93 protein-coding genes and 1 tRNA gene (1 of these 94 running past the window's edge) are annotated in these 96,977 nt (G+C 75.1%); 56 read left to right on the top strand and 38 right to left on the bottom strand.

Annotated features, from left to right (window positions below):
• Together PHY01_RS18790 and PHY01_RS18795 are read left to right on the top strand one after the other, a co-directional pair.
• Positions 1 to 921, top strand: partial view of an FAD-binding oxidoreductase gene (locus PHY01_RS18790; RefSeq protein ID WP_141280320.1) — the 3' portion only. Its footprint begins 453 nt before the window's first position; 921 of the gene's 1,374 nt are visible here — the last part of the coding sequence; the start codon falls outside the window, past its left edge; the stop codon is at positions 919 to 921.
• 57 nt (positions 922 to 978) lie between these two features.
• The gene (locus tag PHY01_RS18795) at positions 979 to 1,458 is read left to right on the top strand and encodes an FxsA family protein (RefSeq protein WP_141280321.1); all 480 of its coding nucleotides are present in this window, start codon (positions 979 to 981) and stop codon (positions 1,456 to 1,458) included.
• Here the strand turns inward: PHY01_RS18795 and PHY01_RS18800 are convergent.
• Positions 1,455 to 1,799, bottom strand: a complete 345-nt coding sequence (locus PHY01_RS18800) for a hypothetical protein (protein ID WP_141280322.1) — start codon at positions 1,797 to 1,799, stop codon at positions 1,455 to 1,457. The genes PHY01_RS18795 and PHY01_RS18800 overlap by 4 nt on opposite strands.
• 85 nt (positions 1,800 to 1,884) lie before the next feature.
• Positions 1,885 to 2,496 (bottom strand): SIMPL domain-containing protein, encoded by a 612-nt coding sequence (locus tag PHY01_RS18805; RefSeq protein ID WP_141280323.1) that lies wholly within the window; start codon positions 2,494 to 2,496, stop codon positions 1,885 to 1,887.
• Between the two features lie 97 nt (positions 2,497 to 2,593).
• Here PHY01_RS18805 and PHY01_RS18810 point away from each other — a divergent pair, with 97 nt between their 5' ends.
• The 5 genes from PHY01_RS18810 (at position 2,594) to PHY01_RS18830 (ending at position 8,797) form a co-directional block, all read left to right on the top strand.
• Positions 2,594 to 3,430: a DUF1206 domain-containing protein gene (locus PHY01_RS18810; RefSeq protein ID WP_170183878.1), complete on the top strand. Its 837-nt coding sequence runs from the start codon at positions 2,594 to 2,596 to the stop codon at positions 3,428 to 3,430.
• 122 nt (positions 3,431 to 3,552) lie between these two features.
• Positions 3,553 to 4,743 carry an ATP-binding protein gene (locus tag PHY01_RS18815; RefSeq protein ID WP_141280325.1) on the top strand — a complete coding sequence of 397 codons (1,191 nt, stop codon included), beginning with the start codon at positions 3,553 to 3,555 and terminating at the stop codon, positions 4,741 to 4,743.
• Between the two features lie 218 nt (positions 4,744 to 4,961).
• On the top strand, positions 4,962 to 5,255 hold the full coding sequence (locus PHY01_RS18820) for a GroES family chaperonin (RefSeq protein WP_141280412.1): 294 nt from the start codon (positions 4,962 to 4,964) through the stop codon (positions 5,253 to 5,255).
• Between the two features lie 180 nt (positions 5,256 to 5,435).
• Positions 5,436 to 8,294, top strand: a complete 2,859-nt coding sequence (locus PHY01_RS18825; protein WP_141280326.1) for a VanW family protein — start codon at positions 5,436 to 5,438, stop codon at positions 8,292 to 8,294.
• 77 nt (positions 8,295 to 8,371) lie between these two features.
• Complete coding sequence (locus PHY01_RS18830; protein ID WP_141280327.1) at positions 8,372 to 8,797, top strand: CBS domain-containing protein; 426 nt, start codon at positions 8,372 to 8,374, stop codon at positions 8,795 to 8,797.
• A gap of 60 nt (positions 8,798 to 8,857) precedes the next feature.
• On the opposite strand, the gene PHY01_RS18835 is transcribed toward PHY01_RS18830, so the two are convergent.
• Positions 8,858 to 10,690 (bottom strand): acyl-CoA dehydrogenase, encoded by a 1,833-nt coding sequence (locus PHY01_RS18835; protein ID WP_141280328.1) that lies wholly within the window; start codon positions 10,688 to 10,690, stop codon positions 8,858 to 8,860.
• A gap of 221 nt (positions 10,691 to 10,911) precedes the next feature.
• Between PHY01_RS18835 and PHY01_RS18840 the strand changes: the two genes are divergently transcribed.
• Together PHY01_RS18840 and PHY01_RS18845 are read left to right on the top strand one after the other, a co-directional pair.
• The gene (locus tag PHY01_RS18840; RefSeq protein WP_170183879.1) at positions 10,912 to 11,883 is read left to right on the top strand and encodes a peptidoglycan recognition protein family protein; all 972 of its coding nucleotides are present in this window, start codon (positions 10,912 to 10,914) and stop codon (positions 11,881 to 11,883) included.
• Between the two features lie 248 nt (positions 11,884 to 12,131).
• On the top strand, positions 12,132 to 14,627 hold the full coding sequence (locus PHY01_RS18845; protein WP_141280330.1) for a helix-turn-helix transcriptional regulator: 2,496 nt from the start codon (positions 12,132 to 12,134) through the stop codon (positions 14,625 to 14,627).
• A 93-nt stretch (positions 14,628 to 14,720) separates the two neighbouring features.
• Here PHY01_RS18845 and PHY01_RS18850 read toward each other — a convergent pair whose 3' ends face one another.
• The 3 genes from PHY01_RS18850 to PHY01_RS18860 form a co-directional block, all read right to left on the bottom strand.
• On the bottom strand, positions 14,721 to 16,190 hold the full coding sequence (locus PHY01_RS18850) for a dynamin family protein (RefSeq protein WP_141280331.1): 1,470 nt from the start codon (positions 16,188 to 16,190) through the stop codon (positions 14,721 to 14,723).
• Positions 16,187 to 17,995 carry a dynamin family protein gene (locus tag PHY01_RS18855; protein WP_141280332.1) on the bottom strand — a complete coding sequence of 603 codons (1,809 nt, stop codon included), beginning with the start codon at positions 17,993 to 17,995 and terminating at the stop codon, positions 16,187 to 16,189. Before PHY01_RS18855 ends, PHY01_RS18850 begins: the two co-directional genes overlap by 4 nt.
• Positions 17,996 to 18,102: 107 nt before the next feature.
• The gene (locus tag PHY01_RS18860; protein WP_141280333.1) at positions 18,103 to 18,885 is read right to left on the bottom strand and encodes a hypothetical protein; all 783 of its coding nucleotides are present in this window, start codon (positions 18,883 to 18,885) and stop codon (positions 18,103 to 18,105) included.
• 261 nt (positions 18,886 to 19,146) lie between these two features.
• Between PHY01_RS18860 and PHY01_RS18865 the strand changes: the two genes are divergently transcribed.
• The 4 genes from PHY01_RS18865 to PHY01_RS18880 all read left to right on the top strand — a co-directional run bounded on the left by PHY01_RS18865 (position 19,147) and on the right by PHY01_RS18880 (position 22,877).
• Positions 19,147 to 21,198, top strand: a complete 2,052-nt coding sequence (locus tag PHY01_RS18865) for an Hsp70 family protein (RefSeq protein WP_141280334.1) — start codon at positions 19,147 to 19,149, stop codon at positions 21,196 to 21,198.
• 117 nt (positions 21,199 to 21,315) lie between these two features.
• Positions 21,316 to 21,564: a hypothetical protein gene (locus PHY01_RS18870; protein ID WP_141280335.1), complete on the top strand. Its 249-nt coding sequence runs from the start codon at positions 21,316 to 21,318 to the stop codon at positions 21,562 to 21,564.
• The gene (locus PHY01_RS18875) at positions 21,561 to 22,013 is read left to right on the top strand and encodes a GNAT family N-acetyltransferase (protein WP_141280336.1); all 453 of its coding nucleotides are present in this window, start codon (positions 21,561 to 21,563) and stop codon (positions 22,011 to 22,013) included. The genes PHY01_RS18870 and PHY01_RS18875 overlap by 4 nt, the downstream gene beginning before the upstream one ends.
• 42 nt (positions 22,014 to 22,055) lie before the next feature.
• Complete coding sequence (locus tag PHY01_RS18880; protein ID WP_141280337.1) at positions 22,056 to 22,877, top strand: hypothetical protein; 822 nt, start codon at positions 22,056 to 22,058, stop codon at positions 22,875 to 22,877.
• 70 nt (positions 22,878 to 22,947) lie between these two features.
• Here PHY01_RS18880 and PHY01_RS18885 read toward each other — a convergent pair whose 3' ends face one another.
• Entirely contained in the window at positions 22,948 to 23,511 is a 564-nt protein-coding gene (locus PHY01_RS18885) for a GNAT family N-acetyltransferase (protein WP_246086002.1), read from the bottom strand.
• Positions 23,512 to 23,545: 34 nt separating this feature from the next.
• Between PHY01_RS18885 and PHY01_RS18890 the strand changes: the two genes are divergently transcribed.
• Positions 23,546 to 24,130 (top strand): TetR/AcrR family transcriptional regulator, encoded by a 585-nt coding sequence (locus PHY01_RS18890; protein ID WP_141280338.1) that lies wholly within the window; start codon positions 23,546 to 23,548, stop codon positions 24,128 to 24,130.
• Here PHY01_RS18890 and PHY01_RS18895 read toward each other — a convergent pair.
• Both PHY01_RS18895 and PHY01_RS18900 read right to left on the bottom strand, forming a co-directional pair.
• The gene (locus PHY01_RS18895; RefSeq protein ID WP_141280339.1) at positions 24,120 to 25,085 is read right to left on the bottom strand and encodes an ABC transporter substrate-binding protein; all 966 of its coding nucleotides are present in this window, start codon (positions 25,083 to 25,085) and stop codon (positions 24,120 to 24,122) included. The genes PHY01_RS18890 and PHY01_RS18895 overlap by 11 nt on opposite strands.
• Before the next feature lie 288 nt (positions 25,086 to 25,373).
• Positions 25,374 to 25,447 (bottom strand) — tRNA-Gly (locus tag PHY01_RS18900).
• 186 nt (positions 25,448 to 25,633) lie between these two features.
• Here PHY01_RS18900 and PHY01_RS18905 point away from each other — a divergent pair.
• Together PHY01_RS18905 and dcd are read left to right on the top strand one after the other, a co-directional pair.
• Positions 25,634 to 26,806, top strand: a complete 1,173-nt coding sequence (locus PHY01_RS18905; protein ID WP_141280340.1) for a UDP-N-acetylglucosamine 2-epimerase — start codon at positions 25,634 to 25,636, stop codon at positions 26,804 to 26,806.
• Positions 26,807 to 26,828: 22 nt separating this feature from the next.
• Positions 26,829 to 27,410, top strand: a complete 582-nt coding sequence (gene dcd / locus PHY01_RS18910) for a dCTP deaminase (RefSeq protein WP_141280341.1) — start codon at positions 26,829 to 26,831, stop codon at positions 27,408 to 27,410.
• A gap of 3 nt (positions 27,411 to 27,413) precedes the next feature.
• On the opposite strand, the gene PHY01_RS18915 is transcribed toward dcd, so the two are convergent.
• Entirely contained in the window at positions 27,414 to 28,193 is a 780-nt protein-coding gene (locus PHY01_RS18915) for an ABC transporter permease (RefSeq protein ID WP_141280342.1), read from the bottom strand.
• Positions 28,190 to 29,137 (bottom strand): ABC transporter ATP-binding protein, encoded by a 948-nt coding sequence (locus PHY01_RS18920; RefSeq protein ID WP_141280343.1) that lies wholly within the window; start codon positions 29,135 to 29,137, stop codon positions 28,190 to 28,192. Before PHY01_RS18920 ends, PHY01_RS18915 begins: the two co-directional genes overlap by 4 nt.
• 137 nt (positions 29,138 to 29,274) lie before the next feature.
• Between PHY01_RS18920 and PHY01_RS18925 the strand changes: the two genes are divergently transcribed.
• Genes PHY01_RS18925 through PHY01_RS18935 form a run of 3 tightly spaced genes read left to right on the top strand, consistent with a single transcriptional unit; the run spans position 29,275 to position 31,499 of the window.
• A complete protein-coding gene (locus tag PHY01_RS18925) occupies positions 29,275 to 29,973 on the top strand; it encodes a hypothetical protein (RefSeq protein WP_141280344.1) in 699 nt (232 codons plus the stop codon).
• Entirely contained in the window at positions 29,970 to 30,581 is a 612-nt protein-coding gene (locus tag PHY01_RS18930; protein ID WP_141280345.1) for a response regulator transcription factor, read from the top strand. Before PHY01_RS18925 ends, PHY01_RS18930 begins: the two co-directional genes overlap by 4 nt.
• 36 nt (positions 30,582 to 30,617) lie before the next feature.
• Positions 30,618 to 31,499: a cytochrome d ubiquinol oxidase subunit II gene (locus PHY01_RS18935; protein ID WP_141280346.1), complete on the top strand. Its 882-nt coding sequence runs from the start codon at positions 30,618 to 30,620 to the stop codon at positions 31,497 to 31,499.
• A 126-nt stretch (positions 31,500 to 31,625) separates the two neighbouring features.
• On the opposite strand, the gene PHY01_RS18940 is transcribed toward PHY01_RS18935, so the two are convergent.
• On the bottom strand, positions 31,626 to 33,950 hold the full coding sequence (locus tag PHY01_RS18940) for a heterodisulfide reductase-related iron-sulfur binding cluster (RefSeq protein WP_141280347.1): 2,325 nt from the start codon (positions 33,948 to 33,950) through the stop codon (positions 31,626 to 31,628).
• 452 nt (positions 33,951 to 34,402) lie between these two features.
• Here PHY01_RS18940 and PHY01_RS18945 point away from each other — a divergent pair, with 452 nt between their 5' ends.
• From PHY01_RS18945 to PHY01_RS18970, 6 genes are read left to right on the top strand one after another with little or no spacing between them, the layout of a single operon-like run.
• Positions 34,403 to 34,663 (top strand): hypothetical protein, encoded by a 261-nt coding sequence (locus PHY01_RS18945; protein ID WP_141280348.1) that lies wholly within the window; start codon positions 34,403 to 34,405, stop codon positions 34,661 to 34,663.
• A gap of 5 nt (positions 34,664 to 34,668) precedes the next feature.
• Positions 34,669 to 35,070, top strand: coding sequence for a hypothetical protein (locus tag PHY01_RS18950; RefSeq protein ID WP_141280349.1), 402 nt, complete (start codon positions 34,669 to 34,671; stop codon positions 35,068 to 35,070).
• Complete coding sequence (locus PHY01_RS18955; protein WP_141280350.1) at positions 35,057 to 38,011, top strand: ATP-binding protein; 2,955 nt, start codon at positions 35,057 to 35,059, stop codon at positions 38,009 to 38,011. The genes PHY01_RS18950 and PHY01_RS18955 overlap by 14 nt, the downstream gene beginning before the upstream one ends.
• Positions 38,008 to 39,918 (top strand): hypothetical protein, encoded by a 1,911-nt coding sequence (locus PHY01_RS18960; RefSeq protein WP_141280351.1) that lies wholly within the window; start codon positions 38,008 to 38,010, stop codon positions 39,916 to 39,918. Before PHY01_RS18955 ends, PHY01_RS18960 begins: the two co-directional genes overlap by 4 nt.
• Entirely contained in the window at positions 39,908 to 40,516 is a 609-nt protein-coding gene (locus tag PHY01_RS18965) for a hypothetical protein (protein ID WP_141280352.1), read from the top strand. The genes PHY01_RS18960 and PHY01_RS18965 overlap by 11 nt, the downstream gene beginning before the upstream one ends.
• A 1-nt stretch (position 40,517) precedes the next feature.
• Positions 40,518 to 41,531 carry a C40 family peptidase gene (locus PHY01_RS18970; RefSeq protein ID WP_246086003.1) on the top strand — a complete coding sequence of 338 codons (1,014 nt, stop codon included), beginning with the start codon at positions 40,518 to 40,520 and terminating at the stop codon, positions 41,529 to 41,531.
• Here PHY01_RS18970 and PHY01_RS18975 read toward each other — a convergent pair.
• On the bottom strand, positions 41,528 to 41,812 hold the full coding sequence (locus tag PHY01_RS18975; protein WP_141280353.1) for a hypothetical protein: 285 nt from the start codon (positions 41,810 to 41,812) through the stop codon (positions 41,528 to 41,530). The two genes, PHY01_RS18970 and PHY01_RS18975, sit on opposite strands and share 4 nt — an antisense overlap.
• Before the next feature lie 53 nt (positions 41,813 to 41,865).
• Positions 41,866 to 44,637: an ATP-binding protein gene (locus PHY01_RS18980; protein WP_141280354.1), complete on the bottom strand. Its 2,772-nt coding sequence runs from the start codon at positions 44,635 to 44,637 to the stop codon at positions 41,866 to 41,868.
• Between the two features lie 88 nt (positions 44,638 to 44,725).
• Between PHY01_RS18980 and PHY01_RS18985 the strand changes: the two genes are divergently transcribed.
• From PHY01_RS18985 to PHY01_RS19005, 5 genes are all read left to right on the top strand, one after another.
• Positions 44,726 to 45,154, top strand: a complete 429-nt coding sequence (locus tag PHY01_RS18985) for a hypothetical protein (protein ID WP_141280355.1) — start codon at positions 44,726 to 44,728, stop codon at positions 45,152 to 45,154.
• Positions 45,155 to 45,378: 224 nt separating this feature from the next.
• Positions 45,379 to 47,238 (top strand): molecular chaperone DnaK, encoded by a 1,860-nt coding sequence (dnaK, locus tag PHY01_RS18990; protein WP_141280356.1) that lies wholly within the window; start codon positions 45,379 to 45,381, stop codon positions 47,236 to 47,238.
• Positions 47,235 to 47,915, top strand: a complete 681-nt coding sequence (grpE, locus tag PHY01_RS18995; RefSeq protein ID WP_141280357.1) for a nucleotide exchange factor GrpE — start codon at positions 47,235 to 47,237, stop codon at positions 47,913 to 47,915. Before dnaK ends, grpE begins: the two co-directional genes overlap by 4 nt.
• 18 nt (positions 47,916 to 47,933) lie before the next feature.
• Positions 47,934 to 49,115 carry a molecular chaperone DnaJ gene (dnaJ, locus tag PHY01_RS19000; RefSeq protein WP_141280358.1) on the top strand — a complete coding sequence of 394 codons (1,182 nt, stop codon included), beginning with the start codon at positions 47,934 to 47,936 and terminating at the stop codon, positions 49,113 to 49,115.
• Positions 49,112 to 49,546, top strand: a complete 435-nt coding sequence (locus tag PHY01_RS19005; RefSeq protein ID WP_141280359.1) for a heat shock protein transcriptional repressor HspR — start codon at positions 49,112 to 49,114, stop codon at positions 49,544 to 49,546. Before dnaJ ends, PHY01_RS19005 begins: the two co-directional genes overlap by 4 nt.
• 54 nt (positions 49,547 to 49,600) lie before the next feature.
• On the opposite strand, the gene PHY01_RS19010 is transcribed toward PHY01_RS19005, so the two are convergent.
• Positions 49,601 to 50,773 carry a globin domain-containing protein gene (locus PHY01_RS19010; protein ID WP_141280360.1) on the bottom strand — a complete coding sequence of 391 codons (1,173 nt, stop codon included), beginning with the start codon at positions 50,771 to 50,773 and terminating at the stop codon, positions 49,601 to 49,603.
• A 157-nt stretch (positions 50,774 to 50,930) separates the two neighbouring features.
• On the opposite strand from PHY01_RS19010, the gene PHY01_RS19015 reads away from it, so the two are divergent.
• The gene (locus tag PHY01_RS19015; RefSeq protein ID WP_246086004.1) at positions 50,931 to 51,599 is read left to right on the top strand and encodes a pyridoxamine 5'-phosphate oxidase family protein; all 669 of its coding nucleotides are present in this window, start codon (positions 50,931 to 50,933) and stop codon (positions 51,597 to 51,599) included.
• Here PHY01_RS19015 and PHY01_RS19020 read toward each other — a convergent pair whose 3' ends face one another.
• Together PHY01_RS19020 and PHY01_RS19025 are read right to left on the bottom strand one after the other, a co-directional pair.
• Positions 51,600 to 52,718: a tetratricopeptide repeat protein gene (locus PHY01_RS19020; RefSeq protein ID WP_141280361.1), complete on the bottom strand. Its 1,119-nt coding sequence runs from the start codon at positions 52,716 to 52,718 to the stop codon at positions 51,600 to 51,602.
• Positions 52,622 to 53,800, bottom strand: a complete 1,179-nt coding sequence (locus PHY01_RS19025; RefSeq protein WP_141280362.1) for an ATP-binding protein — start codon at positions 53,798 to 53,800, stop codon at positions 52,622 to 52,624. The genes PHY01_RS19020 and PHY01_RS19025 overlap by 97 nt, the downstream gene beginning before the upstream one ends.
• A 53-nt stretch (positions 53,801 to 53,853) precedes the next feature.
• Here PHY01_RS19025 and PHY01_RS19030 point away from each other — a divergent pair, with 53 nt between their 5' ends.
• On the top strand, positions 53,854 to 54,900 hold the full coding sequence (locus PHY01_RS19030) for an NAD(P)H-dependent flavin oxidoreductase (protein ID WP_141280363.1): 1,047 nt from the start codon (positions 53,854 to 53,856) through the stop codon (positions 54,898 to 54,900).
• Here PHY01_RS19030 and PHY01_RS19035 read toward each other — a convergent pair.
• Positions 54,889 to 55,299, bottom strand: coding sequence for a type II toxin-antitoxin system VapC family toxin (locus PHY01_RS19035; protein ID WP_141280364.1), 411 nt, complete (start codon positions 55,297 to 55,299; stop codon positions 54,889 to 54,891). The two genes, PHY01_RS19030 and PHY01_RS19035, sit on opposite strands and share 12 nt — an antisense overlap.
• Positions 55,296 to 55,529: an AbrB/MazE/SpoVT family DNA-binding domain-containing protein gene (locus PHY01_RS19040; RefSeq protein ID WP_141280365.1), complete on the bottom strand. Its 234-nt coding sequence runs from the start codon at positions 55,527 to 55,529 to the stop codon at positions 55,296 to 55,298. Before PHY01_RS19040 ends, PHY01_RS19035 begins: the two co-directional genes overlap by 4 nt.
• Before the next feature lie 132 nt (positions 55,530 to 55,661).
• Here PHY01_RS19040 and clpB point away from each other — a divergent pair, with 132 nt between their 5' ends.
• The 7 genes from clpB (at position 55,662) to PHY01_RS19075 (ending at position 64,456) form a co-directional block, all read left to right on the top strand.
• Positions 55,662 to 58,262: an ATP-dependent chaperone ClpB gene (clpB, locus tag PHY01_RS19045; RefSeq protein WP_141280366.1), complete on the top strand. Its 2,601-nt coding sequence runs from the start codon at positions 55,662 to 55,664 to the stop codon at positions 58,260 to 58,262.
• Positions 58,263 to 58,491: 229 nt separating this feature from the next.
• Entirely contained in the window at positions 58,492 to 59,148 is a 657-nt protein-coding gene (locus PHY01_RS19050) for a TtfA family protein (protein WP_141280367.1), read from the top strand.
• Entirely contained in the window at positions 59,149 to 59,910 is a 762-nt protein-coding gene (locus PHY01_RS19055) for an SDR family NAD(P)-dependent oxidoreductase (protein ID WP_141280368.1), read from the top strand. It begins immediately after the preceding gene.
• Entirely contained in the window at positions 59,907 to 60,473 is a 567-nt protein-coding gene (gene pyrE, locus PHY01_RS19060) for an orotate phosphoribosyltransferase (RefSeq protein ID WP_141280369.1), read from the top strand. Before PHY01_RS19055 ends, pyrE begins: the two co-directional genes overlap by 4 nt.
• Before the next feature lie 166 nt (positions 60,474 to 60,639).
• Positions 60,640 to 61,251: a hypothetical protein gene (locus PHY01_RS19065; protein ID WP_141280370.1), complete on the top strand. Its 612-nt coding sequence runs from the start codon at positions 60,640 to 60,642 to the stop codon at positions 61,249 to 61,251.
• A complete protein-coding gene (locus tag PHY01_RS19070) occupies positions 61,248 to 63,629 on the top strand; it encodes an ATP-dependent metallopeptidase FtsH/Yme1/Tma family protein (RefSeq protein WP_141280371.1) in 2,382 nt (793 codons plus the stop codon). The genes PHY01_RS19065 and PHY01_RS19070 overlap by 4 nt, the downstream gene beginning before the upstream one ends.
• A 221-nt stretch (positions 63,630 to 63,850) precedes the next feature.
• Positions 63,851 to 64,456: a TrmH family RNA methyltransferase gene (locus PHY01_RS19075; protein ID WP_246086013.1), complete on the top strand. Its 606-nt coding sequence runs from the start codon at positions 63,851 to 63,853 to the stop codon at positions 64,454 to 64,456.
• Positions 64,457 to 64,481: 25 nt separating this feature from the next.
• Here PHY01_RS19075 and PHY01_RS19080 read toward each other — a convergent pair whose 3' ends face one another.
• Positions 64,482 to 64,910, bottom strand: a complete 429-nt coding sequence (locus PHY01_RS19080) for a DUF4262 domain-containing protein (RefSeq protein WP_141280373.1) — start codon at positions 64,908 to 64,910, stop codon at positions 64,482 to 64,484.
• A gap of 46 nt (positions 64,911 to 64,956) precedes the next feature.
• Between PHY01_RS19080 and PHY01_RS19085 the strand changes: the two genes are divergently transcribed.
• Positions 64,957 to 65,385: an NUDIX domain-containing protein gene (locus PHY01_RS19085; protein ID WP_246086006.1), complete on the top strand. Its 429-nt coding sequence runs from the start codon at positions 64,957 to 64,959 to the stop codon at positions 65,383 to 65,385.
• Here PHY01_RS19085 and PHY01_RS19090 read toward each other — a convergent pair.
• Genes PHY01_RS19090 through PHY01_RS19105 form a run of 4 tightly spaced genes read right to left on the bottom strand, consistent with a single transcriptional unit; the run spans position 65,376 to position 67,350 of the window.
• On the bottom strand, positions 65,376 to 65,801 hold the full coding sequence (locus PHY01_RS19090; protein WP_218030225.1) for a VOC family protein: 426 nt from the start codon (positions 65,799 to 65,801) through the stop codon (positions 65,376 to 65,378). The two genes, PHY01_RS19085 and PHY01_RS19090, sit on opposite strands and share 10 nt — an antisense overlap.
• Positions 65,802 to 65,846: 45 nt before the next feature.
• Positions 65,847 to 66,497 (bottom strand): DedA family protein, encoded by a 651-nt coding sequence (locus PHY01_RS19095; protein WP_141280417.1) that lies wholly within the window; start codon positions 66,495 to 66,497, stop codon positions 65,847 to 65,849.
• Between the two features lie 56 nt (positions 66,498 to 66,553).
• On the bottom strand, positions 66,554 to 66,772 hold the full coding sequence (locus PHY01_RS19100) for a hypothetical protein (protein ID WP_141280375.1): 219 nt from the start codon (positions 66,770 to 66,772) through the stop codon (positions 66,554 to 66,556).
• A complete protein-coding gene (locus PHY01_RS19105) occupies positions 66,769 to 67,350 on the bottom strand; it encodes an RNA polymerase sigma factor (protein ID WP_246086007.1) in 582 nt (193 codons plus the stop codon). The genes PHY01_RS19100 and PHY01_RS19105 overlap by 4 nt, the downstream gene beginning before the upstream one ends.
• Before the next feature lie 71 nt (positions 67,351 to 67,421).
• Here PHY01_RS19105 and fbaA point away from each other — a divergent pair, with 71 nt between their 5' ends.
• Genes fbaA through PHY01_RS19125 form a run of 4 tightly spaced genes read left to right on the top strand, consistent with a single transcriptional unit; the run spans position 67,422 to position 71,194 of the window.
• The gene (gene fbaA, locus PHY01_RS19110) at positions 67,422 to 68,453 is read left to right on the top strand and encodes a class II fructose-bisphosphate aldolase (RefSeq protein ID WP_141280376.1); all 1,032 of its coding nucleotides are present in this window, start codon (positions 67,422 to 67,424) and stop codon (positions 68,451 to 68,453) included.
• A gap of 22 nt (positions 68,454 to 68,475) precedes the next feature.
• Positions 68,476 to 68,889 carry a DUF3151 domain-containing protein gene (locus tag PHY01_RS19115; RefSeq protein ID WP_141280377.1) on the top strand — a complete coding sequence of 138 codons (414 nt, stop codon included), beginning with the start codon at positions 68,476 to 68,478 and terminating at the stop codon, positions 68,887 to 68,889.
• A gap of 3 nt (positions 68,890 to 68,892) precedes the next feature.
• Positions 68,893 to 69,972, top strand: coding sequence for an FUSC family protein (locus PHY01_RS19120; protein WP_218030226.1), 1,080 nt, complete (start codon positions 68,893 to 68,895; stop codon positions 69,970 to 69,972).
• Between the two features lie 16 nt (positions 69,973 to 69,988).
• The gene (locus tag PHY01_RS19125; RefSeq protein WP_141280378.1) at positions 69,989 to 71,194 is read left to right on the top strand and encodes a DUF6986 family protein; all 1,206 of its coding nucleotides are present in this window, start codon (positions 69,989 to 69,991) and stop codon (positions 71,192 to 71,194) included.
• A gap of 9 nt (positions 71,195 to 71,203) precedes the next feature.
• Here the strand turns inward: PHY01_RS19125 and pucL are convergent, their stop codons facing one another.
• Positions 71,204 to 72,097 (bottom strand): factor-independent urate hydroxylase, encoded by an 894-nt coding sequence (pucL, locus tag PHY01_RS19130; RefSeq protein WP_141280379.1) that lies wholly within the window; start codon positions 72,095 to 72,097, stop codon positions 71,204 to 71,206.
• A 62-nt stretch (positions 72,098 to 72,159) separates the two neighbouring features.
• On the opposite strand from pucL, the gene uraD reads away from it, so the two are divergent.
• The 5 genes from uraD to PHY01_RS19155 are packed head-to-tail and all read left to right on the top strand — an operon-like array spanning position 72,160 to position 76,774.
• Positions 72,160 to 72,651, top strand: a complete 492-nt coding sequence (uraD, locus tag PHY01_RS19135) for a 2-oxo-4-hydroxy-4-carboxy-5-ureidoimidazoline decarboxylase (protein ID WP_141280380.1) — start codon at positions 72,160 to 72,162, stop codon at positions 72,649 to 72,651.
• Complete coding sequence (gene uraH / locus PHY01_RS19140) at positions 72,648 to 72,968, top strand: hydroxyisourate hydrolase (protein WP_141280381.1); 321 nt, start codon at positions 72,648 to 72,650, stop codon at positions 72,966 to 72,968. The genes uraD and uraH overlap by 4 nt, the downstream gene beginning before the upstream one ends.
• Before the next feature lies 1 nt (position 72,969).
• Positions 72,970 to 73,437 (top strand): nucleoside deaminase, encoded by a 468-nt coding sequence (locus tag PHY01_RS19145; protein ID WP_141280382.1) that lies wholly within the window; start codon positions 72,970 to 72,972, stop codon positions 73,435 to 73,437.
• Complete coding sequence (locus PHY01_RS19150) at positions 73,437 to 74,210, top strand: FAD binding domain-containing protein (protein WP_141280383.1); 774 nt, start codon at positions 73,437 to 73,439, stop codon at positions 74,208 to 74,210. Before PHY01_RS19145 ends, PHY01_RS19150 begins: the two co-directional genes overlap by 1 nt.
• Positions 74,207 to 76,774: a molybdopterin-dependent oxidoreductase gene (locus PHY01_RS19155; protein ID WP_141280384.1), complete on the top strand. Its 2,568-nt coding sequence runs from the start codon at positions 74,207 to 74,209 to the stop codon at positions 76,772 to 76,774. Before PHY01_RS19150 ends, PHY01_RS19155 begins: the two co-directional genes overlap by 4 nt.
• Here the strand turns inward: PHY01_RS19155 and alc are convergent.
• Complete coding sequence (alc, locus tag PHY01_RS19160) at positions 76,758 to 77,804, bottom strand: allantoicase (RefSeq protein ID WP_141280385.1); 1,047 nt, start codon at positions 77,802 to 77,804, stop codon at positions 76,758 to 76,760. The two genes, PHY01_RS19155 and alc, sit on opposite strands and share 17 nt — an antisense overlap.
• Complete coding sequence (gene allB, locus PHY01_RS19165) at positions 77,801 to 79,120, bottom strand: allantoinase AllB (RefSeq protein WP_141280386.1); 1,320 nt, start codon at positions 79,118 to 79,120, stop codon at positions 77,801 to 77,803. Before allB ends, alc begins: the two co-directional genes overlap by 4 nt.
• Positions 79,121 to 79,269: 149 nt before the next feature.
• On the opposite strand from allB, the gene PHY01_RS19170 reads away from it, so the two are divergent.
• Positions 79,270 to 79,482: a hypothetical protein gene (locus tag PHY01_RS19170; protein ID WP_141280387.1), complete on the top strand. Its 213-nt coding sequence runs from the start codon at positions 79,270 to 79,272 to the stop codon at positions 79,480 to 79,482.
• Here PHY01_RS19170 and PHY01_RS19175 read toward each other — a convergent pair.
• Positions 79,457 to 81,025 carry an ABC-F family ATP-binding cassette domain-containing protein gene (locus PHY01_RS19175; RefSeq protein ID WP_218030227.1) on the bottom strand — a complete coding sequence of 523 codons (1,569 nt, stop codon included), beginning with the start codon at positions 81,023 to 81,025 and terminating at the stop codon, positions 79,457 to 79,459. The two genes, PHY01_RS19170 and PHY01_RS19175, sit on opposite strands and share 26 nt — an antisense overlap.
• A gap of 212 nt (positions 81,026 to 81,237) precedes the next feature.
• On the opposite strand from PHY01_RS19175, the gene PHY01_RS19180 reads away from it, so the two are divergent.
• Entirely contained in the window at positions 81,238 to 81,903 is a 666-nt protein-coding gene (locus PHY01_RS19180; protein WP_170183880.1) for a lysophospholipid acyltransferase family protein, read from the top strand.
• Here the strand turns inward: PHY01_RS19180 and PHY01_RS19185 are convergent.
• Both PHY01_RS19185 and PHY01_RS19190 read right to left on the bottom strand, forming a co-directional pair.
• Positions 81,900 to 82,091, bottom strand: coding sequence for a hypothetical protein (locus PHY01_RS19185; RefSeq protein WP_141280390.1), 192 nt, complete (start codon positions 82,089 to 82,091; stop codon positions 81,900 to 81,902). The two genes, PHY01_RS19180 and PHY01_RS19185, sit on opposite strands and share 4 nt — an antisense overlap.
• Before the next feature lie 1,118 nt (positions 82,092 to 83,209).
• Positions 83,210 to 83,926, bottom strand: a complete 717-nt coding sequence (locus PHY01_RS19190) for a hypothetical protein (protein ID WP_246086008.1) — start codon at positions 83,924 to 83,926, stop codon at positions 83,210 to 83,212.
• A gap of 51 nt (positions 83,927 to 83,977) precedes the next feature.
• On the opposite strand from PHY01_RS19190, the gene PHY01_RS19195 reads away from it, so the two are divergent.
• Positions 83,978 to 85,258, top strand: coding sequence for an adenylosuccinate synthase (locus tag PHY01_RS19195; RefSeq protein WP_141280391.1), 1,281 nt, complete (start codon positions 83,978 to 83,980; stop codon positions 85,256 to 85,258).
• A gap of 5 nt (positions 85,259 to 85,263) precedes the next feature.
• On the opposite strand, the gene PHY01_RS19200 is transcribed toward PHY01_RS19195, so the two are convergent.
• From PHY01_RS19200 to nth, 4 genes are all read right to left on the bottom strand, one after another.
• Positions 85,264 to 86,457, bottom strand: a complete 1,194-nt coding sequence (locus tag PHY01_RS19200) for a MarP family serine protease (RefSeq protein WP_141280392.1) — start codon at positions 86,455 to 86,457, stop codon at positions 85,264 to 85,266.
• A 10-nt stretch (positions 86,458 to 86,467) separates the two neighbouring features.
• Complete coding sequence (locus tag PHY01_RS19205; RefSeq protein ID WP_141280393.1) at positions 86,468 to 87,142, bottom strand: NUDIX hydrolase; 675 nt, start codon at positions 87,140 to 87,142, stop codon at positions 86,468 to 86,470.
• Positions 87,139 to 87,783 (bottom strand): TlpA family protein disulfide reductase, encoded by a 645-nt coding sequence (locus tag PHY01_RS19210; RefSeq protein WP_246086009.1) that lies wholly within the window; start codon positions 87,781 to 87,783, stop codon positions 87,139 to 87,141. Before PHY01_RS19210 ends, PHY01_RS19205 begins: the two co-directional genes overlap by 4 nt.
• 100 nt (positions 87,784 to 87,883) lie before the next feature.
• Positions 87,884 to 88,660 carry an endonuclease III gene (nth, locus tag PHY01_RS19215; protein ID WP_141280421.1) on the bottom strand — a complete coding sequence of 259 codons (777 nt, stop codon included), beginning with the start codon at positions 88,658 to 88,660 and terminating at the stop codon, positions 87,884 to 87,886.
• A gap of 251 nt (positions 88,661 to 88,911) precedes the next feature.
• Here nth and PHY01_RS19220 point away from each other — a divergent pair, with 251 nt between their 5' ends.
• From PHY01_RS19220 to PHY01_RS19230, 3 genes are all read left to right on the top strand, one after another.
• Positions 88,912 to 89,163, top strand: coding sequence for a hypothetical protein (locus PHY01_RS19220; protein ID WP_141280395.1), 252 nt, complete (start codon positions 88,912 to 88,914; stop codon positions 89,161 to 89,163).
• A 168-nt stretch (positions 89,164 to 89,331) separates the two neighbouring features.
• Positions 89,332 to 90,006 (top strand): Crp/Fnr family transcriptional regulator, encoded by a 675-nt coding sequence (locus PHY01_RS19225; RefSeq protein WP_141280396.1) that lies wholly within the window; start codon positions 89,332 to 89,334, stop codon positions 90,004 to 90,006.
• A 103-nt stretch (positions 90,007 to 90,109) separates the two neighbouring features.
• Positions 90,110 to 91,348: an MFS transporter gene (locus PHY01_RS19230; protein WP_141280397.1), complete on the top strand. Its 1,239-nt coding sequence runs from the start codon at positions 90,110 to 90,112 to the stop codon at positions 91,346 to 91,348.
• 115 nt (positions 91,349 to 91,463) lie between these two features.
• On the opposite strand, the gene PHY01_RS19235 is transcribed toward PHY01_RS19230, so the two are convergent.
• The gene (locus PHY01_RS19235) at positions 91,464 to 92,249 is read right to left on the bottom strand and encodes an MBL fold metallo-hydrolase (RefSeq protein ID WP_141280398.1); all 786 of its coding nucleotides are present in this window, start codon (positions 92,247 to 92,249) and stop codon (positions 91,464 to 91,466) included.
• Positions 92,246 to 93,058 (bottom strand): NUDIX hydrolase, encoded by an 813-nt coding sequence (locus PHY01_RS19240; RefSeq protein ID WP_141280399.1) that lies wholly within the window; start codon positions 93,056 to 93,058, stop codon positions 92,246 to 92,248. The genes PHY01_RS19235 and PHY01_RS19240 overlap by 4 nt, the downstream gene beginning before the upstream one ends.
• 27 nt (positions 93,059 to 93,085) lie before the next feature.
• Here PHY01_RS19240 and PHY01_RS19245 point away from each other — a divergent pair, with 27 nt between their 5' ends.
• Positions 93,086 to 93,973, top strand: a complete 888-nt coding sequence (locus tag PHY01_RS19245) for a Gfo/Idh/MocA family protein (RefSeq protein WP_141280422.1) — start codon at positions 93,086 to 93,088, stop codon at positions 93,971 to 93,973.
• Positions 93,974 to 93,983: 10 nt separating this feature from the next.
• On the opposite strand, the gene PHY01_RS19250 is transcribed toward PHY01_RS19245, so the two are convergent.
• Both PHY01_RS19250 and PHY01_RS26635 read right to left on the bottom strand, forming a co-directional pair.
• Positions 93,984 to 96,416: a hypothetical protein gene (locus PHY01_RS19250; protein ID WP_141280400.1), complete on the bottom strand. Its 2,433-nt coding sequence runs from the start codon at positions 96,414 to 96,416 to the stop codon at positions 93,984 to 93,986.
• 28 nt (positions 96,417 to 96,444) lie between these two features.
• Positions 96,445 to 96,977, bottom strand: a 533-nt coding sequence (locus tag PHY01_RS26635) for a hypothetical protein (protein ID WP_170183882.1), incomplete at its 5' end; no start/stop codon positions are given.

Here is a 96,977-nt window from a genome sequence, read left to right on the forward strand (position 1 = left end):
CGTTACGGCTTCGCCGCCGACCACGTCCGGGCCGTCGAGCTGGTGACGGCCGCGGGCGGGATCCGCCGGGTCGGCGCCACGAGCGACCCCGAGCTGTTCTGGGCGCTGCGTGGCGGCAAGGGCAACTTCGGGATCGTCACGGCGATGGAGTTCGACCTGATGCCCGTCGCGCGCCTGTACGGCGGCGGGATCTTCTTCCCCGGCGACGCGGCCGCGGAGCTGCTGCACACCTACCGCACCTGGGTCGACACGCTGCCAGAGGAGACGACGACCTCGATCGCACTGCTGCGCCTGCCCCCGCTGCCGGAGCTGCCCGAGCCGTTGCGCGGGCGGTTCGTGGTGCACCTGCGGTTCGCCCACCTCGGGTCGGCCGACGAGGGCGCGGCGCTGCTGGCGCCGATGCGCGCCGCGGCGCCCGCCGTCATGGACCTGGTCGCCGAGATGCCCTACGCGGCCGTCGACTCCATCCACATGGACCCCACCGACCCCATGCCGACGTGGGAGCGCGGCACCACGCTGCGCGAGCTGCCCGCCGCGGCCGTCGACGAGCTGCTGGCGATCGCGGGCCCGGACGTCGAGGTCCCGCTGATCATGGTCGAGCTGCGCCACCTGGGCGGCGCCGTCGGGCGGCCGGCGCGGGTGCCCGACGCGGTGGCCGGGCGCGGGGCGGCGTTCACGCTGTTCGCGCTGGGCCCGATGGCCGGGCCGCTGGCCGAGACGATGCCCGCGATCACGCAGTCGGTGGTGGACCGGATGGCGCCGTGGGCCGCCCGCGGCGCGCTGCTGAACTTCCTGGGTGCCGCGGGGCCCGACCGCGTCGCCCGGCTGTGGGACGACACCGACCGCGCGCGGCTGCTGGCGGTCAAGGAGCGGCTGGACCCGACCGGTGTGTTCCGGCACGGCCACGCACTCCCGATGTGACACCAGTTCGTGACACGTCTGCGGGAGCACGGACGGCACCTCGCGCGTTGGAGAGGTATGCCGTTCGTGCTCCTGTACCTCGTCGTCGAGATCGTCGCGCTCGTCGCGCTGGGCTCGGTGATCGGTCTGGGCTGGACCCTGCTGGTCCTGCTGGCCGGTTCCCTGCTCGGGCTGTGGCTCGCCCGCCGGGAGGGGGTGCGCGCCGCGCAGGCACTGGCCGAGGCGGTCAACAACCGGCGGGTGGCGCACGCGGAGATCACCGACGGGCTGCTGGTGGCGGCGGGCGGGGTGCTGCTGTTCGTCCCGGGGCTGGTCACCGACCTGGCCGGGCTGCTGCTGGTGCTGCCGCCCACCCGCGCGCTGGTGCGCCGCAGGCTGGTGCGGGCGGCCGAGCAGCGCTCGCCCGGCCTGAAGACCGCCCGGATCCGGTCCGAGGGCCCGATCGTCGACGGCACGGTCGTCGACGAGCCGGCCGCGCCGGGCACGCCGGTGATCGAGGGCGAGATCGTCGACCCCCGGGACCGCAGGGCCGGCTAGGAGCCCTCGGTGACGCGCCCGCTCCAGACGGGCTCGACCCGCGCCCAGCCCGCGGCCCAGCGGGCGCTCTCCCACTCGTCGATGCGGCGGCGCCCGGCGGTGCCCGCACAGGCCACGAGCGTCCAGCCCACGAGCAGGGTGCCCAGCGCCGCGAGCGAGCCGTCACCGATGGCGCCGCCACCGGTGACCGACGGGCCGACGATCTCCTGCAGCTCCGGGGTGACGGGGGCGGCGGCGCGCGCGACGACCTGCGACTGCACCAGGTGTCCGACGACGACGGCCGCCAGCACGACCCCGACGGCCAGTGCCAGCTGCGCCCAGCAGAGGGCGCGGCGGACCACGGCGGTGGGTCGTCGAAGGGGGTGCTCCACGCACTGTCTGTCGACGCCGACCGCGCAGTGTTACGCCCGGGGTCACCCGATCGGGTCAGGCCGAGGTCGCCCAGGTGGTCGTGCACTGCACCGTGACCCGGACGGGCTCGGGCTCCAGCCCCAGGTCGCGCACGTCGGGCGCCGCCTCGGCGCGGGCCGCCGCCATCCGGTAGGCGACCGGCCCCCCGTGGTGCTCCGGCGCCTCGGACAGCCTCAGCAACCCGCCCAGGCCGACGCCGAGGGCCGCCGCGTAGCCCTCCGCCCGGTCGCGGGCGTCGGCGACGGCGCGGCGCTGGGCCTCCCGGCGGGCCGCGGCGGGATCGGCGAGCACCCAGCGCGGCCCGTCGAGGCTGGTCGGCTCGGCCCCGATCAGCGCGGAGAGCACCCGCTCCAGCGCGCCGACGTCGGTGACGACCAGCCGGAGGTCCTCGGTGGCCCGGCACCCGACCACGCGGTCGCGGCGCCACTCGTTGTGCACCCACAGCCTGCGGTGCGCCACGGTGAGGCCCTCGGCCTCCAGCGCGGGACCGGCGGCGGCGAGCCGGGCGCCCAGTGCCGTCACCGCGGCGGAGCGGGTCCGCCCCGTCGCCGTGAAGCCGACGTCGAGCTCGGCACGGTCGCCCGGCTGCTCGAACCAGCCGCTGCCCTCGGTGACGATCTCGGTCATCGCGCCAGCCAACCAGATCGGGCTCTCTGCCGGAATCTGTCCCGCGCGCTAGACGACCGGATACTCCGCGATGGACGGCGGGCGCGAGAATGTGGGGGTGACCGGCCCGCTCGTCCGCCTGCGCCGCCTCGTCCGCAGCGGCCCGTCCGACGCGCCCGGCCCGCTGGTCGACGCGCTGGGCCGGGTCGGGCTCGTCGGCTACGGGCTGGTGCACCTGCTCGTCGCCTGGCTCGCCCTGCAGGTCGCGTTCGGCGTGCCCGACGCGCCGGCCGACCCGGACGGCGCGATCGGCACCGTCGCCCGGACCCCGGGCGGGTTCGCGACCCTCGCGCTGGCGGCCGTCGGGCTGGCGGCCTTCGCGGTCTGGCAGCTCAGCGCCGCGGCTCTCGGGTTCCGCTGGGTGCACGGGGGCGAGCGGTTCCGCAAGCGGGTGGGCGCGGTCGCCAAGGCGATCGCGACCGGCGGGCTCGCGCTCGTCGTCGTCGACTACCTGCTCGGGGTCCGCCGCCCGGGCGGCGACACCGCCGTCCGCACCCTCGCCGCCACCGCGCTGGGCCTGCCCTACGGACGCCTGCTGCTCGGGGCCGCCGCGGTGGGCGTCCTGGCGCTCGCCGTCGCGATGACCTACACGGGCGTGCGCCGCACCTTCCTCGGCGACCTCGACCTGCGTGGCGTCGGGCCCGTCGCGCGGGCCGTCGTCGTGTGGCTGGGGGTGGCCGGACACCTGTCCCGGGCGCTCGCGCTCGGCATGATCGGCGTGCTCGCCGGCTCCGCGGCGCTCTCGGCCGACCCCGGGCGCGCCGGCGGCCTCGACGCGGCGCTGCGCGCACTCGGCTCGTCGGCGGCGGGGGCGGGCCTGCTGGTCACGGTCGCGGCCGGGATCGCCGCCTTCGGCCTGTTCTGCCTGGCCGACGCCGCGACCCGCCGGGCGTAGCCGTCCCTACGGCATTCTCAGCCGGATCGTAGAAAGCCGGATACGCACCGATCGACGACACGCCATCGCGTTCGATAGCGACGTCTACGGTTCCGGCAAGATCCGCGGATACCGTCCGATCCGTGGATCCCGTGCGCAACCCCTTCGCCCCCGGCGCCGGCCAGCGCCCGCCCGAGCTCGCCGGCCGCGACCGCGAGCTCGACGCGTTCGAGATCGTGCTGGAGCGTGTCGCCCGCGGGCGCCCGGAGCGCAGCCTGGTGCTCACCGGGCTGCGCGGCGTCGGCAAGACGGTGCTGCTGGGGGAGCTGCGGTCGATGGCCGTCCGCGCCGGCTGGGGGGCCGGGAAGATCGAGGCCCGGCCCGACGCCGACCTGCGCCGCCCGCTGTCGGCCGCGCTGCACCGCGCCATCCGCGACCTCGCCGTCCGCCATCCCGACGGCGAGCGCGTCGCCGAGGTGCTCGGCGTCCTCAAGGCGTTCGCGCTGCGCTCGGCGCCGGCCGACGCCAAGCTGCGCGACCGCTGGCAGCCCGGGATCGACGTGCCGGTGCGCACCGGGAAGGCCGACTCCGGTGACATCGAGATCGATCTCGTGGAGCTGTTCACCGAGGTCGCGACGCTGGCCGCCGACCTGGAGACCGGCGTCGCCATCCTCATCGACGAGATGCAGGACCTGCGCCCCGACGACGTGTCGGCCCTGTGCGCGGCCTGCCACGAGCTGTCCCAGTCACGGTCGCCGCTGGTGGTGGTGGGCGCCGGGCTGCCGCACCTGCCCGCGGTGCTCTCGGCGTCGAAGTCCTACTCCGAGCGCCTGTTCCGCTACGCCCGGATCGGCCAGCTCGACCGTGCCGACGCCGACTTCGCCCTCCTCGCCCCCGCCGAGCGCGAGGACGCCACCTTCGACGTCGACGCCCTCGACACCCTCTACGAGCGCTCGGGCGGCTACCCCTACTTCGTGCAGGCCTACGGCAAGGCCGCCTGGGACGCCGCACCACGCACCCCGATCAGCGCCGCCGACGTCAAGATGGCCGCCCCGGAGGCCGAGGCCGAGCTCGCCGTCGGCTTCTTCGGGTCGCGCTTCGAGCGCGCCACCCCGGCCGAGCGCGAGTACCTGCGGGCGATGGCCGAGCTCACCGACGGTCGTGACGAGCCCGTCGGCACCTCGGGGATCGCCGAGCACCTGGAGCGCCGCGCGTCGTCGCTGTCACCGGCCCGCGACAGCCTGCTCAAGAAGGGGCTCGTGTTCTCCGCGCAGCGCGGCCAGATCGCGTTCACCGTGCCGCACTTCGGCCGCTACCTGCTCGCCCAGGCCTGACCTGGTTCGCCCGAACGAGTGAAAAGGAGCGGTCACGGACCGCAGCGCTAACGGTTCGGGCCCGGGGGCCGATTCCCAGTACAGCCTCGCGGTGCTGTCGGACCCCCGACCTGACAGCACCGCGGGGCTTTCCTCGTGCCGGGCCCCTGCGGGCGCCCGTCGGGCCGGGGACCGGGGCCCGTAGCATCTGGCCGGTGCAGGACAGGCTCGAGATCCAGATGCTGCACGACCGTGTGATGGTGCGCGACACCGAGGGCACCGGGGAACGCCGCAGCAACGCGGGAATCGTCATCCCGGCAACCGCAACGGTCGCCAGACGTCTGGTCTGGGGGGAGGTGTTCGGTATCGGACACCACGTCCGCACCGTCACGGTGGGGGACCGCGTGCTGTTCGCGCGGGACGACCAGTTCGAGGTGGAGGTTCAGGGCACCACGTACCTCGTCATGCGGGAACGTGAGCTGCACGCCGTCGCCACCGAGCGGACGGAGCACGGCACCGGCCTGTACCTGTAGGCCGGGCGACGGCGGTGACGATCGGAGCCAGGGGGCCCGGTCGCGTGTTTTGAGGGGAAGTCGGACCACATGCCCGAGCGGCAGTCCTCGCCCGGCGAGGCCACGACGCGTCCCGAGACGGACGGGTCGACCAACGGCAGCTCCACCCATGGGGACCCTTCCCCCGGGAACGGGATGCCGGTGAACGGGGAGGCCGCGGGCGGCACCCCCGCGGAGGCCCCCGACGGCGCGGCCGCGCCCGTCGCCGAGCAGGTGGCCGACCAGGTCGCCGCGGAGCCCGAGGCCGTCGACCCCGCCCCCGCGGGCCCCGGCGACGACGTCCCCGACGGCGGTGAGCCGGTGATGACCGCGGACCGCGCGGTCGACATCGCCCAGGACCCGGCGCCCGCCCCGGTCGAGCGCAGGTCGCTGTTCGACCCCCACACCCCGACGGGGGACGGGCCGTCGATGAGCCCGGCCGCCGGAGCCACAGCGGCCGGAGCTGCCGGAGCCTCGGCCGCGGCACGGCCACCGGCCGGCCCGTCGCCCACCGCCGGGCCGCCCTCCTCCCGACCGGTTCCTGCCGGACCGCCCGCCGCGGGTGCCTCTCCGACGCAGCCCCCGGCCGGTCGGGCCCCCGCCACCGACCCGGGCGCCGACGCCGCGGAGGCCGCGTCCCCGACGGCGGCGCCGAAGGACACCGATGCCGCCTCGGCGGTGGACGCCACCACCACCGCCGTGCCCGCGGCGTCGCCCCGCCCCCGGCCGCGCCCGGCACCGGCATCGGCCGACCCCGCCCGCACCCCGGACGCACCCGCGGAGGAGGGCCCGACCCGGCCGACGCCCCAGTCCGGTTCGCCCCAGTCCGGTTCGCCCCAGTCCGGTTCGCCGCAGTCCGGAGCACCCCAGTCAGGATCACCCCACCTCGGGAAGCCGCAGCTCGGGAAGCCGGCTCCGGCCACCCCCACCGCGACCCCGGCACCCGCGTCGCCCGGACCCGCGGCTGCGGGCTCCGCGGCTGCGGCCTCGGCGGCTGCGGCCACCGCCGCAGCGGCCTCCGCGCCCACGCCGCCGGGACCCGGCACCGCCCGGCCGGCGACCGACCGGTTCGGGACGGACGCGCCGACCGTCGCCGTTCCCGCGGCCGCCGGCAGCCCCACCGCCGGCACGGCGCCGACCGACGTCCCGGCCGACACCGACAGCGAACCGACCGTCAGCACTCCGACCTGGGACTCCGAGGCCACGCAGGTGATTCCGCTCAACAAGGGGGGCACCGCCACCACGGTGTCCCCGGCGACCGGACCGGCCGACCCGCCCACCGAGCGCATCCCCGTGGCCGCCGGCGCGGGCGCCCCGCCGAACCGGTCCGCGGGCGGCGAGCCGCCGAAGGCCGGACGGTCGCGGCGCCCTCTGCTGATCGGCGCGGCCGTCGTCGCGCTGCTGGCGATCCTCTACGTCGGCGACCTGCTGCTCAGCTCCGGCTCCGTGCCCCGTGGCGTCACCGTCGCGGGGGTCGCGGTCGGCGGGATGAGCCTCGTCGACGCCGAGCAGGAGCTCCGTACCGAGATCGAGCCGCGCACCACGGTGCCGGTGGAGGTCACGGCGGGCGAGGTCAGCACGCAGATCGACCCGACCACCGCGGGCCTGGCCGTCGACTGGGCCGGCACGCTCGACCGCGCGGGTGAGCAGCCGCTCAACCCGATCACCCGGATCACGTCGTTCTTCACCACCCGCGAACTCGGCGTGGCCACCACCGTCGACCGCGCCGCCGTCGACGGGGCGCTGGGCGAGCTCGGCCCGATCGTCGACAAGCTCCCGACCGAGGGCACCGTGCGGTTCGAGGGCGTCACGCCGATCGCCGTCGACCCGGTGCCCGGCCAGCAGCTCGACCAGCCCGCGGCCGTCGAGGTGCTGGCGCGCGACTGGGCGTCGGGCCGGCCGGTGGCGCTGCCGCTGATCGTGCTCCCCGCGCTCACCACCCCCGAGGACGTCGCGGCCGCGATCGAGGAGGTGGCCGGCCCCGCCGTGTCCGCCCCCGTCACCGTGGTCGGCGAGAACGACACCGAGGGCGTGCTGGAGCCCGCCGTCATCGCCGAGGCGCTGACGTTCGAGCCCGGTGAGGCGGGCGGCCTGGAGCCGGTGCTCAACCCCACCGTCATCACCGACGCCCTCGACGACCAGCTCGCCGGCTCGGAGCGCGAGGCCGTCGACGCGAGCCTGGACTTCTCCACGAACCCGGCCACCGTCGTCCCGTCGCAGGACGGGCGTGGCGTCGACTACGACGCCACGCTGGACGACCTGCTGGCGGTGCTCACCGGCACCGGCCCGCGGGAGATCACCGCCGTCTACGACGACCAGCCGGCCGAGGTCACGACCGCGGAGCTGGAGTCTCTCGGCTCCGCGGGTGTGATCAGCGAGTTCGAGACGGGTGGGTTCGCGGCGGACTCCGGGCAGAACATCCGCCGGGCGGCCGAGCTGATCAACGGGATGGTCGTCGCCCCGGGGGAGACGTTCAGCCTCGACGCCGCCACCGGCCCCCGCACCGCCGCCAACGGCTACGTCGAGGCCGGCATCATCGACAACGGTCAGCCCGCACGAGGCATCGCCGGCGGCGTGTCGCAGGTGTCCACGACGCTGTTCAACGCGGCGTACTTCGCCGGACTCACCGACATCGAGCACCGCGCCCACAGCTTCTACATCAGCCGGTACCCACCGGGCCGCGAGGCCACCATCGCCGACGGCGCCATCGACATGCGCTTCCGCAACGACACCCCCACCGCCGTGCTGATCCAGACGGTGTGGACACCGTCGTCGGTGACCGTCCGGTTGCTCGGCACCAAGTACTACGAGGTGGAGTCGCTGACCGGGCCGCGCACCGATCCCACCAGCCCCAACACCGTCAACGTCCCGGCGGGCGAACAGTGCAACCCCAGCCAGGGCGCGCCCGGGTTCACGATCACCGACACCCGGCGCCTCACCGACGTCCGCACGGGTGAGGTGCGCACCGACCCGACCAGGACCACCCGGTACAACCCGTCGCCGCGGGTCGTCTGCGGATAGCCCGTCCGTGGCCGGGGTCTTCCGTGACCCCGGCCACCTTCGTACCCTCGGGGTTCCCACTACAGATCGGGGACGCCATGCGCATTTCGGACGTACTGCGGGGCAAGGGCAACGAGGTGGTGACCGTCGCCCCCAGCGCCACGGTCGCGGAGCTGCTCGGGCTGCTCGCCGAGCGCAACGTGGGCGCGCTGCCTGTCGTCGCGGACGGGGAGCTGGTCGGGATCGTCTCCGAGCGGGACGTCGTGCGACGGCTGCACGCGGGCGGCGCGGCCGTCCTGGAGGCCCGGGTCGCCGACCTCATGACCTCCTCGGTCACCACCTGCTCCCCCGACGACGACGCCGCCGCCCTCGCGGGCGTCATGACCCAGGGCCGGTTCCGGCACCTGCCGGTGGTCGTCGACGGCAAGCTCGCCGGGATCGTCAGCATCGGCGACCTGGTGAAGACCCGGATCGACATGCTCGAGCAGGAGCGCGAGCAGCTGCAGAGCTACATCGCGAGCTGACCGGACACGTGAACGGCCCGTTCGCCCGATCCGGTTGGGCGAACGGGCCGTTCACGCAGCTCAGAACGCGGCTTCGGGCAGATCCATCAGGCTGTTGTCGGCCTGCTCCAGGACCGCCCGCTCGCTGGTGAGCAGCGGGAGCCGGGTCTTGGCGAAGAACCGCGCGACGCCGACCTTGCCCTCGTAGAAGGCCTGGTCCTTGGCGCTCACCTCGCCGCCCAGCGCGGTCAGCGCCACGTCCGCCTGGCGCAGCAGCAGCCAGCCGACGAGCAGGTCGCCGACGGCCATCAGCAGCCGGACGCTGTGCTGGCCGACCTTGTAGATGCTCGACGGGTCCTGCGCGCTCGCCATCAGGTAGCCGGTGAGGGCGCCGAGCATGCCCTGGACGTCGGCCAGCGCGGTGGCCAGGAGCGTGCGCTCCTCCTTCAGGCGGCCGTTGCCCGACTCCGCGTCGAGGAACGCCTGGATCTCCCCGGTGACGTGGCCGAGCGCCTGGCCGTTGTCGCGGACGATCTTGCGGAACAGGAAGTCGAGCGACTGGATCGCCGTGGTGCCCTCGTAGAGGGAGTCGATCTTGGCGTCGCGGATGTACTGCTCGATGGGGTAGTCCTGCAGGTAGCCCGAGCCGCCGAGCACCTGCAGCGCCTGCGGGAGCTGCTCGGTGGCCCGCTCCGAGCCCACGCCCTTGACGATCGGCAGCAGCAGGTCGTTGACGCGTTCCGCCAGCGAGACGTCCTGCCCCGCGGCCTTCCCGAGGCGGATCTCGTCCTGGTACGTCGCCGTGTAGAGGTACACCGCCCGCAGGCCCTCGGCGTAGGCCTTGTTCGTCATCAGCAGGCGACGGACGTCGGGGTGGTGGGTGATGGTGACGCGCGGGGCGGTCTTGTCGAGCATCTGCGGCAGGTCGGCGCCCTGCACGCGCTCCTTGGCGTACTCCAGCGCGGCGAGGTAGCCGGCCGAGAGCGTGCCGATGGCCTTCGTGCCGACCATCATCCGCGCGTGCTCGATGACCTCGAACATCTGCGCGATGCCGTCGTGCACCTCCCCGAGCAGCCATCCGACGGCCGGGGTGCCGTGCTGGCCGAACGTCAGCTCGCAGGTGGTGGAGGCCTTGAGACCCATCTTGTGCTCGACGCCGGTGACGAAGGCGCCGTTGCGCTCGCCGGGCTCACCGGTGGCCGGGTCGAAGTGGAACTTGGGCACCAGGAACAGCGACAGGCCCTTGGTGCCCGCCTTCGCGCCCTCGGGACGGGCCAGCACCAGGTGCATGATGTTCTCGGCCATGTCGTGCTCGGCCGAGGTGATGAAGCGCTTGACGCCGTCGATGTGCCAGGTGCCGTCGGCCTGCTGGACGGCCTTCGTGCGGCCCGCGCCGACGTCGGAGCCCGCGTCGGGCTCGGTGAGCACCATCGTGGCGCCCCAGGCTCGGTCGATCATCAGCTCGGCCCAGTGCTGCTGCTCGGGCGTGCCGTTGCGGTGCACCACCGAGGCGAAGTTGGGGCCGGCCATGTACATGAAGGCGGCCGGGTTGGAACCCAGGATCAGCTCGGCCGCGGCCCACTGGACCGTCGGCGGGATGCCGTAGCCGCCCAGCTCGACCGGCAGGCCCAGGCGCCACCACTCGCCGTCCCAGAGGACCTTGTAGGAGTCCTTGAACGACTGCGGCAGCGTGACGGTGTGCGTGGCCGGGTCGAAGACGGGCGGGTTGCGGTCGGCGTCGGCGAAGGGCTCGGCCAGCGGCCCGGTGGCGACGGCGTTCAGCTCCTTGAGCGTGTCGCGTGCGGTCTGCAGATCGACGCCGTCGAACGGCCCGCTGCCGAGGCGGTCCTGGACTCCGAACACCTCGAAGAGGTTGAACTCGAGGTCGCGCAGGTTGCTCCTGAAGTGGCCCATGGCCCGTTCTCCTTCTACCCGTCGGTAACCCCAGCGTATTACTCATCGGTAACTACGACAAGGGGTGGGTACCACCCGGCGATGCCCACCGGCCGGGCGATCACACCTTGGTGTCCGGTCGTTGTGCACGGTGCGTAGGGGAAGCAAGGTTCTCGTGGGTCGGATGATGCACGGGGGGAGTAACAGTGGGTGCAGTAGGCATCACGCGTCGTAGCCTTCTCGTGGGCGGTGGTGTCCTGCTCGCCACCGCGGCACTCCCCGGCATCGCGCATGCCGCCCCGGCGCCGGCGATCGTCGACTGCGCGGCGTGGGGGGCGCGCCCGAACAGCCGGGTCGTCAACGTCGTCACCCGGCGCCCGGTGAAGATCCTGGTGCACCACACGGCGACCCCGAACGTCGACGACCTGTCCCGCAGGGCCGCCGACGACCTCGCCCGCGGCATCCAGAACTTCCACATGGACCGCCGCGGCTGGCTCGACTCCGGCCAGCACTTCACGATCTCGCGCGGCGGGTTCGTGCTGGAGGGGCGCCACCGCAGCCTGGAGGCGCTGCGCAGCGGCCGCAAGCAGGTGGAGGGGGCGCACTGCACCGGGCAGAACCTGGTGTCGATCGGCATCGAGAACGAGGGCACCTACACCGACACCGGACCCACCGGCGTGCTGTGGGACCGGCTGCGCGAGATGTGCGCCCACGTCTGCAGCCAGTACGGCATCGCCCCGACCGAGATCTACGGCCACCGCGACTTCAAGGACACCCTGTGCCCCGGCGACGTCCTCTACGGGATGCTGCCGCGGCTGCGCGGCGAGGTCGGCGGCATGCTCGGGCAGCGGCTGGAGGGGTCGTCGGTGCGGGCGGCGTCCTGGCCGGTGCTCCGCGAGGACGACCGCGGACCGGTGGTCCGCGCGGCGCAGATCCTGCTCCGCGGGGCCGGGCGGACCGAGGTGAGCGTCGACGGCGAGTTCGGCGCGGCGATGGCCGAGTCCGTGCGGGTGTTCCAGGCCGAGCACGCCACCGAGGAGGTCAACGGGATCATCGGCGGCGAGTCCTGGCCGCTGCTGACCCCTCCGGTGCGGTCCGGCGACCGCGGGGCGGCGGCCGAGGCCGTCGAGGCACTGGCCGTCACCAGCTCCACCCGCCCCCCGTCCGACATCGGCCCGGTGCAGTGGCAGCAGCTGCTGACCGCCGCCCGCTGACCCCCACCCCGCGAGTCCCCCGTTCTCCGTCCGCGAGTCCCCGTTTCTCCGTCGGCGAGTCCCCGCTCCTCCGCTCCGGCCCCCGCTCAGGGAGACGCCGCACCCGCCGTCCCCGTCGCCCGGGGTCCGCCGGCTCGTCGCAGCGGGCGCCGAACACCCGTCCGGGACCGGACGGCGCCGCAGCCCGCGACCGGGCCGGCGCTACGCTCGCCACCGCCCGGCCGGACCGTGCGGAGGGGGAGAACGTGGTGGACGCTGCGACGCTCGTCGACGGTGCACGCACCGCCCTGCGCGAGGTCGAGGACGCCCCGGACGCCGCCCGCCGGATCGACGTCGTCGGTCCCGGCGGCTACGGCAAGACGGTCCTGCTCTCCGCCGTCGCCGCCGCCTACACCGCCGCGGGTGTCCCGGTGCGCCGCGACGTCCCCGCCCCCGGTGAGCCGCTCGACCCGGCGGGCGCGCTCGTCGTCGACGACGCCCACCTGCTGCCCGAGGACCGGCTCCGGCACCTCACCGAGCTCGCCGCGGCCGACGGCGGCCGCATCGTCGTGGCCCACCGGCCGCACCCGGAGTCACGGGCGATGGCCGCGCTGGGCGCCGAGCTGTCGCGGCACGGACGGCCGGTGATGCTGGGCGTGCTCGACCGCGCCGGGGTGGCCGCCCGCGCCGAGGCGCTGCTCGGCGGGCGTCCCACCGCGGACGCCGTCGACTCGGTGCTGCGCCGCACGGCCGGCATCCCCGCGCTCGTCGACACGCTGCTGCGGGCCCACAGCGCCGCCGACGCCAGCGTGCTCGCCCAGCTCGGGTACGCGCTGGAGGACCTGACGCCCGGCGTGCGCGACCTGCTGCTCGCCCGCGCCGTCGGCGCCCCGTCCGACGCCGAGGTGCTGGTGCCGCTGCTCGACCTGCCCGGCGCCGAGGCCGTCGACGCGCTCGTGGTCGCCGCGTGGTCGGAGGGCCGGCTGCTCGCCGACGGGGGCGCGGTCCCGCTCGTCTCGGCCGCGGTGCTGGCGCGCACCCCACCCGCCACCGCGATCGACATGCGGCGCACGCTGGCGGAGATCGAGCTGGGCCGCGGCGGTGACGTGCTCGACGCCGCCCGCGGGCTGCTGCGCGCCGGGGCGACGGGGCGGCGGGTGGCCGCGGTGTTCGCCGCGGCGGGCGACCAGGTCGTGCGGGCCGGGACCGGTGACGCCGACGAGTTCTACGACGCCGCCATCCGGGCCGGCTCGGCGCCGCTGCTGCTGGCCCCCCGCCGGGCCGAGGCCGCCGTCATCGCCGGCGACCTGGACACCGCGCTCGACCACGCCGACCTCGTCCTCGACAACGTCGACGGCGTCGGGGACGCCGACGCCTGCCGCGCCGGGGCGGTCGCCGCCGCGGTGCTCGCCCGCCGGGGCAACCTCGCGCGCAGCGCCGACCTCTACCGCTGGACCACGTCCCTGGGCGGCTCGTCCGCGCTCGCGGTGCCCGCCCTCGTCGGCATCGGGGCGCTCGACGAGGCCCGCGCGGCGCTGGCCGGCCCCGCCGCGGTCGGCCGCAGGCCACCGACCCTGCGGTCGGGCGCCGAGGAGCTGACCGCGCAGGGCGTGCTGGAGTCGGTGACGGGGGCGCCGACCGGGGCGATGTCGAAGCTGGTGCGCGCGGCCGGGCTGCTGGAGCCGCCGAACCGGGCCGCGCTGCTCTCCGACACCCCGGCCGCGCTGGCCGCGCTGGTCGCCGTGCAGTGCGGTGAGCTGGCCGTCGCCCAGTCGGTGCTGGAGCGCGCGACGACCGCGGGCCTCGGCGGGTGCGGTGCCGCCGTGCGTCACCGGCTGCTGCTGGGGTGGATCGCGATGTACCGCGGTGCGCACGCCACCGCGCGCGCCGCGCTGGACGTCGGCCGCGCGCTCGAACCCCGCGACGAGCTGCTCGCCGCGGCGCTGGAGGTGGCGCTGGCCCGGCGGGCGGGCGACCCCGCCGCCCTGATGACGGGCTGGGCCCGCGCCCGGGAGGCGATCGTCCAGCACCCCGTCGACCTGTTCGTGCTGCAGCCGCTCTCGGAGCTGCGCGTCGCCGCGGCCCGGCTGCGCGAGCAGAGCTGGGTGGCCCCGCACCTCGACGAGGCCGCCGCCCTGCTGGGCCGGCTGGGCAACCCGCTGCTGTGGGCGGCGCCGCTGCACTGGGCCGGGGTGCACGCAGCGATGTTCGCCGACACCCCGGACGCCGCGGCGCCCGACGTCGCCGCGCTGGAGGCCGGGTCGTCGACCAGCCGCTACGCCGCCGCGATGGCCGTCGGCGCGCGGCAGTGGCTGCTGGTGCTGCGCGGCGAGGTCGACCCGGACGCCGTCGAGGCCGCGGCCCGCGGTCTGCACGCCGTCGGGCTGTCGTGGGACGGCGGGCGCCTGGCCGGTCAGGCGGCGATCCGCACGCGTGACAAGAAGGGCATGGCCTCGCTGCTGGGCACCGCGCGGGCCCTGCACGTGGTCGAGCAGGTGGTGGCCGAGCAGCCGTCCGCCCCCGCGGCCCCGTCCCCCGCCCCCGCCGCCTCCGCCTCCGCCTCCGCCTCGGACGACGTGCTCAGCGAGCGTGAGCGGGAGGTGGCCGCTCTGGTGCTGGACGGGCTCACCTACAAGCAGATCGGCGAGCAGCTGTTCATCTCGGCCAAGACCGTCGAGCACCACGTCGCGCGGATGCGCCAGCGGCTCGGCTCCGGCAGCCGGGGCGAGCTGTTCGCGCACCTGCGCTCCATCGTGCGCACCTGACCCCGCGAGTCCCCCGGATTCCGCGCGCGAGTCCCCGGAACCGGCGGGCGGGAATCAGGGGACTCGCGGGCGGGAAACGGGGGACTCGCGGGGTCAGCGGGGGAGGGCGGCGAGCAGGCCTTCGCAGGTGCGGACCAGCGTGCGGGCGGTGCCGACCTGGGACCGGTCGGACAGCGGGCTCTCCGCCCGGCGCTGCCACCCGCCCAGCGCCTCGAGGACGGCGGCGCGCAGCTCGGCGGGGTCGGCGGACGGGTCGAGGCCCAGCCGGGCGGCCGGGGTGCCGCCGTCGCCGCCGAGCAGGCGTTCGGCCTCGGCCTTGACGTCCTGGGGCAATTTGACGACCCGCGTCCGCAGCGCGGTGAGCAGGCGCAGCTCGGTGAACTCGTGCGCGCCCGCGGTGATCCGCTCGACCTCGCGGGCCAGCGGCACGGACGCCGGGATCGGCTCGCGGGCCAGCACCAGCTCCAGCGCCAGCAGCGCGGAACGGGACTTGAGCAGGTCGCGGCGCTCGGTGAACTGGGTGGTGAGCACGGTGCGCAGCTCGTCGAGGCCGCTGCGCTTGACCAGCTCCGCCGACAGCGCGCCCGGGTCGTCGATCCCGCGGCGGATCAGCGTGATCCCGAGGCGGACGCCGAACAGCCCGTAGCGGTCGAGCAGCGCGGCGCGGGTCTCCGGGTCGAGCGGGGCCGTCTCCGAGGCCCGGACGAACCGGTCGGCCGAGAGCAGCAGCGGCTCGGTGTCGGCGGCCTGCGCCGTCGCGAGCGTGGACAGCGCGGTGAACTCGGCCTGGCGCATCGTCCGCCCGCTCTGGGCGAGCAGCCCGGCCACGGCGACGACGGTCTGGCACAGCGAGCGCAGCTTCTCGTCGCGGCGGTAGCGACCGGCGATCTGGCGGGCCGACGCCATCGCGTCGAGCCGCCCGACGCCGATCTCGTCGGCCCGCGACAGGATCGCCACCGTGTTGACCGGGGCGGCCTTGGCCACGCCCTGGTCGTGGAACGACTCCAGGAACCGCACGTCGGAGACGTGCAGGTGGCGCATCAGGTACAGCACGGCGTCGGCCGGGGCCGGGGCGTCCTCGGGGACGAGGAACGCGCCCGCCCGCGCGGACGTGTCGGCCGACATGGACGCGATACCGGGCGTGTCGATCAGCGACGTGGCGCGCAGGCTCTGCGACGGCCAGTCGACGACGAGCCGGTCGACGCGCTCCGCGGGCGTGCCGCCGAGGTCGATGGTGAGCGCGCCGTCGCGGCGGCGCACCGTCAGCGGCCGGGGCGGTCCGTCGCGCGGGATCATCAGCACCTTCGGGCTGGGCCCGTCCTGGTACCAGGTGACGACGCGGGTGCACTCGCCCGCGTCGGTGGGGGCGATCTCCTCGCCGACGAGCGCGTTGAGCAGCGTCGACTTGCCCGCCTTGACCTTGCCCGCGATCGCCACCCGCAGCGGCTCGTCGAACCGGGCGAGGTGCTGGCGCAGCCAGGCGGTGGCCTGCGGGCTGTCGCGGTAGGCGTCGACGGCGTCACGCAGCACCCCGCGCACGGCGATGCCCAGCCCCGGTGTCACACCAGCACCTTGCGGGCGCCCGGGACGAGCGCGCGGGCGCGTTCCTCCAGCTTGGCGATGCGGTCGAGCTCGGCCTCCAGGTCGCGGATCCGGGCCCGGCGGACGTTCTCGTCGCCGCTGACGGCCTTCTGCGCCGCCTTCACCGAGCTGTCGACGGAGGTCTGCAGCTCCTCGGCCAACGAGGTGAAGTGGTCGCGCAGCTGGCGCTGCACCTGGCGGAGCATGTCGCGGGAGTCCTTGCCGACCTGGAAGGTCACCTCGTCGAGGTGCTTGCGGACCGCGGTCTTGGCGTCGGACTTGCGGCGGGCGAGCTGGCGGGCCTGCTCCTCGCGCACCGTCTTCGCCCCGAACAGCAGCCCGGCCCCGATCGAGAGCGGGTTGAGCATCGCGAAGCCGGCCAGCGTGGTGGCCAGCCCGATCATCAGCATGCCGCCGTAGCCGCCGCGCGCCCCGACGTAGAGCTTCTGGCCGATGCTCAGCCGCTCCTGCTCGGGGCGTTCCAGCCGGTCGACGTGGCCGCCGACCTCGCCGGTGCGCCCGGTCCGCAGCGCGGGCAGCACGGCGTCGCCCTCGGCCGCGAAGTGCTCGGCGACCTGCGTGGCCAGCCACTCCGCCCGCTGCCCGGCCCACACGAAGTTGGCCGAGGTGGCGGTGGCGACCTGGCCTTCGAGCCACTCGCCGAACTGGTCCCAGATGTCGGCGGGGTCGGCCGCGTCGAGCAGCCCGTCGGCCTCGCGGCCGATCACCCGCAGCCGGTCACGCAGGTCGTGCTCGATGTCGGCGCTGAGGTCCTGCACGCCGTCGCTGAGCGTGTGCTGCCAGCGCGCGGAGCGGTCCTTGAGCGCGGCGGCGCGCCCGCGCGCGATCTCCAGGTCCGACACCAGCGCGGCGGCGTGCTGCGGGTTCTGCTGCGCGGCCAGCTCCGCGCGCATGGTGGCGCCCATCTGATCGGCGACGGCGAGCACGTCCTGGCTGGTGGAGCGGCGGTCCAGGTCGTCGGCGCGGGCCAGTACCTCGCTGCGCAGGAAGGTGACCAGCGCGGCGAACCCGGACTCCGTGTTGAGCTCGGCGTCCTCGCTGCGCACCGCCTCCAGCCGCAGCACCGACGACACGGGGAACAGGTCGGCGGTGATCCCGGCCGCGGCGAGGTGGCCGCGGTCGAGGTCGGTGATGCGCCGCCAGTGCGGGTAGAGGTCGGTCTTGGTGATCACCCCGGCGACGTTGGGGCACAGCCGCATCGCCGTGGCCAGGAAGTCGAGCTCCGGGGCGGTGTACTCCTGCGAGGCGTCGGAGACGAGCAGCACGGCGTCGGCGGTGGGGAGGGTGGCCATCGTGGCGGCGCCGTGGGCCGAGCCCAGCCCGCCGACGCCGGGGGTGTCGACGAGCACCAGCCCGTCCTTGAGCAGGTTGCGCGGCAGCCCGACCTCGGCGCGGGAGAGCCCCTGGCGGTTGCCCGGGTTGCCTGCCTCGGAGACGTAGTCGGCGAGCTTGGCCACCGGCACGTCGCTGCGCCGGCGCTGCTCGCCCTCCCAGACCAGGGTGACCGAGGGCTGCTCGGCGTAGAGGACGGCCGTGGGGACCGCGGTGGCCAGGTCGTCGTCGACGGGGCAGACGGGGGCGTTGATCAGCGCGTTGACGAGCTGGCTCTTGCCCTGCTTGAACTCACCGACGATCAGCACCCGCACGTTCGGGTCCTCGAGGCGGTGGCGGGTGTGCCCCAGCCGCACCGCCAGGTCGGGGCGCTCGTAGGCGTGCGCCGCCCTCAGCGCGAGGTCGACCAGCTCCATCGCCGCGGGTACCGCCACCGACGCATCCCTCCCCTGACTCCGGCGCCACCATACGACGAAGCCGCCGCCACTCCCGGGTGTCCCCGGGGGTGGCGGCGGCGCCGCGTCGTGCGATGTCGCTCAGATCAGAGCTCGACCTCGTTGTCGGCGATCGTGGTGTTGCCCGAGTCCTCGACGTCGAACGAGTCCTCGATCTCGGTGTTGGCCTGGAACGAGTCGTCCACGTCGATGTCGACGCTGTTGTCCACGTTGTTCGTGGTCGTCGTGGTCGTGGTCGTGGTGGTGTCGTTGTCCTGGTCGTTGTCCTGGCTGTTGTCGTCCTGCGAGCCGGACGCGTTGCTGCCGTTGTTGGCGAACGCACCACCGTCGTCGACGTTCACGCCGCCGGCCACCGAACCGGCCCCGAACGCGCCGTCGCCGACCTGGTTGCCGTTGCCGATGATGTTGTCGTCACCGGTGACGATGTTGCTGTCCTCGATGTCGTCGCCGGCCGCCACCGCGCCGTCGCCGGAGGCGGAGACGATGTCGTTGTCGAAGGTGACGTCGCCGTCGGCGATGACCGTGCCGTTGAAGGACTGGTCGTTGTAGACGTCGTTGTCCTCGTTGGTGATGTACGTGTCGCCGTAGTTGTTCACGATCTCGGTGAGGTGCTTGACGACGGCGTCGTGGTCGCTCTCGCCACCCTGCGGGACGGTGTTCTGGAACGAGCCGCCCAGGTCGACGTCGCCGCGACCGTTGCTCTCGGTGAACGCGACGAGCGCGTCGTCGAAGTCGGCGCAGGACAGGTCGTCGAGGCCGTTGTCGGCCAAGTAGTCCGACGGGTTGGCCAGGAAGGCCTGCCGCTCCTCCTCGCTGCCGAACAGGTTGTTCAGGAACTCCATCAGGGTGGCGCTGAGGCTGGTGCTCATGATGACTCCAGGGTGTGTGGGAGAGCTGGGGTGCCGGCTGGTCCGGCGTTGAGGAGAACGTTAGGGATCGGGGGGTCCCGGGCCATCGGGGAACGGACACAGTCCGCTCCGGGGGACGGGTGGGGGATCGCCCCCGGGGGCGTTAGGGGGTTGGGGGATGCGTCCCCGATCGGGTCGTGGTCGAGGATGGGGGCTAACGCGTGGGCGCTTCTCTCCGATGGCGAGGAGAAGGCGCGCCATCGGGGGCACGAGGGGACGGCCATGGGATACCAGCTCGGGATCGACCTGGGGACGACGTACACGTCCGCAGCGGTGTGCCGGTCCGACGACCGGCGCTGGGTGGAGCCCGAGGTCGTCACGCTCGGCACCCGCGGGGCCACCGTCCCGTCGGTGCTGTTCCTCGCGCCCGACGGCTCCGTCGTCGTCGGTGACGCCGCGGAGCGCCGCGCGCTGACCGACCCCGACCGCGTGGTGCGCGAGTTCAAGCGCCGCATCGGCGACTCCACCCCGATCGTCGTCGCCGGCCGCGCCTGGGCCCCCGAGGAGCTGTCGGCGCGGCTGGTCCGCTGGGTCGTCGACCAGGTCGCCGAGCGCGAGGGCGGTCCCGCCACCCGCATCGCCGTCACCCATCCCGCGTCGTGGGGCCCGCACAAGCGCGACCTGCTGGCCGGCGCGCTGGCCGCGCAGGGCGTCTCGGTCACCTACCTCGCCGAGCCCCAGGCCGCGGCGCTGCACTACTCCTCCGCCGAGCGCGTGGAGCCCGGCTCCACGATCGCCGTCTACGACCTGGGCGGCGGCACGTTCGACGCCGCCGTCGTGCGCAAGGCCGACCCAGCCCGGGCGGGCTCCGGCACCGCCGGGTTCGGGCTGCTCGGGCGCCCCGAGGGCCTGGAGCGCCTGGGCGGCATCGACTTCGACGAGGCCGTGTTCGAGCACCTCCGCGACGGCCTGCCCGACGTCTTCGCCGGCCTCGACGCCACCGACCCGGCCACCCTGTCGGCCGTCGCGCGGGTGCGCCGCGACTGCACCGAGGCCAAGGAGGCGCTGAGCAGCGACACCGAGGTGTCGATCCCGGTGCTGCTGCCGGGCTCGCGCGGGTCGGTCCGGCTGCACCGCAGCGAGTTCGAGTCGCTGATCCGCCCCCAGGTGGAGGAGACCGTCTCCGCGCTGCGCAGCGCCGTCCGCTCGGCCGGGCTCACCCCCGAGCAGCTCACCGCGGTGCTGCTGGTCGGCGGGTCCTCGCGGATCCCGCTGGTCGCGCAACTGGTGTCCGAGCAGCTCGGGCGGCCGGTCGCCGTCGACACCGACCCGAAGAACGCCATCGCGAAGGGCGCCGCGCTCGCGGTCTCCCCCAAGCCGACGGCGTCGTGGCCGGGGGTGTCGATCCCCGTCGTCGCCGGGGCTGCCGCGGCCGGGGCTGCCGCGGCCGGGGCTGCCGCGGCCGGGGCTGCTGCGGCCGCCGCGGACGAGGGCGTCACCTCGCGCGTCTCGGCCCCCACACCCCCGCCGCCGCGCCCGGCGCGCGGCGCGGCGGTGCCGGTCCAGGGAGCGGCCGCCCCCCATCCCGCGGCCCCCCACCCCGCGGCCCAGTCCTACCCCGCGCAGTCGCTGCCCGTGCAGCCCTACACCCCGCCCCGCGGCGGGCCCACGCACGAGCCGGCCACGGCCCTGCTCGCCGGCCAGGGCGGGCCGCCGCCGCGCCCGCGCGCGGAGCCGCCGACCCGGTACGACCGCGCGTACGACGACGGCGCGTACGACGACCGCGGCTACGACGACTACGACGACTACGACGAGCCGCGGCGCCGCCCGATCGGCCTGCTCATCGGCGTCGGGGGCCTGGCCGCCGTCGCGCTGCTGATCGTGGCGGTGGTGCTGTGGCCCCGCGGCGACGGCGGCGTGTCCGGCATCCCGTCGATCGGCAACGCCGGCGACACCGCCGCTCCCACCAGCGAGGTCGTCGAGCCCACCACGCAGGCGCCGGTCGCGCCCGGGACGGGGACCGGTTCCGGTTCCGGTTCCGGTTCGTCGGGGGGCGGGAGCGGCTCCGGTGGCGCCATCGGCGGTGGTGGCGGCGGTGGCGGGGGCGGGGGCGTCACCTCAGCGCCGGTGGTCGAGCCGACCGTCGTCGAGCCGACGGTGGACCCGTCGCCCGAGGTGACCGAGCCCTCGGTCGTCGTCCCGCCGGCGGTGGATCCCGGGCCCCCGCAGGGGCAGGGACCGGACCCCACGACCCCCGAGGGCAGCGGCACCCCGCCCGTCGCCGGCGAGACCCCGACCGCCGGGGCGTCGCCGTCATCGGACCCCGTGGTCTGACGAAACTCCTCCGCCCGAGCGGCGGAGGCCGGAGTCGGGACCGGTGCGGAGGGGAGCCCCGCACCGGTTCCGGTCTCGTGCACGAACCGGATGCAGGAAAGTGGAGTGGGACCAGTGGTGAGGGTGGGCGCGGCGATCGTCGCGATGGAGGTGGCGGCGCTGGTTCTGGCGACGTCGGCGTTCGGGATGGTGGCGCTGGTCGTCGGTACCCCGGTGCTGCTGGCCACGGTGCTGGTGCTGGTCACGCTGTGGGCGACGCGCGGCCCGCGGCGCCGGCTGCAGGAGCGCCGCGCCGCGCTGTTCGACGAGGACGGCCCGGAGCGCGGCGGGCTGATGAGCGGCTTCTTCGAGGTGCCCGCGCGGTGACGCCCACGGTGCGGCCGGCGCGCGCGGGAGAGGCCGCGCTGCTGGCCGCGCTGGGCGTCCGCTCGAAGGCCCACTGGGGCTACCCGGCGGCGTACCTCGCCCGGTTCGCCCGGACCCGGGGCCTCGACGAACAGGTCCTCGCGACCAACGAGGTCTGGGTCGTCGAGCGGGACGGGGTGGTGTGCGCCTTCTGCACGCTGCTGCACCGCGCCGACCGGGTCGTCCTCGACGACCTGTGGGTCGACCCGCCGGAGATCGGCCGCGGCACAGGGCGGCTGCTGTTCGAGCACGCCCGCGCGCGGGCCGTCGCGGCCGGTGTGCGCGTCCTGGAGTGGGACGCCGACCCGCACGCCGTCGGCTTCTACGCGCACATGGGCGCCACGGTCGTCGGGTGGGCCGACGGCCTCGACGGCCGCCTGCCCGTCATGCGCGTGACGCTGGACGGGTGACGTCGCGGCCCCGCCGAACTGCCGCCGCGGCCCGTCCGGGGCATGCTGGCGCCCGTGCTGATCGGGGTGGGAGCGGCGCTCGTCGCGATGGTCCTGAACAGCCTGGGCGCCCTGTTGCAGGCGGACGGCGCGCTGCGCGCCAGCCGGACCCGCCCGGTCGCCGTCCAGCCGCGGTACCTGCTGGGACTGGGTGCCGACGCCGTGGCGTGGCTGTTCAGCGTCGTCGCCCTGCGGTTCCTGCCGGTCTTCGCCGTGCAGGCCGTGCTGGGCGGCACCATCGCGCTGACGGCGCTGGCCGGGGAGCGCCTGTTCGGCACGGTGCTGCGCCGCGTCGACCGGTTCGCCGTGCTCGGCTGCCTGGTGGGGCTGGTGCTCGTGGCGTCCTCGGCGGGGCAGTCACGGCCGCCGATGCGCTCGCCGGTCGTCGACGTGGTGCTGCTGGTGTCGGTGCTGCTGCTGTCGGTCGCCGTGCTCGTGCTGCGCCGCGGGCGCCTGGCCTGGCCGCTGGCCGTCGTCGCCGGGCTCGGGTTCGGCGGGTCGACGCTGGCGGTGCGCGCCGCTCACGTGCAGGGCGGGCTGGACCCGTCGCAGCTGCTCTCCGAGCCGGCGAGCTACCTGGTGCTGGGGTTCTTCCTCGTCGGCCTGCTGGGGTACTCCGCGGCGCTGTCGCGGGGCACGGTCTCCACGATGACGGCGCTGCTCACCGTCACCGAGGTCGTCGTCCCCGGCCTGGTCGGGATCTGGCTGCTCGGCGACCCGGTCCGGCCCGGCTGGGAGCCGGTGCTCGCGGCGGGGCTGACGATCGCGGTCGTCGGCGTGGTGGTGCTCGCCCGCTCGCCCCACGAGCGGCCGCGGCGCCGCTGAGCGATGGCGCGGATCGCGGGTGCGACGCCCGCGCCCCACGACGGCCACGGCGTGGAGGAGGCCCGGCGGATCACCGCTCCCGCCGCGCCGCGAGCCACTCGTCCCGGGTGATCGCGTACTCGACGTCGCCGTGCTCGGTGCCGGGCACGGGGTCGTCGTAGTGCGGGTGGGTGCTCCGGACGTGGCGCATCCCGATCTTCTCCAGGACCCGCCGGGACCCGGTGTGGATCGTCATCGTGTCGGCGACGACGGTGTGGATCGGCAGCTCGGAGAACCCGCGGTCCAGCAGCGCCCGCGCCCCCTCGGTGGCCAGCCCGCGGCCCCACGCGGCCCGGTGCAGCCGGTAGCCCACCTCGATCACGCCCGGCTGCGGGTCCCGGCGCGGGGCACGGAACAGGAACCACCCGAGGAACGCCCCGCCGTCGCGCCCGATCGCCGCGCGGTAGCCGAAGCCGTCGCCGCGCTCGTCGAGGGAGCGGAAGTAGGGCAGGACCTCGTCTCGCACGTGCTCGGGGGTCTCGTCGCAGCGGCCGAGGTAGCGCATGACGGCCGGGTCGTTGTGCAGCGCGACCAGCTCGTCGACGTCGGCGGGGCCGAACCGGCGCAGGACCATGCGGTCGGTCTCGATGTCCACCGGCCCATCCTGCGCCCGCCGGTACGGTCGTGGGGTGCTGAGCCTCGACCGCGTCCTGGACGCGACGATCGCGATCGGGCTCGACCGGTTCAGCGTGGCCGCGGTGGCGCGCGAGCTCTGCGTCACCGACATGGCGATCTACCGCTACGTCCGCAGCCGCGACGACCTCTACACCCGCGCCGCCGCCCGCGTCCACGCGTCGTTCCCCCCGCCCCGGCCCGTGCCGGGCTGGAAGGCCCACCTGGCGGAGGTGGCCGAGAACGCCTGGCTGCTCGCCCACCGGCACCCCGGGGTGCAGCGCTACCTGCTCGACGGGCCCTACCACCCCGAGACCCTCGCCGTGTTCGACGCGGGCATCGCCCGGCTGCGCGAGCTGCACCCGGCCTTCGGTCCGGAGGAGGCCTACGTGCTGCTCAGCCGGGTCACCTCCGTGGCGCTGGCCGGCGCGGACAACGCGCTCAGCCGGCGCTACCAGGACGACGTCGACCGTCCCGGCGAGCTCTTCGGCTGGACCGTCCGCGCGCTCGTCGACGGGATGGAGGGGCTGCTCCTGCGCGGTGACCTGCCCGCGAACCGGGCGGCCCTGTCGCTGGGGCCGGAGAGCGCCCTCAGTCCGTAGCCGCACGCAGGAAGGGCAGCAGCCGGTCGACGCCGTGGGGGATGGAGAGCACCGACGGCGCCGAGAGCGCGAGATCGGGGAGGACGTGCGCCCGGCCGTCGCGGACCGCCGCCAGGCCTGCCAGCCCGGGCACGGTCCCCCACGCCTCCTCGCCCGTCGAGTCGATCGGGTAGACCAGCAGCACGTCGGCGTCGATCTGCGGGAGCAGCTCGGCCGACAGCGCGGTCTGCACGTCCTCCGGGGGCAGCGCCGCGACGAACGGGGTGTCGGTGAAACCGAGCTCCCGCATCGTGGTGACGACCGTGGTCTCCCGGCCGCCCACGTAGGCCTCTCCGCCGACCAGGTCGAGGTAGGTCAGTGTGCGTCCGGCGAACGCGGGGTTCTCCCCGGCCACCCGCTGCAGGTACGCCTCGGTGTCGGAGACCAGACGGGCTCCGTCGGCGGGGCGTCCGAGCGCCTGCGCGATCAGCTGGGTCGCGTCCTGCCACCGCGGGGCGTACGGCTGCGCCCCCACCGGCAGCGCGATCGTCGGTGCGATCCGCGACAGCGTGTCGTGCTCCTCCTGCTCGCCGCTCGACCCGACGTTGAGGATCAGGTCCGGTGCCGTCGCGGCGATCGCCTCGTAGTTGAGCTCCCGCCCGCCGGTGACGGCCGGGGCGGCGTCGCCCAGCGCCGCCTCCGCCCACGGGCCGACCCCCCGTTCGAAGCCGTAACGGCTGTGGATCCCGACGGGCACCACACCCAACGCGAGTGCGACGTCCGCGTCGGACGGTCCGAGCGTCACGACCCGGGCCGGCTCCCGCTCGACCGTGGTCGAACCGAGGGAGTGCTCGACCGTGACGGGGAACGTGGCGGAGGCCGGAGCGGGCCCGGCCGGACCGGGCTCCGGGGCCGGCGCGCCGCACCCGGCCAGGGCCATCAGGACGGCCGTCGCTCCGACGACAAGAGACCTCATGAGGTGAGCCTAAACAAATGTATGGGTGCCAAACAAGCCGTTCGTCGCCGACCGCCCCGGGCTCGGCACGACGGGACTCCAGGACCTGACCGGAGCGCGGACGGGCTCACCGAGCACGTCGAACGGCAGCGCCGACCGGTGGCCACGGTCGACGAGGACCCCGTGACGGAGCGTTCCGCGCGCTCTTCCCGATGGGCCGAGCGCACGTCGTGGGCACGCGGCGGGACTCGATCACGGGACGACGAAGGCCCAGGCGCGGCGCATGCCGTCTGACCTGGGCCTTCGTGGTGGAGCGGATGACGGGAATCGAACCCGCGTATTCAGCTTGGGAAGCTGATGTTCTACCATTGAACTACATCCGCAGTGCGTGATTGTCAGCCTATCAGCTCACTGTGGGTAAGCGTAGTCACTCATCGGATACCACCATACGAGTGGTATCAGGCCGTGACGACCCACGGGCCGGGATCCGCTCTCGACGGGCCGTGCCGCCCCGGTTCACACTGGCGGGGCCCGTAAGGCCAGCTCCCCCGGCCGAGAAGGACCAGAGCATGACCCAGATCGATCCACCCCTGGGCTCGCTCCCGGTGCAGGACCACGACCACGACGTCCTCCTGATCGCCGGCAGCCGCCCCGAGGTCGCACGCCTGGCCCCCGTCGCCACCGCGTTCAACGACGCCGACCGCATCCGTGCCCTCACCGTCGCCACGGGGATCGACCCGATGGGGGTGCACGAGGCCTTCGAGGCCCTCGGCGTGCCGGCCGACGTCACGCTGCTGCTGAGGGAGCCGCCCGGCACGCATCCGGCGGCGGTCGGCGCCATGCTCATGACCCGGATCGACGAGCTGCTCGTCGACCTCGACCCGTCCGCGGTGATGGTCTACGGCGGCGGGATGACGGCGGCGATGGCCGCCCAGGTGGCGTTCTGGCGCCAGATCCCGGTCGTCCACCTGCAGGCCGGGGTGGCCAGCGACGACCTGCTGTGCCCCTTCCCGCAGGAGGCCAACCGGCGCATCATCGGCCAGCTCGCCTCGCTGTTCCTCACCACCGGCGGTGCGGCGCTGGGCAGCCCGATCGGGCCCAACGCGATCCCCGTCGGCGACACGATGGCCGCCAACCCGCAGCCGGCCGACCTGCGCTTCGCGCGCCTGGTCCGCCGCGTGCGCGCGGGCGAGTCCAAGCTCGTGCTGGTCGGGCTCGACCGCCCCGACTCCCTCGGCGTCCTCGCCGGGCTGCCCGACCTGCTGGAACGCGAGAGCGACGTCGAGATCGTCGTCTACGGCGGACTCGCGGCGCACGGGGCGGCGGCGCCGCTGGCCCAGCACGACCGGGCGATCGCGGTGCGCGCGCTCCCGCTGGCCGAGCTGGTCGGCCTCATCGCCGCGGCGACCGTCCTGGTCTCCGACGATCCCGAGCTGGTCACCGACGCCCCCGGGCTGGGCACCCCCGCGGTGCTGGTCGATGGCCCGCACGTCGCCCAGCCGGGCGACTCGATACGGAGCATCCTGAGCCCGCGGGTGATGACCACGGTGCGCCAGGTGCTGGCCGTGTCGCCCGCGCAGCGCGTCGAGCCCTCCGACGGGCGGGAGGCGGTACGCGTCGAGCAGGCCGTCGCCTGGATGTTCGGGCTCACGCCGTCCCCGGTGCTCGCCGAGCCGGTGGTGCCGGAGCAGAAGCCCGCCGCCGCGCAGACCGCCGACGAGCCGACGGCCACCGAGGCCTGAGCCCCTCAGTAGGCTGCCCCCCGTGCTGCTGTCCGACGGTGACCTGCTGAAGGAACTCGACGGCGGACGGCTGGTCCTCGATCCGTGGGACCCCGCGATGCTCCAGCCCTCCAGCATCGACGTCCGGCTCGACCGGTTCTTCCGCGTGTTCCAGAACTCGCGCTACACCCACATCGACCCGGCACAGCAGCAGGACGAGCTGACCTCCGCCGTCGAGCCCGACGGCGACGACCCGTTCGTGCTGCACCCGGGCGAGTTCGTGCTCGGCTCCACCTTCGAGTCCGTCGCCCTGCCCGACGACCTGGCGGGCCGGCTGGAGGGCAAGTCGAGCCTCGGCCGGCTCGGCCTGCTCACCCACTCGACGGCCGGCTTCATCGACCCCGGCTTCTCCGGCCACATCACGCTGGAGCTGTCCAACGTCGCCAACCTGCCGATCACGCTGTGGCCGGGGATGAAGATCGGGCAGCTGTGCCTGTTCCGGCTGTCCAGCCCGGCCCTGCGCCCGTACGGCAGCGACGGCGTCGGCTCCCGCTACCAGGGGCAGCGCGGGCCGACGCCGTCGCGCGCCCACCTGAACTTCCACCGCGTGGAGACGCAGCGCTGAACCTCAGTGCCTCGGGTCCCAGCGGAACCGGCGCTGCGCCAGCAGCGTGAACACCGCCGTCCAGACCACCAGGCTGAGGACGCCGGGCAGGGCCGCGGGCAGGCCCAGCAGCCCGGGTGCCCACGTGCCACCGGTGAACGCGAGCTGGGTGAGCAGCCCGATCGGGGCGCCGGGCACCAGCACGAGCGCCTGCCACCACGAGTCGACCGCGACGACCGGCACCACGAACGCCGCGGCGAACATGACGAAGAACAGCGGCAGCGTGGTGATCTGCGCCCGCTCCGGCGACGGCGTCACGATGGTCGTGACGAACCCGGCGGTGACGCACACCGCGAGCCCGCCGACGACGGCCAACGCGAGCGGTACGACGTCGACCGGGAACGGCGCCCCGAGCAGGGAGTTGATGACGGCGTAGAGCGCCAGGTGCACGACCGCGATCGCGACGGCGGGCCCGGTGGTCGCGACCAGCACCCCGGCGTCGGACAGGCTGCTGGTGCGCATCCGCTTGAGCACCCGCGTCTGGCGCCGCGCCACGACCGTCTGGGTGATGGTGATGTAGACGCCCATCGTGAACGTCAGCACGAGCTGCAGCGCGGCGATCGTCGCCCAGATCCCCGGCCCGCCCACGGCGCCCTGGTTGAAGGTGAAGGCGAAGAACCCGCCGAACGCGATCGGCAGGAACAGCGACGAGATGGCGGCGGTGCGGTTGCGCAGCAGCAGCCGCACCTCGGCGGCGCCGAGTGCGAGGACGCGCGAGGCGGGGCTCGCGGTGGCGGTGGTCATGACTGCTCCGATCCGGTGCGGACGCCGTGGTAGATGTCGGCGAGCGACGCCGGCGCCGCCCGCAGGTCGGACAGCCGAACCCCTCGATCGGCCGCCCAGCCCAGGAACGCGGTGAGGTCGCCCTGCAGGTCCTCGGTGCGGACGCGGACGTGGTCGCCCTCGCGCTCCACCGCCCCGGAGACGGCGGGCAGCGCGCCCGCGCCGTCGGACACGGTCGCCGAGAAGCCCGCCGGCTGCGCCGCCACGATGGCGGCCAGCGTGCCCGACACCGCGATCCGCCCCTCGTGCATGATCGCCACCCGGTCGGCGAGCGCCTCGGCCTCCTCCAGGTAGTGCGTGGTGAGCACGACCGTGCGCCCGGCCTCCTGCAGCTCCTGGATCGCGTCCCAGGTGCGGCGGCGCGACTCCGGGTCGAGCCCGGTCGTCGGCTCGTCGAGGATCACCAGCTCCGGCGAGCCCCACACCGCCATCGCCAGGTCCAGCCGCCGCTTCTCCCCACCCGAGAGCCTGGTGACGGCGACGTCGCGCCGGCCCGTCAGCTCGAAGCGCTCCAGCAGCCGCTCGGGCCGGTCCGGCCGCTCGACGAGGCGCTGCCACAGCTGCAGCGTCTCCTGCACCGTCAGCTCGTCGACGAAGCCGCCCTCCTGGAGCTGGACGCCCATCCGCGGCCTCAGCGCGGCACGGTCACGTGCCGGGTCGATCCCGAGCACCGACACCGTGCCACCGACCCGGGAGCCGAAGCCCTCCAGCACCTCGAGCGTGGTGGTCTTGCCCGCTCCGTTGGTGCCGAGAAGGGCGAAGATCTCGCCGCGGCGGACGTCGAGGTCGATGCCCCGCACGGCGTCGAAATCGCCGTAGCGCACCTGCAGCCCCCGCACCGAGATCGCCGCGTCGTCGTCGGCGGCCCGCGGGACGGCCGCGGGTTCGCTGGTCGTCTGTGTCATGCCGACAAGCCTGGCGACGGGGGGCGGCCGCACAGTAGTCGCGGCGGTCACCGCCGGTCGTGACACCGCACAGGACCTGCGATGACAGGTGTCATCGACGCCCACAGGCCCGGCCCGGGCTCCGCTACGGTGATCGGGTGGACACCTCCCCGCCCGGGTTCGACGAGCGCCGGGTGCGGACGGCCCGCCGGTTCGGGCGCATCGGGCTGATCAGCACCCTGCTCTACCTGCTGGCGGTGCCGATCCCGCTGTTCGTCGGCGGCGTCCGGCCCGAGTTCGTGGCGATCATGGTGGTGCTCTACGTCGTCGGCTTCGGGCTACACCTGTGGCGCATCCGCGAGCTCATGCGCTCCCTCGGCCGCCCGGCCGAGCTGTGGTTCACGATCTCCGCGTCGGTGGTCGGGCTGGCGGTCACCGTCGTCGGGCTGGGCAGCGGCGCCCTCGGCTTCACCTGGGCCCTGCTCGGCGGGGTGCTGCTCGGCGACATCGTGGGCGGCCGCCGGGCGCGGGTCACCCTCGTCTGGGTCGTGGCGGCCAGCGTGCTCACCGCCGTCCTCGGCCACTACGCCACCGGCCTGATCTACCCGACCGACCCCGAGTCGCAGGCGTTCCGCAGCGTCACCGTGGGGCTCGCCGTCCTGTACGTCGGCGGCATGTGGATCCTCGACGTCGAGCGGCTGTGGTGGCTCAAGGCCGTCATCGACATCGACGGGGCCGGCACCGGCCTGGCCGCGCTGGAGCGCCATCTCGCCGAGCACGCCGGGCGCATCGACGCCGGGCTCACCCCCGAGGGCACGTTCCGGCTCGACGCCTCCGTCCCGGTGGGGGCCCGGTGAGCGCCATCCGCGTGGTCCTCGCCGACGACGAGTCGTTGACCCGCGGCGCGGTCGGCGCGCTGCTGGGCCTGGAGCCGGACCTGCAGATCGTCGGGGAGGCGGGCACCGGCGACGACGCCGTCGTCGCGATCCGGGAGCACCGGCCCGACGTCGCCGTGCTCGACGTCGAGATGCCCGGCCGCGACGGCTCCGAGGTGGCCCAGTGGGTGGCGGCGAACGAGCCGGGCACACGCTGCATCATCCTCACCCGCCACGCCCGCCCGGGGGTGCTGCGCCGGGCGCTGGCCGCGGGCGCCGCCGGGTTCGTCACCAAGAGCGCCCCGGCCACCGTGCTCGCCGACGTCATCCGCCGCGTGCACCGCGGCGGCCGCTACGTCGATCCCGACCTCGCGATGACCGCCCTGATGACGGAGGACTGCCCGCTCACCGACCGGGAGCTCGACGTCCTGCGCCACGTGGAGCCCGCCGGCACCGCGGCCGACATCGCCGAGCGGGTGCACCTGTCACCCGGCACAGTGCGCAACTACCTGTCCTCCGCGATGCACAAGCTGGGGGCCGGGAGCCGTTCGGAGGCCGTCGCGCACGCCCGCGACCACGGCTGGCTGTAGGCCGCGGGCGCACGCGGCCAGTAGTCTCGGCGAGCGATGGACGAGCCGCGCCGCGCACCCGGGGGACCACCCGTCCCGTGGACGCCCACGCCCACCCCGCCGCCCCCGACGCCCCGGTTCGCCTACCTGTGGAAGCGGCTCACCCGCACCCCCTACGGCACCGCGGGCCTGGGCATCGGCGCCACGGCCGTGCTGCTGACCCCGTTCTCGGGGTGGTCGCCGTGGCCGTGGCTGGCCGGGGTCGCGGTGCTGGTGATGCTCGCGCTGCTCCGCGTCGACCGCCTGCTCGGGCGGTGGGTGTGGCCGCTGGGCGGGCTCGTCGTCGTCGCCGGGCTGATGCTGTCGACCACCCCGTGGGCGTGGGCGCTCGCGGCCAGCATCGGCGTGCTCGTCGCGGGGGTGCTGCGGCTGCCACGCTGGCGCGTCGCCGCCGTGGGAGCCGCGCTGTGCCTGGTCAGCGGGTCGGCGTACGCGCTCGTCAACGCGCAGGACGCCCGCGAGGCCGCCGCGGCGCAGGCACGGACGCAGGCGGAGAGCAAGGGCCTGCAGGGCGTCCCGGCGCCGGCCCGGCTGCTGCCGACCCTGCTCAACCGGCTGGCCTACGGCGACCGTCCGGAGGCCCCGGGCGCGGTGTGCGACAACCTGCTCGCCGAGCCCGCCCGCGCCGCGTTCACCGCCTCGGTCGCCGCGCCGGACTGCGTGGCGGCGGTACGGGCGGTCACCGCGGGGATCACCGACCGCAACTCCTACGCCGACGCCGAGGCGCCCGCGGTCGAGCAGGCCGACGGCCTCGTCGTCGACGCCTGCTCGCTGACCTGGGACGGCGGTGCCGCGGGCCCGCAGCTCGGCGTCCTGACGATCGGCCCCGAGCCGACCGGCCAGAGCTACGTCGTCACCGCCTTCACACCCTGCCCCTGACCCACATCGCACCGACCCCCGCGCGGGGGCGGCGGAGCCGGGCCCGCCGCTCGCGCACACCCTCCGGCTCCGCGCACAGGGTGCAACCTGTGCGCGAGACCGCCGGGTGTGCGCGAGCGGAGTGGCTCAGCTCTGGGCGTCGCTCGGGGCCGGTTCCGTCGCCGGAGCTGCCGCCGGGTCGCCGCGCTTCACCGCGGCCAGCAGCATCTGCGAGACGTCCTGGACCTGCATGCCCTCCCCGACGCCCTCGCCCTGCTTCTGGGTCAGGCCGTCGGAGAGCATCGTCTTGCAGAACGGGCACCCGACCGCGATGGTGCCGCCCGCGGCCGCGCCGTCGGAGCCCGCGACGGGGGTGTCGGAGTTCGCGCCGCGGGCGTTGAGCGCGGCCTCGCCCGGGGCGGCCCCGGCCAGGGTGGCGATGGCCTCCTCGGTGCGGTTGACGTTCACCCGCTGCCCGATCCGCTCCTCCATCCACATCTGCGCACCACCGGCACCACAGCACATCGACCGGTCGGCGTGCCGCGGCATCTCCGTCATCGTCGCCACCGCGCCGACGAGGGCGCGGGGCTCCTCGTAGATCTCGTTGTGCCGGCCCAGGTAGCACGGGTCGTGGTAGGTCACCGGGGCGAGCTTGTCCTCGGCGGGGGCGGCGACCGGGACCAGCTTGCCCTCGCGCACCAGCTTGTTCAGCAGCTGGGTGTGGTGGACGACCTCGTAGTGCCCGTCGAGCTGCGGGTACTCCCGGCCCAGGGTGTTGAGGCAGTGCGGGCAGGTCGTGACGATCTTGCGGGTGCCCGGCTCCCGGCCCTCGAACACCGAGTTGAGCACCTCGACGTTCTGCTGGGCCAGCATCTGGAACAGGAACTCGTTGCCCGAGCGCCGCGCCGGGTCACCGGTGCAGGTCTCCTCCGGGCCCAGGACGGTGTAGGTGACCCCGGCCCGGTGCAACAGCTCCGCGGTGGCCTGCACGGTCTTCTTCGCCCCGTCGTCGAACGCGCCCGCACACCCGATCCAGAACAGGTACTCCGTCTCCGGGGCCAGCTCCCCGTCGAAGACGTTGACGGTGAACCCGAGCTTCTTCGTCCAGTCCAGGCGCTCCTTGGCGTTCTGCCCCCAGGGATTGCCCTTGTTCTCCAGGTTCTTGAACAGCGTGCCCAGCTCGGAGGGGAACTCCGACTCGATGAGAACCTGGTTGCGGCGCATGTCGACGATGTGGTCGACGTGCTCGATGTCGACCGGGCACTGCTCCACGCACGCCCCGCAGGTGGTGCACGCCCACAGCACGTCGGGGTCGATCACCCCGCCCTGCTCCGCGGTGCCCACCAGCGGGCGCAACGCCTGCTCCGGGCCCGACCCGCGGACGCGCTCGAAACCGGACTCCGGCACACCGTGCCCGGGGTGCGCGTCCAGGCCCGCGGCCCAGTCGATCGCCCCCTCCTCCGGCATGTCCTTACCGCCGATCATGTACGGCGCCTTCGCGTTCATGTGGTCGCGCAGGTCCATGATCAGGATCTTCGGCGAGAGCGGCTTGCCGGTGTTCCACGCCGGGCACTGGGACTGGCAGCGACCGCACTCGGTGCAGGTCGCGAAGTCCAGCATGCCCTTCCAGGTGAAGTCCTCGATCTTGCCGCGGCCGAACACGTCGTCCTCGCCCGGGTCCTCGAAGTCGATCTTCTTGCCGTTCGACTCCATCGCCGGCAACGGGCCCAGCGCCTTCGGGAACCGCTTGGCCGAGACGTTGATCGGCGCGGTGAAGATGTGCAGGTGCTTGCTGTAGGCGATGATCACCGTGAACACCAGCATCACGCCGATGTGCAGCAGCAGGCCGATCGACTCGACGACCTCCAGCGTCGGCTCAGGGATGCCGACCATCAGCTGCCCCAGCCCGATCGACGCCCACGCACCCGACTCGTAGGGCAGGTAGCCCAGCGCGGACGCGGCGGCGCGGTAGAGGAACAGCGTCCACAGGACGTTGAAGATCATGAACAGGATCAGCCAGGCGCCGCCGGTGTGGCTGCCGTAGAACCGCGACTCCCGCGCCCGACGCTCCGGGGCGTTGCGCAGCCGGATCACCGAGAACACACCCAGCGAGATCAGCGCCAGCACCGCGATGGTGTCCTGCAGGAACCCCAGCACCGGCCAGGTACCGATCAGCGGGATCGCGAAGTCCGGCACGAACAATGCGCCGTAGGCCTCGAGATAGACCGTGATCAGGATGACGAACGCGTAGAAGGTGAACAGGTGCGCCAGCCCGGGCACCGACCACTTCAACAGCTTGCGCTGCCCGAAGACCTCCACGAACTGCGCACGGATCCGCTGGTTCAACCCGTCGGTCCGGTCGTTCGCCGGCTGCCCCGACGAGATCAACTTGTAGATCCACAACGCGCGGCGGCCGGAGACCGCGATGGCAATCACGGTCATCGCCAGGCCGATGATCAGTCTCACGAGCACGGTCGTTCCTCCCAGAACTGGCTCGCGAGTGGTGGATCGCGGGCCGTTGCGCAGCAGACTAGCCCGCCGTCACCTGCTCCGACGGGGGTCCGGACCGGACATCAACCTACCCGTCGGTAACAGAACGGGCGGGTGCGACACGGGTGAGAAGGCTCGCACCCGGTGTCACGGACGGGCCGGAGGGGCCGGAGGGCCACCCGGACGGGCGGCGTATTGGGTACCGCCGAAAGGCGGGAGCGGACGGCGCAGCCGGTGGCCGCTCGCGGGATCCGCGTGTGCCCCCGCACACGGCCCGCGCCCGGACGGGCCGTAACCGGGCGAGCACCCTAGGATTGACCGGTGACTCGTGTTTCACTCGGTGCCGGGCTGTGCCGGACGGTGCCGCCTGCCCGCACTGGGACGTGCACGCCCGCGGTCCGACCGGGGGACGTCCACGAACGGGAGGAGTCGCCATGATCGATCCGGAGCTGGTCGCGCTCGCACAGGGCGGGGTGGGCACCGCAGGGGTGCAGACCTGGATCCAGGAGAACGTCGTCCCCCTGGTGCTCCTCGGGATCGCCGTGATCCTGCTGTGGATCGGCGGCCGCGGCGACAACGCCGGCGTGGCCCGCCGCAGCGTCGGTCTCATCATCGGCCTCGTGGCGCTCGGCATCGCGGTGTCGGGGAACGGTCCGGAGATCGGCAGCTTCCTGGCCGGCCTCCTCACCGGGTGACGGGCGTGCTCGTCCGCACCGACGACGAGGTGTACCGGGTCGACTCCGTCTGGCTCGGTCCGCCCCGCGCCACCTTCCCCTGGCGGGCCCGCTACGTCTCCTACGGCGTCGGCCTGCTGGCGATGATCCTGGTGATGTTCCTGCAGCGGCGGCTCGGGATCGGGCTGGACTTCTTCTCCGTCGCCTGGGCCCTGGTGATCACCGTCGTCGTCACGCGGTTCCTGGGCCAGCGCATCGACTACGAGCGCCCGCTCGGCCAGGTGGTCGCGCTGTTCGGCCACGAGGTCCGCGGCCCGCGCGCCACGACCGCGACCGCCGGGGGAGCCGTGCGCTCCGGGCACGTCCGCACCGGCCCGGCCGTCGCGCCGGGCCGTCGCTCGGGAGGGCGCCGGCGTGGCCGCGCGTGAGAAGGGCCCCCGCGAGCCCGCCGAGAGGAAACCCCGCCGCCGCAGGGGGCGGGCGCTCGCCGGGGAGTCCGGACTGCCCACCTACACCCCCGAGATCGCACTGCGCTCCATCGACGGCCACCTGACGCGCACCGGCACCCAGGTCATGGCCTGGTACCGGCTCGCCGCGCAGGCGTGGAGCTTCCGCAGCGACTCCCAGCGCGAGGTGCTGATCCGCCAGATCGCCGCCCAGCTCGGCGAGCTGCAGGGCCGCTGGCTGCACCTGCGCGTCACCACCCGCCCGTACCCGGTGCACATGTGGGCGGAGTCCTTCGACAACAACGCGCTCGGCCGCATGCCCGATGTCGCGGGCGCGCTGGGCTGGGACGGGTTCCTGGAGGGCGAGCAGCGCCACCTGATGGGCCTGTCGATGTCGGACAAGGAGGTCTTCCTCGGCATCGAGGTCTCCGGTCGCGGGATGCTCGACCGCTGGGTCGACGTCGCCGCGCCGGTGCTCAACCGGATCGCACCGGCCGCGGTGCGGGCCGAGCTGGCCGCACTGGACTCCGAGGTCGGCCACATCGACGAGCTCGTCGCCGGCAGCGGCCTCGACGCCGTGCCCGCCCGGCCCGACGACGTCGCCTGGCTGATGCAGCGCTCGTGCGCGCTCGGGCTGCCCGCACCGCGCACGCTGTCGGTCGTGCCGGGCGGGGTGAGCCGCTGGGAGACCGAGGACCTGGCCGGGTTCACCGACGGCGTCGACATGTACCAGGAGCCCTACGCCCCGACCGTCAAGGTGATCGGACGGATCCGGTCGCAGACCGTGCAGCGCAACGTCGCCGTGCTGTCGGTCGGGCTGATGGAGGGCCTGCGGATCCCCGAGATCGACGACCCGTGGATGCAGCACAGCGACCGCCTGCCGTTCCCGGTGGAGTGGTCCGCGCGCATCTACGTCCGGCGTCCCGAGGAGGTGGCGGGCGAGCTGCAGCGCCAGATGGGCAAGGTGCGCAGCCAGATCCGCCACTACACCCACGACCACGACCTCGACCCCCCGATGTCGCTGGCCCGCCAGGCCGACCGCGTGCTGGAGGTCGAGGACGAGCTGACGTCCGGGCTCACCCAGCTCAACACCCGCCTCTACGGCTGGTGGCGGGTCGCGGTGTCGGGCAAGGACGAGGCGGAGGCCGTCAGCCGCGCCCAGCAGGTGCTCGACGTCTACCGGCCCAAGGTCCAGATGGAGCACCCCGAGGCGCAGTACAAGTACGCCCGCGAGTTCATCCCGGGCGAGCCGCTGGCGTCGACGGCGTACCGGCGGCGGGGCTCGGTCACCTGGGCGGCCGCCGCCGTGCCCGCGGCCACCGCGAGCGTCGGCGACCGACGCGGCATCATGATCGGCGAGACCTGCACCGCGACCCGGCGCCCCGTGGCCTGGGACCCGTGGCTCGCGCAGGAGGTGCGCCGGGCGTCCGGGCTCACCGCCGTGGTCGGCGGGCTGGGCTCGGGCAAGTCGTTCCTCACCGGGCTGATCGTCTACAAGACGCTGCGCGCCGGTGCCCGCTGGACCGTGCTCGACCCGTCCGGCCCGCTGGCCGAGCTGACCAGGCTGCCGGAGCTGGCGCCGTTCAGCCGCCACATCAACCTGCTGCGCGCCGATCCCGGCATCCTCAACCCCTACCGCGTCGTCGCCGAGCCGCGCCCCGACCACTTCGCCGACGAGGAGGACCCCGAGCGGGCCTGGCGGCGCGAGCGGTCACTGGCCGCCGCCACCCGCCGCCGCCTCGTCCTCGACGTCCTCACCGGGTTGCTGCCCTACGACATCTCCCGCCTGCCGCACACCCGCATCGTGCTGCTGCGCGCGGTCCGCGAGGTGGGGGGCGCCAACGACCGGCACCCCGGCCTCGTCATCGACGCCCTGCGCCGCCACGCCCGCGACGGCGAGGAGCACGCGGGGGTCGTCGCCGACTTCCTCGACGAGCGCCGCGAGCTGCCCCAGGCCGCGCTGCTGTTCCCCGACACCACCCGCGACGACCCGTGGCACGCCGACCGCGACTACCGCCTCACGGTGCTGACCATGCAGGGCATGACGCTGCCCCGCCCGGGCAGCCCGCGCGAGGAGTGGACCGACGCCGAGTCGCTCGCCGTCGAGCTGCTCAACCTGGCGTCCTGGCTCACCCAGCGCACGATCTACGAGGCCGACCGCAACCTGCGCAAGGGCGTGGCGCTGGACGAGACGCACTTCCTGTCGCAGGTGCCCACCGGCAAGGTGCTCATCGACCGGCTCGCCCGCGACTCCCGCAAGTTCAACGTCCGCGCGCTGTTCGCCTCGCAGCTGGCGGGCGACCTGCTGCGCGTGTCCGGGTTCGCCTCGCTGGTCAACGCCGTGTTCGTCGGGCGCACCGACGACGGCGAGGCCCAGGACGAGGCGCTGCGCCTGCTCAAGGTGCCCACCGGCGTCGGCTACGAGCAAATGCTCGGCACGCTCTCGCCGCGCCCGCGCCACGACGACCGCCCCGACGACACCCCGCGCCAGTTCGTGTTCGCCGACGGCCACGGCGGCGTCGAGAAGATCCGCATCGACCTCGAGGGCCCGCACCTGGAGCACGTGCGTGCCGCCCTCGACACCAACCCCGACGCCAGCCGCGTCTCCGCCCGCGGGGTGCCGCTCGCGGCGGCCGCCGCGCCGGCCGCGGTGCGCGCACCCGACGAGCCGCCCACGCCCGTCACGCTGGTGTCCGGCGACGGCTTCGTGGGCGACGAGCTCTCCGACGACGACGTCCTCGACGACCTGTCCCCGCACGCGGCCCCCGTCCTCCCGGCCGGTGCCGAACTGCTCGACGACGAGGAGCTCGACCTCGTCGACGACCTCGACGGGCACCCGGCGGGCGAGGGCAGGCAGCCGCAGTGGGCGGTCAACGGCAACGGCACGGACCGGGCGCGATCGGCCGGGGAGACCGTTCGGTGACCGCGCCACCGGTGGGCGCACTGCCGGTGGGGTTGGTCGTACTGGCCGCCCTGCTGGTGGCGGTCCACCGACGGCGCAGGCGGGGCGCGGAGCCGCGGCAGCGCTCGCGCCGCGCGGCCCTGCTGGTGGTCACCGCGCTGGTCGGCGGGTCGGTGCTGATCGGCACGCCGGCGATGGCGCAGCCCTTCGACTGCAAGGAGTCGCCGGAGCCCGACCGCCCCGGCACCGGGCTGGTCGGCTCGCTGGACCCCCCGGTCTACGGCGTCGGCGAGCCGGGCAGCGTCTACGACGAGGTCGGTTACGCCGGGCTGATCTGGCACAACTACGACCTCGGCTGCGCGGGCTCGGCCGTGTTCAACCCGGCGAGCACCACCGACACGTGGCTGGGCAACCAGGCGTTCAACGTCGCCAAGTTCACCGTGGGCGGCGTCAACTGGTCGCACTACCTGATCGCCGACGGCGGCGAGCTGCTCTCCCCGCTCGACGACCTGATCAGCGCGGGCACCACCGCCATGTACGACGCGGTGTTCTCCACCTTCATCGGCCCGGTGCTGGCGATCCTCGCCGTGATCATGCTGGTGATGGCGCTGCGCGGCGACCTCGCGCAGCAGGCCCGGCGCGGGGCGTTCGCGGTGGCGGCGCTGGTCGTCGGGTCGGCCGCGTACCTCACCCCGGTCGACTGGGCCAAGGCCGCCGACGGCCTGCTGCTCGACGGCGTCACCTCGATGCAGGAGGGCTTCCTCGACCAGGTGGGGCTGGGCAACCGCGACACCCTGCCGACCGTGCTCGTCGACAACGTGATCTACCAGAACTGGCTGCGCGGCGAGTTCGGCGCGCCCGACGTGCCGCAGGCCCAGGAGCTGGGCCGCGACCTGCTGCGCGCGCAGACCTTCACCAAGGCCGAGATCGCCGAGGGCCGCGACACCCTGGAGCTGGCCGAGCAGAAGAAGGCCGACTTCGCCGCGATCGGCGAGCGGATGGGCGACCGCTACCCCTACTTCACCGGCGAGGCGGGCAGCCGCACCGGCGCCGGGATCCTGGCCGTCGTGCAGGCCGTCTGCATCGCGCTGTTCCAGCTGCTGTCGAAGGTGCTGGTGCTGGTCGCGATGCTGCTGCTGCGCCTGATGGTGATGACGGCCCCCGCGATCGCCGTCGTCGCCGTGCTCAAGCCCGACATCCTGCCCGCGCTGCTGCGCATCGGCGGGGCGGCGATCGTCAACACGCTCGTGGTGGGCGCGCTCGCCGGGCTGCACGCGCTGCTGGTGGTGTCGATGTTCCGACCGGGCGCGGGGATCGACCTGTGGCTGGCCCTGCTGGTCACCGGCGTCGTCACGGTGGTGCTGTGGGCCGTGGCCCGGCCGTTCCGGCGGCTGGTGTCGATGGTCTCGCTGACCCGTGAGCAGTTCGGCGGGATCGTGCCCGGCGCCGGGTCCGGGCCGATGTCGCGGGTCTGGCAGCGGATGCGCGGCGGCGAGGCCGACGACCGCCAGTCCCGCTGGTGGGACGAGCGCCGCGGCGCCGCGGCCGGCGCGACGATGGGCGGCGGCAGCCGCCCCGAGGCCGAGGCGCCGATGCGCGTGCGGGCCACCGCCGAGCGCGTGACGCGCCCGCGCACCGAGATCGAGATCCCGTCCACCCCGACGCTCGTGCCCGGCGCACGCCGCCCGGCGCTGCCCGCGGGCGGCGGCGGGGTCGGCGGCACGGGGGCGACGCCGCGCTGGTCGGAGCCCGGCGAGGTCGACGACCGCACGATCTACCGCAGGCCCGACTCCACCCCGCTGCGCCCCGGCGCCGCCCGCCCGGTGCAGGCCGAGATCGTCGACGGCGTGCCGGTCTACCGCATCTACCGCCCGCGGACCCCCGCAGGCGGGGTCTACGACCGGACCGGCGGCGGCCGTGCCGATTAGGTCCCCGCGCGGCCGCGCGGCGGCCTACCGGGCGGTGTGGCAGTGGCCGCTGCGCTCGCCCGCGCGCCTCGCCGTCACCGGGGTCGCCGTCCTGGCCGTGGTGCTGGGCGTCAGCACGGCGCTCACCGCGATCAACCCGCCGGTGCCGCAGCCCGCGGGCGTCACCACGTCCGCGACGCCCTCCCCGGGGTCGCCCCGGGCGTCGCGCGCGCCGGACGGCCCGCCCGCGCCGACCGCGCTGCCCCCCGTCGCCGAGCTGACGCCCACCACGCTGCCCGTCTCCGCCGCCCCGCAGGCCGCGCTGCAGGCCGCCTCCAGCTGGTCGGCCGCGTGGATCCGGCCCCCCGACGGCACGCCCGCCGCGCAGTGGATCGACGGGCTGCGGCCGTTCACCACCGAGGAGTACCTGGGCGTGCTCGCCACCGTCGACCCGGCCGCGGTCCCGGCCACGGTCGTCACCGGCCCGGCGCGGGCGGTGCGGGTCGCGACCAGCTCCGTCGACGTGGAGGTGCCCACCGACGCCCTGACGCTGCTGGTCCTCGTGGTGCGCACCGAGGCGGGCGACTGGCGGGTCTCCGGCTACGACCGGGCGGCCTGACGTGCGCCTGCTGCGGCCCGTGCGCCTGCTGGTGCCGGCGATCGCGGTGCTCGCGGCGCTCGGGCTCGTGCTGGTCGTCAGCCTGATCGCGTTCACCGTCAACGGCGGCGGCGCCCGGTCGACCACCGCGTTCGGCACCTGCGACGCCGGGCTGAACGGCGGGGTGTCCCTCGCGGGCGCCGCGGGCGGCACGACCGCCGCCACGCTGTCCGACGAGCAGCGCACCAACGCCGCCACGATCATCGGCGTCGCCCGCGGGATGGGGGCCCCGCCGCGGGCCTGGCTGGTGGCACTGGCCACCGCCCTGCAGGAGTCGACGCTGCGCAACATCAACTACGGCGACCGCGACTCACTCGGGCTGTTCCAGCAGCGACCGTCGCAGGGCTGGGGGAGCCCGGCGGAGGTCACCGACCCCGTCTACAGCACCACGATCTTCATCGAGCGGCTGCTGGAGGTGCCGGGCTGGGAGACGATGCCGGTCACCGTCGCCGCCCAGACGGTGCAGCGCTCCGCGTTCCCCAACGCCTACGCGAAGTGGGAGGGGCTGGCCGCCGAGCTGGTGCAGGGGCTGGCCGACGTCGCCGACCCGATCGGCTGCCGGCCCACCGCCGTGCTGGCCGAGGGGGTGGCCGGCACCGCGATCGCGTTCGCGCTGGACCAGGTCGGCGACCCGTACCTGTGGGGCGGCAACGGCCCGGACCGCTGGGACTGCTCCGGCCTGCTGGTCGCCGCGTTCCGCGAGGCGGGCGTCACGATCCCCCGGGTGTCGCGCGACCAGTACAACGCGGGCGGGCACCTCCCCGTCCGCGACATGCAGCCCGGTGACCTGCTGTTCTACGCCACCGACCGGAACGACCCGCGCACCATCCACCACGTCGCCATGTACATCGGCAACGACCAGATGGTGGAGGCCCCCTACACCGGGGAGTTCGTGCGGGTGCGGCCCGTGCCGTGGGACTACGAGGAGCTCGTGCCCCTCGCCACCCGCCCCGGCACGGCCCCCAACCGCGCCTAGCGGACCCAGCTGTGCTCCACCTCGATGCCCACCGAGCGCGGCGGGGACTGCGGCGCCGCGGCCCCGAGGAGCTGTCGCAGGCCGGGACCGAGGTCGCGCTTCATGAAGGTCTCGGCGTGCTCGCGGGAGTCCCAGACCGCGACGATGCACAGCTTCCCGTCCACCGTGCCGGCGTAGCGGGCGACCAGCCGGTCGGGCTCGGGCAGGATCTCGTTCATCAGCCGGTCGAGGTTCTCGATCGTCCCGGCGGGCGAGTCGTCGACGACGGTGACGTAGGACATGGCGGCCTCCCGGCTGCTCCGCGGCCGGTCGGTCCGGCCGTCGGGGGAGGACGCTAGGAGCGCGGCGGCGCCGTGACATGGGTCGGATCGCTCCCCGTGCTGCTCATCCGGGGTGCCGCCCAGGCGGCGACCTGGCTGCGCGAGGTGAAACCGAGCTTGGTGAGGATGTGCGCGACGTGGTTGCCCGCCGTCCGCTCCGAGATCACCAGGCGCGCGGCGATCGCCCGGTTCGACAGCCCCTGCGCCACCAGCGCGGCGACCTCCGCCTCGCGCGCGGACAGCCCGCCGTCGCCGGGACCGAGGCGGCGCAGCAGGTCGGCACTCGGGCCCACCAGCGCCGTCATCCCGAGGGCCCGCACCAGCCGGTCGCTCCCGGCCGCCACCCGGCGCGCCCCTTCGCGGTCGCCGGGCCGGGCCCGGGCGGCCAGCGCCGCCGCCAGGTGGTGCCCGGCCTCGGCGAGGAACCCGGGTACGCCCGCGCGGTCGCAGGCGCGCATCGCGACGTCGAGATCGCGGACGGCGTCGTCGAGCCGGCCCCGGGCCAGCGCCCCGAGGCCGAGCGTCACCTCGGCGGGCCCGCAGTAGCTCACCCCGCTGCCGACGACGTGCTCCCCGCGGAACGCCTCCAGCGCGGCCAGCGCGGCGTCCAGCTCGGTGCGGCGGTCCAGCCCGATCGCCACGAGGGCGGCCAGCGCCGAGCCCGGCGCGACGAAGAACACCGGCCACGACCACGCCTCCGGCGGCCCGGCCAGCCGGAACTGGACGTCCGCCTCGTCGGCGTGGCCCGCCTGCAGCAGCAGGTACGCCCGCGAGACCCGGCCCATCGTCCGGAACCGGGGCGGGGGCTCGACCCAGGCGCGGGCGAACGCCAGGCCCTCCGGGGACGTCCCGACGTGCCGTGCCAGCACCCACTGGGTGCCCAGGAACACCCCGGTCGCCGACGACGGCTCGATCCGCCGCATCCGCTCGTAGCCGCGGGCCGCGGCCTGCGCCGCCTCGGCGAAGCGGCCCCGGGCCTGCGCGACGTAGGCGGTGACCCGGTCGAGGTGCCAGCGGCCCGCCGGGCCGCCGACCCGCTCGACGTCGGCGGCGAGCGGGCCGAGCTCGTCCTCCGCGGCGGTGACCTCGCCGTCCTCGACCAGGGCGTCGATCCGCCACAGCCGCGCCCACATCGCCGGCCCGGCGTCACCGGTACGGCCGGCCGCGGCGAGCAGCTCGGCGGCCATGGCGAGCCGCTCCGGGCGCCCGGCAGGGCCCGGGCAGGCGTCGTGGCGCGCGCGCAGGGCCGCGACCAGCGCCGCGTCGTCACCGGTGCCACGGGCCAGGTCGACGGCCGCGGCCGCCGCCGAGCGCGTCAGCTCCGGGTCGCCCGCGTAGAAGGCGAGCTGGCTGCGTCGGGCCAGCAACCGCGCGCGCAGCGCCGGGTCGCCGTGCTCGCCGACCGCCCCGAGCGCCTCGTCGCCGAGCCGCTGCAGCACCGCGGCGATCGACGGGTCGGGCACCGGCTCCACCGCGAGCGCCGCCTCGGCCAGCAGGTCCGGCCGGTCCGGGCGGGCCAGGTCGGCCGCGCCGACGGCGGCGGCCACCGCCCCGTCGAGGTCGCCGGCCAGCGCGCAGGCCCGGGCGAGGTCGAGCCGGGTACGGCACGGCCCGTCGCCGTCGGTCCACGGGTCGGGCAGCTCGAGCGCGGCGCGGTAGAGCCGCACGGCCTCCTCCGGGGCGAGGCGCCGCACCGAGGACGCGGCCGCGCGCAGCGCCCACTCCCTGGCCGTCCCGCCCCCGCCGTAGGGCGCGCACACGAGATGGTGCCGCGCCAGCTCGTCCAGGTGCTCGTCCAGCTCGCCGGCCCAGTGCGCCTCCAGCGCCGCCGCGGCGGCGCGGTGCAGCTCCAGCAGGTCGGCGGTGGGGATCGAGGCCCGGACGGCGTCGCGGGTCAGGGCGTGGACGAACCGCAGCTCGCCGGCCCCGGTGCGGGTCAGCAGCCCGGAGGCGACGGCCGCGTCGGCCGGGCCGGGCAGCTCGGCCACCGCGACGCCCAGCACCCCGGCGACGACCGCGGGCGCGAACCGCCCGCCGAGCACCGCGCCCGCCTGCACGAACCGCCGCACACCGGGGGCGAGCCGGTCGACCCGGGCGCGCACCGCGTCGAGGACGGTCCGCGGTGCGACCCCCGGGGTCCAGGTGCCGTCCAGGACCGCGCGGGCGACCTCCCGGACGAAGAACGGGTTGCCGCCGGTGGCCTCGTGCACCCGGGCCGCGTCGACGCCGCCGGCCCCGAGCGCGTCGAGCTGGCGGGCGACGTCGACGGGGCCGAGACCGCCCAGCTCGATCAGCTCGGCGTCGGGGGCCCGCAGCAGGTCGGGCGCGCCGCCGTCGCGCAGCGTCGCGACCAGCAGCAGGGCGGCCCCCGGCGCCTGGTCGGCGAGGCGCCGCAGCACCAGCAGCGACGACTCGTCGGCCCGGTGCACGTCGTCGAGGACCACGAGCAGCGGCCCGGCCCGCGCCACGACCGCGCCCGCCACCGCGTCGACGGCGTGGAAGCGGTCCTGCGGCGACGCCGGCTCGGCGGCGGGGAAGGCGACCTCCACCCCCAGTGTGCGCAGCACCTGCAGCCACGGCCAGAACGGCGGGGCGCCGTCGGTGTCGGCGCAGTGCCCCCACACGGCCCGCACGTCGCCCCGGGCCAGCTCCTGGGCGAGGCGGGTCTTGCCGATGCCGGCCTCGCCGCGGACCAGCACGAGCCGCCCCCTGCCCCCGACGGCGGCGGCGAGCCACGCGCGCAGCGCCGCCAGCTCGCGGTCGCGCCCGGGCAGCCCTGCGGTCATGGCTCCAGCATGGCGCACCCGGACCGCCGCGGGCGCCCGTCGCGGCGGGCTGGAACGCTGGGGGGACGTACGACCCCAGGAGCGAGAGATGTCCACCGAACCGTCCACCCCGGCGTCCACCACCCCGGTGGCCGACTACCTCGACCGCCCGGCCCGCGGCGCCACCGAGGACCACCTCGTCGTGCCGCGCTCGCTCGCGCAGTCGATGCCGCTGCGGTGGCAGCAGGTGTTCGTCGGCCTGCTCGCCGACCTGCACGACGCCTATGGCGACCTGCCGTGGCCGGACTACCGGGTGGTGCCCAGCCGCTGGGAGCTGCTCGTCGACCTCGACGAGGAGCAGCTCGCGGCCGCCGGCTACCACGCCGACCTGGGCCCCGACGGGGACCTGGAGTACCGCGACGCGCGGGACGAGCCGGTCGCGGACCCCGCGGCCCACCGCGTGCTGGCCCCGGTCGACGACCCGCTGCCCCGCCCGTCGGACGGGCGCGTGGAGCCCCGCCCGGCCGCCCCCCTCTGACGAGAGTCCGCACACACCTCCCGGGGCCCGCACACAGGTCCGGACCTGTGTGCGGGCCCCGCACCCTGTGTGCGACCTGCCGATCCCGGGAACGCGGAACAACCCGCGACCCTCCGCCGTTGGACGGATCGAGCAAGTTGAGCCGGGCCCACTCAACCCGAGTGGGACAGCCGTGGCAGACTTGAGCCGGACCAACGCAAGGCAGAGGAAGAGGGGCAACAACCATGGCTCGTGCGGTCGGGATCGACCTCGGGACCACCAACTCCGTCGTCGCCGTCCTGGAAGGCGGCGAGCCGACGGTCATCGCGAACTCGGAGGGCGCTCGGACGACCCCCTCCGTGGTCGCCTTCGCCCGCAACGGCGAGGTGCTCGTCGGCCAGTCGGCGAAGAACCAGGCCGTGACGAACGTCGACCGGACGATCCGCTCGGTCAAGCGCCACATCGGCAGCGACTGGAAGACCGGCGACATCGACGGCAAGACCTACTCCGCGCAGGAGATCAGCGCGCGCGTGCTGCAGAAGCTCAAGCGCGACGCCGAGTCCTACCTGGGTGAGGACATCAGCGAGGCGGTCATCACCGTCCCCGCCTACTTCGAGGACGCCCAGCGCCAGGCCACCAAGGAGGCCGGCGAGATCGCGGGCCTCAAGGTGCTGCGCGTGGTCAACGAGCCCACCGCGGCGGCGCTGGCCTACGGCCTCGACAAGGGCGACAAGGACCAGACGATCCTGGTGTTCGACCTCGGCGGCGGCACGTTCGACGTGTCCCTGCTGGAGATCGGCGAGGGTGTCGTGGAGGTCAAGGCCACCAACGGCGACAACCACCTCGGCGGCGACGACTGGGACGAGCGGATCATCACCTGGCTCGTCGACAGGTTCAAGAGCAGCCAGGGCATCGACCTGACCAAGGACAAGATGGCCGGGCAGCGCCTCCGTGAGGCCGCCGAGAAGGCCAAGATCGAGCTGTCGAGCCAGAACACGGCCACGATCAACCTGCCCTACATCACGGTCGACGCGGACAAGAACCCGCTCTTCCTCGACGAGACGCTGTCGCGCTCGGAGTTCGAGAAGATCACCGCCGACCTGCTCGACCGCACGCGCAACCCGTTCAACCAGGTCGTCAAGGACGCCGGCATCTCCGTCGGCCAGATCGACCACGTCGTGCTCGTCGGCGGCTCCACCCGCATGCCGGCCGTCACCACGCTCGTCAAGGAGCTGACCGGCGGCAAGGAGCCCAACAAGGGCGTCAACCCCGACGAGGTCGTCGCGCTCGGCGCGGCCCTGCAGGCGGGCGTGCTCAAGGGCGACGTCAAGGACGTCCTGCTGCTCGACGTCACCCCGCTGTCCCTGGGCATCGAGACCAAGGGCGGCGTGATGACCAAGCTCATCGAGCGCAACACCACGATCCCCACCAAGCGGTCGGAGATCTTCACGACGGCCGACGACAACCAGCCGTCCGTGCAGATCCAGGTGTTCCAGGGCGAGCGCGAGATCGCGGCCTACAACAAGAAGCTCGGCATGTTCGAGCTCACCGGCCTGCCGCCCGCCCCGCGTGGCGTGCCGCAGATCGAGGTCTCGTTCGACATCGACGCCAACGGCATCGTCAAGGTCTCGGCCAAGGACCAGGGCACCGGCAAGACCCAGGACATGACGATCACGGGCGGCTCGGCGCTGGGCAAGGACGAGATCGACCGGATGATGCGCGAGGCCGAGCAGCACGCCGAGGAGGACAAGAAGCGCCGCGAGGACGCCGAGGTCCGCAACCAGGCGGAGTCGCTGGTCTACCAGACGGAGAAGTTCCTCAAGGAGAACGACGAGAAGCTTCCCGCCGACCTCAAGGCCGAGGTGACCACCGCGATCACGCAGGCGCAGGAGGCGCTGGCCGGCACCGACACCGCCGCCATCAAGGCCGCCACGGAGAAGCTCGCCACCGAGTCGCAGAAGCTGGGCGCCGCGCTCTACGCCCAGCAGGAGGGCGCCGCACCGGCCGGGGACGCCCCGGGCGCCGACGGCGGCCAGGGCCAGGCCCAGGCCGACGACGACGTGGTCGACGCCGAGATCGTCGACGAGGAGAAGGACCGGAAGTGACCGACGACGACCGCTACACCGAGAACGCCCAGGGTGAGCCGGTCGTGGTCCGGGACCGGCGCCGGATCGACCCGGTGACCGGCGACGTGCGGCCCCCGGCCGGGGACACCCCGGCCGGGGGCGCCACCCCCGGGTCGACGGAGGAGGAGGACGTTCCCGTGACCGGGACCGACCACGTGACCGGGACCGACCTCGACCCCCGCGTCGAGGAGCTCGCCGCCGAGGTGGCCGAGCGCACGGCCGACCTGCAGCGGATCAGCGCCGAGTACGCCAACTACCGGCGCCGGGTCGACCGCGACCGCGAGTCGGTGCTGGTCGGGGCCCGCGTGCAGTTCGTCTCCGAGCTGCTCACCACCCTCGACGACATCGACCGGGCCGAGGCCCACGGGGACCTGAACGGGCCGTTCAAGTCCGTCGCCGACAAGATCGTCGCGGTGGCGCAGAAGCAGGGCCTGGAGCCGTTCGCGGCCGACGGCGACCTGTTCGACCCGGCGCTGCACGAGGCGGTGCAGCACGAGAGCGGCGAGGTGGACGGGCCCACGGTCGCGGTGGTGTCGTCGGTGCTGCGTCGCGGCTACCGCATCGCCGACCGCGTCCTGCGGCCCGCGATGGTCACGGTCGCCGACCAGGCCGTCGACCCCTCGGCCCCGGATCCGGTCCAGAGCCCCGAGCAGTAACGGGAGGAGCGAGGCGACGTGACCCAGCGCGACTGGATCGAGAAGGACTTCTACCGTGAGCTGGGCGTCTCCTCCGAGGCCACCGGCGAGGAGATCAAGAAGGCGTACCGCAAGCTCGCCCGCGAGCTGCACCCCGACGCCAACCCCGGCGACGCGCAGGCCGAGGCCCGGTTCAAGACGGTGTCCGAGGCCTACGGCGTGCTGTCGGACGACAAGAAGCGCAAGGAGTACGACGAGACGCGCGCGCTGTTCGCCGGGGGCGGGATGCCCGGCGGCTTCGGCGGCGGGGGCTTCCCCGGCGGCGCGCAGGGCTTCGACCTGAACGACCTGTTCGGGCAGGCGCAGGGCGGCGGGGCCGGGGCCGGTGGTCTCGGCGACATCTTCGGCGACATCTTCGGCGGTCAGGGGGGCGGCCGGCGCAGGCCTCCGCCCTCCGGGGCCCGCCGTGGCGCCGACGTCGAGACGGAGCTGCGCATCGACTTCGTGCAGGCCGTCCGCGGCGCCGACGTCCCGATCCGGCTCTCGTCCCCGGGCCGCTGCGACCGCTGCGGCGGTACCGGGGCCAAGCCGGGCAGCACGCCGCGCCAGTGCCCCACCTGCAACGGGGTGGGCCTGGTCAGCCGCAGCCAGGGCGCGTTCGCGTTCTCCGAGCCGTGCCGCGACTGCCGCGGCACCGGCCGGCTGATCGACGACCCGTGCCCCGAGTGCGGGGGCGACGGCGTCAGCACCCGCACACGCCAGCTCACCGTCCGCGTCCCCGCGGGCGTCGACGACGGCAACAAGGTGCGGCTCAAGGGCCAGGGCGAGCCCGGGCGGGGCGGTGCCCCGGCCGGCGACCTGTACGTCACGGTGCACGTCACGCCGCACCGGCTGTTCGGACGGTCATCGCGCAACGCCGACGACCTCACGCTCACCGTGCCCGTCACCTACCCGGAGCTGGCGCTGGGCAGCACGCTGACGGTGCCGACGCTGGAGTCCACGGTGTCCCTGCGCATCCCGGCGGGCACCACGTCCGGGCGGACGTTCCGCGTCCGGGGGCGCGGCGTGGAGCGGAAGTCCGGAAAGGGCGACCTGCTCGTCACCGTCGAGGTGGCGGTGCCGAAGTCGCTCGACGACGCCGCCACCGAGGCCCTGCAGGCCTACGCCGAGGCCACGAAGGGCTTCGACCCGCGGGCCGACCTGCTCCGGGACATCCGATGACGTTCCCGGGTCTGCCGCCGGGCACCACGCCGGACAGCCCCGTGTTCGTCATCTCCGTGGCCGCGGAGCTGGCCGGGCTGCACGCCCAGACGCTGCGCAGCTACGACCGGCTGGGGCTCGTGAGCCCCGGCCGGTCGGCGGGCGGCGGGCGGCGGTACTCCGCGCGCGACATCGCCCTGCTGCGCGAGGTGCAGCGCCTGTCCCAGGAGGAGGGCGTCAACCTCGCCGGGATCAAGCGGATCATCGAGCTCGAACAGCTCGTCGACGAGCTGCGTGGCCGGCTCGACGAGCTCGCGCACGAGCTGCTCGCCGCCCGCGCCGCCACCGAGCAGGCCACCGCCACGGTGCACGCCTCCTACCGCCGTGACCTCGTGCCGGTGGAGCGCAACCAGGCCCTCGTGGTGTGGCGTCCGAAGCCCCGGACGACGTAGCACCACCCGGGTCGGGGATGGAGGGCCGACGGAGGAGGCCCGGGGCGGGTAGGACTAGTCCATCGTGAACGGGTCGTAGCGGATGCGATCGAGCGGCGTGCCCGCCACCAGCATCCGCGACACCGTGGCCCGGATCATCGACGGCGAGCCGCAGACCAGCACGTCGTGGTCGGCCCACGCGCCGTACCGGGTGACGACGTCGGCCAGCGTGCCGCGCTCGGCGCCGGTCTCGTCGTCGTCGGACTCCACCACGGGGATGACGTCGAGCCAGTTGTTGGAGTACGACAGCTTGCGCAGCGACCCGAAGTCGTAGAGGTCCTCCCAGGTGCGCCCGCCGACGAACACCTGCGTGCGGGGCCGCTTGGGCTGGGCCGCGAGATCCTCCAGCAGCGCCTTGAGCGGTGCCATCCCGGTGCCGCCCGCCACCATCAGCAGCTCGCGCGGGGAGTCCTTGTCGATGCTCATGCGGCCCATCGGGGGGCCGATGCGCCAGGTGTCGCCGATGCGGGAGTGCGCCACGATGGCGCGGCTGACCCAGCCGTCGTTGACGGCGCGGACGTGGAACTCCAGCGTGCCGTCGGGGCGGGGGGCGTTGGCCGGGGAGAGGTAGCGCCACAGCCGCGGCCGCTGCGGGGTCTCGACGCTGAGGTACTGGCCGGCGCGGTAGGGGATCGGCTCGCTGGTCTGCACGGTGATGACGGCGAGGTCCCAGCCCACGCGCCGGTGGCCGACGACCCGGCCCAGCCACGACGCGGGCCCGCGCTCGGCCTGCGCCGCGGTGCGCATGGCTTTCGCGACGACGGTGTAGGCGTCGTGCCAGACCTTCTCTACCTCGGGGGTCCAGGCGGCGCCCGCGTACTCGCCGACGGCCGACAGGAGCGCGACGCCCACGGCGTCGTAGTGCTCGGCGAGCACGCCGAACTTGCGGTGGTCGCGGCCGAGCTGCTCGAGGAACGGCACCAGATCGTCGGGCTGGTCGACCATCTGGACGACGTGCACGAGCGCCCGGAGCAGGCGGCTGCGCTGCACCTCCATGTTGACCGGGAACAGGTCGCGCGTCTCGGGGGCGCGGCTGAACAGGGTGGCGTAGAAGTGCCGGCCCACGTTCTCCGTCTGCGGCTCCACGACGGCCCAGCTCGACCGGATGATCTCGACGGCCCCGGTCGCCTCGCTGCGGGACTCACCGACCGTGGGGAGATCGGCGGTGAGCAACTGTTCAGCGGTCATGGACGGCCGGCTTCCTCTGCTCGTGGTGGGCCTGCGTCGGGGAGCGGTGACGCGGGGTGCTAGGGGGGTCAGCCTAAAGCACGAGCAGGGGGGTGACGCCACCCGGCGACATCCGCCTCACGTGACCGGACGGGGTCGCGGGTGGCACGGTGGGGGGGTGACGCCGCGAAACCCCGCACTCGCCCGACGCCCGTCCACGGCGCCCACCGAGGTCACGGCGCCGGTCGACGCCCCGGAGCGGCCCGGATCCGACGGCGAGCACGCTCTCCAGTGCGCCTACGGCACTGAGGACCGGGCCGAGAAGTTCTACTCCGAACAGGTAAGGAACCGGCTACTCCCCGCGATGGTCGCCTTCGTCCGACGCATGGAGATGGTCTTCGTCGCGACGTCCGACGCCGGCGGCGAGTGCGACGCCTCACTGCGGTCCGGCCCGCCCGGGTTCCTCACCGTCCTCGACGACCGCACGCTCGCCTACCCGGAGTACCGCGGCAACGGGGTGCACGCGAGCCTGGGCAACATCTCGGAGAACGCCCACGTCGGGCTGCTGATGCTCGACTTCGAGCAGGACCGGATCGGCCTGCACGTCAACGGGTCCGCCCGGATCGTCGAGGCCGAGCGGTTCCACGCCGAGTTCCCGGACGTGCCGCGCGACCCGGCACGTGGCCGGCAGGCCGAGCGCTGGGTCGTGGTGTCCGTCGAGGAGGCCTACGTGCACTGCCGCAAGCACATCCCGCAGATGCAGCGGGTCCCGCTGCGCCGGGACTGGGGCACCGACGACCCGGCCCGCAAGGGCGGCGACTACTTCGGCGCGCGCGACACCCCCTGATCAGCTCGGCGTCCGGCGCCGCCGGGCCAGCCCGACGACCACCGCGACGATCGCGAGCAGCGCCAGCACCAGCCACACCAGGACGGCGACGACCCCGATCCCGGTCACCGCGACCGCCCCGAACAGACCCACGCAGACCGCGAGCGCGACGCAGGTGAACGCGAGCGGCCGGTCGGCCCGCACCGCGGCGAGCGTGGCGGGGCGGGTGCTGGCCGGCAGGTTCCGCAGCGTGCGCCAGGACGCCACAGCGACGACGCCCAGCACCAGCGCGCCGCCGATCCGGACCGGCACGGAGGGGGTGGCCCCGTCCCCACCGCCCGCCGCGATCACCACGAACACGCCCACCACCAGCACGATCCGCAGCAGCCACGCCAGTCGCCACACCACCGCGGCGATGTTGCGCAGCACCAGGGGCTGCGTCGGGTCCATCCGCCCGGCCTCGACGAGCCCGCGCAGCGCGTCGCCGGGGCGGTGGGCCTGCAGGTCGAGCACGGCGAGGTCGTGGCGGGCGGCGGCGTTGTCGGGATCCAGGCGCAGCGTCTCGGCGTAGGCGCGGCGGGCGGTGACCAGGTCGTGGCGGTCCGAGGCGACGTCGGCCAGCCGCAGGTGCGCGGCGGGCTCCGCCGGTGCCAGCTCGACGGCCCGCAGCGCCACCCGCTGGGCGTCGTCGAGGCGCCCGGCGATCTGCAGGACCGTGGCGTAGCCGAGCGCGGCGAACGGCTCGTTCGGGGCCAGGCTCACGGCCGCGTACCCGGCGTGCAGCGCCTCGGTGTGGCGGCCCAGCCGTGCCAGCAGCACGCCCCGGACGCGGTGCACGCGCTCGTCCTGCGGGGCCAGCGCGGCCGCGGCGTCGGCCGCGGCGAGCCCGTCGGCGTGGCGCTCCGCCGACAGCAGCACCGCGGCCAGCTCGGTGAGCACGGCCGCGTCCTGCGGGTCGGCGGCCAGCGCCTCCCGCGCGGTCCGCTCGGCGTCGTCGAGTCGGCGCAGCGTCCGCAGCTGCGCGACCCGCGACGCGGCGCCGCTCACAGCTTCCGGTTCTGCTTGAGGTAGGCGGCCAGGTCGTCGTAGCTGCCGTCGGTGTTGGCGAACGCGACGACGTTGCGGGCCGTGGCGAACCACGGCCCGGTGCTCGGGCGCACCTCGGCCAGCGCGGCGTCGAGGTCGGCCATGCCGACGGGGCGGACGGAGCCCAGCCGCACCGAGTCGGCCAGCGCCCGCTCGACGGCGGTGGTGCACAGGTGCGCCAGGTCGGCGCCGGAGAAGTGCTCGGTGGAGCGGGTGAGGCGGTCGAGGTCGATGCCGCTGACGGGCCGGTCACGCAGGTGGTGGCGCAGGATCGCCGCGCGCGCGGGCGCGTCCGGCGGCAGGACCAGCAGCATCCGGTCGAAGCGGCCGGGGCGGCGCAGGGCGCTGTCGACGTCCCACGGGTGGTTGGTGGCGCCGAGCACGAACACGCCCTCGTTGCGGCCGGCGTCGAGCTCGGCGAGCAGCGTGTTGACGGTGTTGCGCATGCTGGAGGAGTGCGTCAGGTGCGAGCGCTTCTGGCCGAGCGCGTCGACCTCGTCGAAGAACAGGACGCACGGGGCGTTGCGGCGCGCGGCCTCGAAGACCTGGGTGAGGTTGCGCTCGCTGGAGCCGGTGTACATGTCGAGCACGTCGGAGATGCCGACCTCGTAGAACGACGCCCCCAGCTCGCCCGCGACGGCCCGCGCCACGAACGTCTTGCCGCAGCCGGGGGGCCCGTAGAGCAGCAGCCCGCCCGCGGTGCTCGTCCCGAACGCCCTCGCCAGCTCCGGGTTGCGCATCGGGCCGAGCAGCGTCATCTCCAGCCGCTGCTTGACCTGCTCCATCCCGCCGACGTCGGCCAGGGTCAGCGACGGCCGCTCGACGTCCTCGGTGACGGCGTCGGGCCGGTACTCCTGCGCGAACCCGGCCTCCAGCGGCCCGAGCTCCTGCTCGGCGCGCCCCCAGTCGAAACCCGGCTCGACCGGCCGCGCGATCGCGGCGGTCAGCCGCTGCAGCAGCGCGACCGCCCGGGGGTCTCCGGGCGCGCGCGACAGCGCCTGCGTGCAGTGGGCCAGCGCCTCGGGGAGCCGGTCGCGGGCGGCGAGCAGGTCGGCGACGTGCAGCCGCAGCGGCACGTCGTCGGGTGAGGCGTCGACCGCTGCCAGGAGGCTGCCGAGGAGGGCGTCGTCGGGCACCTCCCCAGTATGGCCACGGCCGCGGGGTGCCCTCCCGGTGATAGGACTCCCCCATGACCCCGACGCGTGTGGCGCAGTTCTGCGACCGGTTCGGCCTGCGGGTGCCGATCCTCTCGGCCCCGATGGCCGGTGCCTGCCCGCCGGCGCTCGCCGTCGCCGTCGCGCAGGCGGGCGGGATGGGCGCCGCCGGGGTGGTGCTCGACGGCCCGGAGCGCATCGCCGACTGGGCCGACGCGTTCCGCGCGGGCTCCTCCGGGGCGTTCCAGCTCAACCTCTGGGTCCCCGACGAGCCCGTCGACGAGCCCGCGCGCACCGCCGCCGCGGCGGCGTTCCTCGACCGCTTCGGCACCCCCGGCGGGCCCGGCCCGGCCGCGCCGGTGTTCGCCGAGCAGTGCGACGCCGTGCTGGCCGCCCGGCCGACCGCCGCCTCGTCGATCATGGGGTTGTTCGACGGGGACTACGTGGCGCGGCTGCACGAGGCGGGCGTCGCCTGGTTCGCCTGCGCCACCACCCTCGACGAGGCGCTGGCCGCGCAGGAGGCGGGTGCCGACGCCGTCGTCGCCCAGGGGATGGAGGCGGGCGGGCACCGCGGCGTGTTCGACCCGGCCGCCGCCGAGGGCACGTCGGTCGGCCTGTTCGCGCTGGTCCCGCGCCTGGCCGACGCGCTGGAAGTGCCGGTGATCGCGGCCGGCGGCATCGCCGACTGCCGGGGCGTGGCGGCGGCGATCGCGCTGGGCGCGAGCGCGGTGCAGGTGGGCACGGCGCTGCTGCGCGCCCCGGAGACGGCGATCGCCCCGGAGTGGGCGGCCTCGCTCGACGGTCTTGCGCCCGAGGCCACCGTGACCACCCGCGCCTACACCGGCCGGCTCGCCCGGGCCGCCCCCACGCCGTACGTGACGGCCTGGACCGCCCCCGACGCCCCACCGCCCGCGCCCTACCCGGACCAGCGCGCGCTCGTCGCCCGGATGCGGCGCGGGGAGCCCGGGGGGCTCGACCGCGCCAACCACTGGGCGGGGCAGTCCGCGGCGCTGGCTCGAGCGGAGCCGGCGGGCGAGGTCGTCACGCGGATGTGGGCCGAGGCGCGGGCGCTACTCGGGTGAGATCAGCTCGACGGTCGGGAAGTACGTCCGGTACCGCCCCGCATCGCGGCTGAGCAGGCGCATGTCGAGGACGGCGGCGTGGGCGCCGACGAAGAGGTCCGGAAGGGTCGAGGTGCGGGTGCCGCCGCGGCGGCGGTAGTCACCGAAGCAGCGGGCCGCGAGGAAACCGGCGGCCCAGGGCAGGTTGCCGCGGACGAAGCGGGTGGACAGCACGTCGTCGAGCTCCTCGATCGTCGAGAACCGCAGCGAGATCTCGGCGTAGACGATCTGGTTGAGCACCACCGGGCCGCGGTCGAACGCCTCGGCCAGGTGCCGGGCCGACCACTCCTGCCAGTGCGGATCCCGCGTGAACAGGTCGAGCAGCACGTTCGAGTCGACGAGCGTGGCCCGCTCGGTCACCCGTCCTCGCCACGGGTCAGGGACATGATCTCGTCGGTGCTCAGCTCGACGTCGCCCCGTCCGATCAGGGCGTCGACCATCCGGTGGCCGCGGCCCGTGGGCCCGGTCGCCGGGACGATGGTGGCGACGCCGTCGCGGACGACGACGTCGACCTCGTCGCCCGGCTGGAGCCCGAGCTCGTGCCGGACGTGCTGCGGGATGGTGATCTGCCCCTTGCTCGTGAGACGCACGCGGTAAGAGTAACACCGGTAAGACTCTTACTACCCGTTTCTCCTTGAGCGGAACACACTCAACTTTCCTGACGTTGGCACAGTCGACGGGCACGATGGAGGCCCAGGCGACACGCAGGAGGACCCGAGCGGATGGACTCGTTCAACCCCACCACCAAGGCCCAGCAGGCGATCTCGGCCGCGGTGCAGGCCGCGGCACTGGCCGGCAACCCCGACGTCGGCCCCACGCACCTGCTCGGCGCACTGCTCGCCCAGACCGACGGCATCGCCGCCCCCCTGCTGACGGCCGTCGGCGCCGACCCGGCGACCGTGCGCACCGAGCTGACGGCGCTGGGCAACCGGCTGCCCTCGGCCGCGGGGTCCACCGTCAGCGCCCCCCAGCTCTCCCGCGACTCCCTGGCCGCGATCACCGCGGCGCAGCAGCTGGCCACCGAGATGGGCGACGACTACGTCGCCACCGAGCACCTGCTGGTCGGCCTGGCCTCGACCGGGAGCCCGGTGGCCGACCTGCTCAAGCGCCACGGCGCGGCCCCCGACGCGCTGCGCGAGGCGTTCGTCAAGGTGCGCGGTTCGGCGCGGGTCACCAGCCCCGACCCCGAGGGCACCTACCAGGCGCTGGAGAAGTACGGCGTCGACCTGACGGCCCGGGCGCGCGAGGGCGGCCTGGACCCGGTGATCGGGCGCGACACCGAGATCCGGCGCGTCGTGCAGGTGCTGTCGCGGCGCACCAAGAACAACCCGGTGCTCATCGGCGAGCCCGGCGTCGGCAAGACCGCCATCGTCGAGGGGCTGGCCCAGCGCATCGTGGCCGGTGACGTGCCCGAGTCGCTGCGTGGCAAGCGCGTGGTCTCCCTCGACCTGGGCTCGATGGTCGCGGGCGCGAAGTACCGCGGCGAGTTCGAGGAGCGGCTCAAGGCCGTGCTCAAGGAGATCACCGACTCCGCGGGCCAGGTCGTCACGTTCATCGACGAGCTGCACACGATCGTCGGCGCGGGCAACGCCGAGGGCTCGATGGACGCCGGCAACATGATCAAGCCGATGCTGGCCCGCGGCGAGCTGCGCCTGGTCGGCGCCACCACGCTCGACGAGTACCGCCAGCGCATCGAGAAGGACCCCGCCCTGGAGCGCCGGTTCCAGCAGGTCTTCGTGGGCGAGCCGTCCGTCGAGGACGCGGTCGGCATCCTGCGCGGGCTCAAGGAGCGCTACGAGGTGCACCACGGCGTGCGGATCACCGACGCCGCGCTCGTCGCCGCGGCCACGCTGTCCGACCGCTACATCACCGCCCGGTTCCTGCCCGACAAGGCGATCGACCTCGTCGACGAGGCGGCGTCGCGGCTGCGCATGGAGATCGACTCGCGGCCCGTCGAGATCGACACGGTCGAGCGCGCCGTGCGCCGGCTGGAGATCGAGGAGATGGCGCTGGCCAAGGAGTCCGACGCCGCGTCGGTCGAGCGGCTGGCCACCCTGCGAGCCGAGCTGGCCTCGCTGCGCGAGTCGCTGACCGCGCTGACCGCGCGCTGGCAGAACGAGCGCGGCGCCATCGAGGACGTCCGCGAGCTGAAGGAGCAGCTGGAGGCGCTGCGCGGGGAGTCGGAGCGGGCCGAGCGCGACGGCGACCTCGGCCGGGCCGCCGAGCTGCGCTACGGCCGCATCCCGGAGCTGGAGAAGAAGCTGGCCGCGGCGCCGTCGTCGACGGGTGAGGACCTGATGCTCAAGGAGGAGGTCGGCCCCGACGACGTCGCCGACGTCGTCTCCGCGTGGACCGGCATCCCGGCCGGGCGGATGCTGGAGGGCGAGACCGCGAAGCTGCTGCGCATGGAGGACGAGCTCGGCAAGCGCGTGGTCGGGCAGACGGAGGCCGTGCGCGCCGTGTCCGACGCCGTGCGCCGCGCCCGCGCCGGCATCGCCGACGAGAACCGCCCCACCGGGTCGTTCCTGTTCCTCGGGCCCACCGGCGTCGGCAAGACCGAGCTGGCCAAGGCCCTGGCCGGGTTCCTGTTCGACGACGAGCGCGCGATGGTGCGCATCGACATGAGCGAGTACTCCGAGAAGCACTCGGTGGCCCGGCTCGTCGGTGCCCCTCCCGGCTACGTCGGCTACGACCAGGGCGGGCAGCTCACCGAGGCGGTGCGGCGCCGCCCGTACACCGTCGTGCTGTTCGACGAGGTCGAGAAGGCCCACCAGGACGTCTTCGACACGCTGCTGCAGGTGCTCGACGACGGCCGGCTCACCGACGGCCAGGGCCGCACGGTCGACTTCCGCAACACGATCCTCGTGCTGACGTCGAACCTCGGCTCGGGTGCGGGACAGGACCTCGACGACGCGCAGCGCCGCGCGTTCGTCATGGAGGCCGTGCAGCGGCACTTCAAGCCGGAGTTCCTCAACCGGCTCGACGACGTCGTGGTCTTCCACGCGCTGTCCACCGAGGAGCTCACGCACATCGTCGACATCCAGCTCGACGTGCTGCGCACCCGCCTCGCCAAGCGCCGGCTCACCCTGGAGGTGTCCGACGCCGCGCGCGAGTGGCTCGCCATGAACGGGTTCGACCCGGTCTACGGGGCCCGGCCGCTGCGGCGGCTGGTGCAGAGTTCGATCGGCGACCAGCTCGCGAAGGAGCTGCTGGCCGGGGAGGTGCGCGAGGGCGACACGGTGCGCGTCGACCTCGACCCGTCCGCGGCGGGGGGCACCGGCGGGCTGCTGGTGGGCCGGGCGGTCCCGGCCACGACCCTCTGACCCCACCCCCTCCCCGCACCCCGCCCCCGCCGCCCCCACCACCCCCACCGGCCCACCGCCCCGGATCGCAGTGGGGTGGCTTCACTGCAACTGCGTTGGAGTGAAGCCACACCACTGCAAGGCGGGCGGGGGTGGGCGCGGGGGGTGGGGCGCGGGGTGTCCGGCCCCGGCGGCGGGCGGGCGTGTGGCGTTGCCGGGGTTTGCCCGGCCGCGGGGCTAGGGTGCGGCCGTGGGCATTCCGTCGGGCGTGTGGTTCGTCATCGCCGTGGTCGCGCTGCTGGTCGGCGTCGCGTTGCTGGTCCTCGACCGGCGCCGCGCCGACGGGGGAGCCGCGCGCGACCGTCGCCGCTGGGCGGCCGCGCGCGAGTGGGAGTACCTCGACAGCGATCCGGTCCTGCCCAGCCGCTGGCGCTACGGCACGATCCACCAGGGCGGGCCGGGCGTCGCCCGCAACCTGATCAGCGGCGACGTCCCCACCCCGGACGGCCCGCGCCAGGCCTACGTGTTCGACCACGAGCAGGCCGGGCGGCTCAGCTCCGTGCTCGCGGCGGTGCAGGTGCGCAACCCGGTGCCCGCGGCCGTCGAGCTGCGGCTGCCCTCGGCCCCGCTGCCCGACGACGCCGGTCTCGACCTGCTGGAGCCCGTCGGTGTCCGCTACGCCTTCGTGGCCGACGCCGACGCCGTGCGCCCGCTGCTGACCAAGCGTCTCGCCCGGGCCGCCGACGCGGTGGGCGACGACGTCGAGCTGCTGTGGGCCGAGGAGGCCTGGGTGCTGGCCACCGCGCCGCTGAACTCCACCGTCGACCGCCTGCAGGACCTGCTGGCCGACCTGTCGGAGGTCGCCACCGCCCTGGAACGCGCCGACCGCAGCGCCACCTCGCGCTAGATGCCCACGGCACTGGTCACCGGAGCCACCTCCGGCATCGGGGCGGCGTTCGCCTCCCGGCTGGCCCGCGAGGGCCGCGACCTCGTGCTCGTCGCACGGGACCGGCAGCGGCTGGAGTCCACCGCGGCGGCGCTGCGCGGCGGGGTCGAGGTCGAGGTGCTGCCCGCCGACCTCACCACCGACGAGGGGCGCGCGGCCGTCGTCGCCCGGCTGGGCGGCGCCCCGGTCGACCTGCTGGTCAACAACGCGGGCATGGCACTGTCCGGGTCGTTCCTGGACTGCACCCCCGACGACCTGGCCCGCCAGCTCGCGCTGAACGTCGGCGCGGTGCTGGCGCTGACCAGGGCGGCCCTGCCGGGGATGGTGCAGCGCGGCCGCGGCGGGGTGGTCAACGTCTCCAGCGTCGCCGGGTTCCTGGCCGGGCGGGGCTCCACCTACAGTGCGGACAAGGCGTGGGTCACGTCGTTCACCGAGGGGGTGGCGGCGTCGCTGCACGGCACGGGGGTGCGGGCGATGGCGCTGTGTCCGGGGTTCGTGCGCACCGAGTTCCACCAGCGCGCGGGCATCGACGTCGGCACGCGGACCGGGCCGCTGTGGCTCGACGCCGACCGGGTCGTCGCCGACGCCCTGGCCGATCTCGCGAGGGGGAGGACCGTGTCCGTTCCGGGCCCGCAGTACAAGGCGATCGTCGCGCTGGCCGACGTGCTGCCGCGCGCGCTGATGCGCCGCATCACCGCCACCTTCGACCGGGACCGGACGTGACCTCGCCCGCGCAGGCGAGCGCGGAGCTCGCGGAGCTGGCCGCGCTGGTCCGCGAGCACGGGGTCGTGCACGGCCGGGTCACGCTGGCCTCGGGCGTCGAGTCCGACCACTACGTCGACCTGCGCCGGGTCACGCTGCACCACGCGGCGGCCCCGCTGGTCGGGCGACTGGTGCGGGTGCTCACGGCCGACTGGGACTACTCCGCCGTCGGCGGCCTCACCCTCGGAGCCGACCCGATCGCCGACGCCGTGCTGCACGCGGCGTCCGTCGAGCCCGACGCCGGACCCGTCGACGCGTTCGTGGTGCGCAAGTCCACCAAGGAGCACGGGATGCAGCGGCTCATCGAGGGCCCCGACATCACCGGCCGCCGCGTGCTCGTCGTCGAGGACACCTCGACGACGGGGGGCTCGGTGCTCACCGCCGTCCGCGCGGTGCGTGCGGCCGGGGCCGAGATCGTCGGCGTGGCCACGATCGTCGACCGCGACACCGGCGCCCGGGAGGCGATCGAGGCCGAGGGGCTCGCCTACCGCGCGCTGCTCGGACTACCCGATCTGGGTCTCTAGCTTCGGCTGCCCGGAAACCTGCTCGCAACCGTTCGGACGATCCGCCGCGCCGTTTCGTGACGCATACTCGTCAATCACGAGAAGGTCACGGCGGGAGGCTCCTATGCGGTTTCGCACTGGTCAGCGCTCCGCCGGTGTCCTGATTGCGTCCATTCTGTGCCTTCTGATGACCGTTTCGTGCGGTTCGCCGGAATACACCTACGTCGCCAACTCAGAGGAACGCACCTACGTCCGATTGCCCGTCGACTGGCGGGCCGTCGACGCCGACGAGCTGGCCGCCGCACTGGGCCTGGACACCGGGGCCGCCCTGTCCGAGCAGGGTCTGTGGCTGGAGGGCTACGACGCCGACCTGCTGCCGTCCGCGGCGCACCTGTTCGGCCCGCACGCCCCGGCGCCGACCGGGCTGCTGCTCGTGCAGGACGTCGCGGCGCCCGCCCGCGGGCAGTACTCGCTCGACCGGCTGCGTGACCTGTTCCAGCCCACCTCGGAGACCGGGCGCCGGGCGCTCGCCCAGAACCCCGGCTCGCCGCTCACCGACTTCGCCCTGCTCGCCGACGAGGTGCTCACCCCCGGCGACGGCATCCGCGGCGTGCGGGTCGTCTACCGCTACCGGGTCGGGGGCGGGCCCATGCAGGTGTTCGACAAGACCGCCTACGTCAACGACGACGCCAGCAAGCTCTACGTGTTCGTGGCCCGGTGCTCCTCGGAGTGCTACGGGCAGCACCAGGAGGAGATCGAGCGCGCGGTCTCCTCGTTCACCGTCCTGGAGGGTCCGTGACCGTCGCACCGGAGTCCGACGCCCCCGAGGGACTCACCCCTCCCGACGAGCACCCGGCGCCCGCACGCCCGACCCGCAAACCGCACTCCCTGTGGGACCGCGTCCGGCTGCTGCTGCTGTTCGCGCTGGCGTGGTTCGTCGTCGTCTGGGCGGCGATGGCCGACAACCCGCTGCTGCCCTTCGTCGAGGCGATGCGGCTGCACGTCGTCGAGTCGCAGTGGCTGCTGTGGCTGGCCGGGATCGAGGTGGTGCGGCAGGCGCACTTCCTGGTGAGCGAGCGGTCGGCGGCCTACCACGGCTTCTGGACCGACCGGGTGTTCGGCGGCACCGACCGGGCGCTGCGCAGGCGGTTCTCGGACTGGACGCGCTTCCGGCTCGCCCGGATGCTCAAGTGGCTCGCCTTCGTCGTGCTGTTCTCGCTGGTGGCGGCCCAGATCCTGGAGACGAGCCCGCCGCTGGCCCTGTTCGAGGCCCCCGCGCTGATCTTCGCGGCGCTGCCGTTCGTGCTGCAGCTCTCGTTCGGCTTCCTGTTCATCGCGGTGCAGTTCATCGGCCTGTTCTGGCTGCTCTCGCGCGGCGGCGTCGACACCTACTACCCCGACGACATCAAGACCCGCTTCTCCGACGTGTGGGGGCAGGACCACGTCGTCGAGCGGATCAAGGAGAACATCCTGTTCCTGGAGGACCCGGAGGAGATCGAGCGCAAGGGCGGATACGTCCCCGGCGGCCTGCTGCTCTGGGGCCCGCCGGGCACCGGGAAGACCCTGATGGCCGAGGCGGTGGCCGGGGAGACCGGCAAGCCCTACGTGTTCGTCGACCCGGGCGCGTTCATCAACATGTTCATGGGCGTCGGCATCCTCAAGGTGAAGTCGCTGTTCCGGAAGCTGCGCAAGCTGTCGCTGCGCTACGGCGGCGTGATCGTCTTCTTCGACGAGGCCGACGCGCTGGGCAACCGCGGCTCGCTCGCCTCGGTCGGGCCGGGCGGGGTGCGCGGCTTCGGGCCGTACCGGGCGGCGGGCTGCCACGGCGCGTCCTACCTGTCGAACGACACGCGCTGGATGCTCGCCCGCTCCGCCGCCGCGGCCGCCGAGCCCGAGCCGGAGACCGGCCGTAACAAGATCATCATGGGTGGGATGGGCGGCGGCGGGGGCGGCATGGGCACGCTGCAGGCGCTGCTCACCGAGCTGTCCGGGCTGAAGAAGCCGCGCGGGCTGATCAACCGGTGGGGCCGGCGCGCGCTCGGGATGCGGCCCAAGCCGCCGCCGAAGTACCGCCTGCTGGTGATGATGGCGACGAACATGCCCGAGTCGCTCGACGAGGCGCTGCTGCGCCCCGGTCGCATCGACCGCATCTACAAGGTCGGCTACCCGAGCAAGGCCGGGCGCATCCGCACCTACCGCGGCTACTTCGACAAGGTGCCGCACGAGATCACCGACTCCGACCTGGACAAGCTCGCCACGATCACCCCCTACGCCACCGGCGCCACGATCAAGGACCTGGTCAACGAGGCGCTGATCACCGCGATCCGCGACGGCCGGGAAGTCATCGAGTGGCGCGACGTGCTGCGGGCCAAACAGCTCAAGGACCTCGGGCCGCCCGAGGACGTCGAGTACATCGAGCGCGAGCGGCACGCCGTCGCCGTGCACGAGGCCTGCCACGCCGTCGTCGCCTACCGGATGCGGCGGCACATGGAGATCGACCTGGCGACCATCGAGAAGGGCGCCGACTACCTCGGCATGGTCGCCAGCATCCCGCCGGAGGACCAGTTCACGCGCTGGCGCTCGGAGTTCGAGGCCGACATCCTCGTCTCGCTCGCCTCGCTGGCCGGGGAGCGGATGTTCTTCGACGGCGACTCGTCGTCGGGGGTGTCGGGCGACCTGGAGTCGGCCACCACGCTCGCGACGTTCATGGAGGGCAACTGGGGCATGGGCGCCACCGTGTCGTCGTACAACACGGCGCGGCGGCTGGGCACCGGCGCACCCGGCAGCGCGGGCGGCGAGTCCGACACCCTGGAGGCGCTGGGCCGGATGCAGCTCGTCGACCGCGTGGAGGACTCGCTCGGCGCGTTGCTGGAGCGGGCCGTCGACATCCTGGAGGAGAACCGCTCGGCCGTGCTCGCCGTCGCCCACGCGCTGGAGACGCACAAGACCCTCTCCGGCGACGACATCGAGGCGGTCATCGACGGCCGGCGGGGCGCCACCGTGGACGGGCGGATCTACCGCGACGAGGGGTTCCTCGCCGAGCTGGAGGACTACCACAGCGCCGCGGCCGGGGCCCACCACGGACACAGCGCCGTGACCCTCGCCCTGCCGCTGGGCGACCGTCGGCCGGCGGCCGGGACGGAGGCGGCGGCCACCCCGCACGAGCCACCCCACTGATCCCCGCGGGTCGCGACGTCCGGGGTGCGGGGTGCGGGGTGGCCACCGGGGCAGCGCATCATCCTCGGGTGGACCCCGACGACTCGCGCACCCGGGCGGACGGCGACCGGGACGCGGACCCCGCGACCCGGGGGCGCGGAGACGGCGACTCGCGGGCGCGGGCGGGTGCCGGTCCCCGCGACGCGGCGGGTGGGCCGGGCGAGTGGGGCGGGCCGGAGCAGGTGGGGGTGGGCCCGTGGCCGGGCCCCCGGCCCGACGACGAGCACTACGACCCCGAGCTGCTCGAGCACGGCGACGCCCGCAACGTGGTGGACGCCTACCGGTACTGGCGCCGCGAGGCCGTGGCCGACGACCTGGCCCGGCGGGCGCACCCGTTCCACGTGGCCATCGAGAACTTCGGCCACGACCACAACATCGGCACGGTCGTCCGCACCGCCAACGCGTTCGGCGCGGCCGGGGTGCACATCGTCGGGCGGCGGCGGTGGAACCGGCGCGGGGCGATGGTGACCGACCGCTACCTCGACGTGCACCACCACGACGACGTGGCCGGGCTGCTGGCCTTCGCCGCCGCCTCGGACCTGACGGTGGTGGCCGTGGACAACACCCCCGGCGCCCGGCGGCTGGAGACCGCCGACCTGCCGCGCCGCTGCGTGCTGCTGTTCGGCCAGGAGGGCCCCGGCGTGACCGGGGACGCCCGTGCGGGTGCCGCGCTCACCGTGTCGATCGCGCAGTTCGGCTCCACCCGGTCGATCAACGCCGGGGTGGCCGCCGGCATCGCGATGCACGCGTGGGTGCGCCAGCACGCCGACCTCGACGCGGCCTGGTGACCCCGGGCGGGGCGCGGGCGGCGGCTCAGCGGCAGAACGCGCAGCCGTGGTCCTCCCCGGGGGTCTCGGTGAGGTCGTCGGCCGGCACGACCAGCAGCGCCGGGACCGGACCGCCGTAGAGGTCGAGCGCGGCGTGGAGCCAGTGCCCGGCCTCCGGGAACGCCAGCAGGTGCACCTCCCCGCTCGGCAGCGCCACCCGCTCGCCGGGCTCGAGGATCCGGCCCGCGCGCACCAGCTCGCCCAGGTCGTTGAGCACCGTGGCCGCGGTGGCCTGCGAGGTGGCGAACAGGATCAGCTCGGGGTGGCCGAAACCGTAGAGCCCGATCGTGTGGACGAACGGCGGCGACTCCTGCCCGCCCAGGACCGCCTGCAACGCCCAGCCGTGGCGGCGGATCGTCTCGCGCTGCCACGCGTCGTACTGGTCGACCTGGTGGATGAACCGTTCGGAGGTCATGGCGGGCACGGTAGGCCCGACCCCCGACAGTTCTAGGCTGTCGCGCGTGCCCGTCGACCCGCTGACCGCCCCCGCCGTCTCGTGCGTGTTCGTCTGCCACGACGCGCAGGGCCGGATCCTGCTCGCCCGGCGCGGTGCCGGTGCCCGCGACGAGCCCGGGACCTGGGACTCCGGCGCCGGGGCGCTGGAGCACGGCGAGGAGCCCGCCGCCGCCGTGGCCAGGGAGGTCCGGGAGGAGTACTCGGTCGACCCGGTGGCCATCGAGTCGATCGGGGTGCGCAACGTGCTGCGCGGCGACCCGCTCGCGCACTGGGTGGCCCTGGTGCACGCGGTGCGCGTCGACCCGGCGGGGGTGGCGCTCGGCGAGCCCCACAAGTTCGACGAGCTGGGCTGGTTCACCCTCGACGACCTGCCGCACCCCCTGCACAGCCAGCTCCCGGCCACCCTGGCGCTGTTCCGGGACCGTCAGCCGTAGGAGGCCTCGGCGGGCCGCAGGGTCGCGAAGGTCCACTCGTTGCCCTCCGGGTCGAGCACCCGGCAGCGGTAGTTCCACTCGGAGCGCCCGGGCTCCCAGACCGTCGTGGCGCCCGCCGCGGCCGCGGAGGCGTACACCGCGTCGACGGCCGCCTCGTCGGGCATGCTCAGGTAGGCGCCGCGTCCGGTGGTCTCCCCCTTCCGCGCGGGCCGGTCGTAGCCCGCGCCGTCGTCGCTGAACACCACCACCACGGCGTCGTCGCGGCGCAGCTCGGCGTGCGCGACGCCGCCGTGGTCGTCGGGGATCAGGTTGATCGTCTCGAACCCGAAGGCCCGTTCCAGCCAGGCCACGGCGGCGGGGGCGTCGACGTAGGCGAGCATCAGGTGCAGGGCGACGGGGCGCGGTGTCTCGGTCACGGGTCCAGGGTGCCGACCGCTGCGGTCGGTTCCCGACCGCTGTGCTCAGCGCGCGGCGTGCGCCCCGGGGGTGCGTCGCGACCGGATGATCTCGACGACGATCGGCACGACCGACAGGAACACGATGAGCAGCAGCATCAGCTCGACGTTGTCGCGGACGACGGCGAACTGGCCCAGCCAGAAGCCCAGCGCGGTGACGCCCGCGGCCCACAGCACCCCGCCGAGGAAGGAGTAGGTGAAGTACCGCCGGGCGTCCATCCGGCCCACGCCCGCCAGCACCGTGATGAACGTGCGGACGATCGGGACGAACCGGCCGAGCACGATGGCGCGGGTGCCGTACTTGTCGAAGAACTCCTGCGTGCGGACGACGTGCTTGGGCTTGAACAGCCTCGACTCGGGCTTGTCGAACACCGCGGGGCCCGCGGCACGCCCGATGTAGTAGCCGACGACGTTGCCGACGAACGCGGCGACGACCAGCAGCAGGCAGACCGCCCACAGCGGGTACGCGATCGCCCCCTGCGCGACGAACAGGCCCGCGGTGAACAGCAGGGAGTCGCCGGGAAGGAAGAACCCGAGGAGCAGCCCGCACTCGGCGAACACGATGAGCACCAGGCCGATCAGTGCCCACGGACCCAGCCATTCGATGATCACGGAGGGCTGGAGCCACTCCGGGCCGAGAGCGAGGGTGGTCGTCATCACGGCGCGGACGATACCGAGACCGCCCCGGCGTCAGGGAGCCAACCCGGAGAGGGTCAACCCAGCGCGGGCAGGACTCCGGGGGCGAGCAGCGAGAGCAGGGCCAGGCCGGTGCCCAGGACACCGCCGCCGAGCAGGGCCAGCAGCAGGGCCGTGCGGACCGACATCCCCGGGCGCCGGTCGGGCTCCGCCCGCGGTGGGGGCACCGGACGGCCGCCGCCGCGGGCCTGCGCCCGCAGGGCCTCGGCGAGACGCCGCTCCGGGTCGGCGGTCACCGGGCGTCCCGCGGCCGCAGGACGTGCGTGACGGCGTCGAGCGCCCGGCTCGCCGTCGACTTGACGGTGCCGCGGCTGATCCCGGTGGCGTCGGCGATCTCGGCCTCCGACAGCCCTCCGTAGTAGCGCAGCACGAGCACCTCGCGCTGGCGCGGCGGCAGCGTCGCCAGCGCGTCGACGACGGCCTGGTGCTCGGCCGAGAGCATCGCCAGCGACTCCGCGGAGCGGGCGTTGACCTGGTGCGGGGGCACGTACTCGCGCGCGGTGCGGCGCCGGCGCAGCACCGACCGCGACCCGTTGACGACGGCGGTGCGCAGGTACCCGACGGCCGCGGCCTCGTCGCGCAGGCCGGTCCAGTTGCGGTGCAGCCCGGTGAACGCCTCCTGGACGACGTCCTCGGCCGTGGCCGGGTCGTCGACGAGCAGCACCGCGAGCCGGACGAGGCGCAGGCGGTGGTCGCGGTAGAGGTCGGCCAGCGTGAGCGGCGCGCCAGGGGCGGGTGCGGGCGGGATCGGGTCCAGCCTGCGCAGGCCGCTGAGCGTCTGCTCCACGGCGCTCTCGATACCGTCGGCGGCCACGGGAGCCAGAGTAGTGCGCGATACTGCTCGCGAGTACGCGCACCGGTCAGACGTCGAGGAGGGCCACACCCGTGCCTATCGCCACGCCCGAGATCTACAACCAGATGCTGGACAACGCCAAGAGCGGCCAGTTCGCCTACCCCGCCATCAACGTCACCAGCAGCGAGACGCTGAACGCGGCCCTGCGCGGCTTCGCGGAGGCGGAGAGCGACGGCATCATCCAGGTCTCGACGGGCGGCGCGGAGTTCCTGTCCGGCACCCGGGTCAAGGACATGGTCGTCGGGGCGACGGCACTGGCCGAGTTCGCGCACGTCGCCGCGCAGCACTACCCGATCAACGTCGCGCTGCACACCGACCACTGCCCCAAGGACAAGCTCGACGGCTTCGTCCGCCCGCTGATCGCGATCAGCCAGGAGCGCGTCGACCGCGGCGAGAACCCGCTGTTCCAGAGCCACATGTGGGACGGCTCCGCGGTGGAGCTGGAGGAGAACCTGTCGATCGCCGCCGAGCTGCTGGAGCTGGCCGGCAAGGCGCGGATCATCCTCGAGGTCGAGATCGGCGTCGTCGGCGGCGAGGAGGACGGCGTCGCGAACGACATCAACGACAAGCTCTACACCGCCCCGGGCGACTACGAGCGCACCGTCGAGGTGCTCGGCGCCGGCGAGAAGGGCCGCTACCTGCTGGCCGCCACGTTCGGCAACGTGCACGGTGTCTACAAGCCGGGCAACGTCAAGCTGCGCCCGGAGATCCTCAAGCAGGGCCAGGAGGTCGCGATCGCCAAGCTGGGGCTCCCCGAGGGCTCCAAGCCGTTCGACCTGGTCTTCCACGGCGGCTCGGGCTCGCTGATCGAGGAGATCCACGAGGCGCTCGACTACGGCGTGGTGAAGATGAACGTCGACACCGACACGCAGTACGCCTTCACCCGGCCGATCGCGGGCCACATGTTCACGAACTACGACGGCGTGCTGAAGATCGACGGCGAGGTCGGCAACAAGAAGACCTACGACCCGCGCTCCTACCTCAAGGCCGCCGAGCTGGGCATGGCCGAGCGCGTCACGCTGGCCTGCGAGAACCTGCGCTCGACCGGGCAGAAGCTGACGTAGGCGGACGGGGCAGGATGGGGTCATGACGCTGCACGGCAACCTGCTCGGACCCGACCCCACCCTGCTCCCCGTCGACCCGGCCGCCGCCGAGCTCGACGGCGGCACCGACCCGGCGAAGGTGGCCGCCGCGCACCCGACGTCGGCGATCGCCTGGGCGCAGCTCGCCGAGAACGCGCTGGCCTCCGGCGAGACGATCGCCGGATACGCCTACGCGCGCACCGGCTACCACCGCAGCCTCGACATGCTGCGCCGCAACGGCTGGAAGGGCTTCGGCCCGGTGCCGTGGTCGCACGAGCCCAACCGCGGCTTCCTGCGTGCGCTGGCGGCGCTGCACCGCGCGGCCGTCGCCATCGGCGAGTCCGACGAGGCCGAGCGCACGGCCACGTTCCTCGTCGAGTCCGACCCGGCCGCCCCCGCCGCCCTCGGTCTGGCCTAGGACGTGACGGGCCGCCGCCTGCGCGCCCAGCTGCGGGCGCGCGGCAGGCGGGTCGCGGTCTCGGCGCTGCCGATCCTGCAGTGCGCGGTGGCCGCGGGGCTCGCGTGGTTCGTCGCGAGCGACCTCGTCGGCCACGCGCGCCCGTTCTTCGCCCCGATCGCGGCGGTGATCAGCCTCGGGCTGTCGCTGACCAGCCGGCTGCGCCGCGTGGCGGAGCTGGTGGTCGGCGTCAGCGTCGGGGTGCTGGTGGGCGACCTGCTGATCTCCCAGATCGGCAGTGGCGCCTGGCAGATCACCGTCGTGGTGGCGCTGGCGATGGCGCTGGCCGTGTTCACCGACGGGGCGACGCTGCTCGTCGCGCAGGCCGGGTCGTCGGCGGTACTGGTGGCCACCCTGCTCCCGCCCGGTGACGCCGGGGGCCTCGACCGCTGCGTCGACGCCCTGATCGGCGGGGTCATCGGCGTCGTCGTGGCCGCGCTGATCCCCACCGACCCGCTGCGCCCGGTGCAGCGGGGGTCCCGCGCCCTGCTCGACGAGCTGGCCGCCGTCCTCGCCCGCACCGGCGACGCGCTGCGCGAGCGCGACCCGTCGGCGGCGGCCGCGGCGCTGCAACGGGCCCGGGAGAGCCAGCCCCTGATCGACGAGCTGCGCTCGGCCCTGCGCGGCGGGCACGAGGTCACCACCGTCGCCCCGCTGTACCGGCGACGGCGACAGCAGCTGGGCCGCTTCGCCGAGCTGGCCGAGCGCGCCGACTACGCCATGCGCAACGCCCGGGTGCTCGCCCGGCGCACCTACCAGGCCCTGTGCGACGACGAGCCGGCCGCGCCCGAGCTGGCCGACGCGCTGGGCGAGCTGGCCGCCGCGGTCGGCACGCTCACCGCCGAGCTGGGCCGCGAGGGTGACCGGGCGCGGGCGCGTGAACCGGTGCTCGACGTCGTCCGGCACGCGGTGGTGCTGTCGGAGGGCTGGGTACCGGGGCCCTCCGAGCAGGTGATCGTCGCCCAGCTCCGCAGCATCGCCCTGGACCTCCTGCAGGCCACCGGCCTGACGCGCTCCGAGGCGCTCGCCGCCATGCGCTCCTAGCTTGCACAATGCCCCGATGACCGCCGACGCCGTCGCCGACGCGCTGGACCGGACGCTGGCCGCCGTCGATGCCGGGCTCGCCGCCACCTACCCGGGGGATCCGGGGACCCGTCAACCGGTGCACACCGTCTACCTGCCCGCCGACCGGTTCCGGCCGGGCGTCGCCGCGGAGTGGGGGACCACCGCGCTGGCGCTGTTCGACGTCCACGCCGCCACCCCCGCCGACGTCGCCGCGATCTGGGGGCTCGCCCCCGCGCTGGCCGAGGACGTGCACCGGCGGGTCCGCGCGAAGCTCGTCACCGAGCCGATCGAGGACCTGCGCGTCGACTTCGAGGACGGCTACGGACCGCGCCCCGACGACCAGGAGGACGCCGACGCCCGCCGGGTGGCCGGCGCGATCACCGGCGCCGCGCCGTTCACCGGCATCCGGATCCGCAGCCTGGAGGCCGCGACGCGCCGGCGCGCGGTGCGCACGCTGCACGCGTTCCTCGGCGCGCTCGGCCCGGTGCCCGACGGGTTCGTGCTGACGCTGCCCAAGGTGACGGCGCCGGAGCAGGTGGCGGCGCTGGTCACGGTGCTGGAGGGACTGGAGGCCGAGCACGGCCTCACCCCGGTGCGCTTCGAGGTGCAGGTGGAGACGCCGCAGTCGGTGCTCGGGCCGGACGGCACCTCGCCGCTGCCGCGGATGATCGCGCTGTCGCGCGGCCGGTGCAGCGGGCTGCACTACGGCACCTACGACTACTCGGCGTCGCTCGGGATCGCCGCCCCGCACCAGAGCACCGAACACCCGGTGGCCGACCACGCCAAGGCCGTCATGCAGGTGGCGGCGGCGGGTACCGGCGTCCGGCTGTCCGACGGGTCGACGAACGTGCTGCCCGTCGGCTCGCGCGACGAGGTCCGCGCGGCCTGGGCGCTGCACGGGCGGCTCGTCCGCCGCTCGCTGGAACGCGGCTTCCACCAGGGCTGGGACCTGCACCCGGGGCACCTGCCGAGCCGGTTCGTCACCGGGTTCGCCTACCACCGCGAGACCTTCCCGGCCGCCGCCGCCCGCCTGCGCGCCTACCGCGGGCGCACCGACTCCGGGTTCCTCGACGAGCCGGCCACCGCCCGGGCGCTGGCCGGCCACCTGCTGCGCGGCCTGCGGTGCGGGGCCGTGGACGCCGACGAGGTGACGGCGGCGACCGGCTTTCCCGCCGCGGACCTGACGGCGCTGGCCCGCTGAGCGGTCCGGTCAGACGAACCCGGCGATCCCGGCCCACGCGTGGTCGGCGGGCGGCACGTCGTCGCGCACGACGGCGGCCTCGATCAGACCGTACGGGCGGTCGGCGGCGAACCAGACCTCGTGCGGGTTGTCCAGGCCCCACTTCTCCAGGTCGACGAGGAAGTGGTGCCGGTTGGGCATCGAGAACCGGATCTCGGCGATCCCCGGGTGGGCCTCCAGCACGCCGCGGCCCATCGCGTAGAGCGTCTGCTGCAGCGAGAGGCTGTGGGTCAGCGCGAACCGGTCGAGCAGCACCCGGCGGACGTCGGCGTGCACGGCGTCCCAGTCGACGTCGGTGCCCAGGTGGCGCCAGCGGGCCGTCACCTCGGTGGCCAGGATGCGGTCGTCGGTCTCGACCAGCGAGGTGTAGGGCACGTCGGGGAAGCCGTGGAACTCGCTGCCCGTGCTCTTGAGCACCACCAGCCCGGAGATGCCGGAGACGACGATCTCCTCGTCACCGGTCTTGGTGACGACGGCCGTGCGCGTCTCGCCCGAGCCCCGGGTGAAGGCGTGGTCGTGCTCGCCCCCGCTGGTGACGATCCGCTCCCAGCCGTGCTGCTCCACCTCCTGGCGCGCGCCCGTCACCTGCTCGAACCCGTCGACGAAGTGCCGCGCCATCCGCAGCGCGAAGTCCTCCACCGCGCCGACCCCGCCGAGCCGCGCCAGCGCGTAGACGGTGTTCTTCTGGGTGTCGGTGGCGATCACGGCGCTGTTGTCGCCGGTCTCGTGCGTGGCGGCGAACTCGCCCCGCAGCAGGCTGGTGACCGTCACGTCGGTGATGCGGTGGCGCGGACCGGAGCGGTCGACGTGCACCATCCGCACCTCGGCCTTGCCGTACTGGTTGTCCCCGAGCGAGATGCCCATCGCCGCCTCCTCCGCGTCGCCCGGGGGAGACGGTATGACGTCCGGGGCGGGAGGATGGGCGGATGCGGCTGGAGACCTTCAACGCCCTGCCCGACGGGGACGCGCGGGCGCTGCTGCACGGGTGCTGCTCCTCGCGCGACTGGGCCGGGGCGGTCGCGGCCGGACGGCCCTACACCGACCTCGACGCGCTGCTCGCGCGGGCCGGGTCCGAGTTCGCGGCGCTCGACGAGACCCAGGTGCTCGACGCCGTGCACGGCCATCCGCGCATCGGCCAGCGGCTCCCCGACGACGACGCGCACGCGTCGTCGCGGCGGGAGCAGGCCGCGGTCGCCGACGCCGACGACGCCGTGCGGGCCGCGCTGGCCGAGGGCAACGCCGCCTACGAGGCCCGCTTCGGGCACGCGTTCATCGTGTGCGCCGACGGGCGGCCGGCCCGGGAGCTGCTCGCCGACCTGCACCGGCGGCTGCACCACGACCCGGCGACCGAAGCCGGCGTCCTGCGCGGCGAGCTCGCCGGGATCACCACCCTGCGCCTGCGGAGGATGTTCGCGTGAGCCTGTCCACCCACGTCCTCGACGCCGCGCTGGGCCACCCCGCCGCCGGCGTCGCCGTCACGCTGACCGGACCCGACGGGGCCGTGCACCACGGCGTCACCGACGACGACGGGCGCGTCGCCGCCCTGGCCCCCGGCGCCCTGCCCGGCGGCACGTACCGCCTCCGCTTCGACACCGGGGCCTACTTCGCCGCGACCGGCCAGTCCGGGTTCTACCCGGAGGTCGTCGTGGCCGTCACCATCGACGCCGACCGGCCGCACACGCACGTGCCGCTGCTGCTGTCGCCGTTCGCGTACACCACCTACCGAGGGAGCTGACATGTCGGACCTCGACTGGCTCACCACCGCGGTCGACCTGGCCGTGGCGAACGTCGCCGACGGCGGGGGGCCCTTCGGCGCGGTGCTCGTCGCCGGCGGGGTGCGGATCGGGAGCGGGCAGAACCGGGTGACGCGCGACAACGACCCCACCGCGCACGCCGAGGTGGTGGCGATCCGGGCCGCCTGCGCCGCCCGCGGCGACTTCTCCCTCGCCGGGGCCACGCTGTACTCCTCGTGCGAGCCGTGCCCGATGTGCATGGCGTCGGCGCTGTGGGCCCGGGTCGAGCGCGTCGTCTACGCCGCCGACCGGCACGACGCCGCCCGCGGCGGGTTCGACGACCGGGAGTTCTACGAGCTGTTCGCCCGCGACCGCGGCACCTGGCCGACGCGGGTGGAGGCCGTCGCGCTGCCGGCCGGCCCGGCGCCGTTCGACGCCTGGCTCGCCGCCGCCGACCGGGTCGCCTACTAGTGGACCTGCCCACCGTCACCGGGCTGCGCCGCCCCGTCGACCGGGCGGGGCTGGCCGGGCTCGGACCGGGCACGGCGGTGCTGGCCGGGGGCACCTGGCTGTTCTCGCAGCCGCAGGACCACCTGCACACCCTCGTCGACCTCACCGGGCTGGGCTGGGCGCCGGTCACCCGCACCGCCGACGGCGTGTCGGTCGCCGCCACCTGCACGATCGACGAGCTGGTCGCCGCCGGGATCCCGCTCGCTGACGAGTGCGCGGGCGCGCTCGCGGCCTCGTTCAAGATCACCTCGCAGGCGACGGTGGGCGGCAACGTCTGCCTCGCGCTGCCCGCCGGGTCGATGACGTCGCTGGCCGTCGCGCTCGACGGCGTCGCGGTGCTGTGGGGGCCCACCGAGGACCGGCGCGTGCCGGTCGTCGACCTGGTCACCGGGGTGCGGACGACGGCGCTGCGCCCCGGCGAGGTGCTGCGGTCGCTCGAGCTGCCCGCCGCGGCGCTGTCGGCCCGGCTCGCGTTCCGGCGGGCGGCGCTCTCGGCGCAGGGCCGCTCGGGTGCGGTGGTCACCGGCCGCCGCGGGGACGGTTTCGTCCTGGGCGTCACCGCGGCGACGCCGCGGCCGTGGCGGTTCGGCTTCCCGGACGTCCCGTCCTCGGACGAGATCGTCGCGGCCCTGGACTCCGTCCCGGACTGGTACGACGACCCGCACGGCTCGCCCGACTGGCGCCGGCACGTCACCGGGGTGCTGGCCGGGCAGGTCCGGGAGGAGCTGGCGTGAGGTTCACCGTCGACGGCGTGCCCGCCGAGGCCGACCCGGCGCCGGGCCGGTGCCTGCGCACGCTGCTGCGCTCGCTCGGGCACACCGCGCCCAAGAAGGGCTGCGACGCGGGCGACTGCGGCGCCTGCACCGTGCTCGTCGACGGCGCGCCGGTGCACTCGTGCGTCCACCCGGCGTTCCGCGTGGCCGGGCGGGCCGTCACCACCGCGGCCGGGCTGGGCACGCCGGAGCACCCGCACCCCGTCCAGCGGCGCTTCGTCGACGCGGGCGGGTTCCAGTGCGGGTTCTGCACCGCCGGGATGGTCGTGACGGCGGCGGCGCTGCCCGCGGGCGACCGCGGCAGGCTGCTCAAGGGCAGCCTGTGCCGCTGCACCGGCTACCGGGCGATCCTCGACGCCCTGGACGGCACCGTCACCACGCGGCGGGCGGCGAGCGCCCCGGGCGGGTCGCTGCCCGCGCCCGCGGGACCCCGGATCGTGAGCGGGCGGGAGCCCTACACCCTCGACGAGCCACCATCCGGGCTGCTGCACCTGGCCGTGCTCGGCAGCCCGCACGCGCACGCCCGGATCCGGTCGATCGACACCTCGGCGGCCGCCGCGCTGCCCGGCGTCCACGCCGTGCTCACCCACCTCGACGCGCCGCCCGTCGCGTTCTCCACCGGGCGCCACGACGACCGGCTCGACGACCCCGACGACACCCTCGTCCTCGACCCCGTCCTGCGGTTCCACGGCCAGCGCGTCGCCGCGGTCGTCGCCGACTCGGTGGCGGTCGCGCAGGCCGCGTGCCGCGCGCTCGTCGTCGACTACGAGGTGCTGCCCGCGGTGCTCGACCCGGCCGCCGCGCTGGCGCCGGGCGCGCCGAAGGTGCACGGCGACAAGGGCCCGGAGGCCCGGATCGCCGACCCGGCGCGCAACCTGGTGGCCGAGCAGCACGGCGAGGTCGGGTCGGTCGACGACGGGCTGGCCGCGGCCGACGTCGTCGTCTCCGGAACGTGGCGCACCGGGCGCGTGTCGCACGTCGCGCTGGAGACCCACGGCACCGTCGGCTGGCTCGAGGGCGACCGGCTCGTCCTGCGCACCAGCACCCAGGTGCCGTTCCTGGTGCGCGACGAGATCGCGCGCGTCTTCGGCCTGGCCGACGTGCGGGTGTTCACCGCGCGCGTCGGCGGCGGGTTCGGCGGCAAGCAGGAGATGCTCACCGAGGACCTGGTGACCCTCGCGGTGCTCGCCACCGGGCGGCCCGTCCAGTACGAGCTCACCCGCACCGACGAGCTGACGACCGCGCCGTGCCGGCACCCGATGAGCGTGTCGGTACGGGCCGGGGCCACCTCCGACGGCGTGCTGACCGCGCTGGCCATCGACGTGCTCGCCGACGCGGGGGCCTACGGCAACCACAGCCCGGGGGTGATGTTCCACGGCTGCCACGAGTCGATGGCGCAGTACCGCTGCCCGAACAAGCGGGTGGACGCGCGGTCGGTCTACACCCACACCCTGCCCTCGGGGGCGTTCCGCGGGTACGGACTGGGGCAGGTGATGTTCGGGATCGAGGGCGCGCTCGACGAGCTGGCGCACCGGCTGGGCATGGACCCGTTCGAGCTGCGGCGGCGCAACGTCGTGGTGCCGGGCGACCCGTTCGTCGCCTCCTCCGACGCCCCCGACGACCTCACCTTCGGCGACAGCTACGGGCTCGACCAGTGCCTGGACCTCGCCCGCGACGCCCTCGCCCGCGACGCCCTGCCCGCCCCCGACGGCTGGCCGGTCGGCGAGGGCATGGCCGTGGCGATGATCGCGACGATCCCGCCGCGCGGGCACCACGCCGAGGCGTCGGTGACGCGGGACGCCGACGGCGGCTACACCGTGCGCGTCGGCACCGCGGAGTTCGGCAACGGCACCACGACGGTGCACGTCCAGCTCGCCGCGACGGTGCTGGGCACCACACCCGACCGCATCCGGGTGGTCCAGTCCGACACCGACGCCGTCGGGTACGACACCGGGGCGTTCGGCTCGGCGGGGTCGGTGGTGGCCGGGCGCGCCCTGCACGCGGCGGCGACGGCGCTGCGGGCACAGCTCGCGGCGGGTGGCCCGGCCACCGCGACCGCCACGCACGCCGGCACCCCGCGGTCGGTCGCGTTCAACGTCCACGCGTTCCGGGTGGCGGTCGACCCCGACACCGGGGAGGTGGCGATCCTGCGGTCGGTGCAGGCCGTCGACGCCGGGGTGGTGCTCAACGCCGAGCAGTGCCGCGGGCAGGTGGAGGGCGGGGTGGCGCAGGCGATCGGGTCGGCGCTGTTCGAGGAGGTCGTGCTCGACGACGCCGGCCGCGTCACCACCGCGGTGCTGCGCGACTACCACGTGCCCCAGGTCGCCGACGTGCCGCGCACCGAGGTGCTGTTCGCCGACACCCACGACGCGCACGGCCCGTTCGGGGCCAAGTCGATGAGCGAGGCCCCCTACAACCCGGTGGCGCCGGCGCTGGCCAACGCGGTCCGCGCCGCGCTCGGCGTCCGCCCGACGGAGCTCCCGATGACCCGCGACCGCATCTGGCGGCTCACCCGGAGGCGGTGAGCAGGTCGAGCAGGCCCGCCCGGTCGGCGGCGCCGTGGGCGCGCAGCAGCGTCTCCAGGTGCGCGTCGGGCAACGCCTCGACGAACCGGGCCGCCGCGGCGGCACGGGCCGCGGGCGTCAGCTCGCCGTGGGCGCGCAGCCGGGCGAACCCGCCGTCGGGGTGGATGTCGACGCGCAGCCGGGAGACCGGCACGGCGCCGGGGGCGATCCGGAAGCGGTGCGGGGTGTCGGGCAGCACCGGGCGGCGGGGCACGACGACGCCCCCGGCACCGTCGGTGATCCCGACCCATCCGGGTGCGTTGCCCAGGAAGTGGCTGGTGTCGAACACGACCTCGCGCAGCCGGGTCTCCCCGGCCAGCGCCACCAGCACCCAGTCGTTCCCGTCGTCGCGGCGGCGCGCGGTCTCCCAGCCCTCGCCCATGTCGCGGGCCGGTCCGGGGCGCAGCAGGTTGGCGGGCGCGGAGTAGAACAGGTTCGAGCAGTCCTCGATCCGGCCGCCGAGCGCCGGCGTCGCCGCGTCGACGGTGCCGTGCAGGTCGCGCGGGTCGGGCACCGCCTCGCCGTGCACGCGGAACCGGGCGACGCCGCCGTCGGGGTGCATCGTCAGGCGCAGGTGGGTGAAGCGGTGGTCGTCGTCGACGGCGTAGGCATTGGCGGTGTCGCCCTGCGCCGCCGACGGCGCGACGAGCGGGGTCCACACCGCGCCGGTGAGGTCGTGGTCCTCCACGGCGGTGCCGTCGACGGAGACCTGCGGCGGGTAGTTGCCGCGGAAGTAGGCCGTGTCGACGACGACGCCGCGCACGATCCCCGGCGCGCCGAGCCGCACGATCGCGTGGTCGACGCCGGGCTCGCGCCGCCGCCGGGTCTCCCAGCCGTCGTAGACCTTGCCGCGGTACCCGAACTCCGGGTGCTCGCGGACCGGGTAGGGCTGTACGAGGGCGGCGCGGTCGGCGAAGAAGTCGTCGTTCGCCGCGACGACCGCGCCCCCGAGCGCGCGGGCGGCGAGGTCGGGCAGGTGCAGGAAACTCACGGCGCTCCTCGTCGCAGCAGGCGGCCGGCCGGCGGCCCGGTGACGTCGATCCTGCGCCCGCGCAGCCAGGTCCCGCGCACCACCCCCGTGAGCGCGCGGCCGTCGTAGGGGGTGACGGGGTTGCGGTGGGCGAGCCGGTGGGCGTCGACGACCCACGGCTCGTCCGGGGCGAACACCACGAGGTCGGCGTCGCGGCCCGGCGCGATCGCCCCCTTGGCGTCGAGGCCGGCGAGCCGCGCGGGCGCCGTCGCCGTCCAGCCGACGACGTCGGCGAGGGAGTGGCCGCGCGCGCGGGCCCCCGACCACACGGCGGCCAGCCCCACCTGCAGCGATGCGACGCCGCCCCATGCGGAGCCGAAGTCGCCGCGCTTGAGCTCGGGTGTGCACGGGGAGTGGTCGGACACCACGACGTCGATCACGCCGTCGGCCAGCCCGCGCCACAGCAGCTCACGGTTGGCGGCCTCGCGGATCGGCGGGCAGCACTTGTACTGCGTGGCGCCGTCGGGCACGTCCTCGGCGGCGAAGGTCAGGTAGTGCGGGCAGGTCTCCACCGTGACGTCGACGCCGTCGCGGCGCGCGGAGGCCAGCATCGGCAGCGCGTCGGAGCTGCTCAGGTGCAGCACGTGCACCGCCGCCCCGGTCCACCGCGCCCGTTCGAGCAGCCAGGCGATCGCGAGGTTCTCCGCGCCGCGCGGGCGGGACTCCAGGAAGCTGCGGTACGCCGGGCCCGGTGCCGGGGCGCGGTCGACCGACTCGGCGTCCTCGGCGTGCACGATCAGCCGGGCGCCGAACCCGGTCAGCTCGCGCAGCACCGGTTCGAGTTCCCCCGGCGGCAGCGGCGGGAACTCCTCGACCCCGGAGTCGAGCAGGAAGCACTTGAACCCGAACACGCCCGCGTCGTGCAGGGGGCGCAGCTCGGCCAGGTTGCCCGGGACCGCCCCGCCCCAGAACCCGACGTCGACGTGGCACCGTCCCCGCGCCGCCTCGCGCTTGGTCGCCAGTGCGGCCACGTCGACGGTCGGCGGGATCGAGTTGAGCGGCATGTCGACCAGGGTCGTGACGCCGCCGAGCGCGGCCGCCGCCGTCGCGGAGGCGAAGCCCTCCCACTCGGTGCGGCCCGGTTCGTTGACGTGCACGTGGGTGTCGACCAGCCCCGGGACCAGCACCTCGTCGGCGGCCAGGTCGACCACCTCGCCGTCGACGGGGGCCCCGATCGGCAGCACCGCGGCGATCCGCCCGTCGCGGACGGCGACGCAGCCCGGCCGCTCACCCGCGGGCGTGACGATCCGCCCCGCCCGGAACACCAGGTCGTGCACGCCGACTCCCTCCGGTGGTGCGTCCGTCGCGCCGATCCTCCCCGACGTGACCGGCAGACCTACGGCGGGTGAACGGACGTAGGATCGCCGGCGTGGCGCATCGGGAACCTGAACGGCGGCCCGGACGTCCTCCACGTGTGAATCCTCCCGTGCGTGCGAGCGGATCGGTCCGGCTGCTGGTCGTGGGACTGGCCTGGATCGGCGCCACGCTGTTCGGGCTCGCCGTCGCGGCCACCACCACCATCGGCCCGGTCGTGCTGAACGTCACCCGCAGCCACGGGGTGCACATGGGCGACCTCGTGGCGTTCTCCGTCGCCTACGTGGTGGCCCTGATCGTCACGCTGGTGGCGTTCTCGGTCTGAGGTCCAGCTCCCGGCCGCTCCAGCGGCGGCGCAGCCACCGGTCGTGGCTGGCGACGACGACCGCGCCCGGGCTCACGCCGAGCGCGTCCTCCAGCTCGTCGCACAGGGCCGGTGACAGGTGGTTGGTCGGCTCGTCGAGCAGCAGCAGCTGCGGAGCAGCGGCGACGAGCACCGCCAGCTCCACCCGCCGCCGCTGGCCCACCGACAGGACGCCGACGGGCCGGTCGACGTCGCGCGGGTGGACCAGGCCGAGGTCGCGCAGCGGGACCGGGTGCTCGCCGTAGTACTCGCGCGGGGTGCGGTCCGGGTCGGGGAGGCCGACGTCCTGGGCCAGCAGGCCGACGCGCAGGCCGCGCCTGCGGTGCACGGTGCCGTGGGCGCCGAGGTGCCCGGCCAGCACGGCGAGCAGCGTCGACTTGCCCGAGCCGTTCGCGCCCGTCACGAGCAGGCGGTCGGTGGCACCGACGTCGAGGGCGTCGAGGACGAGGCGGCCCGGCACCCGGATCCCGCGCAGCGCCGCGGCCGGCCCGGACACGGCGGCACCGAGGGTCCCGTCGAAGCGGAGCGGTACGGGCGGGCGGGGCACCTGGTCGCGCTCGAGCTCGTCGAGGCGGCGGCGGGCGTTGCGGACGCGGCGCGAGACCTGGCTCTGCACCCGGCCGCGCTTGAACCCGTAGAACATCTTGGGCTCGTTGCCCCGCGGACGCCCCGGCGCCACCTCCCGCGCCGTGACCGCCACCGCGACCCGCAGCTCACCCAGCTCGTCCTGCTCCGCGGCGTAGCGCTGCTCCCAGCGTTCCCGGGCGGCGCGGCGCTGCGCGAGGTAGGCCGAGTAGTTGCCGCCGTGGCGCACCGGGCCGCCGGCGGCCGGGTCGAGGTCGACGACGTCGGTGCAGACCGCGTCGAGGAACGCCCGGTCGTGGCTGGCCAGCACGACGACGCCGGGCAGCGCGCGCAGCGTCTCCTCCAGGAACGCGGTGGCGCCGTCGTCGAGGTGGTTGGTGGGCTCGTCGAGCAGCAGGGCGTCCGGGCGGCGGACCAGCAGCGCGGCGAGCCCGACGCGGCTGCGCTGGCCGCCGGAGAGCGAGCCCAGTGGGCGGTCGCGGGCGATCGCGGCCAGCCCGAGGCCGTCGAGGACGAGCTCGGCGCGGCGGTCGGCGTCCCAGGCGTCGTGGTCGCGGGCCCACTCCAGCCGCTCGGCGTACTCGTCGGCACGGTCCGGGAGCCGCCCCGCCAGTGCGTCCACCGCGGCGACGGCCGCGTGCGCGTCGCGCAGCGCGTCGTCGAGGACGTCGGTGAGGGTCGCGTCCGGGGGAAAGGGGGACTCCTGGGCGCCGAAGCCCAGGTCGGCGGGGCGTTCGACGGAGCCGGCGTCGGGCCGCTCCACACCGGCGAGCAGGCGCAGCAGCGTCGACTTGCCCGCCCCGTTCTCCCCGATCAGGCCGATCCGGCGACCGGGGGCCGCTGTGAGGAAGACGCCGTCGAGAACGATCCGGTCGCCGTGGACGCGGACGAGGTCGTGGGCGAGGAGGGCTGCGGGCACGGGCACACCACCGGGGAACGGGGAGGGGCATCCGCCGGGCCGGGCCGCGGGCGGGTGCGGGGTGCGCTCAGATCCACATGACGTGCCCGACCCTGCCCCGGCCGGGGTCGCGTCGCAACCGGTTTCCGGCCGGGCCCCCCGCGGCTCCCGGCGGCGCTGAGCCATCCGGGTGGGGCCGGGAACCGGCAGGTCGTGCGCGGCGTTCCCCGCCCGTGCAGCTCATCGTGCGCTACCTGCTCGCGCCCCTCGTCCGGCTGCTGTGGCGGCCCGCCGTCCACGGGGCGGAGCGGCTCCCCAGACGGGGGGCCCTGATCCTCGCGGCGAACCACCGCGCCGCCGTCGACACCGCCGTCATCGCGTTGACGGCGCGCCGTCCCGTCGCGTTCCTGGGCAAGGCGGAGTACTTCGTCGGGCGCGGGCTGAAGGGCCGGGCGCTGTCCCGGTTCCTGTCCGCGCTGGGCTACGTGCCGGTCGACCGCGGCTCGGCCAGGGCGGGGCTCGACGCGCTGCACGCCGGGCGCAGCGTGCTCGACGCGGGCGGTGCCTTCGCCATCTACCCCGAGGGCACCCGCTCGCTCGACGGGCGGCTGCACCGCGGGCACACCGGCGTCGCCACCCTCGCGCTCGGCACCGGCGCCCCGGTCGTGCCGGTCGCGCTGGTGGGCACCGAGCGGGTCCAGCCGGTGGGCACGCGGCTGCCGCGGCTGCGGCGGGTGGTCGTCCGCTACGGCCCTCCGCTGGACTTCTCCCGCTACGACGGCCTGGAGAGCTCCCCTGCGATCCGCCGCGCCGTGACCGACCAGATCATGGACGCCATCGCCACGCTCTCGCAGCAGGAGTACGTCGACACCTACCACGAGCGGCCGGCGGCGGCCTAGGTCCTAGCCCCGGCGTAGCGGCCGTACCGGGCGGCCGGGGTGCTGGTGACCAGCAGCCCGGCCAGTGCCGCCGCGACCGCCTCCGGGTAGCCCGCCGTGCGCAGCAGCCCCGCGACCCTGGCGCCGGACACGTGGCCGAAGAACCCCTCCAGATCGAGCCGGACGACCATCGCCCGGCCCGCGTGCATCGCGGCCAGGGTGCGGGGACCGGCCGCGGACGTAGCCGTGCGCGGCGTCGTGCACCGGGATCCGGGCCAGCACCCGGCGCCCGACGCGGCGCTGCAGCTCCTGCAGCCGCGGGCCCGGGGTCTCGATCAGCCGCGGCACCCCCGACCGCGACGGCGTCCACCGACGGCGGTAGTGGTGCAGCGGGCCGGGCCGGGCCGGGCGGGGCGCGGTGCAGCCAGCCGCCGCGGTCGGCGAACCGGTCCAGCTCGCCGCCGCGCAGGTCGAGGCCCCGCGCGAGGGCGTCGAGTCCGGTCCAGGGCTCGACCGGCCAGCGCCACTGCGGCCGGGGCGGGCCCTCCGGCTCGACGTGGCGGCGCCGCGGCCGGGCGGCCAGCAGCACGGCCACCTCCGCGACGACGGACTCCCGCGACGCACGGGGGGCCCGGCGCCAGCGGGCGAGCAGGCGGGCGACCACGTCACCCACCTCGTCCGGGCCGCCCCAGCCGGCGAGGGCGGCCAGCCGGGCAGTGAGGTCGTCGAGGGTCCAGCGACCGTCCAGGGCCGCAGCGGCCACGGTGTGCGGGTCAGGCGCCATCGGGCCCACCCCGCCGCACCGGGCGACCGGCACCCGACGGTCGCACCGGGTCGGAGGCGACCCTCGGGCCGGGTACGCGACGACCCGGGGCACGGGCATCGACGGACCCGGTCCCGCCGTCCGCGCACACCCGGACGGGCGCGGGCGCCGAATCGGTGCGCGGGGCCCGTGGCCGGGTGGCGATGCAGCGGACGCGGACGACCGGTGTTCCCGTCGGCCGCGCAGCGTGGGCATGCCGTACCTGCCTCGCCTGCGCGGGACGCCGTGCCTCGGAGAGGTGGTGCGCCCCGGGGTCGCCCCGGAGCCACGAGACCCGCCGTCGAGGCCGGGCGCTCGCCGTCTCGACCGCGCGCCGCTGCATCGCCCCCGACGCTACCGCGACTCCCCGACACCCCACCCGGCCCGAACCCGCACCGCGGCTCGCGCACAGGTTCCGGCTGCTCGCACGGGGACCGGGCTCGGTGTGCGAGAGGCCGGTGTCCGACCTGCTCACGCGTCGCCGTCCGCAGCCGGGTGTCCGACCTGCGCGGTTGCGCCGGGCCGTCAGGGCCGGACGAGCAGCCAGTCGGCGGTGTGGCGGTACCAGGTGCGGCGCTCCAGAGGGCGGGGGTGGGCCACGCCGTCGGCCACCACCGTGAACGGCAGCCCGCCGACCTGCACCGCCCGGCCCCGCGACGAGCCGCGGCCGGAACGCGCCGCCTGGTCCACCGGGTGCGGGGGGCCCGAGGGCAGGCCGGGGCCGCGGCCGGCGCGCACCCCGATCCCGTCCGGGCCCGCCGCCACCACCAGGCGGGGGGTGCGGCCGCGCAGGACCAGGTCGTCGTCGCAGTAGCACTCGCCGTCGAGGTCACGGATCTCGCCGCGCCCGACCAGCACCCCGCCCGTGTCGTCGCGCACCAGCGGGACCGGCGACGCGGACCCGGTCAGCGCGAGCGACGGGTCGCGGCCCAGCCCCCACACCGCCGCGGCCGCCGACCGCCCGGCCGCGACGAAGGCCACCTCGACGTCGAGCCGCTCGGTGCGCAGCAGGCGCAGCAGGACGGCGGCCAGATCGGCGTCGGTGCCGTGGACGACGACACGGCGGGGATCGTGCGCGCGCAGCGCCGCGTCGATGTCCGCGCGCCCGGCCGCGGCGGGCAGCGCAACGGTGGGGACCCCGCCGAACGCGGGGGGCCGCCGACTACCGTGGAAGGGGAGCCACCGCTCCCGGGTCGGGTCCCCGCAGGTCAGCACCAGCAGTTCCGAGTCGATCGCGCCCACCTGATCGGTTACCCTCCCGCCGCCACGTTGATCTCAGATCTGGAGTCAAACATGCCCGCGATCGTCCTGATCGGCGCCCAGTGGGGCGACGAGGGCAAGGGCAAGGCCACCGACATCCTCGGCGACCAGGTGCAGTGGGTGGTGCGGTACCAGGGCGGCAACAACGCCGGCCACACCGTCGTGCTCCCGGACGGCCAGAACTTCGCGCTGCACCTGATCCCGTCGGGCATCCTCACCCCGGGCGTCACGAACGTCATCGGCAACGGCGTGGTGGTGGACCCCGGCGTGCTGCTGGAGGAGCTGTCCGGCCTGGAGGCCCGCGACGTCGACACCAGCGGCCTGATGATCTCCGCGGACGCGCACTTGATCATGCCGTACCACGTGGAGATGGACAAGGTCACCGAGCGGTTCCTGGGCAAGGCCAAGATCGGCACGACCGGCCGCGGCATCGGCCCGGCCTACCAGGACAAGGTCTCCCGGGTGGGCGTCCGCGTGGCCGACGTGCTCGACGAGAAGATCCTGCACCAGAAGGTGGAGGCGGCGCTGCACCTGAAGAACCAGATCCTGGTCAAGGTCTACAACCGCCGCGCCCTCGACGTCGAGCAGGTCGTCGACACCGTGCTCGGCCACGCGCAGAAGTTCGCCGACCGCATCGCCGACACGCGGCTGCTGCTGAACAAGGCGCTGGAGGCGGGCGAGTCGGTGCTGCTGGAGGGCTCGCAGGGCACGCTGCTCGACGTCGACCACGGCACGTACCCCTTCGTCACCAGCTCGAACCCGACGGCGGGCGGCGCGGCGGTGGGGTCGGGAATCGGCCCGAACAAGATCACCCGGGTGATCGGGATCCTCAAGGCCTACACCACGCGCGTCGGCTCCGGCCCGTTCCCGACCGAGCTGCTCGACGCCATGGGCGAGCACCTGCGCAAGACCGGCGGCGAGGTCGGCGTCACGACAGGGCGCCCGCGCCGCTGCGGCTGGTTCGACGCCGTGATCGGCCGCTACGCCGTGCGCGTCAACGGCATCACCGACTTCTTCCTCACCAAGCTCGACGTGCTCTCCGGCCTGGAGACGGTGCCGGTGTGCGTCGCCTACGAGGTCGACGGCAAGCGCGTCGACGACATGCCGATGACGCAGACCGACGTGCACCACGCCGTGCCCGTCTACGAGGAGCTGCCCGGCTGGTTCGAGGACCTCTCGGCCTGCCGCACCTTCGACGAGCTGCCGGCCAACGCCCGCGCCTACGTGCACCGCATCGAGGAGCTGACCGGCGCCCCGGTGAGCGCGATCGGCGTCGGCCCCGGCCGCGACCAGACGATCACCCGCGACGTGTAGCCGGGTCAGTTCGCGCAGGCCCCGGTGCCGACCTCGTCGTCGAGCCGGGCCTGCGGGTTCACCGACGCCGCGACCTGCTCGTTGGTGAGCACGAACCCGGTCTCGCTGTCGTCGAGCGCCGCGCCGAACACCACACCGATCACCTGGCCGTCGCGGTCGATCATCGGCCCGCCGGAGTTGCCGGAGCGGACGACCGCGCGGACGGTGTAGACGTTGCGGGAGACGGTGGACTCGTCGTAGATGTCGGGGCCGTTGAGCGTGATCTCCTGGCGCACCTTGGCCGCCGACGCCGTGAACGGGCCGTCGAGCGGGTAGCCGAGGATGATCGCGTCCTCCCCGACCTGCGCCGGCTCCGGCCGGAACTGCAGCGCGGGGGCGTCGAGCTCGGGGATGCGCAGCACCGCGATGTCGACGGCCGGGTCGTAGAGCACGACCTCGCCGGAGAGCTCGACCGGGCCGCGGCGGCCGGCCACCTCGACGCCGACGTCGTCGGTTCCGGCCACGACGTGCGCGTTGGTCATGACCAGACCGTCGCCGATGACGAAGCCGGTGCCCTCCAGCGCCCGCTGGCACGACGGCGCGCGGCCGCGCACCTTCAGCACGCTGTCGGCGACCTCCTCGACCACCGGGCTCGCCAGCAGCGCCGGGTCGGGCGGGCCGACCTCCTCGATCGGCGTCTCGTCGAACGGGCTGAGGATCTGCGGGAAGCCGGAGTCGTCGAGCAGCCGGCGCAGCTCGTCGGGCAGGGCCCTGGCGCTCGCGGGCATCACCGAGTCGACGACGCGCAGCACCTCCGAGCCGCGGACGCCGGAGGCCAGCCCGGGGAAGCTCGCGGAGGCCAGCGGCAACGCCACCAGCCAGGCCGCGATGACGACGGTGAGCGCCTGCAGCACCGAACCGAGCGTGGAGTCGACGCGCAGCGTGTGCTCCCCGGTGATCCGGTCGCGGATGCGGCGACCGAAGAAGACGCCGGTGGTCTCGCCGAGCGCGACGAGCAGCACGACGACCACGATGCTGACGATGATGCGCGTGCTCGTGGACTCGATGCCCGACGCCAGCAGCGGCGCCAGGCGCACGCCGAGCACCGCACCGCCGAGCACCCCGACGAACGACAGCAGCGCCACCGCCATCCCGTGCCGCCACCCGGACACGCCGGCGACGAGCGCCAGCACGACGACGATGAGGTCGACCCAGCTCACGACGGTCTCCTCATGCTCCCGCGCGGGCACGTGTCCACGCCTCGTCCAGATCCAGCACCCGGGACGGCTCCCAGGGCCGCGCCCAGCCACCCAGATCCAACAGCGCGGACAATAGGCCCCCGGTGAAGCCCCACACGAGCAGGCCCGCCACCAGGAAGCCCGGCCCGACGTAGCCGGAGGGATGGCCCACCTGGATCCGGTTCGCCGGGTCGGCGAGCGCGGCCAGCGGCACCCGGGCGACGCCCGCGGTCTCCGCCGCGTCGACCGCGTGCACCGCGCTCGGGCGCTCCCACTGCGCGAGCACCGGCGTGACGACGAACCCCGACGGCGGGATGAACAGCTCCGGCAGCAGCGCCAGCGGGACGACGCCCGACGGGTCGAGCCCGGTCTCCTCCTCGGCCTCGCGCAGGGCGGTGGCCACCGCGTCGGCGTCGCCGTCGTCGGACCCGCCGCCGGGGAAGGCGACCTGGCCCGCGTGGTCGCGCAGCGTGCTCGCCCGCTCCACCAGCAGCACGTCCGGGCCGTGCTCGGGGTCCTCGCCGACCAGGATCAGGACGGCCGCGCGGCGCCCGCCGTCGGGCGGCGGGATGCGGTGGCGGCTCAGCGTGACGGCGTCGACGTCGCGGACGGCGCTGAGCAGCGGCCGGAGCCGGGCGGAGACCCGTTCGGGCCGCAGCGGGCTCACGACAGCTCCGCGACGGCGTCCGCGACGTCGTCGGCACCGGTGAACGGCACCGGGGGGTCGACGCGGGCGACCGAGCCGTCGGGGCGGGCGAGGAACGAGTACGGCAGGCCCGGCGGCACGGCGAGCGCGGTGCGCACCGCGGTGCCCGCGTCGAGCGCGGAGGGCAGGGCGACGCCGAGCTCGCCGAGGGTGCGCAGCGCGGCGCGCGGGTCGTCGTCGACGTCGACCAGCAGGACCGGCACCGCGCCGGGGCGGGCGGCGTACGCGGCGAGCGCGGGCAGCTCCTCGCGGCACGGCGCGCACCAGGAGGCCCACAGGTTGAGCAGTACCGGGCCGTCCGCCGCGACGGAGCCGAGGTCGACCGCGCCCTCGGCCCCCAGGCAGGCCACCGTGACGCCGGCCAGCGGCCCCCCGACGCCCGGTGCGCCGGGGGCGGGGCAGGCCGGGAGAGCGGCCGCGGCGCGCAGCGGGGCCAGCTCGGCGTCGGACACCGCCACCGCCGACGGGGCGGCCGGGCCGTCGGCGACGGCGGGACCCGCGGACGGGCGCGGCCACAGCGCGAACACCGCCAGCGCGACGAGGAGCACGACCACCGCCGTGGACACGATCTCGGCCCGGCCCGGGCCGACCCGGTCGCTCACCGGTCCCCGGGACGGGCACCCGGCACGTCCCGCGCGCATCCTGCGGCCCGGCGCGCACCGTCGAGGGTGCGCGCGGGGCCGGACGGTGCGCGGCGCGGCGTCACGGCACGTCCTGCTCGATCGCGGACGGGGTGGCCGCGGCGGCGTCGAGGCCCGCGGGCGAGTCGGCCGGGGCCTCCAGCGGGGCACCGTCGTCGGCCAGCCCGACCCGCGCGAGCAGGAACGGCCGCGACGGGCCCTTGACCAGCTTCGCGGCGAGGACGGGATCGGTGGGCCCCTCGCCGTAGGCGGGGCAGTCGGCGGCCAGCGAACAGGCCCCGCAGGCGGGCTTGCGGGCGTGGCAGACGCGGCGGCCGTGGAAGATCACGCGGTGCGAGGTCATCGTCCACTCGCGCCGGGGCACCAGCTCCCCGACCGCGTGCTCGACCTTGACCGGGTCCTCCAGGTCCGTCCAGCCCCAGCGGCGGACCAGGCGCCCGAAGTGGGTGTCGACGGTGATCCCCGGGACGCCGAACGCGTTGCCGAGGATGACGTTGGCCGTCTTGCGCCCGATCCCGGGCAGGGCCACCAGCTCGTCGAGCGTGTGCGGCAGCTCGCCGCCGTGCTTCTCCACGACCGCGGCACCCAGCCCGATCAGCGACGAGGCCTTGTTCCGGAAGAACCCGGTGCTGTGGATCATCTCCTCCAGCTCGGCCCGGTCGGCCTGCGCGTAGGCGAGCGCGGTGGGGTAGCGGGCGAACAGCGCCGGGGTGACGAGGTTGACGCCCTTGTCCGTGCTCTGCGCGGACAGGATGGTGGCGACGGCCAGCTCGAGCGGCGTGCGGAAATCGAGCTCGCAGTGCGCGTCGACGTGGGTGGCGGTGAGCTCGCGCAGCATCCGGCCGACCCGGCGGGCCCGCCCGAGCGACGGCTCGCCCGCCGCCACCCGCTTCGCGAGCGCGGCCGCCCGACGGGCCTGTGCGGAGGGTGCGGTCACGCCCCCGAGCCTACGGCGGGCCACCGACGGCCCGCCCCCACCTCACCGCCGGCCGGCCGTCCGAACACCCGGACACGTTTGGGTATCGGGACCACGCCACGTCGACCCCGGTCGGCCGTAACCCGGACGGGTGCGGGATCATCCTCCCTGACATGACTGCCTGGCTCTCCGTCCTCGTACCGCTGCTGGTGATGTTCTTCGCGCTCGGCATGGAGCGCGTCGAGTCCAGGCTGCGGGAGTCCACCGTGCGTCCCGAGGAGCTCGAGGAGCTGCTCGAACGCCCCCGCCCCGACGAGGTCAGCGCCCTGTTCCGGCAGGGCACCGGCCGCGCCCTCGAGCTGTTCCGGCTCCGCAACCGCGGGCCGCGCGGTCGCCGGCCGCAGAAGCGCGACACGGCCGCCTGACCTGCGTGGCATGGGCCGCCGCCGGGTCCCCGGGGCGGTCCGGGCCGCGAAGTCGCCCGGTCGTGGACGGAAAACGACCCGCGCGACGTCACGGCGTGTGGGTGCACCCCCTACACTGACGCGCCGGTGATCCGCCGCGGGGCTGCGGCTGGGACGAGGAGCGGTGAAGTGGACGAGATTCTGATCCGCGCAGGCATTTTCCAGGGGGTCGAGCCGCACGCGGCCGAGGCCCTGGCGCAGGCGCTGGAGCCGGCGGAGTTCCCGCGGGGGCACGTGATCTTCGCGGAGGGCGAACCGGGCGACCGGCTATACATCGTCGCGACCGGGAAGGTCAAGATCGGCCGCAAGTCCCCCGACGGCCGCGAGAACCTGCTGATGGTGGCCGGCCCGTCCGACATGTTCGGCGAACTGTCGATCTTCGACCCGGGCCCGCGCACGTCGTCGGCCACGGCCGTCACGGAGGTCCGCAGCTACACGATGGACCGCGCCGCGCTGCGGGAGTGGATCGGCAAGCGTCCCGAGATCGCCGAGCAGCTGCTGCGCGTCCTGGCCAGGAGGCTGCGCCGCACCAACAACATGCTCGCCGACCTCATCTTCACCGACGTCCCCGGCCGCGTGGCGAAGTCGCTGCTGCAGCTGGCGCGCCAGTTCGGGTCGCAGGAGTCGGGTCTGCTGCGCGTCACGCACGACCTGACGCAGGAGGAGATCGCGCAGCTCGTCGGCGCGAGCCGCGAGACCGTCAACAAGGCCCTCGCCGACTTCGCGCACCGCGGCTGGCTGCGCCTGGAGGGCAAGAGCGTGCTCATCCTGGAGCCCGAGCGCCTGGCCCGCCGGGCCCGCTAGACACGGCTCCGCCGAACGGCACTCCCGGGTCGGGGGTGCCGTTCGTCGCGTCCGGGGACAATAAAGTGGTACGGGCGTGCCAGATCGTGCGACCCTGGGGGACGTGTCCTCCTCGTCCGCGGCGCTGGCCGACTACCGCGCCGCCCTGACCTCCCCCGGCGCGCTCGTCCCCGCCCTCGCCTCGGCGCTGGCGCGGCTGCCGATCGCCATGACGACCCTGGCCGTCCTGCTCTACGTGCAGCGGGTCACCGGGTCCTACGCCGTGGCCGCGGTGGTGTCGGCGGGCACGCTGGCCGGGGAGTCGCTCGGCGCGGTCGCGCAGGGGCGCTGGATGGACCGGACGGGGCCGACGCGGCCGCTGCTGCTCGCCGCGGGCCTCTACGCGCTGGCCGGGGCCGGGCTCGTCCTGGCGATCGAGAGCGGGGCGGCGCTGCCGCTGCTGGTCGGCGCGGCGGCGCTGTCGGGCCTGGTGCGCCCGGCGATGCCGGGCGCCTCGCGGTCGCTGTGGGCCCGTCTCGTGCCGGCCGGGCCGCGCCGCGACGCCGCGTACAGCTACGAGGCAATCAGCCTGGAGACCTTCTTCATCCTCGGCCCGGCGCTGGCCGCGTTCCTGGTCACCGCGCCGTGGCCGGGCACCGCGCTCGTCGTGGCGATCGCGGGCATGGTCATCGGCACCACGATCTTCGCCCTCAGCCGCCCGGTCCGCACGCAGCGGCCGTCGGCGGGCGGGCCGTCGATCGGGATGCTCGGCGCGCTGCGCCCGCCCGGCATGCGCACCGTCACGCTGGCCTCGCTGGGCTTCGGCCTCGTGATCGGCTCGGTCGAGGTGGGCGTCAACGCCGTGGCCACCGAGCAGGGCTCCCCGACGCTGGGTGGCGTGCTGCTCTCCGCGTGGTCGGTGGCCTCGGTCGTCGCGGGCGTCCTGTACTCGCTGCGGCCCTGGCCCCGGCCGTTGCACCTGCGGATGCCGTCCCTGCTGGCCGCCTTCGCCGCCTGCGTCACGGCGATGGCGCTGGTCGGGCCGCTGGCGTCGCTGCCGGTGCTCGTCGTCGCGATGCTGGCGGCCGGGGCGCTGATCACCCCGCAGGTCACCGCCCACTCCCTCGGCGTGGAGGCCACCGCTCCCGCCGGCACGTCGACCGAGGCGTTCGGGTGGGTCGTCACGGCGGCGGTGCTGGGCATCTCGTCCGGGCAGGTGCTGGCCGGGCTGGCCGTCGACACCGCAGGGGCCGCCAGCTCGTTCCTGGTGGGCGGGGTGGCGGGCGGGATCGTGGCCGCGGCGCTGTGGTGGCGGCGCGGCACGCTGGCCCCGCGCCCGGCGGAGCACCTGACGGCGGCCTGACACCCGCGCCCCGCGGCCCCGCGCCCCCGTGAGTCGCAGTGGGGTGGCTTCACTGCAACCAGGTGGGAGTGGAGCCACCCCACTGCAACGCGGGGCGGAGCGGGCGGGGCCGCGGTCAGGGGCGCAGGTAGGCCAGTTGGGCCTGCACCGACCACTCGGCGGCGGGCCACAGCGACTCGTCGACGTCGGCGTAGACCAGTTCCACCACCTGGCGGGCGGTCGCGGCGGGCCCGAGCGTCGCCAGTGCGTCGCGGACCTGGTCGAGGCGCTGCTCGCGGTGCGCCAGGTACGCCGCGGCGACGGCGGGCGCGTCGGGCAGGTCCGGGCCGTGCCCGGGCAGCACCGCGGTGCCGGGGGCGAGGTCGGCGAGGCGGCGCAGCGAGTCGAGGTAGGGGCCCAGCGCGCCGTCGGGGTGGTCGATGACGGTGGTGCCGCGCCCCAGGATCGTGTCGCCGGTGAGGACGGCCTGTGCGGCGCCGGGCCCGTCGAGCAGGAACGACACCGAGTCCGAGGTGTGCCCCGGCGTGCCGACGACCCGCAGCTCGACGCCCGCCGCGGCCACCACCTCGCCCACGCCCAGCGCCTCGGACCCGAGCACCAGCGACGGGTCGAGCGCGCGAACCGGTGCCCCGGTCAGCTCGGCGAACCGGGCGGCACCGCCGGCGTGGTCGTGGTGGCGGTGGGTGAGCAGTACGAGCGCGACCGGGCCCTGCGCGGCGACGCGTTCGAGGTGCCCGATCTCGTCGTCACCGGGGTCGACGACGACGCACTCCTCGACGCCGGGCGCCCGCAGCACCCAGGAGTTGGTGCCCTCCAGCGTCATCGGGGACGGGTTGTCGGCCAGCAGCACCGACGCGAGCGGGGTGACGGGCCGCAGGACGCGGGGGGCGGGATGGGTCATCGCGGGTCGCCCGGCGTCAGGTGCCCGACGGCCACCTCGAAACCCTCGTCACCGGGCAGGACGACCACCACCTCGTCGCCCTCGCGCTTGACCCGCGGGATCACCGGCCGCACCGTCCGCGCGGCGGCCGCGGCGAGCACCGACGCGGTGTCGGGGTACTCCGCGATCTCCTGCAGCGTGCGGAACGTGGGCGCCATCAGCTCCATCTCCCCGGCCCGCCACCGCTGCAGCGCCTCGGCGGGGTGCCACCAGGCCGCCTCGACGGCCTCGGTCGTGTGCGCGTCGGCCTCCTGGCCGTGCGGCACCGCCGCGACGAAGAACGCCGTGTCGTAGCGGCGCGGCGACTCCTCGGGGGTGATCCAGCGCGCCCAGGCGTCGAGCAGGTCGGCGCGGAGCACGAGATCGCCCTGCGCGAGGACGTCGGCGAGCGTCCGGTGCCGGGCCACGAGGTCGGCACGGGCCTGCGCGAGCTCCATCGGGCCGGGGAGCGAGCCGTCGGGGCGCGCGGCCAGCAGCACCCCGCACTCCTCGAACACCTCGCGGACGGCCGCGTGCACCAGCCGGCCCGCGAGCCCGGCATCGGCCTCCAGGCGCTCGCCCCACCACCCCGGATCGGGACCGGACCACAGCCGCGGATCGGGGGTGTCGGCGGCGTCGACCCCGCCGCCGGGGAACACCGTCATCCCGCCCGCGAACACCATCCCGGCCACCCGCCGCTGCAGGAACACCTGCAACGGCCGGTCGCCGGGGGCGTCCCGGAGGAGCAGCACGGTGGCCGCGGGGCGGGGGACGGCCGGTTCGGGGGTCACGGGGGGTCACCCTATGTCCCCGGCATGATGACGCACGTGGGAGCGCTGCGCGTGGGGCTGGTCGGGGGCGGGCCGTGGGCGCGGCGGGTGCACGGGCCCGCGGTGGCCGCCCACCCCGGCACCGAGCTGACGGCGCTGTGGACCCGCCGGCCCGAGGTCGCCGACGAGATGTCCGGCGTGCTGGGCGGGCGCGCGGTGGGGTCGTTCGAGGAGCTGCTCGACGCCGTCGACGCCGTGGCGTTCGCGGTACCGCCTCAGGTGCAGGCCGGGCTCGCGGTGCGGGCGGCGCGGGCGGGCCGGCACCTGATCTGCGAGAAGCCGCTCGCCGCCGATCTCGACGGGGCCCGCGCGGTGGCCCGGGCCGCGGTCGGCGTCACCACGGCGCTGGTACTGACGCTGCGCTACGACCCCGAGATCTCCGCCTGGCTGTCCGGGGTGCCCGGCGGGGCGGGTCCCGACAGCGTCGGGGCGGTCCGCTGGCTGTCGGGCTCCCTGCTCGGCGGCCCGTACGCGGCGTCGACGTGGCGGGCCGAGCGCGGTGCGCTGCTCGATCTCGGCCCGCACGTCGTCGACCTCCTCGACGCTGCGCTCGGCCCCGTCACCGGCGTCGACTGGGCCCACCACGACGAGCCCGACCTGTGGCGCTTCGCCCTGCGGCACGCCGGCGGCGCGCACAGCACCGCAACGATCTCGCTGCGGCTGCCCGTCGACCCGTCGGAGATCGAGCTGACGGCCTTCGGCGGCGTCGGCAGGCACCGCCTCAGCGGGCGCGCCGCCGACGCCCCGGCCTGCTACGCACGGCTGCTCGACGGGTTCGTCGACGCCGTGCGCGGCGGCCCGCCGGTCGCCCTCGACGTCGCCCGCGGCCTGCGCCTGCAGGAGATCGTCGACGAGGTGGGCCGGGCCGCGGGCTGACCCGGCGCGCTCAGCCCGCCCGGTCCGGCGGCTGCGGCGCCCGGCCGTTCCCGGGCTCGCCCGCGATGCCGGCCCGACGGGAGACCCGCGGCTTCGGGGCGTCGCCGACCCCCAGCTCGGCCTGCAGGCGGGCGAGGAGGTCGCGGTCGGCCTCGGAGAGCCGGGCCGAGTCGTCCGGTGCCGGGCCGGGCGCGGGTGCGGGTGCGGTGTACGGGGCGGGCGACGGGCGCTCCGACGACGGGTGCTCCGACGAGGGGCGCTGGGGCAACGGGCGCTGGGGCAACGGCGCAGGCCGGGGCGACGGGGGCGGGCCTGCCTGGTGGGCATCCGTTGCGTCCCGGGGCCGGGGCGACCGGGCGTCGGGATCGGGCAGGACGGACGGCCCGGGCAGGGGCTCCTGCGGGTCGAGCGGGTCCGGGGAGCCCGCCGAGCGCGACATCGCCCAGTCGCCGGAGATCCAGTCGGCCAGCCAGTCGTCGGCGACGGGCGTGCCGTCCTGCTCGTCGGACCGGTGGTCGCCGCCGTGGTCCCCGGCGTCGTGCATCGGGAGCCGGCCCAGGCCGAGCGGGTCGGCCTCGTCGATCGTCGGCAGGCCGTAGGACTCGCGCTCGCCGGCCGGGGCGCCGAAGGGGTCGCCGATCGAGGCGAGGGCCGGGCCGTCGGACCCGGCGGCCGCGGGCCGGACCGGGTCGCGGGGGAGGTCCGAGACCGGGGCCAGCGGGCGGCGCCTGCCGAGCGGGATCGGGCTCGGCAGGGACCGCGGGGATCCGGGCAGGGCCGTGGGGCGGGGACGGGGCGGGTCGGTGCGGACCCGCAGCGGCGTGACCGGGGCGGGGGCGGGGTCGGCCGCCGGGTCCGCGGCGGCCGCGTCCTCACCCGGGCCGGCGTCCTCGCCCGGTTCGGCGTCCTCGCCCGGGGCGACCACGGCGTCACCCGGGGCTGCGTCGTCCGGAGCGGCGTCGGCCGGAGCGGCGTCGTCCGGGACGGCGTCGTCCGGAGCGGCGTCGGCCGGGACCGTCGCGGCGTCGGCCGGGAGGACGACGGGCTGCGGGGCGGTGCCGGACGGAGAGCTGGGGCCGGACGGAGAGCTGGGGCCGGACGGAGAGCTGGGGTCGGACGCACCGGAGGTGTCCGGGTGGGCGACGGCGGGGCGGGTGCCGATCGGGTCGGTGTCCGGCGCGTCGGCGTCGCCCGGCGCGTCGGGGGACCCCGCACGCGGCGACTCCACGAGGGGCGACCCCGCGTCGGGCTCCGGCCCGGCGGCGTCGGACGCACCGGGGGCCGACGCGTCGCCCAGGCCCGCACCGGCGGCATCCGGCCGGCCACGGCCCGACCCGAACAGGTCCGACCCGGTCGGGTCGGGCCCGGTCATGTCCGGCCCGGGCAGGTCCGACCCGGGCAGGTCCGACCCGGACGACGCCGACGTGGGCGAGTCCGGCCCGGGCGACTCCGAGCCCGTGCCGACCGGCTCGTCGACCGACGCCATCCCGCCGACGGTCACCGCGCCCGCCTCCGGGGCCGGTACGGCGGACCGGCCGACACCCGACCAGCCGAACAGCGGCGGGTCGGCATCCGGGGCGGACCGGCCGAACAGCGGCAGACCGGCATCCGGGGTCCGGTCGTCGGCCGGGGCGGCCGGGGCTGCCGGGGCGGGCGCCGCGCCGAAGTCCCACGACGTCTCGTCCCCGGGGGCGGCCTCGCGGCGGTAACGGCGGTGCTGGGGAGCGGGGACCGGCTGGTCGGGGGCGGGCGTGCGGGCAATCCCGGTCGGTGGGGTCTCGGCCTCGGCGGGGCCGGGGTGCTGCACGGCGATCGCGTCGGTGTCGAGCCCGCCGGCCGCCTCGTCCGCCCCGTGGACGGCCACGGCGGCGGCGAGGGCGGCCTGCTGGTAGCCGGGCCGGGCGGCGCCCGCGACGACGACCTCGACCGCGGCGGGGGCGCCGACGCGCACGCAGGCGATGGAGAGCTGGTAGCCCAGGACGTCGACGGGGCGCTGGTCGCCGGCCGGGACCTCGACGAGGACGACCGGCTGCGGCAGCGGGCCGGGCGCCGAGCCGGCGGGCGTGGTCCGGAAGGTCACCCAGGTGCGGCAGCCCGCGACCAGCCGCTCGGGCAGCGCGCCCACGGCCGCGGCGAGGTGCTCGACGCCGCGACCGGCGTCGAAGCGATGGGCGGTGGCGGCGTCGGCGGAGGCCGCGGGCAGGACCGCGTCGGGGTCGAGATCGGTGCGCGCGGCCCGGGCGGCGGCGACGACGGCGGCCCGGTCGCCCGGCGTGAGCGCGGTGCCGTCGGCGGCCAGGGTGCCCGTGATCAGCTCCAGCGCGCGGCCGTCCTCGCCGACCGCGACGAGCTCGCGGCACCAGGCGAGCAGGTCGTCGTCGACGCGGCCGGCCAGGGCCAGCAGGATCTCGTGGGGCGAGTCGCCCGTCGTCCGGTCGTCCATCCGGATCTCCCGTTCCATGCGTTGCGGGTCAGCGGCCGGCGGCGACGGCGTCCCGGGGGGAGCGCGAGGCCGTCCACAGCGGCGCCGATCCGATGATGGCCGCCTGGTGGTAGGCCGGGGGCTCCCCGTGCGCCGGGAGCACCTCGACGCACGGTGTGCGGTCACCGTGGGCGCGCAGGACCCGCTGCAGGGTTCCGGTCAGCTCCCACGGCCGCTCACCGCCGTGGACGACCAGCACCCGCTGGTCGCCGCGCGGGCCGGCACGCCAGGCCTGGCGCAGCTCGACGCACCCCGGGTGGCCGCGGACGACGCCGAGCACGCTGAGCGCGGCGGCGTCGGGCGCGTCGGGGCCGGAACGGAACACGACCTCGCAGTGCGGCGGCCCGTCCAGCGGCAGGACGGCCTCCAGCAGCCGCCGCGACGCCCCCCACTCACCCGCGCCTGCGACGAGCAGCGCCCGCTCGTCGTCGGTGAGGCCGAGGCGGTGGCGCAGCAGCTCGCGGGTGAGCATCGCGGCCAGCGGCTGGTGGGCGCCTGCGGCGAGCCAGTCGCGCAGCCGCC

It is taken from the genome of Pseudonocardia hydrocarbonoxydans (assembly GCF_006539565.1).
In the GTDB taxonomy this organism is placed as follows: domain Bacteria; phylum Actinomycetota; class Actinomycetes; order Mycobacteriales; family Pseudonocardiaceae; genus Pseudonocardia; species Pseudonocardia hydrocarbonoxydans.

Bases quoted from the DNA above. Each gene is read 5' to 3' on its own strand.
- PHY01_RS19030 (WP_141280363.1), top strand. From the start codon at position 53,854: ATGACCCCGACGCGTGTGGCGCAGTTCTGCGACCGGTTCGGCCTGCGG.
- PHY01_RS18915 (WP_141280342.1), bottom strand. From the start codon at position 28,193: ATGACCACCGCCACCGCGAGCCCCGCCTCGCGCGTCCTCGCACTCGGC.
- PHY01_RS18895 (WP_141280339.1), bottom strand. From the start codon at position 25,085: ATGAGGTCTCTTGTCGTCGGAGCGACGGCCGTCCTGATGGCCCTGGCC.
- PHY01_RS18820 (WP_141280412.1), top strand. From the start codon at position 4,962: ATGCTGCACGACCGTGTGATGGTGCGCGACACCGAGGGCACCGGGGAA.
- clpB (WP_141280366.1), top strand. From the start codon at position 55,662: ATGGACTCGTTCAACCCCACCACCAAGGCCCAGCAGGCGATCTCGGCC.
- pucL (WP_141280379.1), bottom strand. From the start codon at position 72,097: ATGGGCATCTCGCTCGGGGACAACCAGTACGGCAAGGCCGAGGTGCGG.
- PHY01_RS18865 (WP_141280334.1), top strand. From the start codon at position 19,147: ATGGGATACCAGCTCGGGATCGACCTGGGGACGACGTACACGTCCGCA.
- PHY01_RS19235 (WP_141280398.1), bottom strand. From the start codon at position 92,249: ATGACCCATCCCGCCCCCCGCGTCCTGCGGCCCGTCACCCCGCTCGCG.
- PHY01_RS18905 (WP_141280340.1), top strand. From the start codon at position 25,634: ATGACCCAGATCGATCCACCCCTGGGCTCGCTCCCGGTGCAGGACCAC.
- PHY01_RS19115 (WP_141280377.1), top strand. From the start codon at position 68,476: ATGACGCTGCACGGCAACCTGCTCGGACCCGACCCCACCCTGCTCCCC.
- PHY01_RS19145 (WP_141280382.1), top strand. From the start codon at position 72,970: ATGTCGGACCTCGACTGGCTCACCACCGCGGTCGACCTGGCCGTGGCG.
- PHY01_RS18920 (WP_141280343.1), bottom strand. From the start codon at position 29,137: ATGACACAGACGACCAGCGAACCCGCGGCCGTCCCGCGGGCCGCCGAC.
- PHY01_RS19220 (WP_141280395.1), top strand. From the start codon at position 88,912: ATGACTGCCTGGCTCTCCGTCCTCGTACCGCTGCTGGTGATGTTCTTC.
- PHY01_RS19055 (WP_141280368.1), top strand. From the start codon at position 59,149: ATGCCCACGGCACTGGTCACCGGAGCCACCTCCGGCATCGGGGCGGCG.
- PHY01_RS19010 (WP_141280360.1), bottom strand. From the start codon at position 50,773: ATGACCGCTGAACAGTTGCTCACCGCCGATCTCCCCACGGTCGGTGAG.
- nth (WP_141280421.1), bottom strand. From the start codon at position 88,660: ATGCTGCGCGAGCTCACCGCCACCCACGTCGACGCGCACTGCGAGCTC.
- PHY01_RS18880 (WP_141280337.1), top strand. From the start codon at position 22,056: ATGCTGGCGCCCGTGCTGATCGGGGTGGGAGCGGCGCTCGTCGCGATG.
- uraD (WP_141280380.1), top strand. From the start codon at position 72,160: ATGCGGCTGGAGACCTTCAACGCCCTGCCCGACGGGGACGCGCGGGCG.
- dnaK (WP_141280356.1), top strand. From the start codon at position 45,379: ATGGCTCGTGCGGTCGGGATCGACCTCGGGACCACCAACTCCGTCGTC.
- PHY01_RS19065 (WP_141280370.1), top strand. From the start codon at position 60,640: ATGACCGTTTCGTGCGGTTCGCCGGAATACACCTACGTCGCCAACTCA.
- PHY01_RS19195 (WP_141280391.1), top strand. From the start codon at position 83,978: ATGCCCGCGATCGTCCTGATCGGCGCCCAGTGGGGCGACGAGGGCAAG.
- PHY01_RS18795 (WP_141280321.1), top strand. From the start codon at position 979: ATGCCGTTCGTGCTCCTGTACCTCGTCGTCGAGATCGTCGCGCTCGTC.
- PHY01_RS18945 (WP_141280348.1), top strand. From the start codon at position 34,403: ATGATCGATCCGGAGCTGGTCGCGCTCGCACAGGGCGGGGTGGGCACC.
- PHY01_RS19185 (WP_141280390.1), bottom strand. From the start codon at position 82,091: ATGCACGCGGGCCGGGCGATGGTCGTCCGGCTCGATCTGGAGGGGTTC.
- PHY01_RS18985 (WP_141280355.1), top strand. From the start codon at position 44,726: ATGTCCACCGAACCGTCCACCCCGGCGTCCACCACCCCGGTGGCCGAC.
- PHY01_RS19095 (WP_141280417.1), bottom strand. From the start codon at position 66,497: ATGACGACCACCCTCGCTCTCGGCCCGGAGTGGCTCCAGCCCTCCGTG.
- PHY01_RS19080 (WP_141280373.1), bottom strand. From the start codon at position 64,910: ATGACCTCCGAACGGTTCATCCACCAGGTCGACCAGTACGACGCGTGG.
- PHY01_RS18830 (WP_141280327.1), top strand. From the start codon at position 8,372: ATGCGCATTTCGGACGTACTGCGGGGCAAGGGCAACGAGGTGGTGACC.
- PHY01_RS18935 (WP_141280346.1), top strand. From the start codon at position 30,618: ATGGACGAGCCGCGCCGCGCACCCGGGGGACCACCCGTCCCGTGGACG.
- PHY01_RS18860 (WP_141280333.1), bottom strand. From the start codon at position 18,885: ATGAGCACCAGCCTCAGCGCCACCCTGATGGAGTTCCTGAACAACCTG.
- PHY01_RS19005 (WP_141280359.1), top strand. From the start codon at position 49,112: ATGACGTTCCCGGGTCTGCCGCCGGGCACCACGCCGGACAGCCCCGTG.
- PHY01_RS19125 (WP_141280378.1), top strand. From the start codon at position 69,989: ATGACCGCCGACGCCGTCGCCGACGCGCTGGACCGGACGCTGGCCGCC.
- PHY01_RS18980 (WP_141280354.1), bottom strand. From the start codon at position 44,637: ATGACCGCAGGGCTGCCCGGGCGCGACCGCGAGCTGGCGGCGCTGCGC.
- PHY01_RS18975 (WP_141280353.1), bottom strand. From the start codon at position 41,812: ATGTCCTACGTCACCGTCGTCGACGACTCGCCCGCCGGGACGATCGAG.
- PHY01_RS18805 (WP_141280323.1), bottom strand. From the start codon at position 2,496: ATGACCGAGATCGTCACCGAGGGCAGCGGCTGGTTCGAGCAGCCGGGC.
- PHY01_RS18835 (WP_141280328.1), bottom strand. From the start codon at position 10,690: ATGGGCCACTTCAGGAGCAACCTGCGCGACCTCGAGTTCAACCTCTTC.
- PHY01_RS19245 (WP_141280422.1), top strand. From the start codon at position 93,086: ATGACGCACGTGGGAGCGCTGCGCGTGGGGCTGGTCGGGGGCGGGCCG.
- PHY01_RS19250 (WP_141280400.1), bottom strand. From the start codon at position 96,416: ATGGACGACCGGACGACGGGCGACTCGCCCCACGAGATCCTGCTGGCC.